Here is a 115343-nt window from a genome sequence, read left to right on the forward strand (position 1 = left end):
TTATAATCCGTTAATGCTTCTAATTCTCTTAAAGCTCCCTGAATTTTTATCTGAATTTTACCTGTTTTAGATCTATTTGCACCTACTGTTAAATAGACTTCACCAATAGAGTTTAAGGCATTTTTCATTTTTAAGGTTCCGCTAGAAGATAATTTACTGATGTAATAAAATAATGCTGCCATTACAAACATCATCAACAAACCAGAAAATATAGAAATAATAATGGTAGTTCCTGTTGCGTTTCCTGCATCCATACTTGCAATTCCACTCCATCCGAAAATAGTGAAAAAAGCAACTAAGTTTTTTAAGGTAAAAAACTGAAATCCGGCTCCAGTATCTGCATCAATTTCGGCATCTACATCACCAATATCATCTGTTTCTGCACCAATTATTGTGGTTATTAAAACCAACAAAAACATAAATGTAGAAATCCCGGTAATTACCCAATAGGTCTTTTCGAAAGTAGTTAATTCTTGAAACCATTCCATCATAGCAGTTTGTTTTAAAAGAGATTAAAGATAAATGTTTTTGACTGAATAAAGAGGTTTATTCCATCATTATAAAGCACGATACCATTTGATTCAGATCAACTTTTAAGAGCGCTCTTTTTAAGTTGATTTTAAACTTTAATTGTTAAAGTAATAAATGAGATAAGTAGTATTGAGCTGCTACTATTAGTACTCATAAACCTTGTTTTGTTACAGATTTATGAAAATATTTTAAAATAAAAATTTTAGAATTAATAAATACCTATTTCAAACATTAGAAACAGATTTATGAAGTTAACGTAACATATCCACCAAAGGTGGAAAATAGACCTACTAATAGAATAGACTTACATGGTTAAAAGAAACCTTGCAGGATAATCTGAATAATTATTAAATCTTACTTAAACATTAAAATGTACTTCAGAAAATTAAAAAAAAGCCTTGATAAAATTTATCAAGGCTTTTTACAAATATCTATTTTTTATTATTTAGTAACTATAACGCAAACCAAATAACACATTACTTGGTGGCATTGGTACAAAACCAGATTCTATATATTCTGCATCAAAAATATTATTTGCAGTAACTGTAAAACTAAATTTATTAAAATCTACAATTACAGAAGCATCCCAAACATTATAACTTGTACCAACAGTACGTTCTGCATGTTTGTAAATAATATTCTGACTTACATTTTTAAATAATCTTGATGAAAAACGTGTTGTAAAATGATGCTTTAAGGTATTTAGTGAGTATCGAGATAAATCTTTATTCTGTTCTAAAATATCATCCTCTAAAAAAGTATAACCAATAGAAAGGGTTTGTTTGTACTCTTTTATATTAAAACGATAATCAGCATTTACCTCAAAACCTTGCGTATTTACTTCTGCTATATTAGTTGCTGTATATTTAGGTTCCGTTGCATTTGGTCTAATAAAGTCTATTAAATTAGTAGCATCTCTATTAAATATTGCTACAGAAGAAGTAAATTTCCCTGTGTTATATTTTAATCCTATTTCTTGCGCAAATGCTTCTTCTGGTTCTAGGTTCTCATTTCCAATAGTTCCAGGATCATTATAATATAAATCTGTATAAGTAGGTATTCTATAGGTAACTCCTAAATTACCATAAGCTTTTAAGTTTTCTGAAAACTGATATCCAATATCGACTCCTGGAAACGCATGAAATTTAAAATCAGAAAAATAAGTAACTGCAACTCCCGGAGTAATATCTAATTTGTCATTAGCTAATTTAAAACGGTGTTCTAAAAATAAATTAGCCATCGTTCTATCTCTCTTTCCTAAATTATTACTACTTATAGAAACTCTAGAAACATCTATTCCAAAACCAGTAATTCCTAAATTAGAAGTATATGAAGCATTCGTTTCTACACCAACCTTATTGGTAATATGTAAATTTCTAAAAAAACTAGGATCATCTCTTTTTAATAAGAAAATATCTTGCCCTCTTCTCCAATAAACTCTTGGTGTAATCTTAAATTTTTCAGTTCTAAAAACTGTAGAAACTCCTATTACACTGTTCTGAGTTTCTTCATACTCATGCCAATCTGGATTTGTTGTATAAAAATTCTCTGCGCCATATTTTTTATCGAAAAAAGTGGCTAAAACCTCAATAGGTTGTTTCTTTTTATTAAAAATTCCCTTTAACACATAACTCTTATTTTCATAATCAGAATTTGTTCTATAACCATCAGATGTTAAGGAACCAACATGTGCCATAAAAGAAGTATTCTCATATTCTTCTCCAAAGGTTACAGAGCTATTAAATTGACCAAAAGAACCTGCTTCTATATTTATACTTGCTTTACTTGTTAACTTCTTTTTAGTAACAATGTTTATGGCTCCCGTAAATGCATTCTGACCGAAAACTCGAGCAGCAGGACCTTTTATAATTTCTATTCTTTCAATAAATTCAATAGGTAAAGCGGCATTTAAGGTATGATGTCCAGTTTGAGAATCATCCATTTTAATTCCATCAACCAATAATAAGGTTTGATCGAAACCTCCTCCTCTAATATACAAGTCTGCCTGACTACCAGCAGTTCCTCTTTTTCTAATATCTACACCCGCAACTTGTTGTAATAAATCTGCAACAGTTGTAGCGGCACTGTTTTTTATTACTTCAGATGAAATAACATTTATGGTTCTCGAATTTTCTTTAAAAGGCAAATCTATTCTCGTAGAAGTAATAACAACCTCTTTTAAAGTATCTCTTTTTATAGGATCAGATTGTCCTTGTACTTGAAAGGCTGCAAAAAATGATGCAATTATTAAGGTAATTTTAATTTTCATAATTAGTGATTTTAATCTGATGCAAAACTCGTAACTTTCCGGACGATTAAAATAGTCCAGTTTTAAAATGAAAGATAGTCCGGTTAATACTTTATTTGAACAATTAATCAATTTTGATAAATCCATACCTCAACCTGTGTACGTACAAGTTGCTCAGCAAATTATAAATGCAATACAACGTGGATATATCTCAAAAGGCACTCTTTTACCCGGAACCCGTGTTTTAAGTCAGACTTTAAAAATCCACAGAAATACCGCAGTTGCAATTTACGAAGAATTGGCTTCACAAGATTGGGTAGAAATCATCCCTAATAAGGGTACATTTGTTATCGAACCATCATTAAAAACAGTAAAAATAAAAGCGTCTTCTCAAAAAATAAATGAAGCATATAAAACAGCTAAAACAACTGGATTTCCGTTTCAAAAATCATTTCACTTAGCATCTACAGTTCAATTATCAAAAGTACAATACACTATAAATGACGGAAAACCAGATTTACGTTTGCATCCTGTTCATGAATTTTCTAGGTGGTACAGCGCTGCGATGAAACGTAAAACAATAATAAAAAAATGGAATAGCCCTAATCAATCTCTCCATTCTTTATTTGAAACCCAACTTTGCAATTACTTAAACGCAACAAGAGGTTTTCACATAAACCCAAACAATTTAATAAGTACGCGCAGTACAGAAATGAGTTTGTACATTGTTTCTCAACTATTGATAAAACAAAACGATGTAGTTTTAGTAGGAAATTTGAGCAACTATGCTGCTAATATGATTTTTCAGCAAGCAGGTGCAACCATAAAAACAATTCCAGTAGATGCAGATGGACTGGATGTAGATTATATTAGAAAACATTTTATAAAAAAAAGTATTCGATGTATTTATATCTGCACGCATAGAGATTACCCAACAACAGTAACTTTAAGTGCAGAACGTCGTTTGGCTTTGTTACAATTGGCAAAAGAATTTGGTTTTGCAATTATTGAAGATGATTACGACTACGATTTTCAGTTTACAGGTTCTGCTATGTTACCAATGGCAAGCGCCGACGGAGACGGAATGGTTATTTATCTCGGGAAATTAGGGCAATCTTTATTTCCAAGTTTTCAAACAGGATTTGTAATCGCACCAGAAAACTTAATTTCTGAAGCTAAAAATTACCTACAATTGCTCGACGAACAAGGCGATTTAATACAGCAACAAATGTTATCTGAATTGATTTATGAAGGTGAAATTTCTCGTTTGATGAAAAAAAACATCGTCATATATAAACAAAGACGCGATTGTTTATCCCAACTTTTAACGCAACATTTTTTTGAAATCGCAAAATGGAAAATACCTTCTGGTGGATTGGCTATTTGGATTCAGTTTCAAAACCAAATATCATTAGTAAAACTAGCTGAAGAAGCCGAAAAAAACGATTTATTTTTACCAAAAACCATTCTGTATCAAGATAAAAATACCTGTGCCATTCGTTTTGGTTTTGGCCATTTAGCTTTAGAAGAAATAGAGATTGTAATAAAAAAAATGAAAAGTGCTTATAAGAACTTGATTTTAAAATAAAATTTTGTCAATCTGAATTTATTTCAGATTCTCTTAATTATAATAATCATCCTAATAAGATGCTTAAACTAGTTCAGCATGACAAAGTGTAATTTTATTTTTTAACAGATTAAGATATTAACAACGCTATTTTGCCTACTATTTTTAGGTACTTTTATGGCATGTTTGCACTAGTAGATTGTAATAATTTTTACGCTTCTTGCGAGCGGGTTTTTAACCCGAACTTGCAAGGAAAACCCGTTGCTATTTTAAGCAATAACGATGGTTGTGTCATTTCTATGAGCGATGAAGCTAAGAAATTACAACTGCCTTTTGGTGCGCCTATTTTTAAATGGGATGCCTTTTGTAAAACAAATAATATTACTGTTTTGTCTTCTAATTATCCATTATATGGAGATATGAGTGCTAGAGTAATGAATATTTTGGCAGATTTTTCTCCGGATGTTGAAGTCTATTCTATTGATGAATCTTTTTTACAATTAAAAGGATTTGAAAATTATGACCTACAAGAATACGCTACAAAAATGAGAAGTCGTATTTTAAAATGGACAGGTATACCAACTTGCGTTGGAATTGCGCCAACCAAAGCATTGACTAAAGTTGCCAATAAAATTGCGCGTTCTAACATCAAACAATCGAAAGGAGTTTGTATTATAGATTCTGATGAAAAAAGAATCAAAGCCTTAAAATGGACAAAAATTGGCAATGTTTGGGGAATCGGAAGTCGTTTAAAAAAAAGATTGGAAGCAAAAGGTTGCATTACGGCATACGATTTTACACAACTTTCTAGCGATTGGGTTTTAAAAGAATTTTCTATTGTAGCATGGCGTTTGCAAAAAGACCTACAAGGCATTTCTAAAATTCCGTTAGAAGAAGTTTCATCAAAAAAAATGATTGCTACCACACGTAGTTTTGAATACACGTATTCTGATATTGACAATATAAAAGAGCGCATCTCTACCTTTGCAGCTAGTTGTGCAGAGAAATTAAGGAATCAGAAATCTAGTTGCCACATGCTTATTGTGCAACTTTCTAGCGATCGGCATAAAAAAGAATTTGAACAACATAGAGAAAGTACTACAGTTGTTTTCTCCTTTCCTACAGATTCGACGTTAACCATTGCCAACGCAGCAGTAGAAGCTGTAAAAACTATATTTAAAACTGGTGTTAAATACAAAAGAGCAGGTGTAATTGTTACGGGTTTAGTACCTAATGATAATTTTCAATTGGATTTATTTTCAAGCGAAAATCCAAAACACAAACCGTTAATGTCTGCAATAGACAAATTAAATCGTAAATTTAAGGCAGACAAAATTAAATTAGGAAATCAAGATTTAAACCGCACTTGGAAAATGCGTCAAGAACGATTATCCGCTAGATTTACCACAAATATTAACGATATTTTGATTGTTAAATAAACACTATGAATTAAAACTCCATAATTTTTAATAAAAGGATAAAATTCTTTTTAAATTCAGTTTGTCATTCCGAACGAGGAACGAGGAGAAATCTCATAATTATAAGGTTTTAACCTTTAATTTGATAATAAATAATATTTTCATGAATGATAATTACAAAATTTTAGCCGTTTTTGAATATTCTACAGAAGCGCATATAACAAAGTCTAAATTAGATTCCGAAGGTTTCAAAACCTTATTAATGGATGAGAAAACCATAGATACCGATCCTTTAGTGAGTAATGCAATTGGGGGTGTAAAATTGTTGGTTCATAAAGATGATTTTGAAAAAGCTGCAACTATTTACAATGAGATTAGAGTTTATCAAAAGGATGAAAATGGAAATGATCTTTTTTGTCCGAATTGTAATGCTACACAAATACTAATTGCTCCCCTTGCGAGGAGAAATATATTCTATATGTTATTCCCATTTTTCGAAAAAACAAGACGTATTTGCAATAATTGTAAGACCGTATTTTAATTGCAAAATAATACCCCTAACATTTAAAGAAAAGTTATAATTTGCAAACATTATGAACGGAACTAAAAACCTTACTTTTTTTACACCTAAAGCTTCTTCTGGAAACGGAGCTGTTTTGGTAGATGTTGGTATTTCTGCCGGTTTTCCTTCTCCTGCAGATGATTTTAGAGAAACTAGAATTTCTTTAGATGATGAATTAATCCACAACAAAGACGCTACTTTTTTTGCAAAAGTAAAAGGACAGTCTATGATTGATGCAGGTTTAGATGATAACGATTTGCTAGTTATTGATAGAAGTTTAGAACCTGCCAATAATAAAATTGCTGTTTGTTTTTTAGATGGCGATTTTACTGTAAAGCGTTTACGTGTAGAAAAAAACGAAGTTTGGTTGCAACCGGAAAACCCTAATTATCCTATTATAAAAATCACAGAAGAGAATGATTTTATGATTTGGGGAATTGTAACAAGTGTTATCAAAAAAGTATAAAATTACCTTTTTTAAATATTTTATTATTGTTTTTCGATAATTTTTATATATTTGCAATGTCAAATATGTGAAGTCATGAAAAAAAATAAACTATTAAATATTGCAGTTATTGTTTGTAAAAGTATTCGAATCTTTATTATAATAGCATTTATAGGATTAACAACAATCTTCATACACCTTCAAATTTCTCCAGAATCATATAAAAAAGGTAATATTGAATTCAAAGTCTCAGGTTTACAGATAAGTAAATCTAATAGATGGAAAATCAGTAATTCAGGAGATGATAAAGAAGTATATGCTTTAAATAAAATAACAAAAACATCCTTATTTATTAATTATCTTAAATTTAGTGCTGTCTTATTTTTTATGTTTTTATTGATTACAGAATTTCAAAAAATAATGCAATCTGTTAAAAACCTGAATACCTTTCAAAAAAACAACGTTCGCTCCTTTAGAAAAATAGGGAAATATCTTTTTATTATTTTCTTACTCTCAAGTTATTTTAAGCTTCGTTTTCAGCAAGGAGGAATGACTAATTTCTCTCTAAATTTTACACCTTTAATATTTATGCTTATTGCATTTATATTGGCGGAAATTTTTAAAGAAGGAAATTTATTACAGCGGGAAAACGATTTAACAATATAAGCGATGCGTAAAATTAATATTTTAAAAGCCATTGTAGATTTACTTTGGATATTTTCTATGCCAATAGTTTTGGTAATTATCGGCTTTTCTATTGCTGTTTTCTTTGTAGATCTAGGTGATTTAAACATAAAAATAAACTCAATAGGTCTTAATACCGATACACTATTCTCAAAAACACTTCTTGTTGTTTCTGCACTAAATTATTTATTAATTGTTGCTGCTTTGTATTTCTTCAAGAAAGTACTAAACCACTTTGTAAGAGTAAAAATATTTGAAGAAACCGTTATTTCATCCTTCAAAAAATCAGGAAATCTATTATTTATTTCAGGAATTATTTCACTCACAATTTCTATGATTAGTAAAGTGTATTTTCAACAAAAAGTAACCTTAGAATTCGGGTTAAATCAGCATTTAGTAATTATATGCTTGGGCTTGTTTTTTTTAGTTTTAAGTGAAATATTTAAAGTTGCAAAGAATCAAAAACAAGAAAACGATTTAACAATATAATATGGCAATCATCGTAAACTTAGACGTAATGCTTGCCAAACGTAAAATGCGAAGCAAGGAATTGGCAGAAACTATTGGTATTACAACAGCCAATTTATCTGTTTTAAAATCAGGAAAAGCAAAAGCAATCCGTTTTTCTACTTTAGAGGCAATTTGCAAAGCATTAGATTGCCAACCTGCAGATATTTTAGAGTATCAAAAAGATTAAAAACAGTACTTTTAATACGTCTTAAAAACACATCAAATCAGTTAACGAATCGTAATGACAAAACATTTAAAAATTTTAAGCATACTTTTCTTTTATTTATCTATAACAGCCGTAAATGCTCAATTTTCTCCTAGTCTAAAAAACTATACGCTAGCAGAATACAAAGCTGGTAACCAAAATTGGGATATTACAAGATCTAAAAACGGCAAAGTATATGTTGCTAATAATAGTGGCTTATTAGAATATAATGCGTTAGTTTGGAAATTATATCAATTACCTAATAAAACAACCGTTCGATCAGTTTTAGCTGTAAATGATATCATTTACACGGGCTCGTTCGAAGAATTTGGTTTTTGGGAAAGAGATCATTTCGGAATCCTTAAATACCAATCATTAAGTGATACTATTCTTAACAAAATTTCTCCTAATGAAGAAATATGGAGTATTGTAAAGTATAAAGACAAAATAATTTTTCGTTCTTTCTTAAATATCTATATATATGACTATAAGAGTATTACACAATTAAAATCCGATTCAATACTTATTTCGCTTAGTGTTATTGACGATGATTTATATGTAAGTACTTTAAATGGAGGTGTTTTTTTACTTAAAGACAAAAAACTAACACCTTTCTATTCTAATGACCTGCTTTTAGATACTAAGATTATATCTATCAACAAATATGAAGATAAACTTCTGTTGATGACCTCTCTAAAAGGAAGTTTTTTTCTAAAGAAAGGAAAACTTGTTCCTACCGGTTTTGAGATAAATGCAGCCATTAAACTACATCAACTTAATGATTTTTCTATTTTAAGAAACGGAGAAATGGTTTTTGGAACTATAAAAGACGGCGTTTTCTTAACAGATCATTTAGGAAACTTAAAATTTCATATCAGTAAAGAGAATGGTTTATTAAACAATACTGTTTTAGGTCAAGCGCTTGATGATTCAGACAACCTTTGGTTGGGGTTAGACAATGGAATTGCTCATATAGAACTAAGTAGTAGTAACTATTTCTTTAATGATGTTTCTGGGAAACTGGGTGCTGTTTATGATATTATTGAATATAAAGATGTTATTTATATCGGTACCAATACTGGTCTTTTTAAGCTTGATGCTAATGATCAATTAGTGTTTATAGAAGGTTCGCAAGGTCAGGTTTGGGATTTAACAATTATAGGTGATGAACTTTTTTGTGGTCATAATGAAGGAACTTTTTTAGTAGATACAAATACTTTTAAAAAGATCTCTAATTTTACTGGGGGATGGACGATAAAGAAAGTTCCAGAAAGAAAAGACACCTATATTCAAGGTACCTATTCTGGATTGGTAAAATTTGAAAAGAAAAATGGAGAGTGGACTGTAAAACAATTTGACAAAGCCCTAATACCTTCTCGCTTTTTAGTATTTGAAAATGATTACACAGCTTGGGTTGCACATGAAACCAAAGGCGTTTATAAGATTCAGTTTGATGAAGATTATGAAACCATACGTAGTGTAGAAAATTATGAAAAAAAAGGTATTAGCTCTAATTACAATATAAGGGTTTATAATATTAAGAACAATATTAGTTTTAAAACAAGTGAAGGTTGGCAGAAGTATGAACCTATTTTAGATTCTATTATTCCTTATAAACTACTTAATAATAAGTTAGGAAAGCATAGTTATATTATATCTGAAGATAACACGAATCTTTTTGCTCTAAAAAACAATCATGGCTTTATTAATTTTAAATCCTTCTCTAATAATGACGAACTACTCATTTTAAGTGATGATCAATTAAAAAACAGGTATATTATAGGTTACGAAAATGTATCTAAAATAAATGATTCTGCTTATGCTTTAAATTTAGACAATGGTTTTATGATGATTAATAACACCACAGCCTCTAATTATAGTTTACAAAAGCCAAAAATAGAAGTTATATCTGTAGATGGAATTCCTATTAACCTATCTAAGATTAAGAACAATGAAGTCCGTTTTAATTTTAATGAAAATATTACGGTAGCGCTGTCGTCATCAAAATCTGTAAATCATTATTTTGAATACAAAATATCTAACACAGGTAATTTTTGGTACAAAGCAGAAAACGATAAAATAGAGTTCTCTAACCTTAAAGACGGAGAATATACAATTTCCTTTAGAGCAAAAGGGAATTCTGGAAATGTATCAACTGTTCAAAGTTTACATATAGATGTATTACCACCCTGGTATAGAGATACTTTTGGATTCTTGCTATACGCAATTATTGCACTTTTAATTATTGCACTGTTATATGTTTTGCAAAATAAAAAAATAGCAAAAGAACAGCGTCTTATAAAAATCAAATATCAGAAAGAGCAAGAAAAATTACTACGCGAAAAGACGTTAGAAAACGAAAAACAAATTGTGGAGTTTAAAAATGAATCTTTGCAAAAAGAAATTAAGCTTAAAAGTAAACAGTTAGCTAATAATGCGATGGCTTTAGTGAAGAAAAATGAAATCCTTGAGGAAATTAAAAAAGATCTGATGGGGCATAAAGAAGGATTTAATAGTCAGTACAACTTTAAAAAATTGTTAAAAAAATTAGATAATTCTATTGTACTTAAAGATGAATGGGCCGTTTTTGAAAATAATTTCAGTCAAGTTCATGATGAGTTTTTCGAAACCTTAAAAACCAAACATCCAAAGCTTACTCCAAAGGATTTAAAGATATGTGCTTACATCAAAATGAATCTTTCTTCAAAAGAAATTGCACCTTTAATGAATATCTCTCATAGGGGTGTAGAAACGCATAGATATAGGTTAAAAAAGAAGTTAAATTTAGAAAATGACATTTCTATCACTGATTATTTGTTAAATATCAAATAATGAACTTGTTTTTTTACCTAATACACAATTAATAACTACGTCATATATACGTCATTTATTAAAATCACCTTCAACTACAACGTTTTATTTAGGGCAACAAAGTACGTCAACCCCGATTTGTTAATGATTTTTAACATTTGGTTCATTTGGTGACGTATTTAAAATGTAAAGCTCTTTTTAATTTATTTAATAATAGTTTATAATTTAGTCTACCGAATAAACTGAATATTTAATAATTAATAACACTAATATGAAAACAAAGATTAGTCTATTATTAATACTATTTTTTTCATTAGGTGCTTTTGCACAAGAAATGGAAATAAATGGTATTGTAACAAGTAAAAATGGAGGTACTCCTTTACCAGGAGTAAGCGTTGCTGTAGCAGGAACAAGCAACGGAGTCTCAACCGATTTTGATGGAAAGTACACTCTTACCGTTAATAAAGGAGAACAATTAACATTTAGCTACATTGGCTTTAAAAAAATTACGGTAACTGTAAATAATGAGAATGTTATTGATATTTCATTGGAAGATGACGTAGAATCTCTAGATGAGATTGTAGTTATTGGTTATGGTACCCAAAAAAGATCAGATCTTACAGGTGCTGTTTCTAGTATTAAATCAGACGACCTATTAAAACAACCAGCGGCAAACGCAACACAATCTATACAAGGAAAATTGTCTGGTGTAAATATTATTAACACCAATGCACCTGGTAGTGACCCTGTAGTAATGATAAGAGGACTAGGTACTGCTGCATCTGGCACAACACCTCTTTATATTGTAGATGGTATACAAGTTAGCGGTATCAGTAACATAAACCCTTCTGATATTGAAACAATGGATGTTATGAAAGATGCTGCCTCAGCTGCTATTTATGGTATGGATGCTGCAAACGGTGTTATATTTATTACAACCAAAAAAGGGAAGAATGGAAAAGCCAAAGTTTCATTAAGTTCTTACTACGGAGCAACAAGTACGCTTAACCCAGTAAAAATGGCAGATGCTTCAGAGTACATTACTTACTTTAATGAGGTTCGTACATCTTTAGGATCTACAGATTTATTATCATCAAACCAAGCATATAATACAGATTGGTATGATGAGTTAACAGACGTTAGATTATCTAATAGTAATAATGTTTCTATTTCAGGAGCTAATGAACATACAAATTATTTCTTTAGCTTAAATAATTACAATGAGGATGGACTTTTAAAAGATCAAAACTTAACCAGAAATACGTTAAGATCTAACAATACCTTTAATCTTTTTGAAAACACGGTAAAATTAACACAAAGCTTTAGTGCTGCAATTTCAAAAGGAACTCCAAAACCTTTTAATGCCTTTAATGAAGCATACAGACAGTCTCCACTAGTACCAGCGTACTATGATAATGGCGCTTTTGGTCAATCTAACTGGAATACGAATACAGGAGTTGTTGGTTACCAAGGTAACAGCCGTTTAAACTCTATAGGTAACCCTTTGGCAACCGTATATTATAACAATCAAAAAGACGAAACTACAGATTTACAAGGGTCTTTTGATTTAGAGGTTAAGATAACAGGTTCTTTAAAAGCCAACTCTCGTTTTGGAGGTACTAAATCGTACTACAAATCAAGATCTTTTAATGATATCAAGTCTCAATACTTAACAACAAATACAGGGCAAAATGAGGCTGATTTTAATGCATTAAAAGAAGCAAACCCAACAACTACAGCATATGCAGATAATAACTTATCTTTTAGCAGATCTGAAAGCTATAGATACAACTGGGATAATTATTTAACTTTCGACAAAATAATAGGCAATCACAGCATTAATGTTGTAGCAGGTCTTACAAAAGGAAGTAAAAATAATACGTTTAACACCTATCAACTTGCTTATGATGTACCACAAAAAGAACAATACTGGAACATCAACTTTGCTTCTGAAGATTATGAACAAACTTCACAACAAAGTTCCTCTACGCCTACAAATCAATTATCGTATTATGGAAGGTTGCAATATAATTTCAATGAAAAATACTTTCTTCAAGCAAATATTCGTAGAGATGGTATAAGCACATTCAATAATGATAACAATACAGAATATTTTGGAAACTTCCCTTCTTTTAGTGCAGGTTGGGTATTAACTAAAGAATCATTTTTAAGTGATATAGAAAATTTAAATTTCTTAAAAATGAGAGTAGGTTGGGGTAAATTAGGAAATTCAGATGTTCCTTTTAATGTGTCAACTTATTCAACCGCTACCGGAAGTAGTAATGTAAATTACGTATTTGGAGCAAATCAAGATTTAGTGTACGGTGCAGCTTTAGGTGCTTCTATCTACCCTATTTCTTGGGAAATCACTAAAGAAACAAACGTTGGTTTAGATTTTCAGGCGTATAGCTCAAGGTTATCTGGTAGTTTTAACTACTACAACAGAAACACGGAAAATGCTATTTTAAACGTAACTCCTGTTTACACTTCTGGTGAAGGAACCAATTATTATGATCATGGTGCAGAAGTACTAAACAAAGGTTTTGAAATAGAATTTAATTGGAGAGATAATATCACCGAAGACTTATCATACAACCTAGGTTTTGTCTTTTCTGATAATAAAAATAACGTTGAGAATGTAAAATCAGCATATGGTGGCCAAACCGGAGGTAGTTTATCGAACGGTCAAATCACAAAAAAATTACAAGAAGGGCAACCTATTTATGCTTGGTGGATGTACGAAGCAGATGGTGTTTGGCAAAACCAAGATGAAATAAATAACAATGCACATTACGGTACTCCATCTCCAGGACATTTACGTTATAAAGATCAAAATAACGATGGTGTTATTGATGATAATGATAAAAAATTCTTCGGTTCTTACATCCCTACTTATAACTTCGGATTTAATGTAGGTTTAAATTATAAAAGTTTTGACTTGGCCGTTGATGCTTTTGGAGCTGGAGGAAATAAAATTTATAACGGTTTAAAAGGAACTAGCATAGACGGAGGTGAAAACATAGCGTATGATACTTTTGCAAATAGATGGACAGGCGAAGGATCTACCAATGTAAACCCAGGAGCGGATAAAGACTCTTATGCATCAAGTTATTATTTAGAAGATGGAGATTATTTAAGAATCAACAATATTACCATTGGTTATACTTTACCAGTGCTAATGAATCAAGTTTCTAGAATTAGAGTTTATGCAACTGCTAAAAACCCATTTATGTTTACTAAGTATTCTGGTTTTACTCCAGAAATAGTTGGTTCATCTGGTTCAGCAGGAGCAAGTGGAGCAGCAGGAATAGAACTTTCTGCATACCCAAACACTAAAACCTTCTTATTTGGTGTAAACATCGATTTATAAAATTTTAAAAAATAATTATCATGAAAAATAATATTAAAAATATACAGATTCTATTTGCTATAGGACTGCTTTTCACTACTGTTTCTTGTAGTGAAGATTATTTAAATGTTGATAGTAAAGATCGTTTAGAGCAAGACGATACTGAAACAGTAACACCTAAAGAAATGGTAAATGGTGCCTACGGTATGTTAACCGAATGGGATTATGCTTTTTCTTATCTTGGAATCACAGAAATTATATCTGACAATTCAGATAAAGGTAGTTCTTCTACCGATACTGGTGCGGATAAAGACGTATTAGATGCCTTAACCTTTACAAGTAGTGCAGGTTCAATTCTTTCTATGTGGCAAAATTGGTATAAATCTATAAACAGAGCATCTATTGCTATAGATTATACAGAAAATTATGGCCTAACAGATGAAAACTTAAAAAACAGATTAGTAGGTGAAGCGAAGTTTTTAAGAGCTTTAAATTATTTTTGGTTAGTAAGATCTTTTGGAGCTGTACCATTACAAGATGTAGATTTAGTTGAAAGACAACCTGTAGCAGATGTATACGATTATATAGAAGCAGATTTATTAGACGCTATAGAAAAACTACCTCTTAAGAGTAAGTATGCTTCAGAAGACTTAGGTCGCGCATCTAAAGGAGCTGCGCAAGCACTTTTATCTAAAGTTTACCTTTATGAAAAAGAGTGGCAAAAAGCATATGACATGGCAGAAAATGTTATTAATTCTGGAGAATATGGTTTACATCCAAATTATGAAGAATTATGGAGAGCTTCCACAGAAAATGGTATCGAATCTATTTTTGAAGTGCAAGGTAGAGGAGAATCTATAGCTCATGGTGTACAACAATACTCACAAACTCAAGGTGCCAGAGGTGCTGACGGTTGGGGATGGGGATATAATAACCCATCTGAAACTCTTGTAAAAGCGTTCGAAGCAGAAGGTGACCTAATTAGAATGAATGCTTCTATTATTTTTGAAGGTGAAACACTATGGGATGGTCGTGAAGTTTTTGAAGTTGAGAACCCTAGGTATAATGAAAAAGCATATTCTAGTGCCTCTACAGGATCAGACGATGGAGATAAAAACATACGAATACTTCGTTATGCAGAAATTCTATTGATAAAAGCAGAAGCTGCAACATATATTGGTCAAGACGCTGCAACACCTCTTAATTTAGTAAGAAGCAGAGTAAACTTACCTACCATTAGCAATCCAACAGTAGCACAAATATGGAAAGAAAGACACTTAGAATTAGCGATGGAACACGATCGTTGGTTTGATATTGTTAGAACAGGTCAAGCAAAAGAAGCAATGGCTGCAGATGGTAAAACATTTGTTGTTGGTAAACACGAATTGTTTCCAATTCCTTACAATCAATTAATACAAACTCCAGGAATGACACAAAATCCAGGATGGGAGTAATCTAAAATTTCAGCTATGCTTAACATTTAAGTATGGCTGAAATTTAACCTATCATTTAAGAACATGTTATATATGCGTAATTTTCTATTAATAAGTATACTATCACTAGCTCTATTTGGTTGTAATAAGCAAAAAGAAGAAACTACTACAGATATCGTTGTAGAGGATACCTTAATTTCTGATGATGCACTTTTAGATCGTATTCAAGAGCAAACCATAAATTATTTTTGGGAAGGAGCAGAACCTAATTCAGGTTTAGCACTCGAAAGAATACATATGGATAATGTGTATCTTGAATCGCCTAAAACTACCGTAACTACAGGAGGAAGTGGTTTTGGATTGATGGCTATTTTAGTAGGAATTGAAAGAGGATTTATATCGAGAGAAGCAGCACTTCTACGTTTTCAAAAAATAGTAGATTTTTTAGATAAAGCAGATCGTTTTCATGGTGCTTGGCCACATTGGATTAACGGTGAAACAGGAAAAGTACAACCTTTTAGCGAAAAAGATAATGGTGGAGATTTAGTTGAAACAGCTTTTTTAATCCAAGGCCTATTAACGGTTTCTGAATATTTTGATAGCAATACTGTACAGGAAAAAGAATTGGTTTCTAAAATAGATAATCTATACAGAACTGTAGAATGGGACTGGTACACCAAAAACGGAGAAGATGTTTTATACTGGCATTGGTCGCCAGAATATGGTTGGGATATGAACCTACCTGTTAAAGGTTATAACGAATGTTTAATTATGTATGTGCTTGCTGCAGCATCACCAACACACCCAATTAAAAAATCTGTTTATGAACAAGGATGGGCAAAAAATGGTGCTATTGTTTCTAATAAAACGTATTATGATGAAAACATCGTTTTAAACTATTTTTATAATGACACAGATTTGGTAGGACCTTTATTTTGGGCACATTACTCCTACTTAGGTTTAGATCCTAGAAACTTATCAGATCAGTATGCAAATTACTGGACACTAACACAAAATCAAGCTAAAATTCATTACAAATATGCAGTCGATAATCCACTAAATTTTAAAGGGTACGGAGAGGATCTTTGGGGTTTAACTTCTAGCTATTCCATAGATGGTTATCATGGACATAGACCAGGTGATGATCTAGGTGTAATTTCACCAACTGCTGCATTATCATCATTTCCATACACACCAAAAGAAAGCATGAATGTTTTAAGAAACATTTATATGAATCACGATAATCTTGTTGGTAAATACGGGCCTTATGATGCTTTTAGTCTTGAAAATAATTGGTACATAGAAAAATATCTTGCAATAGATCAAGGTCCTATTCCTGTAATGATAGAAAATTACAGAACAGGTTTATTATGGCACTTATTTATGAAAAATAACGATGTACAAAATGGTTTAGATGCACTTGGTTTCACCTATTAACAATTTAAATAATGAAGTTAAAAACGCTTATAATAACACTCTTTTTAATTTTTGTAATGTCTTTTTTAATCAGCGCTCAGCAATTAAAAAAGTCAGAAAATGTATTCCTAAAAAAAACACATGTTGTTCATAAAGATACGCTACAATTTAGAATGTTATTACCTAAAGATTTTTCTGAAGACAAATCTTATCCGGTAGTATTATTTTTACACGGTGCAGGTGAACGCGGTGACGATAATGAAAAACAATTGGCTAATGGAAGCGATTTATTTTTAAATGAAGCCACAAGAAATTCATTTCCTGCAATCGTTATTTTTCCGCAATGTCCAGAAAATGATTATTGGGCAAAATTAAAAGCAGATCGTACCACAAAACCAATTACATTTAAATACAAGTACAAGAAATCACCAACCAAGGCAATGAGCTTGGTAATGAATTTAATGGATGAAATGGTAGAAAAACCATATGTAAAAACCAACCAAATTTATGTAATGGGGTTATCTATGGGAGGTATGGGAACCTTCGAAATTATCTATAGAAAACCAGAAATGTTCGCAGCAGCTATTCCTATTTGCGGAGGCGGACATCCAAAAACGGTATCAGCATACGCCAAATCTATACCATTATGGGTTTTTCATGGAGCAAAAGATGATGTTGTAGACCCGAATTTATCAGTAAATATGGTGTCTGCAATTCTTAAAAATGGTGGATATCCAAGATTTACACTCTATGATTTTGCAAATCACAACAGCTGGGATCCTGCTTTAGCAGAACCCAAATTATTAACATGGCTTTTCTCTAATTCAAAATAAAAAAAATGAAAAAACAATCTATTCTAAAAATAACAGGTATTCTAATTATAGCAATCCTATTTTCGAGCTGTAATTCTAACAATAATACAAGAACAAGTTCTAAAATAGCAGACAATCAATTCGAGTCTAAAATAGATTCAATTTTAGAACTAATGACCTTAGATGAAAAAATAGGGCAACTTAATTTACCAACTTCTGGAGATATTACAACAGGAACAGCAAAAGGAACTGATGTAGGAGAACGTATAAAAGAAGGTAAAGTTGGTGGGTTATTCAATATTAAAACAGCTGAAAAAATTTATGAAGTTCAAAAAATTGCTGTAGAACAAAGTAGATTAGGAATTCCTCTAATTTTTGGAATGGACGTGATTCATGGTTACAAAACAACATTTCCAATTCCTCTAGGTCTTTCTAGTTCTTGGGATATGGAAATGATTGAAAAAACGGCTAGAGTAGCAGCAACTGAAGCGAGTGCAGACGGAATTAACTGGACGTTCTCTCCGATGGTTGATATTTCTAGAGATCCACGTTGGGGACGCGTTTCTGAAGGAAATGGAGAAGATCCTTACCTAGGAAGCAAAATTGCTGTAGCCATGGTAAATGGATACCAATCTGATGATTTATCAGCAAATAACACATTAATGGCTTGTGTAAAACACTTTGCACTTTACGGAGCTTCAGAAGCAGGTAGAGATTACAATACAGTAGACATGAGCCGTATTAGAATGTATAATGAATACTTAGCACCTTACAAAGCAGCTGTAGATGCTGGAGTGGGGTCTGTAATGGCTTCATTTAACGAAGTAGACGGAATTCCTGCTACAGGAAATAAGTGGTTACTTACAGATTTATTAAGAGATGATTGGGGTTTTAATGGTTTTGTTGTAACAGATTATACAGGTATTTATGAAATGATAGCACATGGTGTTGGAGATAAATATCAAGTTTCTGAACAAGCATTAAAAGCAGGTGTAGATATGGATATGGCAGGAGATTCTCCTTCTATTCCAGCTGCTTTTGTAAAAACGTTAAAAGAGTCTTATGAGAATGGTAAGGTAACAATGGATGAAATTGACACTGCAGTAAAACGTATGTTAACAGCAAAATATCAATTAGGCTTATTTGACGATCCTTATAAATATTGCGATCTTGATAGAGCTAAAACAGAAATTTTTACACCAGAAAACAAAGCGTTCGCACGTAAAGTTTCTGCTGAATCTATGGTATTGCTGAAAAATGAAGATCAATTACTTCCGCTTAAAAAATCTGGAACAATCGCTTTAATTGGCCCATTAGCAAAAGCAGCTAACAATATGGCTGGAACTTGGAGTGTAGCTACAGATCAAGAAAAATCAAACTCTGTTTTTGATGGATTAAAAGAAGTTATTGGAGATAAAGCAACTATGCTATACGCAAAAGGAAGTAACATCGATTATGACTTAGAATTAGAACAACGTGCCACTATGTTTGGAAAAGGGATTCCAAGAGATGGACGTACAGACAAACAATTGTTAGATGAAGCGCTTAAAATTGCAGCGAAGTCAGATGTTATTGTTGCAACTATTGGAGAATCTGCTGAATTAAGTGGAGAAAGCAGTAGTAGAACAGACCTTGGTATTCCTCAAGTCCAAAAAGACTTATTAAATGCTTTGTTAAAAACAGGAAAACCTGTTGTTTTAGTATTGTTTACCGGAAGACCTTTAGTTTTAGTAGAAGAAAATAAAAATGTACCTGCTATAATTAACGCGTGGTTTCCTGGTAGTGAAGCTGGTTTAGCAATTTCTGATGTATTATTTGGAGACGTAAATCCTTCAGGAAAATTAACAGCTACTTTTCCAAGAAATGTAGGTCAAGTACCATTATTTTACAATCATAAAAATACAGGAAGACCTCTTGGAAATACAGAGGGTAACTTTGAGAAATTTAAAAGTAACTATATCGACGTTCGTAACGAGCCTTTGTATCCTTTTGGTTATGGATTAAGCTACACTACGTTTGATTATGAAAACTTAAAATTAGATACATCTTCTATAAACATGGACGGCGAAATTAATGTTTCTGTAGAGGTTACTAATTCTGGTGATTACGACGGAAAAGAAGTTGTTCAGTTATATATAAGAGATCTTGTTGGTTCGGTAACACGACCTGTAAAAGAATTAAAAGGTTTTCAAAAAGTAGAAATTAAGAAAGGAGAAACTCAAAATATAAGCTTCAAAATTTCTGTTGAAGATTTAAAATTCTATAATTCAGAATTAGATTTTGTAGCAGAACCAGGACAGTTTCAGGTTTTTGTAGGAACAAATTCAGATACCAAAATGATGAAAGAATTTGAATTGACTAAATAAAAACATCACAATTAAATAATAACAATTTTATGCCACACATAATTTTTAAGTTTCTCCCTATTCTTATTATTTTGTGTGGTTTTTACTTGTCTGATTGTAATACAATCTTAGGTTAGTCATTTAGAATGAAATTTTCAGAAGAGAAAATAAAAATATAAATCTTGCGTAGAATATTTTGATAGCTTCTAAATACAATACGTATTATAATCCACTAACCGAAAAAGACACTAAATTATAAATCATGAAAAAACTACTTTTTTTATTCACTTTAGTATTACTTTTTTCTTGTAATAATGAAAAAAATCAGAATGTATCAGAAGCTTCTGACACCAAGAATGTATCAGAAATAAAAAAAAGGCTTGAAACCTATATCAACCCATTAGATATTGATTATACCTATATGGTGTATAATTCAACGCAAAATAAATCTTACCGTTCTGGTGCAGATCCTGCAGTTATAGAGTTTAAAGGAGAGTATTACATGTTTGTAACACGTTCTTTTGGCTATTGGCATTCTACCGATTTAATAAACTGGAATTTTATTAAACCAGAACAATGGTTTTTTGAAGGTAGTAACGCACCTACAGCTTTTAATTACAAGGATTCATTGGTGTATTTTGCTGGTAATCCTGCAGGTTATGGAAGTATTCTTTACACAGATGATCCGAAAGGAGGAAAATGGACACCAACTGCCTCTATATCTACAGACATTCAAGATTCGGAATTATTTATAGATGATGACGGACAAACCTATTTGTACTGGGGCTCTTCTAATGTTAATCCGCTAAAGGTTAAAAAGTTGAATAAAGATGATCGTTTTTTAGAAACAGGTGTTCGTAAAGAACTATTTAACCTCGATGAGGAAAAATACGGATGGGAACGTTTTGGAGAAAATAACTTTCACCCAACTTTAAAAGAAGGTTATATGGAAGGTGCTTCTATGACTAAACACAACGGAAAATATTATTTACAATACGCAGCACCTGGCACACAATTTAATGTGTATGCAGATGGAGTTTATATTGGAGACACCCCATTAGGCCCATTTAAATACATGAAAAACAACCCGATGAGCTTTAAACCAGGCGGATTTACAAATGGTGCTGGACACGGAATAACGGTGAAGCAAACCAATGGACAATATTGGCACTTTGCAACAATGGCACTTGCTTCTAATTCGCAATGGGAACGTCGTTTAAGTATGTTTCCTACTTATTTTGATGCCGATGGATTAATGTATAGTAACACATCATATGGCGATTATCCGCGTTTTGGAGCGAATCATACTACAAAAGCAGGAGAGCACAATGGTTGGATGTTATTGTCTTATAAAGGAGCTGCTACCGTCTCTTCTTCCTTAATGCAGATAAAGAAATTTACGTCAGATGACGATGCAGTAGAAGTAACAGAATTACCTTTAGAAAAGAATACTGATGGTCAAATAATTTCTAAAGTATTAACAGATGAAAACCCTAAAACATTTTGGGTTGCAGAAGCCAATGATGATAAACAATGGTTAACCATTGAAATGTTAAAACCTGGAAATATCAATGCTTTTCAATTAAATTTCCATGACCATGAATCAGGGATTTACACACGTACCGAAGGATTAAAGCATCAATTTACTATTGAGACTTCTATGGATGGTATTAACTGGCAAACGGTTGTTGATAGAAGTACAAGCGAAAGGGATACGCCAAATGCTTACATTGTATTAGATGAAGCTGTAAAAGCAAAATTTGTACGTTACAACAATGTAAAAGTACCTGGAGCAAACTTTGCAATGTCTGAGTTTAGAGTCTTTGGATTAGGACTTGAAGATAAGCCAACAGGAGTTACAGGATTCAAAGTAAAAAGAGAAGCAGATCGTAGAGATGTATCTTTTTCTTGGGAAGCTGTAGAAGGTGCTCAGGGTTATAATATCCGTTGGGGAATTGCGAAAGATAAATTATATCAATCATGGCAAGTCTACGATACGACAGAACATTTTATGCGTTCTTTAGACAGAGATACACCGTATTATTTTACCATAGAAGCATTTAGTGAAAACGGAATTTCAGAAAGAAGTAATATTCTTTTTACGAAATAGATAATAGCAAACAAAATAATTTTAGATACTCTAAAGCATAAAAAAACTCCGAATTTTCATTCGGAGTTTTTACTTTTAAGTTCTTGACTTCGCTCGAACTGACATTGAATAATTTACCTATTCATTGGTTTGTCTAAGTTCATATACATAATATCAGCATCGGTAGCTTCTTTACCTAATAAATATTTACTAAAATGATCTGCTCTTAACCAAAAAGAATATTCAGTCATGCTACCAAAACCATGTCTTTGTCCTGGCATAACCATAAATTTAAAACGTTTATTTGCTTTAATTAATTCGTTTGCCATTCTAATCGTTCCGGCAGGATTTACGTTATTATCCATATCACCATGAATCAACATTAAATGTCCTTTTAAGTTATTTGCCAAAGATGGATTTGTATCAATCTTATATTTATAAGAACTTTTCCCTTTTGCATCAATTTCTTCCTTTACACCATGATGTGTTTCACTCCACCAAGAATTGTACACATTATTATCATGATTTCCTGCAGATGAAACTGCTGCTTTAAAGAAATCTGGATAGACTAACATAGCTGCTGTAGACATAAATCCACCACCAGAATGACCATAAATCCCTACTTTTTCAATATCAATATAACTGTGTTTGTTTGCCAATTGTTGTGCTACATACTTTTTATCAGCCAAACCATAATCACGTAAATTTCCGTAACCATAATTATGATACCATTTAGATCTGTCTGGATGCCCACCTCTGTTTCCTAAGGTAATTACGATAAAACCAACTTGTGCCATTCTATCTACTCGGTCCATAGAATAAGAAAAAGATTTATTTACTGCTTCTGTCTGTGGCCCAGGATAAACATACTCCAACAAAGGATAAACTTTCGTAGAGTCCATATCAAATGGTTTATACATAACCCCATAAATATCGGTAATTCCATCGTCTGCCTTTACTTTAAAGGTTTCTGGAAACTTGTATCCTGATGCAAATAGTTGCGATAAATCAGCAGTTTCTAAATCCATTACTTTACGTCCGTTTGCATTTCTAAGTTCCGATTTTGGTACGGTATTTACTCTAGAAAAGTTGCTTATAAAGTATTTGTTAGAGTCAGACATACTTGTGCTAGTTGTAAAATCTCCAGGGTTTAAGTTTTTCATTCCTGTACCATCTAAATTGATTTTATAAGAATGTGCATAGTAAGGATCTTGTTCTTTATTTACGCCGTTTGCAGAAAAATATAACGTGTTGCTTTTTTCGTCTAAACCTTCAAAACTAGCCACATGGTAATCGCCTTCTGTAACTTGATTTTTTAAGTTTCCGTCTGTATCATATAAATAAAAATGTGCCCAACCATCTCGTTCTGCCCAATGCAACATTTCTTTTTCATCATTTAATAAAATTAACGGACGAGACTCTATATAGGTATTAAAACGCTCTTCAATTAAAGTTTTGTATTCTCCCGTATTAATATCGGCTACATTAATATCATACTTTTTACGATCTCTAGAGATTACACTGAAATATACTTTTCCTTTTTTAGAAAGCAATAAAGTTGGTCTAAATTCATCATCTCTACTAGATTGTTTTCTTGGTGCTCTAAAAACAGAAATACTTTGCTGTTTAATGGTATCTAAAGGTACTTTTACATGTGTTTTAGAAGGAATATCAAAAATTAATAATTCTGATTTATAATATTCTTGTTCACCTGGCATGTGATATTTATAGGTTTCTAACGTTGGTCTTTTTTTACCTGTAGAATTAATTACCCATAAATCTTTAATATGTCTTGAGTCAGATTTTTGAAAAACAAACTTTTTAGAATCGTGAGACCAGATTCCTCCAACACCGTTTCTTTTGTCTTTATTTTTTTCTTTATCTACATTATCTCCTCTAGATCCACGTCCGTAAGCATAGTTTTCTTCACCATCTTTTGTCCATTGGTTTTCTACAACTGTACTATCTTTTTCGTCTTTAATAAACTTTTTAAAGTTTATTTTATCCATCCAATACAAGTTGTAGTTTTTAGAATACAAGACAATAGAACTATCTGGTGCAATGTTTGCCCACTTTTTCCAATCTTCTTTTTCTTTCTTAATGGTATCAATAATCGTCAAGCCATTTCCACCTAATTTATACTCTAAATGGTAGACTTTTTTCTCCATTTTAGGTTTTGTCGGTTTTTTAGACTTTGTTTTTTTTGTTGAAGTAGAGTCTTTTCCCTCCTCTTTCTTTTCTTCTTTTTTATCATCAATAACTTCAACTTCTTCTGTTGATGTTACTCTAAAACGAATAGCATCTTCTGCTTCGTTAAATTTAAAACTAAAACGAGGTAAGTGTTTTGCGTCGTATGGATCTTTAGTGATTTCTGTTAACCACTTTGCCATCTTTACATTATCGAAAAGTGCCTTTTTAGATTTTTTATCTGCATCCACTAAATAATAATTGGCACCTTCTGATGTTTTATAAGCATACCAAAAACGATTTCCTTTTTTTAACCAATGTGGACTTACAGATGTAGAGTGTACCATTTTTGCCAAATTTGTTGGTGAATACTTAGCAGCAGCTCGGTAATTAGGGGTTGGAGTTTCTTGTGCAGAAATTGTTGAAACAACAATAAATGGCAAGAATAAAAGTAAGAATTTTTTCATGAAGTAAAATAATTTGAATTAGTTGACGTAAAGTTTCTCTAAAACAAATTATCTCACAAATTTTTAAGATTTATTTACAAAAAGTTTAACAATTCCATAATTAATTTAGATTCCGTTTTTCAATAAAGAATCGCTTTAATAACTGAGAACATTCGTTTTCTAAAATTCCACTAACAACTTTTGTCTTTGGATGTAGTGTAGTTTTTAAATTTACAAAACCTCTATCTGGTTCTGTTGCTCCATAAACAATTTTACCAATTTGTGCCCAATAACTTGCACCTGCACACATCTGGCAAGGCTCTAGCGTTACATATAATACACAATCTTTTAAATATTTTCCTCCTAAAAAATCAGCAGCAGCTGTAAATGCTTGCATTTCCGCATGCGCCGTTACGTCGTTCAATGTTTCCGTTAAATTGTGTGCTCTAGCAATAATTTGATCTTTAAAAACAATAATTGCACCTACAGGCACTTCGCCTTTATCAAAAGCAGATTCTGCCTCTTGTAAGGCTTTTTTCATAAAATAGGTATCATCAAAAGGTTGTATCATGTATGTTGATTATAAATATCAAAATTAAGTAAAATATTTACGATAGATTTGTATTTATTAACTGCCCGTTTTACGCACACAGTATTTGATGTTGTATTTTTACGTTTGAATGAAGAATTTGTTAGACCACATAGTAAACCCAGAAGATTTACGAAAATTAAATCAAGATCAATTACCTCAACTTGCAAAAGAATTGAGGGATTTTATTATTGATATTGTAGCAACCAAAGAAGGACATTTAGGCGCCAGTTTAGGCGTTGTAGAGTTAACGATTGCTTTGCACTATCTATTTGATACCCCAAATGACTTATTGGTTTGGGATGTTGGGCATCAAGCATACGGACATAAAATATTAACAGGCAGAAAAGATGTTTTTCACACCAACAGACAGTTGGGTGGAATTGCAGGTTTTCCATCAAGAAAAGAAAGTGAATACGATGCTTTTGGTGTAGGGCACTCCTCTACTTCTATTTCTGCAGCTTTAGGGATGGCAATTGCCTCTAACATAAAAGGAGATACAGAAAAACACCACATTGCTGTTATTGGAGATGCTTCTATTGCAAGCGGAATGGCTTTTGAAGCCTTAAACCACGCAGGAGTTTCTAAGGCCAATTTATTAATTATTTTAAATGACAACGCTATTGGTATTGACCCTTCCGTTGGTGCTTTAAAAGAGTATCTAACAAAGGTTAAAACCGATAAAAGACTTGCGGCGCAAAACAATATTATAAAAGCTTTAAATTTTGATTATTCGGGTCCTATTGACGGACATGATTTACCAAAGGTATTATCAGAATTAAAACGTTTAAAAGATGTAAAAGGCCCAAAGTTTTTACATGTAATTACTACAAAAGGAAAAGGTTTACAGAAAGCTGAAGAAGACCAAGTAACCTATCATGCACCTGGTAAATTTGATAAAATTTCTGGTGAGCGATTAAAAATAGCAAAAAGCTTATACACAAAATATCAAGATGTTTTTGGTAAAACAGTGGTAGAATTAGCTGATAAAAATGATAAAATTGTTGGTATAACTCCAGCGATGTTAACGGGAGGTTCTCTAAAATTCATGTTAGAAAAGCACCCAAAGAGAACTTTTGATGTTGGTATTGCAGAACAACACGCTGTAACCTTAGCGGCAGGTATGGCTACGCAAGGTTTAATTCCGTTTTGTAATATTTACTCTACTTTTTTACAACGTGCATACGATCAAGTAATTCATGATGTTGCTTTGCAAAACTTACCAGTTGTTTTTTGTTTAGACAGAGCTGGTTTGGTTGGCGAAGATGGAGCAACACATCATGGAGTATTCGATTTAGCGTATTTACGTTTAATTCCGAATTTGATCGTTTTTGCTCCAAGAAATGAAATTGAATTGCGTAATATTTTATACACCGCACAATTAGGATTAAAAAAACCTATTGCTATTCGATACCCAAGAGGAACAGGAGCAATTATCGATTGGAAAAAACCTTTTGAAAAAATAGCAATCGGAAAAGGGGTTTGTTTACAGGAAGGAAATAGGACTGCTATTTTATCTATTGGTACAATTTCTAAAAATGTTTCTGAGGCTTTGGAATTAGTAGAAAATCTAGATCACTTTTCTCATTACGATATGCGTTTTGTAAAACCTTTAGATGAAAATTTATTACATCGTATTTTTGATAAACATCAAAACATTGTAACTATTGAAGACGGAACGATAAAAGGTGGTTTTGGAAGCGCTGTTTTAGAATTCGCATCAGAAAATAATTATCACCATAAAATAAAAACGATAGGAATACCCGACGATTTTATTGAGCATGGAAATGTTTTAAAACTGCAACATGCACTTGGTTTAGATGCAGAAAAATTAGCTAGTACGTTTAATCTATTAACATAAAAAAGACGCTACATAGCGTCTTTTTTATATCTGAGATATTGATTCTTAAATAATATTTCCTTTTAATTTTTTATGTGTTCTAATCGCATAACTATCAGACATTCTAGAAACATAACTGCATACTTGCATAATTCTTTGATACAAACTAGTTGATTCTGTTTGATATTCTTCTGGTAATAGATTCAATACTAAATCATCAAAATTAGATTCTTTACCATCAAACTTATTATTTAAAGCTGTTACAAAAACATCTAATAAATCGGCAATAATTCTATAACCAGCAATTTCTTTTTCTACAACGTCTTTGCTTTTATATATTTTTGCAACACTTAATTTAATAATGTCTTTTATTTGCGCTTCATATTTACATCTATCTAATAAAGACCTCTCAAAAGTTCCGTTTAAAATAGCTTCTTCATTTGCTAAGAAAATAGCAACGGCTTCATTAATTAACACCCCAATTGCCAAAGCTCTTAAGTAACTTATTCTGTCTGTTTTATGTTGTAAAGAATGATATTTTTTAATGTCAATGGTATCTTTCACCAACTTAATCATGTATTCTAGAGCAAACTCTTCTTCAATTAAGCCTAAATTAATTCCGTCTTCAAAATCGATAATTGTATAACAAATATCATCTGCAGCTTCTACTAAATAAGCCAATGGATGCCTGTAAAATGAAATTGCCGAATTAGATTTTTGTTTCATCCCTAAATCTTCTACAATTTCTAAAAAAGCTTCTTTTTCAGATTGAAAAAAACCATACTTTTTATCTACAATATGATTTGTTGGTTTCTTTGGCAGACTCTCTTTTGGATATTTTAAAAAAGCCCCCAATGTAGCATAGCTTAAACGCAAACCACCAGAAATTCCTTCTCTAGATTCTGTTAAGATTTTAAATCCGTTTGCATTCCCTTCAAAATCTATTAAATCTTGATATTCTTTATCAGACAATAGATCTTTATATTTTAAACCATTACCTGTTTTAAAATACTCGCCTATGGCTTTTTCTCCAGAATGCCCGAAAGGAGGGTTTCCAATATCATGCATTAAAGAAGCGGTTCCAACAATAGCTCCAAAATCGTTAAAGGTATACCCTAATTCCTCTAATTTTGGATAACGTTCTAACAACACCTTACCTACTCTTCTACCCAAAGTTCTTCCAACAACAGACACTTCTAAACTATGTGTTAATCGTGTGTGTACAAAATCTGTTTCTGATAAAGGTATTACTTGTGTTTTGTCTTGTAAACTCCTAAAAGCAGATGAAAAAATAATTCTATCAAAATCTACATCAAAACCCAGACGAGTTTCATCTTGAGTTGCTCTTGGGCGTTTTTGTGTATCGCCAAAACGTTTTAAAGAAAGTAATTGTTCCCAGTTCATTTATTTAAATAATAAAGTTTAATTGGTAAAAATACAAACTATTATTTTGAGGTGATGTTCTGATTAAAAAAACATTTTTTTATCAAAAAATTAAGAGAAATTTAATGTAAAAAAGTTTAAAATGTTCTCAACTTAACTTATTTTTATGAAAATTTTTTAATGAAAACTAAAATATTATTTCTTATTCTAATTTTACCTACCATAACAAACTGTAAGTCAACAAGTGTAACAAACCAAGACGACACTATTACAGAAAAATATTGGAAACTTAAAACTTTATATGGAAATGAAATTAAAATGGAAGACAACCAAAAACGAGAAATAGCTATCACCTTAAAAACAAAGGACAATAGATTTAGCGGGTTTGCAGGTTGTAATTCAATTAATGGCGAGTATATTTTAGAGAAAGGCAATAAAATTAAATTCACAAAAGTTATTTCAACAAGAATGTTTTGTAATAATACTGATGAATCTAAATTATTAAAAGCAATTAATTCAACAGATAATTATACTATTAAAAATAATAGATTATCTTTAAATGTTGGTAAGAGAGCGCCTTTAGCAGTTTTTGAAGCTGTTTACATGAATTAAAAAAAGATGCGTATCCATTCAATTATCAAATTTATAAATTAAGCTATTATTCATGATAAAAAAATTATTTATTACCCCGTTTCAAAAGTTTGTAAAAATTGAAAGTTTTAGCGGAATCCTGTTACTAATATGTACTTTAGTTGCTTTATTTTGGGCAAACTCACCTCTTCATGAAAGTTACTCTTCTATCTTAGAATATAAAGTTGGTTTTTCTGGAGAAAATTTTGAATTGAAAAAATCTGTTTTATTTTGGATTAATGATGGTTTAATGGCTATTTTCTTTTTCTTAATTGGATTAGAAATAAAACGTGAAATTTTAATTGGAGAATTAAACACAGTTAAAAAATTAGCTTTCCCATTATTTGGAGCTGTTGGTGGAGCACTTATTCCTGTTGGTTTATTTATGCTTTTAAACCAAAATCCAGAAACCTTTAAAGGTTGGGGAATTCCTATGGCAACAGATATTGCTTTTTCTTTAGCTGTATTAAACACCTTAGGAAAACGTATACCTCTTAGTTTAAAAATATTTTTAACTGCTTTTGCAATTGTAGATGATATTGAAGCTGTTTTAGTGATTGCTGTTTTTTACAGTGAATCTATTGAAGTTGCATTATTATTAATAGGTTTAGGATTAATAGCACTATTGTATGTATTAACAAATAGAGGGTATTACTCTAAATTTGTGATGATTTTTGTGGGTATTATCGTTTGGGTATTGTTCTTAAAATCTGGAGTACACCCTACTGTTGCTGGTATTTTAATTGCATTTTCTGTACCAATTAGACAAGAAATAAAAACAACTACTTTTCTTTCTCAATTAGAAGGTATTTACAATAGCATTAAAACTGCACCTGTATTAAAGGAACCTATATTATCTAATCAACAATTAAAATTAGTAGATAACTTAACCCATTGGAGTAAAAAGTTTCAATCTCCTTTACAGCATTTAGAACATAACTTACACAATTGGTCTGCTTATTTTATAATTCCTGTTTTTGCACTAGCCAATGCAGGTGTGTTAATAGATAGTTCTGTTCATATAGATATGGCTTTAGTCTTCCATATTATACTCTGTTTAGTATTAGGTAAGGGACTAGGTATACCACTAGTTATATTGGTTGCAAAAAAATTAAATTTAATTCAAATACCTGCAGACATTCACTTTATACAAATTTTAGGAGTTTCATTTATTGCTGGTATTGGATTTACTATGGCTATTTTTATTGCTGGTTTGGCATTTTCAACATCACCAGAGTTTATTAGCTCTGCAAAAATAGGTATTCTTTTAGGCTCGCTTATTTCTGCGATAATTGGTTATCTTATTTTAAGATTTGCACCAGTTAAAGACTTTATTAAACTTTAATAAGTATTTAAAATCTTATTTATAAAAAAAGAGAAGCTTTTAGGCTTCTCTTTTTTTATATAATTACATCTTGTTTTATAAAACTGATTCTTTTTTCAGATTACAATAATTCAGTAAAGCATTTGCACTTATATTGCCGTTTATTAAAACAAATGGACTTCTGTAGTACTAAATTTACTTTTACCAAACCTCAACAAGTATATAAAACTGTATTTTAAAGTAATTTTAGCTACATATATAAACTTTTATCACATTTACAAGATTCTATTGACTTTGACTTTTAAAACCTCTTACGAGTTTTATTTTAACTCATTACTCCTTCTTATATCAGTTCAATATCAAATAATAGCACACAAACAGGTTTGAAGCAGTTGTTTGAGCTCTTTTTTGCCTTTTTCTGACAAAAAAAGTGAGTGCCTTTCTACTGCGCTCAAGATAAACTCCAAGCTATAAATAGCTTAAAAAGAGAAGCCTTTCGACTTCTCTCCTAATTTATTTTCTTACTAATTACCCTTCGCAACTAGCACATTCTTTCTTTTGCTTAAATTTCTGTGCAGCATTCATACTGTGTTGGTAATACATAGATTTTACACCTAATTTCCAAGCATTAATATAAACTGAATTCACTTCTTTAATTGGCATATCAGGATGTACCATAATATTAATTGACTGCCCTTGATCTATATGATTTTGTCTATTAGCTGCCTGATATACAATTACATTTTGATCGATTTCTGAATAGGTTTTAAACACCTCTTTTTCTGCTTCAGTTAAAACGCTTAAATGTTGTACAGAACCATCATTATCTCTAATACTTTTCCAAATATCTGATGTATTATGTCCTTTTTCTTCCAATAATGCTTCTAAAATTGGATTCTTAATTGTTGTTTTAATTTTTGCAATATCTTTTACATAGATGTTAGACCAAATTGGCTCAATTCCTTGAGATACTTGTCCTAATATAAATGCAGATGATGTTGTTGGTGCAATTGCATTTAAAGTGGTGTTACGTCTTCCGTATCCTTTTAATACTTCTGGCTCACCATACAACTTAGCCATTTCTTCTGATGCTTTATAAGATTTTTCTTTAATCACCTTAAAGATTTCACTGTTTAAAGCATATGCTTCTGCACTGTCAAAAGCATGCATTTTAGATTGTAATAAAGAGTGCCATCCTAAAGCACCTAAACCTAAAGCTCTGTTTTCTTTAGCAAATTTATACGCTTTCTCCATAAAACGGAACGTAAACTGATCGTCTCTGTCAGATGAATCTTTGTATACTTCTAACTTAGTGATAAACTCTTGCATTACTGCATCTAAGAAATACGTAAGTGTTTCTACTGCATCTGTATCTTTCCACTTATCATAATGTAATAAGTTTACAGATGATAAACAACATACAAAAGACCAATCTTCATTAGAAGGTAACATGATTTCTGTACACAAGTTACTCGCATAAATTTCGTGGTTTTTGTCCTTATAAACATCTACCGTTCCATTATTTGCATTGTCTCTAAAAAGAATATATGGATACCCAATTTCTCCTCTTCTTTGTAATATTTTTGCCCAAATACCTCTTTTTTCTACATCACCATCAATCATTGCTTGCATCCATTCGTCACCAACGGTAACACCATGCGTTAATTCTTGAATTGGGTTTCCTTCTGTTCCTATTTCTAAAAATTCTTTAATATCCGGGTGATCTACTGGTAAATATGGAGAAAAACGTCCACGTCTTACAGAACCTTGACTTACAACATCTACCATTTTTTCGAACAACTGCATAATGTGTACAGAACCAGAAGATGAACCGTTGTTTTTTACATCGGCACCTCTTTTACGTAACTTACCAAAGTAACCAGAAGTTCCTCCTCCTAATTTAGACATCATACCAACTTCTGATTGAGAGAACAAAATATCTCCCATATCGTCTGCTACATGCGATCCAAAACAGCTAATTGGCAAACCTCTTTTCTTTCCAAAGTTAGACCAAATTGGCGATGCTAAAGAGTAATACCCTTCAGCCATATATTTGTAAAACTTATCAGAAAAACCATCCATTTTTAAAATACGTTCTGCATTATCTGCAATTTCACGTATTCTTTCTTCTGGTGTGGTATCTCCTGTTAAATAACCAGACTGTAAAAATTTACGACTATTTTCTGTTAGCCATGTAATTTCTGGTTGATCTTTACCTTTAAGCATTTCTTTCCTAGCAGCGTTTCTAACTTGAATTAACTGTTCGTGTTCTGTAAGTTCTGTTGTTTTTGTTTCGTTCAAGTTCATAATTTAAAATAAGTCGTCGCTAGTTATACTTTTTGTTCTTTTACTATAGTTGATTGATCTTTTTACAAAGAAATCACCATGTTTGGTTCCAATAATTTCATCATCAAACCAATCTGTTTCTGCTAATAATTTTTGATCTACCTCAAATACTTTTGCAATTCCAATACTTTCTAAAGAATTATTAAATCTATTTTTAATAAATTCATTAATTACATCTTTAGGTAGAAAGTCTAATTCTCCTTTTTCAAAAATCCAATCGATTAATTTACTTTCAGAAAGAAACGCTTCTTTACAAGTTTCTTGAACCAATAAATTATGCTCTTCACTAAACCAATCTGGATTTTCTTCTTTTATAATTTTTATTAAATCGATACCAAAATCTCCATGAATCTGCTCTTCTTTAGAAGTAGCTTCTACCACATTAGAAATTCCTTTTAGTACATTTTTATGCTTGTTAAAAGCCATGATAATCAAAAACTGAGAGAATAAAGATACGTGCTCTATAAATAAAGAGAACAATATAATAGACTCAGAAAATTCTTGATTGTCTTCACTATTTACATTCTTTAACGCGCCTTCTAAATAGTTAACACGTTTCATTATAACAGGGTTTTTCTTTAAGTTTTTAAACTCATTATTTAACCCTAAAATCTCTAATAAATGAGAATACGCATCATGATGACGCACTTCACTTTCAGAAAAAGTTGCACCTACAGAACCAATTTCTGGCTTTGGCATCTTTTTATAAATGTCTCCCCAAAAAGTTTTAACAGCAACCTCTATTTGAGAAATTGCCAACATGGTATTTTTTATTGCATTTTTTTCTACCTCGGTAAGAGAGGTTTTAAAATCCTGAATATCACTCGTATAATTAAACTCTGTATGAATCCAATAAGAATGTCTAATTGCATCTACATATTCTCCTAAAGCAGGATAATCATAAGGTTTTAAGTTAATCCTCTTCTCAAAAATATTTGGTTTTCTACTTCTAGTTTGTTCGTCTCTATATAATATGTATGCCTTTGCAACGTCATGAAAAGGACTGTCCATTAATTTATACTCTACTATATCTTGTACCTGCTCTACTGTAGGAATATAATCTGGTTCATTTAACCTTCTTTCTAATAATGTACCATGTACAATATTTGATATAGCAATAGCATCATTTCTAGAACCATTGTTAACGGTAAGCATTGCTTTTTCTATAGCATTAATAATTTTCTCTAACTCAAATGTGGTTGTTTCTGAGTCTCTTTTTATAATATGCGTAATTTCCAAGGTAAATGAAGGGTGTTTAATTGTTATTTTTAGTGTTAACAAAGATTGGATTTTTTGCTCCAAAATAAAAGTTATACTTATTCACAAAACCCTTGAAGTTTTTAACAAATTAACAGTTTTCCGAAATTTCACGCTAAAAAAATGATTTTTTAAAAATCTCATAACCATACAATTATCAATACAAAATCGCTGTAACTACTATCGGTATTGAGTTTCTTAAAAGACCTCTATTAAATAATTTTTGTAACAATTATTTACTTTTTTTTTACTTACAATCTGTTACGTTGTACTTACAAAAAGAAAACAATTATTTAAAACCGCATTTTAGTAATATCAATTAATATAATCTTATATTTGCAGTATTATTAACATTTATATTATATTATTTTGAAAAAAGGGACAGTAAAATTCTTCAACGAATCTAAAGGATTTGGATTTGTAACAGAAGATGATTCAAACACAGAGTACTTTGTACATGTATCAGGATTAATTGACGAAATTAGAGAAGGTGACGCAGTAGAGTTCGACCTTAAAGAAGGTAGAAAAGGTTTAAATGCAGTAGACGTTAGAGTTCTATAATTTTAAATTTTTTGAAAAGAACAAGTCGCTTAATTTTTTAAGCGGCTTTTTTTTTGTCTTATTTTTTTTTCACAAAACGCCCCCTTTATAAAAAGTAAAGGATCATTTTAACTAATTGAGTATAATTATTTAAAAAACGGAGCTGTTTTAAAAACTTATTGGCAAGTATTTTCTTTTTTATAAGAACAAGTCGTTTAATTTATTTTAAACGAATTTTTTTTGCCTTATTTTTGTAAAAACTTTTATTTATAATGAAAAGTAGCTTCACAAAAACTGTACAAATTGCCATTATATCTGTCTACTTAATTTTTTTAGCAGGCTCTGTTGTTAGAATGACCGGATCAGGAATGGGATGTCCTGATTGGCCAAAATGTTTTGGGTATTATATTCCGCCTACAGCGGAAGAACAAATTACTTGGAAACCAAATTCTGAATTTAAAAAAGGTTTTATCATCATTAAAGACGAAGCTTTATTTGTTGCAGAGCACGATATAAAAACAACAGACCAATTTAATAAAAGCAATTGGGCTACTTATACAAAACACGATTACGCAAATTTTAACAAATACCATACCTGGACAGAGTACATTAACAGACTATCTTCTGTTTTAGCAGGTTTTGTTTTCTTATTCTTAATCTACGGAGCTACAAAATACTGGAAAACAGATAAGAGAATTCCAATACTTGCTTATACTGCTTTCTTTCTAATGTTGGTAGAAGCTTGGTTAGGAAAAACAGTAGTAGACACAAATTTAAAACCTTCTATAATAACTATTCACATGGTTATTGGTTTAATTATTATCGCGCTTTTATTACAACTAAAATTTATTACTTCAGACAAAAAGAAAACCTACAATTACAATTCACTATTTAGTAAATTACTTATTATTTCTGCCGTATTTTCTTTAATTCAAATAGCAATGGGAACTCAAGTAAGGCAATTTATAGACGAACAAGTAAAGCTTTATGGTTTCGAAAACAAAGATTACAGTTTAATGAATCCGAGTTTTAAATTCTATTTTCACAGGTCTTTTACCATTGCAATTGTATTGATAAACTTTGTTTTATTTTACATAAATCAGGCTAAAAACCTAGGATACAAACTGGTAAATTGGGTAGTTGCATTAATCTTTTTAGAAACCATTACCGGAATGTTAATGTATTATGCAGAATTTCCTTTAGGTACGCAAGCAACACATTTATTGGCAGGTGCTATTTTATTTGGACTACAATATTATTTATGGTTGCAAAGTAAACCGGTTAAGTAAACAGTATTCAGTCTCAGTTTCCAGCTTCTCACTTGATAACAGAAAATTGACTACATAGCAACACAGAAAACATCGTTTTTTAAAACTTTGAAACTCATTTACAGACAACCCCTACTAGCCGATAGCGCGAGCGTATCGCTCGTGCAAACACCAATAAAATGTGGAGTAACCTACACAAACTTACTCAACAATGTTTTAAGAAAAGATACGAGCGAGACGCTTGCACCAGCATTAAGATTGAAACTAAGAACCGAAAATTAAGGATGCGCGTTCACCCAAACCTCTCCGTCTGAAAAATATTCTTTTTTCCAAATAGGAACCGTTTCTTTTAAAGTGTCAATTGCAAATTCACAAGCTTCAAAAGCGGCTTTTCTATGCTTAGAAGACGTAGTTATAATTACAGGAACTTCTCCAATTTGCAACATTCCTTCTGCATGGTGAATGGCAATTTTTTTAATATCGAATTTCTCTAAAGCCAAATCTGCAATTTTTTGCATTTCTTTAATCGCCATTGGCTTATAGGTAGAAAAGTCTAATTGCATAACTTCTTTTCCTTGAGTATCATTTCTTACAGTTCCTATAAAAGCAGAAATTCCACCACAAGAAGCATCTTCTACAAAACGATAACACTCTTGTAAATCTAATTTATCTGAAGTAATTTTTATTGAAGTTCTTTTCATTGTTAAACAAAAATAGGAAAACAAAATTGTATTTTCGCAAAAATAAACGAATCGAAATTACAAGGGGTTTTCTGTACATTAAAAAGTTATAATAATCAATACAGATTACAAACATATGTTGCCTTGACAAAAATTATCTTTATGAAAAATATATTTAGAATTGTAAGTATTTTAGAAGGAGTTTCTTACCTATTATTATTATTTATTGCAACACCTATAAAATATTTACAAGATGACCCTTCTTACGTAAAAATGTTAGGAATGCCTCATGGAATTCTTTTTATGTTGTATGTAGTATTGGCTATAGTTATCAAGAAAGAAATGAATTGGAACAATAAAACTTTAGGGATGGTTTTAATTGCTTCTGTGATTCCTTTTGGTACTTTTTATGTTGATAAAAAGTATTTTAAAAAATAACCGCTAGTACTCTTTTATAAAATTACATTAGCTTGTTTCTTTCCTTAAGGATAAAAACAAGCTTTTTTTTACCCTCCGCTAACTGGCGGAATTACAGCAACAACGTCATTCTCTTTTAGAAGAAAATCATCCGTTGCATAACTTTCATTAACAGCAATTGCATAAGAGTTCAACTTTTCTAACTGCTGATACTTTCCTTTTAAAGAGTTTTTAAAATCTGCAACAGTAGCAACGTCAGCTATATTAAGTTCTAAAGCTGATGAACCTACTAAATCTGTGGTTATTCCGAAAAAAAGTACTTGAATTTTCATGTATCAAAAATATTAAAACATACTCAATCGAAGCAATAAACCATCGTTTTTAATTCCAGCGTGAAAAGATTTTACATAATCTACTCTTAAAAAACGCCATTTACCAAAGCCTATATTATCTAAACCAATAGAGTATTCTGTATACGGTTTTTTATCTGCCATCACTAAGGTTTTTGCTCCACCAACTAAATGAAGATTTAATTTATTTAACAACGGAATCTTCCCTAAAACAGCACCTTTAAAATCATGCTGAATATGTGCTTCTGCATATTTATCATTGGTATAAAATTTATAATATTCTAACAAACCAAAGCTACTTAACTCACGGTCTAACGGAAAAAGTAATTGGTTTCCGTTGGCTTGTAAAAAGTCCATAAAAGCGATGTCTTTCTTTTTAAGAAACACACCTCCTCTAAGATTATAAGAAAATTCACCATAATTTCCTGCATTAATATCTTGTGTTAAATTTGCTGTAAATACATCTGAATTTAACTCAGAATTAGAAGCTCCAAAGCGTTTGGTATAATTAACATTCAATGATGGATATTTCTCACTGTCTATGTTTTCTTTTCTATCCGGATAAGACAAATATTTTTGTCCGAATACAAAAGTAGCACCTACATTTAAAATAGCAATTTCATGCTCTTTAAACACTTCAATTACATCTGAAGGATTATTAGGCTTGTAACCTCCGTTTTTATCTTGCCCTGCAAAAGAGTAGTCCGTGGTATTAAAAAGTGGTTTTCTATTCGCGTATTCAAATGATGTAGCTAGGTAAATTCCATTTACAATTTCTTCTGAATAATTAATTTTAGCAAACTCCTTTTCGTAAATTCTTAAATAATTTAACCTCCTCATCAAAGAACTAACGGTGTTATTTAATTTCATTAAAGGGTTCCTACCATTAAATTGAGCAGTTGTAACCCCTCCAGAAATGGTCATTCTAGGTCTAGAAATATCATTCCAATTTTTAGTTAAAAAGAAAGTGGGCCTTATGCGTTTGTCCGAAAAACCATAATTTACCTTTCCACCTACATTCCACCATTTTCCTGTATCATTTTGCTCTTTAAAATAACTACCTCCTAAAGAAACATTAAAACCCTGTACTGTATTAAAGTTAAAGTCATTAATTAAACCATTATAAGAAATAGCCCATTTTTCAAAAGAGTTTTTATACGTATAACCAGTTATGGAAGAGAGTAAGTTAAACTTGTTTTGTTTTTTATTTACAGAATCTAAATATTTTTTAGATTTTCTTACCACCTTTAAACTGTCCTTAAATTTATAATCATCAGTTTCTTCATTCGTTAAAGGTACAGGTCTTAAGGCATTCCAATACAAGGTATCTTTTTCAGTTGCTTGTTTCTCAAACGATAAAACCTCATTAGTAAACGTGTCTTCGTTATATTTTGGTGTAAAATTATATGCAGAATATGCTGATGAAAAGCGGCCATCAAAATTAAAACCTAAGGCATCTACTTTAAAATCTATACTCTGACTAATTAGCACCCAAGCATCGTTTGCTTCTGAATAATTATAGTTTTGTTTTAAATTTAAAACATCTACAATGGGTATGTTTACTTGAGCTCCGGTAACAGAAACATCTGCGCCATAAATTGCCCAATCATCTTCTACAATATATAAAAAACCATTAAAAACACGATCATTTTTACGCTTAGGAAGCAATTTTATTTTATTGATGAGTTTGCCATTTGTATCATAAAAAGATCCTTCTAACTTAAAATTATAATAACCAAAAGCATTTGTAGATATTGGCGAAATTAAATCGCTACCAAAAGTAACACTATTATCATAAAAATTAATATTCGCATCTTCTGCCCTATTAAAACTAATACCATTATCTGTTCCGCTTACTTTAGAAGCAATAATTTTTTCTTTAAACTTTTTCGGGTTTTTCTGAAAATGAATTTCAGAAACCGTTTCAGAAAGATAAATAATTCCGCTTCTTGTAGAATCTAATGCTCCGCCAAAATCGCCCAAATTTTTACCTAAAAACTTCTCTGGAGCATCTTTAATTTTATACAAACCTCTAGAGTAAAATTTAGCTGTATACTTTGCATACTTATCTGTATTTTTATCTTTACTTGCTATTGTGTTTCTAATAATTCTATTTGCAGGATTGTCTTTTGTAGAGATAGAAATTTCTGCTAATTGTACGTTTTCTTCTTCTAATTGAACATTTAATTCAAAAGGAAAAGATGTAATATTTATTTCTTTTTTTAACGTTGTATAGCCTAAAATTTGAAAAACAATAGTATGTTTTCCTTTTTTGGTAATGCTTAAAACATATGTTCCGTCATCATTAGAAGTTGTTCCTGTAACAGTTTCATCCAAATAAATACTAACAAATGATAAAGGTGTATTATTTGTATCTGTAATGTTTCCTTTTACTTGTGCTAAGACAGATATTGATAAGCAGAAAAATAGAAGAAAAGTATATTTTTTCATAGTTTGGTTGTGTTGATAAGAACAAACATAAACTTTATGATCGACCTAAATCTTTAAAATTTGTTAAACAACAAAAAATAGTGCCCTAACTTAAAGGTGTTTAAAAAAATAAAAGACCTAATTTTATAAAAATTGACACCTATCAAAAGATTTGAAAATTAATCTTCTCTTTCACTGAAAATCATATCTTTGTAAGCTTAAACAAGCAAAGACTTATTATATGAGCGATTCTAGAAAAAGACACGAAGCTTTATTATATCACGCAAAACCAAAACCAGGAAAAATAGAAGTGGTTCCTACTAAAAAATATGCCACTCAACACGACTTAGCTTTGGCATACTCACCAGGTGTTGCTGAGCCTTGTTTAGAAATTGAAAAAGACAAAAACAATGCTTATAAATATACTGCTAAAGGAAATTTAGTAGCAGTAATATCTAACGGAACTGCCGTTTTAGGTTTGGGAGATATTGGTCCAGATGCCTCTAAACCTGTAATGGAAGGTAAAGGATTACTTTTTAAAATATTTGCAGATATCGATGTTTTTGACATTGAAGTAGATGCAACAGATGTAGAACTTTTTATACAAACTGTAAAAGCAATTGCACCTACTTTTGGTGGAATTAACTTAGAAGATATAAAAGCACCAGAAGCTTTTGAAATTGAAAGACGATTAAAAGAGGAATTAGATATTCCGGTAATGCACGATGACCAACACGGAACAGCAATTATTTCTGCTGCGGCCTTAAAAAATGCGATTGACATTACCAATAAAGATATTAGTAAAGTAAAAATTGTAGTTAACGGAGCTGGAGCTGCGGCAATTTCTTGTACCCTTTTATATTTAAAACTAGGTGTAAAGAAAGAAAACGTAGTAATGTGCGATAGTAAAGGTGTTATTAGAAGCGATAGAGACAACCTTACTTCTCAAAAAGCCGAATTTGCAACCGACAGAGATTTACACACTCTAGATGAAGCAATGCATGATGCTGATGTATTTATTGGTTTATCGAAAGGAAATGTAGTTACTCCACAGATGCTTTTAACCATGGCTAAAGACCCTATTGTTTTTGCAATGGCAAACCCTGTGGCCGAAATAGACTACGATTTAGCAGTTGCTACAAGAAAAGATATTATAATGGCTACGGGAAGATCTGACCATCCTAACCAAGTGAATAATGTACTTGGATTTCCATTTATTTTTAGAGGAGCTTTAGATGTTAGAGCTACTAAAATTAATGAGGAAATGAAAATGGCAGCCGTTCATGCTTTAGCCGATTTAGCTAAAAAATCGGTACCAGAACAAGTAAACATTGTTTATGATGAAGTAAGTTTGGCGTACGGAAGAGAATACATTATTCCAAAACCATTTGACCCAAGATTAATTTATGAAATTCCACCAGCAATTGCAAAAGCTGCGATGGATTCTGGTGTTGCTCTACAACCAATTGAAGATTGGGATAAATATAGAGAAGAATTAATGGAGCGTTCTGGTTCTGGAAATAAAGAGATTAGACTTTTACACAATAGAGCAAAAAGTAATAGAAAACGCATTGTGTTTGCAGAAGCAGACCATATAGATGTTTTAAAAGCTGCACAAAGAGTACATGATGAAAAAATTGGGGATCCAATATTATTAGGAAGAAAAGAAGTAATCTTAGCTTTAAAAGCAGAAATAGGATTTACTGCAATTGTACCAATTATAGATCCAAAAACCGATGAAGAAGCAGAACGTAGAGAGCGTTTTGGAAAAATTTATTGGAAAAATAGAAGACGTAAAGGACGTACTTTATCTGAAGCAACAAAATTAATGCGAGAACGTAATTATTTTGCTGCAATGATGGTGAATGAAGAAGAAGCAGATGCATTAATTACAGGATATTCTAGACCTTACCCAACTGTTTTAAAACCAATTTTAGAACTTATTGAAAAAGACAAAGGAATTACTAAAATTGCTGCAACCAACTTAATGTTAACCAAACAAGGTCCGTTATTTTTAGCAGATACTACAATTAACATAAATCCTACGGCAAAAGAATTGGTGAAAATTTCACAAATGACTGGTAATTTTGTAAAAATGTTTGGTATGAAACCAAACATGGCAATGGTTTCTTTTTCTAACTTTGGATCTTCAAGTTCAGAAACTTCTAAAAAGATAACCGAAGCTGTTTCTTACCTACACAGACACTTTCCAGACACTATTATTGATGGAGAATTACAAGCAGATTTTGCTTTAAATCCAGAAATGTTAGCAAAAGAATTTCCGTTTTCGAAACTAAATGGTAAAAAAGTAAATGTTTTAATATTCCCTAATTTAGAGTCTGCAAACATTACTTATAAGTTAATGAAACAATTAAACCACGCAGAATCTATTGGTCCAATAATTTTAGGATTAAGTAAACCTGTACATATTTTACAATTAGGCTCTAGTGTAGATGAAATGGTAAACATGGCTGCATTGGCTGCTGTAGATGCTCAAGAAAAAGAAAAAAGAAGTAAAATTTAATAATATCTAGCTTAAGGTTAATTTGATGTAAGAATCGAGTTTAAATAAAATAGAGATTAGACATTTATTTGTTATCATTTAAAATCTAATCTCTATGATTTATAAAATATAAATTGCGCTCACACCTAACCTAAAATAAATTCTTACTTTAGAGGCTTATAAAAAGAAATATATGATTACACAAGTTAGAGGAAGGTTGGTAGAAAAAAACCCAACAGAAGTTGTTGTAGATTGCAATGGAGTTGGTTATTTATTACATATTTCTCTAAATACTTTCTCTAGTTTACCCGATGATGAAGCTGTTGTTTTATACACACATTTATCAATAAGAGAAGACGCACACACCCTTTTTGGTTTTTTTACAAAAACAGAGAGAGAAGTTTTTAAGTTGTTAATTTCTGTTTCAGGTGTTGGACCAAGTATTGCAAGAACAATGTTGTCATCTATGACATCAGAAGAAATACAACATGCTATTGCATCAGAAAATGTACCACTCATACAATCTGTAAAAGGAATCGGTGCAAAAACAGCACAAAGAGTTATTGTAGATTTAAAGGATAAAATTTTAAAAACCTTTAATATTGATGAAGTTTCTACTTTTACAAGCAATACCAACAAGGATGAAGCGTTATCTGCTTTAGAAGTTTTAGGGTTTAATAAAAAGCAATCAGAGAAAGTGATCTCAACAATTTTAAAAGAAAACCCGGAAGCTACCGTAGAAAACTTAATAAAACTAGCCTTAAAAAATTTATAAGAATTTTGAAAAATTTTTTGAAAAAAATATTTTTATTTCTTGCTTTTGCTTTCATAGCAAACACCTCTTATGCGCAAACAGATAAGGATACAGATTCCATAACAGTAAAAAAAGACACTCTAGACTTAAGATATAACTTTAAAAAAGAGCAAACTGGTGGTTTATTTTTAGATTATCTGGCAGAGAAAGAAATTATTTTTGATAAAGATTTAAACAGGTATGTAATTTTCGAAAAAATAGGCGATTACTACACCAAAACCCCCATTTATCTTACACAAAGAGAATACGCAGATTATCGTTTAAAACGAGATATGACGCAATATTACAAAGACAAAGTAAGTGCTACGAACTCTAACAAAAAAGGATCTAAAGAAGCTCAAAAAGATCTACTACCAACATATTATGTAAAATCTGACTTATTTAAAACTATTTTTGGAGGGAGTGAAATTAAAGTAACACCTACTGGAAGCTTAAATTTAAAGCTCGGTTTTATTTATCAGAATACAGAAAACCCACAATTATCCGAAGAAAACAGAAGTAGTTTTACGTTTGATTTTGATCAACAAATTAATGCAAGTATTCGTGCACAAGTAGGTACACGTTTAGATTTCACAGCAAATTACGACACACAATCTACTTTCGATTTTCAGAATTTAGTGAAAATTGGGTACGAGCCAACAGAAGATGATATTTTACAAGGAATAGAAGCAGGTAATGTTTCTATGCCTATTAAAAACTCTTTAATAAACGGAGCTCAAAGTCTTTTTGGGGTAAAAACACAATTAAAATTTGGGAACACCAATATAACCGCTGTTTTCTCTCAACAAAACTCAGAAAGTACCACAACTGTTGCAGAAGGTGGTGCTTCTATACAAGAATTTCAATTAAAGGCTACGGATTATGATAATGATCGTCACTTTTTCTTATCACAATATTTTATAGACAACTACGCAAACTCTCTTAAAAACTATCCTTTAATTAACAGTCAGGTTAGTATTACAAGAGCAGAAGTTTGGATTACCAATACAAGCTCTAGTACAGAAGATTATAGAAGTATTGTAGCTCTAGCAGATATAGGAGAATCTAATACGGATGTTTTGGTAAATCAAACAGGAGAAGTACAGCCAACAAGTCCGCCAACAACTACAGGTGGAAATATCCCAACAAACGAATCGAATAATTTATCTAATTTACTAACTACAACTAGTGGTATTAGAAATATTTCTACCGTAAATAGTACTTTACAACCTTACAACATGAGTGAGGGCACAGACTATTCTGTATTAGAAAATGCAAGAAAATTGAACACTAGTGAGTTTACGTTAAACTCTCAATTAGGTTTTATTTCTTTAAATAGAAGGTTAAACGATGGTGAAGTTTTAGCGGTTGCTTATGAATATACAATTGCAGGTGGCGTTTCTGGAAGTACAAAAACTTCTTTTAAAGTAGGTGAATTTTCTAACGATGGTATTCAAGCTCCACAAACTCTAGCTGTAAAATTATTACGTAGTGAAATCTTAAAAACTAACAGAGAGAGAGTTGTTAATGGTGCTACTATTACAGAATCTTTTCCTACATGGCGTTTAATGATGAAGAACGTGTATGCATTAGGTACTTTTCCTTTATCTCAAGATGGTTTCTATTTCGAAATTCAATACAGAGATGACCAAACAGGTATTTCTTCTAATGTTTTACAAAATGCAAATACAGCAGGCATACCTAACCTACCATTAATACAGGTTTTTAAGTTAGACCAATTAGACCAAAGTCAATATAGAACTCCAGACGGATATTTTGATTATGTAGAAGGTATTACCGTAAATTCTCAAAACGGATTTATCTTTTTCCCAGAACCTGAACCTTTTGGTAATGATTTAGTTCAACAAAACACCAATGATGTTGGTTTAGATGAAACGGTAGATAACAATTATTTATTTAAAGAACTTTATTTAAACACCAAAATAAACGCACAAAACAACTATCAAAATAAAGACAAGTATTTCTTAAAAGGATATTTTAAATCAGAAAATTCTGGAGGAATACCAATTGGAGCATTTAACGTACCAAGAGGATCGGTTACAGTAACTGCAGGAGGTAGACAATTGGTAGAAGGTGTAGATTATGTGGTAGATTATCAATTGGGTCGTGTGCAAATTATAGACACTGGCTTGCAAGCTTCTGGAACTCCAATTAGTGTTTCTACAGAAAACAACGCGGTGTTTAATCAACAACGTAAAACCTTTATGGGGGTTGATGTTGAACATAAGTTTTCAGATAAATTTATTATTGGTGCCACCATTTTAAATGTAAATGAAAGACCTATTACTCCAAAAGTTAATTTTGGTTCAGACCCAATAAACAATACCATGTTTGGGGCAAATATAGATTACACTACAGAGGTTCCTTATTTTACAAAATTGGCAAATAAATTACCTTTTGTAGACACAGATGTACCTTCTAATTTATCGGTTAGGGCAGATATGGCATATTTGCTTCCAGGAACGCCAAGTGGTATTGATGTAGCAGGTACTGCAACTTCTTATATAGATGATTTTGAAGCTTCTCAAATACCAATTAGTATCTTATCACCATTAGATTGGCATGAGGCAAGTACTCCAAAATTTTTCACAGGTTTTAATGGAGATCAAGAAGATTTATCTTACAATTACCAAAGAGGAAAATTGGCATGGTATAATGTAGACCAAATTTTCTACGGAGCTGGAGATACACCATCAAATATTAATGCAGCAGAACTTTCTAGAGCAGAAACAAGACAGATTAATTATAGGGAATTATTCCCTAATGTGCAGTTAGATATTACACAGAACTCAGTAATAAGAACTTTAGATTTAGCTTATTTTCCATCTGAAAGAGGTTCTTATAATTTTGATACTGGTATTAATGTAAAAGCAGACGGAACTTTCTCTGACCCACAAAATAGATGGGCGGGAGTTATGAGAGCTTTAACAACCAACAATTTTGATCAAGCAAATGTTGAATATGTACAGTTTTGGGTAATGGATCCTTATGAAAATTATTCTATTACCGAGACAGAAGGTTTACCTATAGGCATGAATCCGGAAGATCCATCAAACCAAATTGGAGATTTATACATAAACTTAGGTAATGTTTCTGAAGACATCTTAAAAGATAGTCGTAAAATGTTTGAAAACGGTTTACCAGAAACTGGTGGAGAAATAAATACCGCAGAAACAACTTGGGGAAAAGTACCAACAAACTCATCTATAATTTATGCTTTTGATGAAAATGATGAATCTAGAGCAAACCAAGATCTTGGATATAATGGTTTAAATGATGCTGAAGAATTTGCGAAGTACAGTACAACTCTTCCTAACTTTAGTAAATTAAACCCTAATGATCCTGCATCAGATAATTTTCAATATTTTAGAGGTAGTGAGTTAGACGCAAATCGTGCTTCTATAATTACTAGGTACAAAGATTACAACAATACACAAGGAAATTCTCCAACCTTAAATCAATCTACAGAAAGCTACCCTACTTCATCTACAACCTACCCAGATGTAGAAGATATTAATAAAGATCAGACCATGAATACCGTAGAAAGTTATTACGAGTATAAAGTTTCTATGAATAGAAATGATTTGGTTGTTGGAAAGAATTTTATTGTTGATAAAAAAACAACAGATGTAACTTTAGAAAACGGAGCAAACCAAACAACAACTTGGTATCAATTTAGAGTACCTATTAGAAGCGGAACACCTGTAAATGGTATTTCAGACTTTAATAGTATTCGTTTTGTTAGAATGTTTTTAACTAGTTTTAAAATACCAGTAGTACTTCGTTTTGGAGAGTTAGATTTGGTACGTGGAGACTGGAGACGTTATACAAAAACATTAGACGAATCTATTTCTACACCAGAAGATTTAGATGAAAATGAATTAAAAGATTTTGAAGTTGGTGTTGTAAGTATAGAGCAAAATGAAGGAAGCTACATTCAGCCTCCAGGAATAGAAAGAGAGCAATTACAAGGTAGTACAAGCGTACAATTACAAAATGAACAATCTGTAACATTAAAAGTAAATAATTTACCTGCAAACGAAACCAGAGCCATTTATAAAAACATAAGCATTGATTTAAGACGATTTAAAAATTTAAAAATGTTTATGCACCTTCAAAAAAATGAAGGAGCACTTGCCATTAATGATGATGATTTTTCTGCAGTTATAAGATTAGGTACAGATTTAGATGATAACTTTTATCAAATAGAACTCCCTTTAAAAGTATCTCAAAATGGTACTTCTGCTTTAGATATTTGGCCAGAAGCAAATAATTTAGATGCTTTTCTAGAAACTTTTGGATTGGTAAAATTAGAAAGAGACAGAGCTGGTGTTGCCATTACAGACATCTATACATCTATTGAGCAAGATGCCGAAATACCTTATACAATTTCAGTAAAAGGAAACCCAACTTTAGCAGAATTAAAAACAATTGTTTTAGGAGTAAAAAACAAAACAACAACTCCAATTAGTGGTGAGGTTTGGTTTAATGAGTTGCGTTCTTCTGGTTTTGATAATGAAGGTGGATGGGCAGCTGTACTAAATGCAGATGCAAATTTTGCAGATGTAGCAAATGTATCTTTATCTGGTAGTATGTCTACCGTTGGTTTTGGTAATGTAGAAGACAGAGTAGGACAACGTAGTTTAGATGAAACAAAACAATATGATGTTGCTACTACTATAAATTTAGGTAAAGTATTAACTCCTAAAAAATGGGGAATTCAATTGCCAATGAGTTATAGTATTGGTGAACTTTATATAGATCCAAAATACGACCCTCAGTTTCAAGACGTAGAATTAGCAGATGCTTTAGGTGAAAATGAAAATAGTGAGTTTTCTAGAGATTATACCAAAAGAACAAGCATTAGCTTTACAAACGTTAAGAAGAATAGAAACCCTAATTCTACAAAAAAACCTAAGTTTTATGATGTAGAAAACGTAGCTGTTTCTTATGCTCATAACAAAGAATATCAACGAAATTACAACATTAAAAAACGTATTAACGAAAGTGTAAGAGCTTCTGCATCTTATAATTTTAGTTTCGATTCTAAACCATTTGAACCATTTAAAAATAATGATTCTATTTTTAGAAATAAATATTGGCAGCTTATAAAAGACTTTAATTTTAACCCAATCCCTAAAACTTTTGCAATTAATTCTAGTATCAACAGAAATTATAACGAACAACAATCTAGAAATTTAGTTTCAGGTTTATCGGCTCAACCAGAATTAAAACAACGTAGATTTTTATTCGATTGGGATTATACCATCGGTTTCGATTTAACAAAATCGTTACAAGTAAACTTTAATGCAACCAACAGTTATATTTACGATACTTTTGGTAGCAATGATGAAATACAGGTTTTTGATGACTTTTTTAATACCGGAAGAGCAAATCATTACCATCAAGCATTAAACGGAACGTATAATTTACCTATCGATAAAATTCCTTTTTTAAAGTTTATAAAAGCAGACTATGCATATACTGCAGATTTTGACTGGCAAGCAGCTCCTCAAAATACGATAGACGTTAATGGTGTTGATGTCCCTTCTGTAAACTTAATAGGAAACACGATACAAAATGCAAATACACACAATTTAAATACCACTATTAATTTTGATGCTTTTTACAAAGGGCTTGGTTTCGAAAAATTATTATTGACTAAAAATCAACGTAAAAGTGCAAAAGGAGATCAAGGTACTGGTTTACCAAGAACTCCTGGTAGAGTTAAGCAAAACAAAAAATTATCTATCGGTAAAAAGATCTTAAAAGGTACTTACGATGTTCTAACTTCGGTAAAACAAGGGAAGATAAGTTATTCAGAAAACAATGGTCAATTATTACCAGGGTATACAGAAGATGTTGGTTTTTTAGGAGGTGCTCCTACTTCTTTTGCTTTTGGTAGCCAAGTAGATATTAGAAATAAAGCTTTAGAACAAGGTTGGTTTGTGTCTCGAAACAATGGAGAAGAATATTATAGTAAAACTTACAGCAAAACACATTACAATAAATTAGATTACACATTTACATTAAAGCCAATTAAGGATTTAAATATAGATGTTAGAGGTAATAAAATACAAACAAGAGATCTCTCTCAGCAACTAGACCTTGTATCTGGCAGCAATGAATTTGAAAATACCCCTTTCTTTGAAACAGGAAACTTTAGTACCAGTTACTCTATGATTTCTACTGCATTTACAGACGGAGATGTTTTATTTCAGAATTTAAGAGATTATAGAAGTATAATTTCAAACAGATTAGCTACAGAAAATTTAGTACCTGCAAGTGGTTTTGGAACCAATAGTCAGCAAGTTTTATTACCTGCATTTGTAGCTGCTTATTCTGGTAAAAGTCCAGATAAAGTAAATACCGGTCTTTTTAGAGATATTCCTATCCCTAATTGGACATTGCGTTACAATGGTTTAATGAAGTTTAATTTCTTCAAGAAAAACTTTAGTAATTTTGTAGTTTCACATGGTTATAGATCTTCTTACACTGTATCTAGTTTTACCAATAACTTACAGTATGATGCCAATAACCCGTACGCAAACATAAATGCTGCCAACAATTATGAATCAGAATTATTAGTATCTGCAGTTACTTTAGTAGATGAATTTTCTCCACTAATTAAACTAGATATGAAAATGAGAAACTCATTTTCTTTAAGAGGAGAAATAAAAAGTGACAGAACGCTTACTATGAATTTTAACAACAGCACCTTAACAGATATTTCTGGAACAGAATTTATATTTGGAATGGGATATGTTTTTGAAGACGTAAAATTCAATACACGTTTTACAGGAAAGAAACAAACACTAAAAGGAGATGTCAATTTAAGAGCAGATGTGTCTTTAAGAGATAATATTACACAAATTAGATCTGTAGATGAAGATAATGATCAAATTAGTGGTGGACAAAAACTTTTTTCTATTAAATTTACCGCAGATTATAGATTAAGTAATAGTTTAACCGCATCATTCTATTACAACCATCAAACATCTAGATATGCAATCTCTACCACTTTTCCTAGACAAGCGATTAATGGAGGATTTAATATTATTTATAACTTAGGAGGAAATTAAACATAACAACAAAAACTATTTAAAAAAATGAATTTACCATTAGAATTAAAGTATACTAAAGACCACGAGTGGATTAAGGTTGAAGGAGACGTAGCAACTGTAGGAATTACAGAATTTGCACAAGGAGAATTAGGAGACATCGTTTATGTAGATGTAGATACTTTAGACGATACTGTAGAAGAAGGAGACGTTTTTGGCTCTGTAGAAGCTGTTAAAACAGTTTCAGACTTATTTATGCCTTTATCAGGAGAAGTAATAGAATTTAATGAAGAATTAGAAGAGGAGCCAGAATTGGTAAACTCAGACCCTTATGGAAAAGGTTGGATGATTAAAATTAAAATATCAGATAGTTCACAAATAAATGATTTATTGGATGCTGCAGCGTATCAAGAGCTTATTGAAGGATAACCTTTTTATCATTGCGATATTCATAACAATTACAATTGCTTATTTGAGTTTAAGGAGAATGCCTAAGATAGAAACTGGTATCAATAACGTTGATAAAATATATCATCTTATTGCCTACTTTACACTTTCTGTAACTTGGTTATTCTCTTTTTATAGAAAACCAACTCTAAAATATGTGATTGTTATTTGTTGTATTTTTTTTGGCATAATTATTGAAGTTTTACAACAGACATTAACTACATATAGAACAGGAGATTATAAAGATGCAATAGCAAATACAGTAGGTATTCTCTTAGGTTTTATTATTTTTAATCAAATTTTGAAAAAAATTACAGTTAATTCATACTAAGACTTGTATATAAACCAATAATTTAATTAAATTAGCGAACTATTAAAAACTCTTTACAATGGAAATTAAAAAAAACCCGAAATCAAATTTAGAAAATTACAGTAAAATTTTTATGCAAATAGGTTTGGTTTTAGCACTATTTGTAACTTACGCAGCTATAGAAAACAAAACTTATGATAAAGTTATTGGAGACTTAGGTACAGTGAGCATGAATGCTGATATGGAAGAAGAAACAGTTATTACTGAAAAAATAGAACCTATTAAACCAAAAACTCCACCACCTCCAGCACCAGAAAAAATAGAAATTGTAGAGGATGAAGAAGAAGTTGAAGAAACTGTAATCGAATCTACTGAAACAGATGAAACCGAAGCTGTAGAGGTTGAAGAAATTGTAGAAATTCAAGAAGTTGAAGAAGTTGTAGAAGATGTAAGTTTTATGATTATTGAAGATGTACCTGTATTTCCTGGATGTAAAGGAAGTAAAAACGAGTTAAAAGCTTGTTTTAGTAAAATGGTACAAAAGCACTTCTCTAGAAAGTTTGATGCAAATTTACCAAACGAATTAGGATTATCTTCTGGTAGAAAAAGAGTATTTATCGGTTTCAAAATTGATAAAAACGGTAATATTGTTGATGTTAATGCAAGAGCTCCACACCCAAAAATTAAAAGTGAAGTTATTAGCGTAATGAAACAATTACCTAAAATGAAACCAGGTAGACAAAGAGGTAAGCCAGTAGGAGTAAAATATAGTATTCCTTTTACTTTAATTGTAGAGTAATTTATAATACATTATATAAAAAAACGTTTAGAGTTAAAACTCTAGACGTTTTTTTTATGCTTTAAACTTTTTAAATGTCTTATAATATTTTTTAATATTCATAAATTATAGCAAATTAAATATGAAAACTTACTTAATATTAATATTTTCAACTCTACTTTTATCTAGTTGTAAACAAGAAATTAAAAAAAAAGAAAACTTCTCACCTTTAATAGACTACCAATATCTGATTAAAACAAATAACGATTTTAAATTACCTACTGAAACTTATAAAATACGTTACAAATCAGATGGTCTTGAAATAACTGGTTTTCTAACAAAACCAAAAGATTTACAGAAATATCCTACCATAATTTATAACAGAGGAGGTAATAGAGATTTTGGTACTTTTACGACTAAAAGTTTAATATATCAACAATACTTATCATCAAATGGTTTTATAGTACTGTCTTCTCAATTAAGAGGAAATATGCACAGTGAAGGAAAAGATGAATTTGGAGGAAAAGATTTAAATGATATCCTTAAACTTATTGAAATCAATAAATCCCTCAAATATTCTAATCAAAATATTGGAGTATTCGGAATATCTAGAGGAGGTCTAAATGCATACCAAATTTCGAGATTAACCGATGAAATTAAAGCCATTGCAGTTGTTGGTGCCCCAACAGATCTAAGACTTGATTTTGATACTCGTCCAGAAATGTATGAAAAAGTATTAAAAGAATTAATTGGTGACACTATCAATTTTAAAAAGGAGTATGACTATAGGTCTCCAATAAAATGGGTAAATGAGATCAATGAACCAACGCTTATTTTACATGGATCTGATGATTGGAAAGTAAAGCCTATAAATGCAGAACTGATGATTAAAGAAATGAAAAGACTGAATAAGGAGTTTGACTTTCAAATTGTTGAAAATGGCGACCATGGATTAAATACTCACCGTAATATTAGGAATAAAAAAGTAATAAACTGGTTCAGAAAGTACTTAAAATAACCTGATGTAAAGATACTTAGCATAACAATCTCATTAAAGAAACTGGAATAAAAAATAATAGTAGATACTCCATTCTTATATTTAAAACTAACAAAGTATATTAAAACAGTTCTAATTTAGAACCGAAAACGTTTTAATAAATAACCAAGTGTAGTTAGTCCATAAAAAAACTCCAAAAAATTACTTTTTTGGAGTTTCAATAGCCCGTTAATTGGCTAAACAAAAATAAAAATTATTTATTAGCAGCTAATTTAGCTTCATGTTTCCATAAATTTACGCTAACAATTGCATTGTTACTATAATTAATTTCCTTTAAAGATTCATCATTCCAAACAAACCACTTTCCTACTTTTTTGCCATCATTGTATTTGGCTATTTGAGTTTTGTTTCCGTTTTTATCAAAACGAGTCCATTGACCTGTTAATTTTTTATCTTTAAAGTACCCTTCAGTACTAATAGAACCATCTTCGTAATAATAAGTAGCTTTCACTAAATCTCCCTCTATGGTATAAGTTGTTTCTCTATCTTGTGCGTATCCTATTGTTGCTACACAAAGAACTATAAGTGTTAGTATATTTTTCATGACGATAATTTTTTATTGTTACATTACATGTTCAAATATACATGAAAAATTACAATTAAGCAACCTTTTGGTAACATTAATTTAACATTGGGGTTTTAAGAATAAAAACATCACCTTTACTATATATAAATTTAAAACAAAGATGATGGCAGTTATGAAGGTTATCTAAGTATTAGCTATTTCTTAAAAAAGTTGGGAAGAAGCCTTTAAATCAGTAAAAAATATAAGATCTATTTTTTTAAAATCGCAAAGTGCTGTTGTAAATAATGATGAGATTACTGAATTTATAGTAAACTTAAAAATCACATTCAAAGTAAATTAAAAGATAAAACACCCTACTCTAAATTTTTTCTCATCAAATTAAATCGATTTACTTAATACAACAGAATGAATACAATACAAACAATACCAGCAGCACTAGGCATTATTTCACTTTTAATATTATAGTTAAACTTTTTCTTGTTCAATAAGAAACCTCTATTTTTGCATTTAATTTATAAACAGAAGATAAAAAATGAAAAAATATTTAGAGTATTTAGAAAAATTAATTATTGAATATACGCCTAAAGTATTAGTAGCACTAGCTATTTTAATTATTGGTTTATTAGTTATAAAACTAATTGTTAAAGGTGCTAAAAAGGCAATGAATAAGGGTGGTATTGACACTACTCTTCAAACTTTTTTAAGTAATTTACTTGGTTGGGTACTAAAAATATTATTAATAATAGTTGTTATTTCTAAACTAGGAGTAGAAACAACCTCTTTTGCAGCAATTATAGCAGCGGCAGGTTTAGCTGTTGGTTTAGCACTACAGGGATCTCTTGCTAATTTTGCTGGAGGTGTTTTAATTATGATTTTTAAACCTTTTAAACTAGGTGATTTTATTGAAGCACAAGGTGAAAGCGGAACTGTAAAGCAGATTGAGATCTTTACAACGAAACTAAACACTACAGATAATAAAGAAATTATAATTCCTAATGGAACGTTATCTAATGGTAATATTGTTAACTATAGTACAGAAGCTACTCGTCGTGTAGATTTTACATTTGGTGTAGGGTATGATTCTGATATTAAGAAAACAAAAGATCTTCTTTATGGCATTCTAAACAACCATCCATTAATTTTAAAAACTCCTGCTGCTGCAGTTAATTTATCTGAATTAGGAGACAGTTCTATCAATTTCTTTACTAGAGGTTGGGTAAAAAAAGAAGACTACTGGACAGTTAAGTTTGAAGTTATGGAACAGGTAAAAGAAGCTCTAGATGAAGCCGGAATCGATATTCCTTATCCACACAGAGTAAACATCAACAAAAACGAATAATATTTTAAAAGGTTGGTTTCTTTTTCTTTTCAGGAATAACCACAAAATCTTTTAAGTAAAATGGTTCAAAATAAGCGACATCTTCGATGTCGTTTTTTTTGTACTTATCATAAGATAATTTTGCCATTTCTTTAGCAGAAGGGAACATATCATCAATAAAAACTGCATTTTTATGGGTAATTATTTCTTTACATTTATGCGCTCCATCACCTAAAAAGTAAACGGTATTTATTTCTAAATAATCAGAAAAAGAATTTTCATCAATTATCTCTGCTTTAATATCTCTAATTTGTTCATATTTTTCATTAAAAACAGCAGCATAAACCTCCATTCTTCTAGCATCTAACATCGGTATAATAATGCCTTTCTCTAAAGAAGTAGCATGTGCTAAAGATTCTAATGTTTTAATAGAAATTAAAGGCTTATCAAAAGCAAAACAAAGCCCTTTTGCGGCAGAAACTCCAATTCTAAGGCCAGTATAAGACCCCGGTCCTTTACTAACGGCTACAGCGTCTATTTCAGTAGAAGTAATATTTACTTCATTTAATACATCTAAAATAAAAGGGTGTAATACTTCTGCATGAGAATAATTACCATTATTCAATTCTTTTATTGCTATAACTTTTCCGTCTTTTGCAAGACTTACAGAGCAGTTCTTGGTTGCGGTTTCTATGTTAAGGATAATTGCCAATTGTTCTATTTTTATGCAAATATAAGTTATAGAAAAAAGAAAACCTCGCAAATGTGCGAGGCTTCATAAGGAATCTTTATTTTATTTATTCTAGAATCAATTCTCCAGAATAGAATTGTAATACTTTCGTTTTAAAAACATAATCATATTTAGAACGTATCATGGTAGCTTCTGCATTTACCAAACGGGTTCTTACTTGATCAAAATCAAACAAAGTAATGGTTCCGTAATTATAACGTTCTTGTGCATTTTTAAAAGCTTCTTTTTGTGCTTCTAAAGAAATGTTTGAAGCTTCGTAGGTTTTTAATGCAGACTTAACATCTAAAAAAGATTGTTCTATCGTTTGCTTTAAATTTAATTTTTCACTTTCTAATTGAGTTTCAGAAATCTCTTTATTAATCATCGATTTAGCGACACTATTTTTTGTCTGAAATCTGTTAAAAATAGGAATACTAAGAGAAACACCTAATCCGTGTTGTAACCTATCTTCAAACTGGGTGAAAAAAGAAGAGTTCGTTTGATTTGGTAACAAGTTATTAAACTGATGATAATAAGAATTACCAGAACTAACAGAATACGATAAAGTAGGTAAAAAAGCTCCTTTAGAAATATCAATATTTAAATCTGCATTTTCTATTGCCAATTTAGCTCTTTCTATTTCTGGCATTTCCTCTAATGATTTTTCATATACGTCATCAGAATTTTTAAATAATAAAGTTGATGTAGGGGTACCAACATCTATAGAAGTAATATCGAAATTTTGAACCGGTACTTGTAATAGTTGCGCTAAATTTAACAAAGCTAAGTCTAACGCATTTTCTTGAGCAATAACATTCTGTAAGTCCGTAGCAGCTGTAGATTGCGCGTTTAAAAGATCTCCTTTAGCAATAACTCCAGAATTAAATCTACTCTCTGCAGCTTCAATTTGTTTTTTACTAATCTCATACTGCACTTTACCAGAACTTAAATTTTCTTTAGCAAATAATATATTTAAATAACCATTTACAACAAATAAAGAAATATCATTTTCTATCTTCTTTAAATCTAACAAACTAGACTTTACACCTAACTGAGCTTGTTTATAAGTGTTCGTATTTCTAAAACCATTAAAAATAATTCCACCACCAGATAAACTTAAACTAGATGAAAAATTATTTGTGTTTTTTAATACTCCATTTTCATCTGAAGATAAACCTGCATTAAATCTTCCTCCAGTAGAAAGGTTTAAGTTTGGTAAAAAATTTCCCTTAGCAATAGCAACATCTTTTTTAGCTAGCTCTAAGCTTAATTTATTTTGTTGGATAGAAATATTTTTCTCTAAAGCTTGATCTACACATTCTTTAAGTGTCCATTGTTTCTGAGAAAAGGTAGTAATAGTGGTTAAAAAAGCTACAAATAGGATCAATTTAGTTTTCAAAACGTATTATTTTTTAGTTGATATAATATAAATTGTAATTACAAAAGAATAACTTTTCTTTTGAAGTTAAAAATAAGACGACTAAAAGTAAAATTTGTTACAAAAAAAAACACTTATAATCCTATTTCTCATTTATCCTTTTATATCTATAAATTACAAAAAGCAAAAGACCTACTAAAAGATAGGGAAATACCATTAAATAGGTTATTCCATTATTAATACCTTCTGCCATAGAACTATCTCCATTTTCTACAACAGCTTTACACATTGCACATTGAGAAAATGAAATTTTCGATGTAAAAAAAATCATCAAAAACAATACTAAAACTCTTTTTTTATACATAGTAAGGAGATATCATTAAATAGACAATTACACCAGTAACAGCAACATACAACCATAAAGGAAATGTAAATTTTGCTATTTTTTTATGTTGTGGAAAATTACCCAATTTTGCTCTCATATAAGTTGTGAGTACAAAAGGAATTACAATTATTGATAAAATAATATGCGTGAATAAAATAAAATAATAAACGTATTTTATAATCCCTTCTCCTCCAAAAGATGTAGAATTTGAACTCATATGATATCCAATATAAAGCAAAAGAAAAATAAGAGAACATGCTATTGCAACCGTATTAAGTTGCTCATGTAATTTTATATTTCCTTTTTTAACTGCAATAACTGCAGCTATTAAAAGAACAGCTGTAACGCCATTGATAGAGGCATAAATTGGAGGTAAAAATGTTAACGGTTCTACATTAAAACCTAAATCTTTTAGATTAACACCAAACAAAGCTGCAACAGCTATAGGAATTAAAATGGATAAACCAGTTATAATTTTCTTATACTTTTTTTCTTGTGCTAAATTACTCATTCAACAAAATTTTAATATCTTCTTTTAATTCTTTAACCTGATCTGCAAAACCTTGTTCAGACAAAGCTCTGTAATACATAATAGGATTACCGTACTCGTCTTTTCTAGATCTAATATTTCCTTCTTTATCTACCAAAGCAAATAAGCCAGAATGTTCAAAACCACCATGTTCTTCAGCACCTTTACCTGCAAACAGTTTAAAACCTTTATTAGCTAAATCATACACTACCTCTTCCCCTTTACCCGTTAATAAGTGCCAGTTTTTATGTGTAATCTGATTCACTTTAGCATATTCCTTTAAAACTTCTGGAGTATCAATGTCTGGTGTTATAGAAAAAGAAGCTATTCCAAAATTACTATTAGAAGCAAATTTATCTTGAATTGTTACCATTTTCTTATTCATTAGAGGACAAATGGTTGGACAAGTAGAAAAGAAAAATTCTACAACATACACCTTGCCTTCATAATCTTTATTGCTAATAGTTGTTCCGTTTTGATCTATAAACTCAAAATCCGGAACTTTGTTAAATGTGTATAAGTCATTTTTGCTTGTTCCTTTTTTATCAACCTTATTCAATCTATCTTCTTGCACAAGATCATTGTCGTTTATTCTGCTATCTAAGTTTCTAACAACATAAATTCCGAATAAAAGAATAATAAATGAAACACCTATATAAGAATACTTTTTGTTCATAACCCTACTTCTTTTCTATCTGCTTTGTTCTTATTATTTTCCTTAAAAGCGGCATAATACTCGTAATAAAGTACCAATACATCATCTTTTAATTTTGCGTTTAACACAGAAACTGAATTCATATTATAGCCAAATAATTTTCCATCAACACTATCTGCATCTTTCACTCTACCTCTTAGATCTCCATTTTTATCAATCAAAAAAACATTAGATGTATACAAGTTAGATAATTTATCATTTGAATTAAACCCAGCGTGTAATGCTTTAATTTGTTCTTTAGAGCCTGCTGTAAATTTCCATTTTACCATATCGGTAAAAGCACCTATTTCTTTTTTTAGAACAGCTACCTCATTCTCTTTTCCTTCTGGATAAACAGCAATGATTTGAAATTGATTATATTCTATAAATTTCTTATAAATTTTCTCATTCAAATTAAAGAATCCCCCCTTATTAGAATCCATATCGTTTCCTAGAAAACAAACAACAGAAATCTTGCCTTTAAATGTGTTTGATGAATCTAACGTAGAAATATCTACAACATTGCTTGTAACAACAGGTAGTTTGCTAAAATTATTTGTTCCGGTTGATAAAATTAAAAAACAAATTAATGGGAAAATAAAAAGTAAAAATAAAACAACTCTTTTTTTAGTAAGTTTCATCATTGTTAAGAATTATAAATTAACCGCAAAAAGCGTAAAGTTTTTTTTTTATCACCCCAGGTAAGTTCTTTCTAAGTCTTAATTGGTAATAAAGAAATTCTAGATATTTTATTGTTAGTCTTAGATTATAAGAACCTATATTTTGTATATAAAAAAAGGTGGTTAAAACCACCTTTTTAAATTTTTAAATTACCATTTTACAAGTGGTGCTAAAACGCTATGTAAATAATTACCTTCTATTAAAAAAAGTGTTAATAAATAACAAATTAAGAAAACAGAGGTCCAAACTACAGAACGTCTTAACCATTTATTTTCTGCTTCTAAGTGCATAAATGCCCATGCAATGTAATAAGCCTTTACTAATGTTAAAATGATAAATATCCAGTTTAAAGGACTTGTACCTAAAATACTAGTAAGGTGTAAAGATGCTGGTTTTATAATACCTAATACAACCTCTACAGTAGTTATAAGTGTTAATAGTACTAAAACTATCCAGATTCTTTTTGTGTTTGATTCGTGTGCGTGTGCCATTTTTAATCTTATTTTAGATTCCTACTTTCACAGGAAAGACAATTTAATTAGAACTTTTAGGCAATGCCTAGAGGTCTTTATTTTTTTTATACTAAGTAGAAGAATGTGAATACAAATACCCAAACTAAATCTACAAAGTGCCAATACAATCCTACTTTCTCTACCATTTCATAATGTCCTCTACGCTCGTAAGTACCTAGTACTACGTTAAAGAAAATAATGATATTAATGATAATTCCAGAAAGTACGTGAAATCCGTGAAAACCTGTGATAAAGAAAAAGAAATCTGCAAAACTTGTGTTTCCATATTCATTAACTTTTAGGTTAGCTCCTTCAACAACCATTTTTGTTTTGGCTAATTGCGCCATTCCTTCTTCTCTAGAAAGGATAATCTTTTGTTTTGTTGCTGGGTCAATCAATTCTGAACGAATTAATACGTCTGGATTTGATTTGTATGATTCCTGAATTTGAGCAACAGAATACGTAGCAATCGCTTCTTCTTTCTCAAACCACAATCCGTTTTCTCTTTCGTGTAAGACTCTTCCGTCTGTTCTTTCTCCTACAACAAAATCAGACAATGCTATTTGATGAAATATTGGTTCTCCATCGGCATCAACACCATCCTGTGTTGCAAATTGTAAAAGTCTACCATCTGTTGTTTTTACAGCACCATAAGTACCATTAATAAAGTTTTTCCATTCCCAAGCTTGAGAACCGATAAAAATTATTCCAAAAATAATAGTGGCAAACATGTACCAAGCTACTCTTTTTTGTTTCATTTGATGACCTGCATCAACGGCTAAAACCATTGTTACAGAAGATATAATAAGAATAAAGGTCATTAATGCAACATAATACATTGGTGCATGTACACCATGTAAACCAGGAAAATGTGTAAACACTTCATCGGCGATAGGCCAAGAATCCATAAATTTAAATCGTGTTAAACCGTAAGCGGCTAAAAACCCTGAAAAGGTTAAAGCATCAGAAACGATAAAAAACCACATCATCATTTTACCATAACTTGCTCCTAGTGGTTTTTGTGTACCACCATTCCAAGTATCTTTACCATCTGTAGGTATAGCAATATTTGCTTCCATATAATAATCTCTGTTAATTAATTCTTAGTTAGTTTGCCAAAAATAACTATTTTTCATCACCTAATAAAATAGAAAAAGAAAAATAGATAAATCCATAGTATATCTACAAAATGCCAAAAGATTGCACCTAGTTCAAACCCAAGCATATTGTCTGATTTGTATTTGTATTTAAAATGATTATAAATAACAACCAAAAGCACTAGAACACCTGCCAACAGGTGTAAAATATGCATAAATGTAATTCCTATTATAAAAGATGTTGATACAGTACTCTCTGGTCCTGTAAAAAATAACCCTACACTTTTTAACTGATTAAAGCCTACATATTGTTGCCAAATAAACCCTATCCCTAACAATAAAGTAACAACAATCATCACTAAAGAGAGTTGTCTTTTATCATTTTTTAAGAATTTTTGTGAGAAAAAAAGCGTAATACTACTTGCAATAATTAAAAATGTACTGATATAAAATGATTCCGGTAAGTTAAAAGTAACCCAATCATCTCTTTCCATACTTATTACATAAGCACTTGTTAGTCCTGCAAAAAACATAACCATACTAATCATGGAAATCCATAACATAGGTTTTGCAGTCTTTTTCTTAGCAATCACTAATTCTTCTTCTATTCTCTGTTCTCTTACCATTATTAATGTAAAAATTTATCAACTACGTATACAATTTGCACTACTGTAATATATAAAACACTAGACAACATTAATTTTCTAGCATCAACGTTATCTTCACTTTTATGCAACTTAACACCAAAATATAACATATATACTCCTAAAAGAGCAACAATTACAGCTGTTATTGGGTGAATGTAAAATGCTCCAGATAATTTTAAAACTGGAGAAATCGATACCAATATCATTATTACTGTGTAAAAAATAATCTGTTTTACGGCTCCTTTATTTTTTTGCCCCATTGGCAACATATTAAAACCTGCTTTTTTATACTCTTCATGTTGTAACCAACCAATAGCCCAAAAATGTGGAAACTGCCAGAAAAACTGAATCATAAACAAAAAACCTGCTTCCATACCAAATTCATTGGTAGCAGCTACCCAACCTAACATAAAAGGAATGGCTCCCGGAATGGCACCAACAAAAACAGATAAAGGTGTTACTGGTTTTAAAGGTGTATAAACACTTGTATATAAAAATATGGAAATAGCACCAAACAAAGCTGTTTTAGCGTTGATACTATATAATATTGACAACCCAGATATTGTAAATAGAATTGCAATTGTAAGCGCAACATTAACAGACATTCTACCGGTTGGTAAAGGTCTATTTTGCGTACGTTTCATAATAAGGTCTGTATCTTTTTCTATGATTTGATTAAATGCATTTGATGCACCAACCATAAAAAAACCTCCAATGGCTAACATTAAAAGCGTAAAATAATTTACAACATCTATAGCCAATAAATAACCGGCAACGGAAGAAAATACAACACTTAATGACAAACCAACTTTTGTAAGTTGTTTAAAGTCTGAAATTATAGCTTGCATAGATATTTTATTGTCTGTAATTACTGTTGATTCCATTCTATAAAAATAGTTTGCAAAGATATTTGATAATTATGACTTTACCATCCTTTTAGTTGGGTTTTAACTATAAATAAAAAACCCACTCAATAAATTGAGTGGGAAAATTGCTATGAAAAAGAAAAAGTGTGACTTAATTAAAAATCACACTGCAAATGTATGTATAATACTCTTATGTTTTTCTTAAAAAAATATTAAAATTTAAAAATCGAAATACCAATTAAACAAATCGGCTCTAACCCCTACTGAAAACCAAACATTAGAACCAGATGGATAACTTGTTAAATCTGAATCTGAAGAGAAGTTTCTGTAAGATAAACCCGCAAATAGATTCGTATTCGTAGAAGGATTTATTAAATAATTGGCTTGTACGTCTGCAATAAAGACATTTGCAGCATTACCTTGTGCAAGCTCTATACCCGTATCTGACAATCTATCGTTATAAGATTGATAAATATCACCACCATAACTTATTGCCTGATCTTCTAAATCGAATCCCTTTTTACCTACAATAATTTTTGCGCTACCACTCCATCTATCTTTTTTATATCTAGCAATAGCAATTGCTTCCCAAAAGTTAGCACCCCACAAATGCCCAAGAGGCTGACTGTAATTACCGTAATTTAATATTGGTGATTTATGTGCAAAGGTATAAGGACGCGCACGATTGTACTCTAACTGTAAAAATAAATTTTCTACTTTAAAAGCATCAAAGTATTTTACACCTAATTGATATGCGAATTTATGTTTCCAATCGCTCATGTCACTAAAGTTCCCTACAGAAAACTCATCAATTACTAATTGAGAATATAAAGAGACATTATTATTTAGCTTATATTTTCCTGTTAAACCAATAATTGCGTTTCCAGAATCTTCACCTCTATTAAATTCTAAAGACCTATAAAATATAAGTGGGTTTAAGAAACCAGCATCCATTCCATTCTCTCCGGCAGAAATTGCAGTTTCAAAAAAGCCTAAATTTAATTTATCTGTAACATTCACACTTAAATAATGAGCTGCGACATATTTTCTTGCATGTTCATTAGGATCTGATACTGAACTTAAAGATGGTTCTGTATTCCACATCCAAATATTAGTGTATTGTATTTTCCAAATATCTAATTTCATTTTTAAATAAGTAGTTGGAGAAGAAACATCAGACAAAATAAAAGATCTATATCCATCTCCTATAAAGTTTTTACCGTTTCCAAACTGAAACTGCATGTATTTATTTGGTGTATATGCCAAATAGCCTTCTGCAACAGGGTAATCGTGTGAATCCTCTTTAAATCCTTTTGTCTTCCCCCTTCCAGGAACTAAACCTTCGGAATTTTGGGGTCTTACATTGGCTGCATTATTTGTTACAAAGCTATTTACATATTCTGCAAACCTACCTTGACTTTCTGCATAAGTAGTAGAAAATGAAAAGTTGTTTCCAATTTCTCCATTTACATTTACAATTCTAGAATTATTAAAGGTGTAATCTACATCAGAATTGTCTTTTCCCATTTGAACATCAAACAGCAAATCTACCGTAAGCCAATAATCGTCTTTTTTTACTTGTACCAAATGCTCATTCCAGACCTTTTTACCTAACCAAGTTTCTTTATTTGGTTTTAAAAATTTCTTTTTTTCTTTAGTTAAATCGTAATATGGCTTTATATCATCATACGTATAAGGTTTAGACGCGGTGTGCGTTCCTTTTGCTTTGTGCAACGCAAATTCATAATCTACATAGCTTCTATGTGTAAAAGGTATGTTTAGTTTACTACTATGTTCTAAAAAAGTAGAGTCTGCAATTCTCTTTTTTGCGACAACATCTATTAAGCTTTCTTTTTTAATTTCTAATGTAGTATTGTCTACAATAACATCACTATCATTCGTTAAAGGAAATTTAATTGGAAGCTCGAATTTCATTTCTATTGCATGGTCATTATACCAAGCAGGTGTAATTTTCGAAAACACCTTAAAAGCTCTCTTTACTTCGTCTCTAATTTCATCGAAAGGCGTGTCTACATATATTAATTTGAACTCCCCTTCTGCTGTAACAGCAAAAATAGTATTGGCAGAACCAACAAAACCTTCTTCTTTTGCAATTGCCGGTGTTTCAAACTCTGCAAAAAACAGTTCTCTTGTTTGGGCATAGAAACAATCTTTTAAAGATTGAACTTCTACATCTTTACAAGCATCAAAAACGGGGTACTTTTCTTCTTGAGCAAAATATATTGAGGGAAATAATAAAACTAGAAATATGTATTTTTTTATCATCCTATAACTTTATAATGGTATTATTTTTTAATTGATATTGTTCTTTACTTTCTTTACAGACTGCAATTCCGTTTTTATTAAACTCTAATCGATGTCCGTATTCACTAACCCAACCAATTTGTTTGGATGGATTACCAACTATAAGTGCAAAAGGTAAAACTTCTTTGGTTACTACTGCTCCCGCTCCAATAAGTGCGTATTCACCAATAGTATTTCCACAAATAATAGTAGCATTTGCCCCAATACTTGCTCCTTTTTTTACTAAAGTTTGTTGGTATTCATTTTTTCTTTTGATAGCACTCCGTGGATTGATTACATTTGTAAAAACCATAGAAGGTCCTAAAAAGACATCGTCTTCGCAAATTACTCCCGTGTAAATAGATACGTTATTTTGCACTTTTACATTTTTACCCAAAACTACTTCTGGAGAAACCACTACATTCTGACCAATATTACATTGTTCACCAATAACACAATGAGACATAATATGACTAAAATGCCAAATTCTGGTATCTTTTCCGATACTGCAATCGTTATCTATTACAGCCGTTTCATGTGCAAAATATTCTATCAAAATTAATATCCTGAATTACTGTTTTGTTCTTTATTTACAATCTCTTTAGAAGATGATGTACCAATTCTATCTACTCCTAAATTAACCATTTTTACAGCCATTTCATAATCTCTTACGCCGCCTGCTGCTTTTATTTTTAATGGTTTTGCATTTTCTGCAATTAACTTCATTGTTTCTAACGTTGCTCCGTTAGGCAAATTGTTTTCTGTTTTAAAAAAACCTGTTGATGATTTCACAAAAACATTCTCTGCATTTTCTTCACCAAAATCAGTAAAAACAATATTTTTAATTAAGCGCGAAATTACAATTATTTCTTTGTTTGTTAAGGCAGCAACTTCAATTATCCATTTTATTACTTTGTTATGTTCCAAAGCAAGTGCAATCCCTTTTGTAATTTCATTGGTAACCAATTGTAATTCACCTCTTTTAAAGGCTTCGTAATTCACAACAAAATCTAACTCATCTGCCCCTAAATTAATAGCTTCTTGTGCTTCTTCTAATTTTTCTTGAGTAGTATAAGTTCCTTCATGAAAACCAATTACAGTTCCAATAAGAATACTTTTATTTGCCTCTTGAAGCATTTCCTTAGCTAAAGGAATGTATTTAGCACGAATCATAATTAATTTATAATCGTACAAAATAGCTTCTTGAATTAAATGAATAACGTTTTGTTTATTTTCTTCTTCCGTAAGATTCGCTTGACTTGCTGTTTTTAAGTAAGTAGCGTCTAAATATTGACTGATTTTCATCTTGCTAAAATAACAAATAATAAAATATTTTCAACATAAAACCCAACCTTTTGGTTGGGTTTCATTTTATTCTAAACTAAAAGCAATGGGCAAGTTATACCTTACTTTAACAGTTTTACTATTTTGTATACCTGGTTTAAATTTTGGTAACTTCTTAATAACTCTTAAAGCCTCTTTTTCTAATGTTTTATATGCAGTCCTTATTTTAACATCAACTATTTCTCCTTTATCATCTATAACAAACTGAGTATATATTTTATGTTTACCAGTGCCTAAACCTATTTCATTTGCCAATTCCACATCAAAATTACGCTGTACAAACTGTTTCATTTTTTTCTCAAAACAAACCTTATTTTCTTCTTTCGATAAATTATCACATCCTTTAAAAATGGGTGCATTTTGTATGTTGATAAAATCTACATCTTCTACAAATTTCTCTTTAACATTAACTTCTACAACATTTTCTATATCTATTAAAACTGGATCTTCTACTGTAACATTGTCGATAATATTTTCAATGATATTATTATCACCTTTTACAACCTCATCTAAAATAATTGGTACTGCTTTTATAATCTCTATTTTAGGAATAACCTTAGGCTCTTTTGTAAAAATGACATCTGTATCTGGTGCTACATAAACGACTTCTCTTTTAGTAGTTTCAAAATCTGCAACTATTTTCTCTTCGGTTTGGTGCTCTAACGTTATAAAGATAATAAAGAGCACTAATACCAACCCTAACTGTGTAAAAATATTAGAGAATTTCTCTAATTGTTTTCTTGGTAATTTTTTGGTGTTTCTCATAATTAAAAAGTTTTTAAATGTTAAAACTTTGTTAAAACAATTAACGTGCCATAAAAAAAGCATCAAATTTCTTTGATGCTTTTTACTTCTATTTATATGTGATATAAAAATTTACTTATTTTTCTAAATGTTTTGCAGCTATAACCTCTAATTCATCATACCAATCCTGTCCAAATTTCCTTATCAAGGCTTGTTTTACAAACTTGTAAATAGGTACTTGTAATTCTTTTCCTAAAGAACATGCATCATCACAAATTTCCCATTTATCATAATTTACAGCAGAAAACTCACTGTATTCTTTTATTCTAATAGGATATAAATGACAAGAAACTGGTTTTTTCCAATCTATTTCTCCTTGGTTATACGCTTCTTCTATTGCACAAAGTGCTGTCTTTTTTTCATCAAAAATAACATAAGCACAATCTGCACCATTAATTAAAGGAGTTTCTAATTCTCCCCACTCACTGGTAACCCAAGTACCTTGTTCTTCAATAACAGCAATTCCTTCTTTTCTTAAAAAAGGTTTTACTTTAGGATATATTCTTTCTAAAATTTTGGTTTCTTCCTCATCTAAAGGAGCTCCGGCGTCACCATCTACACAGCAGGCGCCTTTACAAGCAGATAAATTGCAAACAAAATCTTTTTCGATAATATCTTCTGAAACTATAGTTTTTCCAAGTTGAAACATATCGCAAAAATAGTGTTATTTTTTTCTATAACTTTGCGTTTTCCTAAACTAAGTTATCTAATTTTACAAAAAAATATAAAAAATTATGAATTTTAATTTTAAAGAAGCTTTTACAGCCTTTATGGTTTTGTTTGCAGTTATAGATGTTATTGGTAACATCCCTATTATTATAGATTTAAGAAAGAAAGCAGGCCATATCCAATCAGAAAAAGCAGCTATTATTGCGGGTGTAATTATGATTGTTTTTTTGTTTTTAGGACAAAGTTTACTAAAACTAATTGGTATTGACGTACATTCATTTGCCGTTGCAGGTGCTTTTATACTTTTTTTTATTGCTTTAGAAATGATTTTAGGAATTACGCTTTACAAAGACAATGAAGATGATGTAAATGCAATTACAGCTTCCGTATTTCCATTAGCTTTTCCTTTAATTGCTGGTCCAGGAAGTTTAACAACCTTACTTTCTTTAAGATCTGAGTTTTTTTTAGAAAATATTATAATTGCAGTATTAGCAAATATTATTTTAATTTACATTGTCTTAAAAACCTCTTCTAGAATAGAGCGCATGATTGGCCCTATTGGAATTCAAATAATTAGAAAAATATTTGGTGTAATTTTATTAGCTATTTCTGTAAAATTATTTGCAGCAAATATTAAAGTTCTATTTGTATAAATGAATTTTGATGTTTTAATTATTGGTGGTGGAGCTTCTGCACTGCAATGTGCATTGGTATTAGGTTCTGCAAAAGACAAAGCTTTTGCAGCTGGTAAAACTATTGGAATTATCAGCCATCAGAGAGCTTCTCACCTGCAAGATGCCTTATTTAATAATGTATTAGGCATACCTGCTAAAACTTTAGGGAAAGACATATTACTTGAAGGTAAAAAACAGCTTTCTACCTTATACCCTCATGTACAACAAATAGAAAGTGAAAAAGTTATCTCTATTTTAACTGCAGAAAATGGATATCAAATAACAACCAACTATACTATCCATTTTACTAAGGTTGCAATTCTTGCTTTAAATTACTCTAAACCTTTTACAATAGAAGGGCTAGACTCTTTTATAGAACCTCATCAAAGAGCTAATCCAGTAAAAGATAGAATTCAACTTAAAAATAAAAATCACCTTATAAAAGACGGTTTATACTGTTGTGGCACCATCTCTGGTTGCAGAAGTCAATTTGCAATTGCTGCAGGAAGTGGCGCAAGTGTTGCTTCAGATATTCTTACAATTTGGAACAATAATACACCCACCAAAGTACATGACAAAGTATGATGGAAATCATATTTTAAAGCCATTTAAATTATTAATTTTACAATAGAAAATCGAATTTAAAAGAATTTGATAATCTAGAAAGCTATTTTTAAATAACGAAGTTAAAATTATACATTTTTAAAGGATTTCAAAATGGACATTAAAAAAAACCCAAAACAACAGTTAGAAAATTACAGTAAAATTTTCTTACAAATAGGGTTAGTATTAGCCTTATTTATTACTTATACTTTAATTGAGCACAAAACTTATGAAAGGAATGACCTAAAAAGCTTAGGACAAGCAAACATGATTGATGATATGAAAGAAGATATTCCTATCATTGAAATGCAAGAAGTAATACCTCCACCAAAAAACACACCTCCACCTATTGTAGAGCAAATTACAGTAGTAGAAGATGAAAAGGAAATTGAAGAAACAGTAATTGAATCTACAGAAACAGACGAAACAGTAGGTGTCGTTGTAAATACCGATGATATTGTTGAAATTGAAGAGGTAGAAGAAGTGGTAGAAGACATTCCTTTTGTATTAATAGAAAACGTGCCAGTTTACCCTGGTTGTAAAGGAAACAATAAAGCACTAAAAGACTGTTTTACAAAAAAAGTTACAGAATTTTTTGGTAAAAGATTTGATATTAATCTAGCATCTGAATTAGGCTTAGACCCAGGTAAAAAGAAATTGTTTGTAATTTTTACAATTAATAAAAAAGGGAAAATAGCAAATGTTAAAGCAAGAGGACCACACCCTCGATTAGAAAAAGAAGTAGTAGAAATTATTAATGCTTTACCTACAATGACTCCAGGTAAACAAAGAGGTAACCCTGTAGGTGTTAGCTACAGCATACCAATAACATTTGAAGTTAGAACATAAATAAAAAGAAAACCCAACTTTAAAGTTGGGTTTTCTTTTTTTACTCAAAATCGACACAGTAGCAGCAACCTATAATACTTATAAGCAATCTCTTATGATTTGTATATCACCAAAACCTGCTTTTTTATACCTAATTATAAAAAATAAGAAATTCACCTATTGAACAACCTTACAATGTTATATATATTTGTAGTATAAAAACAAGTACATGGTTGATAATCAAATAAATTAAATCTTACTAAAAAAATATTTTATTAAAATATCTTCCCCCACTATTTTAATAATTGATTAATATATTAGTCCCCCAATTATATTAATAAAAAAGCTAAACTCCCCCCTTAAAGTTTAGCTTTTTGTTATTATAAAAACTTTGTAAAATCAATAATATCTTTTTTTTGGAATTAAATTTTTTAAAGATTAGCAGCCTAATAGTTAGGCTATCTTTATTGCCTCAACTAATTCATCAAAATCTTTAGCTTTATCAAAAAAGGCAAACGCTCCGTATTTAAAACACGTCTTTCTTAGCTCTGTACTTATAGAAAAAACAAAGACTTTAGTATCCTTTTTATCTTTCTGAAGCATTCTTAACAACTCTATCCCATTACCATCAGGCAACTTCAAATCGAGTATTATTACATCAAAATTAGTTTTGTTAAAAATAGAAATTGCTTCATGTAAAGATTTTGTCAAGCAAATATCTCTTATACTATCAATTTGCTTAGCGGCATCAAAAATATTTCTACCTATAAAAGGGTTGTCTTCTACTATCAGTAAATTATGAAATGCTGCTTTCAATATAAGGTTGGGTATCTTAATTAAAAGGCAAGGTAAATAGTTTTTACAGATATTTTCATAAGCAAAGTGCTTATCATTTTAATTTAACAGCTATATAAAAAAGTATGGATCTATTAAATTCCCAATGAAGTTAACCCTTCTTGAATGGCATATTTTGTTAATTCAGGAATAGTGAATAAATCTAATTTTTTCATAATGTTATTTCGATGTACATCAACCGTTTTAGGACTTAAAAATAAGATTTCTCCTATTTCTTTAGAAGAACGTCCTTCTGCAATTAACTGTAATACTTCTTTCTCCCTAGAGCTTAATTGTGTCTTTTCTATTCCTTTAGGCTCTTTTAATACCAAAAGAAACTCTTGATTAATATCATTTGAAAGATATTTTTTATTTTGCATTACAGTGCATATTGCTGTAATCAATTCATCTGAATCTCCATCTTTTAACAAGTAAGCAAAGGCACCAGCTTTAAACATACTCTGTATAAACTGCTTGCTAGAATGCATAGAAAGACCAATTATCTTTATTTCTGGATTGTTTTTATGAATCTGCCTTGTTGCTTCTATACCATTTAAACCAGGCATAGCAACATCCATAACAACAACGTTTGGCAAAAGTTTTGGACATATTTTTATAGCCTCTCTACCATCGGAAGCTTCCCCAATTATGTGCATATTAGACCTCTGCTCTATAATGTTTCTTAAACCATCTCTTAATAGCTTATGATCATCTACTAATACAATTTTAATATCTTTTAAATAACTCATTTAGATAAAGGTATAAAAATTTTAACAGTTGTACCCATATTTATTTTTGATTTTATTGTAAATTTCCCTTGAATATTTTTAATTCGTTCCTGAACCGTAAACAAACCAAAACCTGAACCTGAATGATTGTGAAGATTACTCAATATTGCTGTATTAAAACCAACACCATTATCTGTAATAAAAATATCTAACCCTAACTCATTCTTATCAAGGTCTAAAGTTATCAAAGATGCATCTGCATATTTGATAGCATTGGTTAACACTTCTTGTATGCTTCTATATAGTAAAATAGATTTTACTTCATCTAGATTAATATTATCTACATTAGTATTAACTACACAAGCAATCTTATGCGTAGTCTCTACATTATCAAACAACCAACTTAGCGCTTCAATAATACCTAATTGATATAATACCGGAGGAGAAAGTTCATACGTAATTTTTCGACTATTTTCTAAAGCTTCAGAAATATGAGTTTCAATAAATTTTAAATCCTCATCAATCAATTTTAATTGAGGTCTTTTTTTCAACTCATTAATTTTCATTTTTGAGATTACTAAAGACTGACTTAGATGATCATGTATGTTTGTTGCAATTTCTTTTTTCTGTTTTTCTTCTATTAACGTCATTTCTGTTGTTAATTTCTGAAGTGATGATTGGTATACTTCTATCTCTTGTTTCGCCAGTACCCATTGCGTAATATCTCTTGCTGATGAAATATAGGAATTAATCATATTATCTTTATAAACTGGAGAGGATAAAAACTCTAACCAAACGTAATGACCTTCTTTATGCAACACTCTACAACTAAATGCATCAGTATACATATTACTAGATGTTCTTTCAGACATTACTTTTAATAAAGGCTCAATATCTTCTTTATGAACAATGCCAAACACTTTTCTCCCTAAAAGCTCTGATTGCTCATAACCTAATAAGTTATGTATAGAAGGACTAATATATTTAAAGGTACTATCAACTTCATGCAAACAGATTAAATCATTAGAGTTATCCGTTAATATACGGTACATCTCTTCTGCTTTCTCGATTTCACTTCTTGCCTCTTTTTGAGCTGTAATATCTTGGTTGGTTCCTTTTAAACTAACTACCTCCTTATTTTCTCCGAATATAGGCTTACATATAGACCTTATAGTTTTTTCTACATTATTTGGTAAACAAATTCTAAACTCAATATCATAAGGTATTCCTTTAGTGTAAACTAAAGATGCTGCATTTTCAAAATAATCAAGATCATCTTTATGAATTCTATTTAAGATATCTACTTGCTCTGGTGTTGGTTTATTTAAATCAAAACCCCAAATACGAAACGTTTCATCAGACCATTCTGATTTTTTTGTTGAAAAGTCAAACGACCAACTACCAACTTGGGCTAACTCTTGTGCTTCTTTTAACCTATTTAAAGATTCTCTTTTTTCAGATTCAGCATCTTTTATATTTTGTATACTCTGTATACTAACAGGAACTGTTTTTTGCTGTTCCAAATTTAGAGGAATTGGAATTGAAATTAGGGCCGTAAACTCATCCCCTTTAAAAGTTTTATAATTTACTTCGGATGTAAATGTTTTCTCCTTATTCCATATTGAAATTATAAATTCGGCAAACACTTTATGCGCACCTGTACCAAATGTGTTTTCCATTTTTCCATCTAAAAACTCTTTTTCACTTTTTGCTTTAAAAAGTTTTACAGTAGCTTTATTCACTTTGTTTATGACTACTTTTTTAAGTATCGAAACAAAAACCTCAGGATGTTGCTCTAAATAAACTCTAAAATCAAGTATTTGAAGCTTTTTAAGTTCTTCTAATTGTTTTATCACTCCAGATAAATCTCCATTCCAAACGGAAATCGTAGCGTTATCAAAAAGATTTCTATACCTTTCGGTTATTATTAAATTTTCGTGTTCTATTTGTTTTCTCTCGGTAATATCTTGAAAAACACCTCTTCTACCAATAACCTCTTTTTGCTCATTAAATAAAGGTTGAACTATCATTCTACCCCAAACCTCTTCTTTCTTTTTATTAATTAACCTAAGTTCAATATCATAAGGAATACCATGCTGCTCAAGATTTAAAGTCACTTGTTTCATCTTTTTTTGTGACTCTTTATCTAAAAAATTAATAATATCTTTTAATGAAGGCACTGGGTCTTTTGAATCCAATCCAAAAATATGAAATAGAAACTCAGACCAAACAAAAGACCCCGTATCATTATCATATTCCAAATACCCTATTTTAGCCAAATTACTAGCCTCGTTCTTAGAATACTCACTTTTTTCTAACAATTCTAAAGAGGTTTGAATATTTTTCTTAGAAACCTCTAACTCAAACTGTGCTTTTTTAGACGCAGTAATGTCTTGCAAAACTCCCCTTCTTCCTATTATTTCATTATGTTTATTATAAACAGGCTGACCAAAATTTCTTATCCAAACTTCTTCTTTATCATTGGTAACAAGCCTCAATTCACAATCTAAAGGAGTCCCATTTTTAATTAGTTCTTGAGTTGCTTTCGTATATTTCTCGACAGATTCATCATCAAAAATTGCAATAACATCTTCACGTGATGGAATCCCTTTTTTTATATCAAACCTTAAAATATCATAAACATAATCAGACCATATAAAAGTATCCGTTGCATTATCATATTCTTGGTAGCCTATTTTAGCTATTTCACTTGCTTTTCTCAAGGAATATTCCTTTTTCTCTAAAAGTTTTAGAGCATTTTCCATCTTTTCTTTAGATAGCTCTAATTCCTGTTGCGCTTCCTTAGAACCTGTAATATTCTGCAAAACACCTCTTTTACCAACAATTTCATTCTTTTCATTATAAACAGGTTGCGCCACATTCCTTAACCAAACCACTTCATCTTTTATATTATTAAATTTCAACTCTAGATCGTAAGAAACACCTTTAGTAGTAAGTGCTGTAGTTGCTTGTACAAACTTTTCTTGCGATTCTATAGTCATACTTTCTAAAAACTCTACCTTTGATAGAATTCCATTTTTTGGATTTAATCCAAAAATATGATACACGTATTCAGACCACACAACAATATCTGTTAACAGGTCATGCTCCCAATACCCTATTTTAGCCACTTTACTAGCCTCCCCCATAGCAAACTTACTTTTTCTTGACAGTTCTAGGGAATTCTGAACATTTTCTTTAGAAATTTCTAGTTCTAGTTGAACATTTTTAGAAGCTGTAATATCTTGTAAAACACCTCTTCTTTTAATAATTTTATTTTGTTGATTGTAAACCGGTTCAACTGCAATTCTAATCCAAACTTCTTCCTTTCTTAGGTTTGTCAACTTCAACTCAATATCAAAAGAAATGCCCTCAGTATCGAGTTTTAAGCTAGCATCCCTCATTTTTTCATTAGATTCCTTATCAAAAAATTCTGCTATTTCTCTACGTGAGGGTACTGGTTGTTTTATATCAATTCCAAAAATATGATATGTATATTCCGACCAAGTAAAAGTTTCAGTTGCAATGTCATACTCTATATACCCTATTTTAGCCATTTTACTAGCTTCATTCTTAGAGAACTCACTGCTTTCCAACAACTCTAAAGACCTCTGAATCTCATCTTTAGAAATCTCTAATTCTATTTGAGCATTTTTAGCGGCTGTAATATTATGTACTACACCTCTTCTTCCAATAATTTCATTTTTATCGTTATAAATAAGGTGAACCACTTGTCTTACCCATAACTCTTTATTTTTTTTATTTATTAATTTCAATTCAATATCATAAAGAGTGCCTTTTAAACTAAGGTCTACAGTAGATTTTGCTAATTTTAACTGAGAATCTTTATCGTAGAAAGCAACCATATCCTTGCGAGACGGAATACTTTCACTTGGGTCTAAACCATAAATTTCATACACATAATCAGACCAAACAAAAGCATCAGTTGCTATATCATACTCCCAATGTCCTATTTTAGCAATCCTGCTTGACTCAGTTAAAGAGTGATCTCTCTTTTCTAAAAGATGTAACGAAGATTGTATCTTTTCCTTAGACAATTCTAATTCAGCTTGTGCTTTTTTCCATTCAGAGATATTTTGCAACACACCTCTTCTGCCAATAATTTCATTTTGTTTGTTATATATAGGCTTAGCTACATTTCTTACCCAAACTTCTTCTTTATTTTTATTAATTAATTTTAAAACAACATTATAAGGCGTACCATGTGTATTCAGTTCTACAGTGGCTGCTAATAATTTATCTATCGACTCTTTATCACAAACCTTTACTACTTCTTCATATGGTGGAATTCCTTCATTTGGGTCTAATCCATAAATATGATAAATATAATCGGACCATGTATATGTATCTGTTGCTGCAATATAATCCCAATATCCTATTTTAGCCAAATTACTAGACTCATTTAAGGAGTAGTCCTTTTTCTCTAGTAACTCTAAAGAAATTTGAATCTTTTCATTAGAAAGCTCTAAGGCTAATTGGGCTTTTTTAGAAGTTGTAATATTCTGTAGAAGCCCCCTTCTTCCAATAACTTTATTTTGTTTATCGAATACAGGTTGCACTATATTGCGTACCCAAATTTCTTCCTTTTTTTTATTAGTTAACTTTAATTCAACATCATAAGGCGTTCCATTTAAATTCAACTCTAGATTTACTTGCACAATCTTTCTTTGAGATTCTTCATCAAAAAGTGCTACAATTTTTTCTCGTGGAGGAATTCCTTTTTTAGGATCAAATCCAAAAATTTCATAATGATAATCAGACCAGATAATATTAACCTGTTCGTTATCATACTCCCAATAACCAATTTTCGCCATTCTACTAACTTCATTCAAGGCATAATCCTTTTTCTCTAAAAGCTCTAGAGAAGATTGAATCTTTTCTTTTGAAAGTTCTCCTTCAAATTGGGCTTTTTTAAAGGCTGTAATATCCTGCATAATACCTATTCTACCTACAACTTCATTTTTTTGATTGTAAATAGATTGAGCTACAGTGCGCTCCCAAACAACTTCATTTTGTTTGTTGACAAACCTTAACTCTACATCACAAGAAACTCCTTTTACAGCAACATCTTTTAGAGCCTGTAGTATTTTTTCTTGTGATTCTTCATCGTATAGAGAGAGCAGTTCTTTTTTAGAAGGAACTCCATTTACGGGATCCATTCCATAAATAGTATACATATAATCAGACCAAGTGAAAGTATCTGTTTTAATATCATATTCCCAATATCCTATTTTAGCAACTTTACTAGCTCCCTCTAAAGAGTGTTCCTTTTTTTCTAATTCTTCTAAAGAATCTTGAAGTTTCTTCTTTGATAAAACTCTCTGTGTAATATCTCTAGCAGAGGTAACAAAGTAACTAATTTCACCTCCTTCATAAACAGCAGATGACAAAAACTCTAACCAAACAAAATGACCTTCTTTATGATGAACTCTAACAGGAACAGCTTCAGACATAACACCTTTACTAATCAACTTGTTTGATATTACTTCGTTTAAAAACTTAAGATCTTCTTTATGAACAATACTAAAACCTTTTTTACCTACTAAATCTAATTGTTCGTAGCCTAATATATTTTTTATAGAGGGGCTAATATATTTAAAACCACCATCTGGTTCTTGTAAAAAGATTAAATCATTTGAGTGATCAGTTAGTATACGATACATCTCTGTAGTTTCTTCAATTACTTTTTCTGCAGATTCAAATTTCTGCTTGTAAGTTAGTGGCTCAAAGACGTCTTTTATTTTAAAAACACCTGTTAACTGCTTGTTTAAATCAAAAAACCTTAAATAAAGATAAAGAAGTACACTATAAAAGACTGTAAAAATCCCTTTAGATATAAGTCCTGATATGATAATTGACTTTAAATTATCTATTCCCCAAAAATTAAGGGTTACAAAGAATAATGTATCAAAACTTACAACAATTAACATGGTAATACAAATGCGTAAGAATAAACATTCTACTTTTTTAGATATATATTCGAATAAAAGTATAATTAAAAAAGCATCTAAAAACAATACCACTGTTCCAATAAATAATTCTCTTAAACTTATATCGAAAAGGTTTACAGATGCATTAAAAGTTCCTTGTATTGATGTATTGTTAAAATTTAAGTTTAATGCTTGCACAAGAATTGTCATTACTATATTTACTATAAACAGCGCATAAATTAGTTTTTTTGTTTCACTAGCATCTTCTTTTATATATACCATAAGTATTACAAAGAGAGATGCCGTAAAATAAACAACAGAGCCTGGAGAAATAAAGAAATTATCTGTAATTGAAACAGAAACCGTATTATATAAAAATAATTGTACAAATTGAAATAATCCCAGGCATGCAAACATGACTCCAATACCCAACTGTTTTCTAAGGTGAAATAAAAAAAGAATTACCAAAGCAACTAAAGTGCCCTGCATAAACAAAAGGGCTATTTGACTATAATTCATAGTTATAGGGATAATTATATAGACATAATAAAATGAAAATCTTTTCTATTTTATATACTACATTAAATATTTTAAGGACTAAGGTAAGTATATTTTTTTTTTACATATCAATATACAATGTTGATATTTAACTAATCACAAAATTTAAGAGTAATATATTACTTTTATCAAATAAAAAAACCCAGCTATAAGCTGGGTTTTTTTATTTGATAAAATATAAGAAAAATTACTCTACCGTAACCGATTTTGCTAAATTTCTTGGTTGATCTACATTCTTACCTAACATTACCGCAACGTGATAAGATAGTAATTGAAAAGGAATTGTAGTTAATAACGGTGTTAACGCTTCTTCTGTTTCAGGAATTTCTATAACATGATCTGCTATATCTCTAACCTGTGTATCTCCTTCTGTTACAATTGCAATAATTTTACCAGACCTCGATTTAATTTCTTGAATATTACTCACTACTTTTTCGTAATGACCTTTATTGGTTGCAATAACAAAAATTGGCATGTTCTCATCAATTAAAGCAATTGGACCATGTTTCATTTCTGCTGCAGGATATCCTTCTGCATGTATATAAGAAATTTCTTTTAATTTTAAAGCGCCTTCTAATGCTACCGGAAAGTTAAAACCTCTACCTAAATACAAACAGTTTTTTGCATCTTTATAAACATCAGCTATTTCTTTTACCTTTTCATCAATCTTTAAAAGTGCCTCTATTTTAGCCGGAATTAATTCCATTTTCTGCAAATACATTCTAAAAGCAGAGTCTGACATTGTTCCTTTTGCCTTTGCTAACTTTAAAGAAATTAATGTAAGTACCGTAATTTGAGTTGTAAATGCTTTTGTTGAAGCTACTCCAATTTCTGGACCAGCATGCGTATAAGCTCCTGCGTGTGTTTCTCTTGCAATAGAAGAACCTACTACATTACAAATACCAAATACAAAAGCTCCCTTAGATTTTGCTAATTTAATAGCTGCTAAGGTATCTGCAGTTTCTCCAGATTGAGAAATTGCAATAACCACATCATTTGGTGTAATTATAGGGTTTCTATATCTAAACTCTGATGCGTATTCAACCTCAACAGGTATACGCGCCATATCTTCTATTAAATACTCACCAACTAAACCAGCATGCCAAGAAGTACCACAGGCAATAATTATAATTCTATGAGCATTTAAAAATTTATTTAAATTGTCATCTATACCAGACATTTTAATAAGTCCTTCATTAGGTAACATTCTACCTCTATAAGTATCTATGATAGCTTTAGGTTGCTCATGAATTTCTTTTAACATGAAATGCTCATAACCACCTTTTTCAATTTGATCTAAGCTCAGTTTTAATTTCTGAATATTAGTATCAACCATAGAGTCGTCTTTAATCTTACGAACTTTAATGTCTTTACCAATTTTAACAACTGCTAATTCTTCATCCTCTAAATAAATAGCATCCTTAGTATATTCTATAAAAGGAGATGCATCAGAAGCAACAAAAAATTCACTATTATTTTTTCCTACCCCAATTGCAATAGGACTTCCTAAACGAGCAATAACTAACTCATTTGGTTTTGTTTTATCAAAAACAGCAATTGCATAAGCACCTACAACACTTGTTAGTGCTAATTGAACTGCTTGCCCCAATTTACAACCTTCTTTCTTTTTTACTTCTTCTATTAGGTTAACTAAAACCTCTGTATCTGTATCACTTTTAAAAACATAGCCTCTAGATATTAGCTCTTTTTTTAAAGTATCGTAGTTTTCAATAATACCGTTGTGTACAATAACTAATTCACCAGACTGAGAAACATGTGGATGCGAATTTACATCATTTGGCACCCCATGAGTAGCCCAACGTGTATGGCCAATTCCTATATTTCCTTTTTTTCTTTTTTCGTCATTATCAGTTATAGCTTCTAAATCAGAAACTTTTCCTTTGGTTTTAGAAAGATGTATTTCTTTTCCATCATACATCATTATCCCAGAACTATCATACCCTCTGTACTCTAATCTTTTAAGTCCATTTACAACTATCGGGTAAGCATCCCTAAAGCCAATATATCCAGTAATTCCACACATAAAATTTTCTTTTAGTTAGTTTTTTTAATCCTTTTTCTCTGAATATGAAATCTTTAACTCTACCTTTTTATCTTCATTTATAGCTTCATGATTATAAAGAGTTACTGCCTTCGGATTCCAATTATAATTCTTAAATATAGTATCTGTAACTGTTAGTAAGTCTGTAGCGTTAATTACTTTAAGCCTTAGTGTTGGAGAATAATTTGTTTCACCACTTAATAAGTCTGAAATATAATCTGTAATTCTAAAAGTGTACTTCTCTTTCTTTCCATTAGAGTCTCTTTGCAACAAACCTCCAAAAACAGCGGCTCCCTCAGAATAAACATCTTTTATTTGACTGTAAACAGGCGGTACATTTTCATCACTCTTATACAAAAATAACTGATAAGGAACAGCTGTTGTATCTATAGATTGATTAATATAAAAGGTTAAAGAAGCATCATTTATCAACAGATTTCTAGCTCTTAATTCTTCTATTTTATCAGCAACTCCATTACCATCTGTATCTGCTCCAAAAAGGTTTATTTTAGCTTCACTTCCTGCCGCTCCTTGTAATACAATTTTATCTGAAGGATATACTTTATCATCCATCTTATAAGTACTTGCTCTTACACCAGATAGTAAAAAACTATCATTTTTGTAAATTGTATCTATAATAACTCCTCCAGCAACAACTGTGTTTGTATAATAAACTTCTAGTGATGGCTTAACCGTAGCATTAAAATTAAAAGAAACTAAAGATCCTTCGTCTCCTGTAGCTTCTAGAATAAGTCCTCTAAAATAGTCATTAAACGCAGCCTGAGAATCAAAATCTGATGATTCATATTTATCTAGGAATAATTCTTTAATTTTATCTTCTTTTAAAGGGATCGCTGCAAAAGGTACTGGTATTGTAGCAGATGTAGAATTAAAATATTTTATAGTATCTTGCTTAGCTACTGTTTCATCACTTAACCATCTTTTAACTACAATTGAGTCTGTTAAGCTCGGTAAAAATTTAAAATCTGAAGTAGCATTCAACTCAGTTACTTTTTTATCAAACACATCATTAGATTGATAACTATTCAATTTTGAAGGCTCTGTAGGATTTAATATACTTAAATAAGTACTTGTTTCATAAATATTTAAATTAAACGCTTTAGTTTGATCCCCTATAATTGAATCTAACTCATACGCTGTACCATCATTATTAAAAGTTACTTGATATGGTAATTTTACAAATGCAGTATCTATTGTAGTAACCACAATAGTATCAGAACCGTAAATATTGGCATCATCTATTACTTGTAAACCTGTACTTAAAGCTAGTTGAGAAACTATAGAAGCTTCTATTTTTTCGTAATCACCATTTGCACCAGTATGAACACCTAGTAGATATAAACCTGGCTCTGCAGAAATATTATCAGAAGTAACACTTGTAATAGGGCTATTTTCTATAACAATTCCTTTAACAGTTAAGGTATCTGTATCAAACTTTGTATTACTAATAATACTAGACTTAATATCTGTAAAATCTTTTTCACAAGAAATAACAGCTGTAAATACGAATACTAAAGCTACAATAAATGTGCTCTTCTCAAAAAATCTCCTCACTTTATAAAATAATTAATTAGCTGAAATTAAATCAGCATAAAAATTTAAATAACTTTCCTTTAAATCTTCAGATTGATATTCTAAAACTGGAATATCTTTACCTTCTATAAAAGAAGTCAATTCTTCTGAAATATCTTCACTACCATGTATAATTGCGTCAGAATTTTCTATCGCACTTTTTAATATGTTTGTAAAGTTTGGTGTTTTAATTGTAGCAATTTTCTCGTCACAAATATTATCAAATTTCACTTTATCAGCTAAAGATTCATCTAACGTTCCCTCAAAAGGGTTGTTATATAAAGACGTTATAATTTTACTTTCGGTAAACAAAGGTTCTTCTTTATAAAACTCTTTTAAATAAAGAGGTAAAAGAGAAGCCATCCATCCATGAACATGAATAATATCTGGTGCCCAGTTTAATTTTTTCACAGTTTCTATAACTCCTTTTGCAAAGAAAATAGCGCGCTCATCATTATCCTCAAACAAATCATCATCTTCATCTGTAAAAACGGCTTTTCGTTTAAAATATTCTTCATTATCTATAAAATATACTTGCATTCTTTCTTTAGGAATAGAAGCAACTTTTATAATTAATGGCATATCCATATCATTAACTACTAGATTCATACCAGATAAACGAATTACTTCGTGTAGCTGATGTCTTCGCTCGTTAATTACGCCATATCTTGGCATGAAAATTCTTGTTTGTACTCCTTTAGAATGTGCGTTTTTTGCAACATTAAAGGCTGTAGATGATAACTCTGTTTCGGGTAAGTATGGAACTACTTCAGATGAAACAAATAATATTCTCTTGTCCTTCATTAAATCAAACTCTTTTATAAGAAGCGCAAAAATACAAATTTTTATGCTAATATCGTGTTAAATTGGTAAGTTTGCAGACTCTACTTAATTTTTGAAGATGAAAATTTTTAACAGTAAACAAGAAATAAATACATATTTAACCTCTAAAAAAGAGGATAATAAAACCATAGGTTTTGTGCCAACAATGGGCGCATTACACGAAGGTCATTTATCTTTAATTAAAAAAGCAATCGAAAAAAACGATCTAGTTGTAGTAAGTATTTTTGTAAATCCAACCCAGTTTGATAACCAAGAAGACTTAATTAAATACCCAAAAACCATAGAAAACGATACTAAATTACTAGAAAGTGTTTCTTGTGATGTATTATTTTTGCCTTCTGTAGAAGAAATCTATGCAGAAAACATAGCCTCAGAAAAATTTGATTTTGACGGACTAGAACACCAAATGGAAGGCAAGTTTAGAACAGGGCATTTTGATGGTGTTGGTACCATCGTAAAAACCCTTTTCGAAATTGTAACACCTAATAGAGCTTATTTTGGTCAAAAGGATTTTCAGCAGTTACAGATTATCAAAAAAATGGTTAGAAAAAACAGACTTCCTGTAAAAATAAAAGGATGCCCCATTTTTAGAGAAGCAGATGGTTTGGCAATGAGTTCTAGAAACGCTAGATTATCTAATGAACATAGAGAGGCAGCACCTTTTATATACAAAACTCTTAAAAAAGTTAAAAATAAATTTGGCATAGAAAATGCTGTAACCGTAACTGAGTGGGTAGAAAATCAGTTTAAAGAACACCCTTTATTAGAATTAGAGTATTTTACAATTGCTGATGAAAAATCATTAGAAACCATAAAAAACAAAGAATCTAACAATAAAAACCGTGCTTTTATTGCAGTTTATGCAGGAGAAATACGATTGATAGACAACATTCGATTAAAATAGTAGTAATCAAAAAAAATAGTATTTTTGCCCCATGTTAGTACAAGTTGTAAAATCAAAAATCCACCGTGTAAAAGTTACAGGTGCAGATTTAAATTATATAGGAAGCATTACCATTGATGAAGATTTAATGGATGCGGCCAACATTATTGAAGGCGAACGCGTTCAAATTGTAAACAATAATAATGGCGAGCGTTTAGAAACATACGCTATTCCTGGACCTCGTGGAAGTGGAGAAATCACCTTAAACGGAGCCGCAGCAAGAAAAGTTGCTGTTAATGACGTTTTAATTCTAATCGTTTACGGATTCATGGATTTTGAAGAGGCAAAAAGCTTTAAACCATCTTTAGTTTTCCCTAACGAAAAAGACAATACACTTACATAGGTTTGAATATCAAAAAAATATTAAAAACTATACTACCTCTCGTTTTGGGAGGTTTTTTAGTATGGTACTCTCTCTCTAAAATCTCTTTAGATGTTCTAATAGGATATTTTAAAGACGCAAAATATGGTTGGATTGTCCTTGGTCTATTTTTCGGAATTTTGAGTCACCTTTCTAGAGCTTATAGATGGAAATTCATGTTAGAACCTTTGGGTTTTAAACCCAAATACACAAATAGTGTTTTAGCTGTTTTAGTAGGTTATTTAGTAAACTTAGCCATACCAAGAGCTGGAGAAATTTCTAGAGCAACTGTAATGGCAAACTACGAGAAAATTCCTTTCGAAAAAGGATTTGGAACTATTGTAGCCGAACGTATTGCAGATTTAATCATGATGCTTTCTATAGTTGCAGTAACACTTTTTGTTCAATTCGATTTTATCTACGACCTCTTAACTAAAAACTTTAATCCTACAAAAATCATTATTGGCTTAACGGTTCTTATTCTTGGTTTTTACATTTTAACATCATTTATAAAGAAAGCAAAATCTGGGTTTTTACTAAAAATTAAAACCTTTGTTGCTGGTTTGTTAGAAGGTGTTACTAGTATTTTTAAAATGAAAAATAAATGGGCATTTATTTTTCATACCGTATTTATTTGGGTAATGTACGTTGCCATGTTTTGGGCAACAATTCCTGCAATTGAAGGATTACACGTTCCGTTTGGCGGAATATTAATAGGATTTATTGCCGGTGGTTTCTCCATTGCGGCAACAAATGGCGGAATTGGATTATACCCAATTGCTGTAGCTGGTGCCTTGGCGTTGTTTGATGTACCTACAGAACCTGCAACCGCTTTTGGTTGGATTATGTGGACCGCACAAACAGCAATGATTATCATTTTTGGAGGTTTAGCATTTTTTGCATTACCAATTTACAATAAGAATAAATAACTTTTAAGCATTCCTAAAAAGGTTACGCTTTCACTACTCGCTTTTTTCTTTTGCTAAAAAATCAGCAAAAGAAAAAAGATCAAACAATGAGCCTGCCTTGAGCTTGTTAAAATATTCAATCGCTAACGTAAAAATTTTAGAAAAAAGGGTCTTGTAAATAGCTATTTACAAAACCCTTTTCATTTAACTTTTGAATAACTTTTTATAATTGCCTATACTGTAAAAAAGGAATATGTTTGCCGTTATGGGAAAAAAAACATTAGCAATTGTAGGTTGCGGCGGACTTGCAAGCATCGTTGTACAAGCTTTAGATAAAGGCTTGTTGCCAGATTTTCAAATTATCGGTACATACTCTAGAACATTCAATAAGGCCGAGGTTTTTTCAAATCATATTAACAATATAGATAGAGGATACACCTGTACTGCATGTCATTCTCTAGAAGAATTATTAATGCTAAAACCAGACTATCTTGTTGAAGCATCTTCTCCAGACTCTTTAAAAGAATTAGCTTTACCAACCTTAAAAAACGGAACATCAATAGTAACAATCTCCATAGGAGGTCTTGCAGATGCCGATTTTTACGAAGAGGTTAAAAAAACAGCTTCAGAATATGGTACACGAGTTCATATTGCATCAGGAGCCGTTGGAGGATTCGATGTACTAAGAACCGTCTCTTTAATGGAGGAAAGCGAAGTGACTTTCGAGTCTACAAAATCGCCAAGAGCCATGAGAAATAGCCCCGTTTATAATCCTGTTATAGAAACGCAAGAACATACATCTTTTAAAGGCACTGCCGTAGAAGCCATCGCACTTTTCCCAAGACAAGTAAACGTTTCTGTAGCAGCTGCATTGGCATCAACTGGGCCAGAAAACGTAAAAGTTTCTATTAAAACTATCCCAGAATTTGTTGGCGATAATCATCGTATAGAAATAAAAAGCCAGGAAATTCATGCTGTTTTAAACATTTATAGTCAAACGGCAAAAATTGCTGGCTGGAGTATTGTTAATACATTGCGAAATATTACTTCGCCTATTGCTTTTTAAAATAAGCTATTAAGTTAGCTAATACCTTTTCACTTAATCTAACAAACGCTTGTTGTGTTCTACCCGTAGAAACTTCTAAGCAATTAACTTTAGGATTATTTAAAAGCTCTTTATCACCTAAAGCGCCAAGAGTATCACAGTATACGGCATTGTCACCTGCTGCTAGCCACTTATTAAAAGGCTCAGCATCCCAAGCAGGTGATAACCCTGTATTGAATAATATTTTATGATTTCCAAATTTAATAAACTCGTTTTCATGCAATAAAACTATGTTTTTATTTAAACAAGCAATCACAACTTCATTTGTTTTCATTAGTTCTTCTAACGGTAAAAACTCATAGCCTTTTGCTTTAGCATCTTGTTTTTCGCTTCTAGCAAAATAAGTGATTTCTGCACCTAAAAAGTGAAGTGCATCCGCAACCATACCACCAGATTTACCCAAACCTACAATCCCTACTTTTAATCCTGTAATCTCTCTTGGAATTCCACCCCAAGCATTTCTTGGTTTACCATCAGAAGTAGTTCCAAAACCATGTAAACATCTTACCAACTCACTAATTACATATTCTACAACTCCCTCATCTCCATAATCACGCACACCAGTAACGGTAATACCACGAGAATTTGCATAGTTAATATCTACATTAGCACTTTCTGGCGCATACAACGAACAGCACATACCTATATATTTTATGTTCGGACAACGCTCTAAAATTTCTTTTGTTAATGTAGTAGTATAACTTAATAAAACACCATCTGCATCACCAATACGCGCTACAATCTCATCGTCTGTTGTTGGTCTGTCTGTGTATAATAGTAGGTTTTCTGTTAAAGACTCTAATTTTATATTAACCGACTCAATTAACTCTAAAGGCTCTATTCCTATAAGTTTTTTAAACATAATTCACTTTTTTATTTGTTGTAAATGAAAGACGGCAACATAAGAAATATCCCTTGTAAGAACTAATTTTTAACGTAACTTTAAACTATTCTTTAGTCTACATTATTTTTGGGCGTTCCCTAAAAAAGGTCGCGCTTTCACTACTCGCTTTTTTCTTTTGCTAAGAAAACAGCAAAAGAAAAAGAGCTCAAACAAGTCGTTCAATCACTAACGCAACTGTTTGTTAGCTTTTTGATATTTCTTTTTTTATTATTTTTTTATTATTTTTTTTTTATTTTTTTTTTATTTTTTTTTTATTTTTTTTTTAAAACCAATAAGCTTATAAACTTTGTAACTTTGTTCCTCAAAAAAATTGTAAACTTTTTTCAAATGACTAAAACCAAAACTACTTTTTTCTGTCAGAACTGTGGAACCCAACACGCAAAGTGGGTAGGACAATGTGGTGCTTGTAAAGAATGGAATACCATTGTAGAAGAAGTAATACAGAAAGAAGAAAAACGCGTTTGGAAACAATCTACAACTGCAAAACAAACCGTAAACAAACCTTTAAAAGTTGCAGACATTCAGTTAAACCCAGAAGAAAGAATTGTTACCAATAACAACGAATTAGACACGGTTTTAGGAGGCGGATTGGTAAAAGGCTCTGTAACACTTTTAGGTGGTGAACCTGGAATTGGAAAATCGACTTTATTATTGCAAGTTGCCTTAAATATAAGTCAGAAAGTACTATATGTTTCTGGAGAAGAAAGTCAGTCTCAAATAAAAATGAGAGCCGAAAGGTTAGAAGCAAATAATTCTAACTGTTTAATTTTAACGGAAACCAACACCCAAAACATCTTTAAAAATATAGAAGAAACAATGCCAGATGTTTTGGTAATAGATTCTATACAAACATTACATACAAGTTCTATAGAAGCTTCTCCTGGTAGCATTTCTCAAATTAGAGAAACTGCTGCAGAACTCATAAAATACGCCAAAGAAACTGCGACTCCAGTTTTATTAATTGGTCACATAAACAAAGACGGAAACATTGCGGGACCAAAAATTTTAGAGCACATGGTAGATGTTGTTTTACAATTTGAAGGCGACAGAAATCATACCTACAGAATTTTAAGAAGTCAGAAAAACAGATTTGGTTCTACATCAGAGTTAGGAATTTATGAAATGCTTTCTAACGGATTGAGAGAAATCTCTAATCCGTCTGAAATTTTAATTTCTAAAAAGGATGCAGACTTAAGCGGAACTGCAATTGCAAGTACTTTAGAAGGGATTAGACCTTTAATGATAGAAATTCAAGCCTTGGTTTCTACAGCTGTTTACGGAACTCCACAACGTTCTACAACTGGTTATAATTTAAAAAGATTAAATATGATTTTAGCGGTTCTAGAAAAAAGAGCTGGCTTTAAATTAGGTGCAAAAGATGTCTTTTTAAATATTACAGGAGGAATAAATGTAGATGATCCTGCAATTGACTTAGCCGTTGTAGCCGCCATTTTATCATCTAACCAAGATGTTGCAATTAACCCAAATGTATGTTTTGCTGCAGAAGTTGGTTTGGCAGGAGAAATAAGACCTGTTTCTAAAATTGACCAAAGAATTACAGAAGCAGAAAAATTAGGCTATAAAACTCTTGTAGCTTCTAAATACAATAAGATTTCTTCTAAAAATCATGGTATTAGGTTGGTTTTGGTTGGTAAGATTGAAGAAGCTTTTGCTACTTTGTTTGCATAGAATAAATTCTATATTTTAAGAATTGTAGGTAATAAATTATTAAAATAAATTCACTTAAAGTTAAACTACTTATAGCATGTGAATTCTATTTAAATTTTAAAATGTAGATGCTTTTTACAAAAATATAATTTTACTCCTTACTCTAATTTGCCATTATTTTTTAATAAAAAAAATAAGTTTTAATATTTGAAAAAATAATATACATTTGCATCCGTCAATCATATGTGTTTTTACACATATATAAAAAATAAAAGCATGGATAAATACACCAAAATACTAAAAGCCTTGTCAGATGAGACAAGATTAAAAATTGTTTGGTTGCTTACTAATATTGATGAAAAAATTTGCGTTTCAGAAATTGTAGAAGTCTTAGAAGAGCGTCAATACAATATATCTCGCCACTTAAGAATATTAAAAGACGCCCAACTAATAGAAGAGGTAAAAGAAGGAAAATGGGTGTTTTACTATTTAACTTCAACCAATAATGAATTTAGACTTTTAATGCAAAAAACAATTAGCGCAATACCAGAAAAAGATATGAAAAAAGAATTAACTAAATGTAAAACACTACTAGATAAACGCGAAAAATAGAAAACAACAAATAATACTTAACCTTTTTTTATAACAACATATGTGTTTTTTCACATATAATTAATTTTAATAAAACAAATATCATGAATGAAAAATTTAATTTAGCTCTAGAAGAATTTATACACGTAGGTGTAGTCTTAATATTTATTATTGCCTTAGTATCTATATTTACTGGCTTAATAAGAGCATTTATCCCTCAAGAAAAACTTCAAAAGAAACTATCTAAAACAGGAAAATATGGCGGTTTAATGGGAGCTTTAATAGGCATTCCAACTCCATTTTGTAGCGCATCAATGGTTCCGGTGTCTATGGGAATGATAGAAATGGGAGCTCCTTTTTCAATGGTTTTTTCATTTTTACTCGCCGCACCATTGGCTAATTTTGTTGTAGTTGGTTTTATTTTTGGTGTTTTCGGGTGGGAAGTTGCTTTGGTATACTTTTTAATTGTTTTTATTGGAGCTGTTTTAATTGGAACACTTGCTGGTAAAACTTCATTAAAAAACGAGGTAAAAAGAATTAACTTAACCCCTTCTACCCTCTCTTCAACTTGTACTCCTCAACCTATAAATACACAAGACTGCAATTCTAACAATCAATCAGAAACGTATTCAAAGACTTCTTGCAACCAAACAAATACAACTAACCCTAGACTAAAAGAAGCGCTTACTTTTGCATGGGCATTATTTAAACGAATCTTTCCTTATGTTTTAGTTGGTGCACTTATTAGTGCTGTTTCTGCTGTTTTTGTACCAGACGCATGGGTAGAAAAGTATTTAGGAAATGATAGTCCACTTGCCATTCCCATAGCAGCAACTGTTGGTATTCCTCTATACTTAAGAATTGAAATGGCTATACCTATTTTAAATGCTCTTATTGTTAAAGGAATGAGCATGGGAGCTGCAATGGCATTGATTATAGGAGGAACAGGAGCTAGTTTACCAGAAATAGCAATAATTTCTTCTATGTTAAAAACGAAAGCCATAATAGCCTTTGTTTTGTCTGTGATGTTAATGGCTATAGTAGGTGGTTTTATATTTTATTTCTTCTTTTAGTTATGATAAAATTTATAAAAAAAATAATAAAAGCATGTCCTTATTCAATAATGGGGAAAAAATGTATTAAAACTCTACAAGGTAAAAAAAAAGATAAAAAGAAAAATAACACCAAAATTGAAACATTAAAGAAAGGGATAAAAACAGGACGAGATATTATATTGATTGGGATATTCTGTCCCCTACTTTGGTATTCTATACTATCAGGAGCTAGTAAAGATTTAATTATTATAAACTTAATGCATTCAGGAGTTATTGTTGCTCTAGGTTTTGTACTTATAGTTATTAATTATTTAGCATTATTCCGATATAAAAATGCTAGTTGAAGTAAAATCTCTTCTTTTAGGCAAGTGAATATTTAATAAAGTAGGTGTTTTTTCTAATTATAAAAAAAGGAAAAAACACCTATTAATCTAAAAGAAAGCAAACAAGTTTAGCCCTGATTGAACGGTATGTTTGAGCTCTTTTTTGTTTTTTTTACAAAAAAAGCGAGTAGTGAAAGCAGGAAATAGCTTCTAAAATTAAAAATCATTTCTTTTATGGATTGAGTTCATATATAATGCTATTGTTATATTATTAACCTTAAAAAGTTTTGATATTTGGACTTTATAACTAAATGTCATTAACTTAAAACAACAAAGATGAAATTAAGAAAGACGAAATTAAGAATATTAAGTATTATCTGTTTAACTTTAATAACACTTGTAGGCTGTAAAGAGACTAAAAAGGAAAAAGTGAACGATACTCCTGAAAAAATTACAGAAATTACCTTAGAAAAATTAGAAAACTCACCGGAATACGCTACAGCTTCGCTTAAAATGACAACACCAAGTGATACGGTAATAAAAACTGTTGGTGAAACTGCTTTTAATTTTGAAGTAAATAATTACGAATTAGGTGCATTAACACAAAGTAAAGACACAGCGCTTTTAGCAAATTCAGCAAAAGGACAACATATTCATTTTATTTTGAATAACGAGCCATATTCTGCACATTACGAACCAACATTTAAAAAAGATATGCCTAATGGAGTGCATCATTTAGTGGCTTTTTTAAGTAGATCTTATCATGAATCTGTTAAAAACGAAAATGCTGTAGTTGTTAAAAAATTAATTGTCGGAGAAGACACTAAAGACGATAACAATTTAGATATAAATGCACCAACACTTATTTATAGTCGCCCAAAAGGAGAATATTCTGGAAAAGATACAGAGAATCTATTACTAGATTTTTTCGTATTAAATACACAACTTTCAGAAAATGGTACTAAAGTTCGTGCAACTATTAATGAGAAAGAATTTATAATCACAGAATGGGCACCACAGGTAATTAAAGGTTTACCAAAAGGAAAAGTTTCTATAAAATTAGAATTAATAGATGCAGAAGGAAATTTAATTCCTGGACCTTTTAATAGTGTTGATAGAACAGTTACTTTAAAAAAATAATTAAATTTATAACTAAAAAAGAATCATAAAAAAAACCAAGCAATTATGCTTGGTTTTTTTTTATGTAATTTATAGAGCTATAAGAAATATTACTTCTTATTTGCTAATTTTATGTATTTATCTAAAGCCATTGTCATAGAAGGTGTTTCTGGTGACGGTGCCGTGATATCACACTTAAAACCAGCATCTGTTACAGCTTTTACTGTAGAATTACCAAAAGCAGCAATTCTTGTTTCTTTTTGCTGAAAATTAGGGAAATTCTTTAAAAGAGATTCTATTCCTGATGGGCTAAAGAACACCAAAACATCATAAAATACATCTTCTAAATCAGACAAATCACTAACGACTGTTCTATATAAATCTAATCGTTTCCAGTTTATTCCTAATTTATCTAATTCTTCTGGAATTAAAGGTTTTAATTTATCTGAACTTGGCAATAAAAACTTTTCCGTCTTATGTTTCTTAATTAATTTTGTTAATTCTAGAAATGATCTAGGACCAACATAAATTTTACGCTTTCTATATACCACATATTTCTGTAAGTAATAAGCTACTGCCTCCGACTGACAAAAGTACTTCATTGAATCTGGCACTTTAAAGCGCATTTCTTCTGCAATTCTAAAAAAATGATCTACGGCATTTCTACTTGTTAAAATAATAGCTGTAAAATTATGTAAATCAACTTTTTCTCCTCTTACTTCTTTGACAGATATACCTTCTACATGAATAAATGGTCTAAAATCTATCTTTACTTTTTGTTTATCAGACAAGTCAAAATAAGGGGAAGTTTCAGTCTTTGGTTCTGGTTGCGATACTAAGATCGTTTTCACTTTCATATGCTTCTTTTTTCTAGTTAAAACAGCAATCTAAACAGTACAAATAGCGGTGCTATTTCGACCGCGCAAAGGTACAAAATAAAATAAAACAACTCGCTAAAAACCAGCTTTTTATTAATTACCGCATGAAATATAAATCGAATAGAAAATAAAAGTGCCGAAAAATAGACTAAAAAAGGGGTGTCTAACTGTGAGTATTCCACTAAAACAATAGCTATAAGTAGAAAAAAAGAAACAGAATATAAATAGACGGACTTAGAAACTAAAAAGAAATCTAGCTTTTTATCAATCTTAAAAACTACAGAAAGCAAGAATTCTAATAGCCTTTTAATCGTTAAATATGAAAAAACAACTCCAAAAATCTGCAGAAAAATATAAAAACCTTGTTCTACAGAAGAATTATAATACAAATAGATTTTATAGGTTAATAAAGCAAGAACTGTAATCGAAAAAATAAAAATGACATTTTTAAAAGGGTTAAAAAAAGAAGTATTTTCTTCTATTTCAGATTCGATAAAACTTTCATTAAACAAAGAAGATACAGTACCTCTTAACCTTACAACACTTAACCCTCTTAAAAGGAAAACACAGGCAAACAAGCATACCAATAATATGGTAATCCAACTGTTATCTATTACTACTCTTTCTATTGCTTGCACCTATTTTTGTTTTGGTAAGATTAACACAAAATTAGTAATTAAATAATGTATATTTGTCTACTTACCACATGAAATTTTATTTATGTCAGATGCGTTAGTCATAATACCTACTTATAACGAAAAAGAAAATATAGAAGCTATTATTAGAGCCACTTTTAATCAAAAGCAAGAATTTCATATTTTAGTTGTAGACGACAATTCTCCTGATGGAACCTCAGAAATAGTAGAAAACTTAATTTTAGAATTCCCAAATCAGCTTTTTTTAGAAAGAAGAATCGGCAAAAGTGGTTTAGGTACTGCTTATATACATGGTTTTAAATGGGCCATTGCTAAAAAATATGACTATATTATTGAAATGGATGCCGACTTTTCTCACAATCCAAAAGATTTAATTCACTTGTATAAAGCTTGTAAAAAAAAGGGGGCAGATGTTTCTATTGGCTCTAGATATTCACAAGGTGTAAATGTTGTGAACTGGCCTATGAAGCGGGTTCTACTTTCTTATTTTGCTTCTAAATACGTCCGCTTTATTACTAGAATTCCGGTTTGCGACACTACAGCAGGTTTTGTTTGTTGGAAAAGAAATGTACTCGAAACCATAGCATTAGACAAAATAAAATTTATTGGCTACGCTTTTCAAATAGAAATGAAATTTAAAGCATGGAAACACGGTTTTAATATAAAAGAAGTATCTGTAGTTTTTACTGATAGAACATTAGGAACTTCTAAAATGAGTGGAAACATTATTTCTGAAGCTTTATTTGGTGTGATAAAAATGAGATTAAAAGGATTACCAAAAAAAGTTTATGAATAAAATTTCTATTAGAACTGCGAATTTAAAAGATTTAGAGACATTACTGGAGTTTGAACAAGGTGTTGTTGCTGCAGAAAGACCTTTAGATCCTTTTTTAGGTGATGGTAAATTGTCTTATTATAATATACCCGAATTAATTTCTAATGAAGACATTTATTTTATTGTTGCTACTTCTAACAATCAATTAGTTGCTTCTGGTTACCTAAGAATAGAAAACTCTAAACATTATCACAAAAATCCAAAACATGGTTATATTGGTTTTATATTTGTAAAACCAGCTTTTAGAGGAAACAAGATTAGTAATTTAATTTTAGAGTCTTTAAAAGATTGGGCAATAAAAAAAGATTTAAAAGAATTAAGATTGGATGTTTATAGCAATAATTCTGCAGCAATAAAATCTTATGAACGCTTTGGTTTTACAAAAATCTTAGTGAACATGAAAATGAGTATTTAATAGATAGGAATAGTAAAAAAACAATTAAAAACTTTACTAACTTTGCAAAAATCAGCAAAGTATTTTCAGTAAAAACAATTATAAAAAATGGTGAAATCAACTTTAATAAAAAACGCAAGAATCGTAAATGAAAACAAAACTTTTTTAGGGGATGTTCTCATTGAAAACGGAATTATAAAAGAAATTTCATCAGACATAAAAACAACTGGAGATCTTGAAGTTATTGATGCAGAAGAGAAGTTTTTAATTCCTGGTTTTATAGATGATCAAGTACATTTTAGAGAACCTGGTTTAACACATAAAGCAAATATTGCTACAGAAAGTAGAGCTGCCGTTGCTGGCGGAATTACTACTTTTATAGAAATGCCAAACACGGTACCACAAGCTACAACACAAGATTTATTGGAAGATAAATTTATAATAGCAGCAAACGATTCTTACGCTAATTATTCTTTTATGTTTGGTGGAACAAACGATAATTTAGACGAATTATTAAAAACAGATCCTAAAAAAGTAGCCGGAATTAAATTATTCTTAGGTTCTTCTACTGGAAATATGTTGGTTGATAATGAAGAAATTCTAGAGAAAATTTTCTCATCAACAAAAATGATTATTTCTGTACATTGTGAAGATGAAGCAACTATCAGAAAAAACACACAAGAGTTTGTTGATAAATACGGAGATGATATTCCCGTAAAATACCATCCGATTATTAGAAGTGAAGAAGCTTGTTATTTATCATCTTCTAAAGCAATTGAGTTGGCTAAGAAAACGGGTGCAAGATTGCATATTTTTCATGTTTCAACCGCTAAAGAAACCGAACTTTTTAGAAACGATATTCCTTTGGAAGAAAAACAAATTACTGCAGAAGTTTGTGTGCATCACTTATGGTTTTCAGATAAAGATTATGAAGAAAAAGGAACCCATATTAAATGGAATCCGGCAGTAAAAACAGAAAAAGACAGACTTGGTTTATGGGAAGCCTTGTTAGATGATAGAATTGATGTTTTAGCTACAGACCACGCTCCGCATACTTTAGAAGAAAAAACAAATGTGTATACGAAAGCACCAAGTGGTGGACCTTTAGTGCAACATGCAGTTATTGCGCTTTTAGAAAAAGTAAAAGAAGGAGTAATTCCTATTGAAAAATTAGTTGAAAAAATGAGCCATAATCCGGCAAAATTATTTCAAATTGAAAAACGAGGCTTTATAAAAGAAGGGTATTTTGCAGATATCGTTTTAATTGATACCAACAAACCACAAACTATTTCTAAAGACAATATTTTATACAAATGTGGTTGGTCTCCTTTTGAAGGCACTACGTTTTCATCAACCATTACACATACTTTTGTAAACGGAAATTTAATTTATAATAATGGTGTCTTTAATGATAATATTAAAGGAAAACGCCTTACTTTTAATCGTTAATATGAAAAATTTAAGTTATTTTTTTGTTTTTCTTTTCTTGGCATCTTGTACAAGTAACACTATTTTTAAAGAACCAGAAGACCTCATCCCTAGAGATACAATGACTTTATTACTTGGGGATATGATGATTGCTTCTTCTGCAAAATTTATACAAAACAAAAACGAGCAAAAGAAAGTAAATTACATGGCTTTTATATATGATAAGTATAAAATTGATAGCCTACGTTTTCAAAATAGCAACTTATACTATACCTCTAAAATAGATTTATATGAGGAAATGATTACCGATGTTAAAAAAAACTTAGAAGATAAAAAGGATTTTTACAATAAAATAAGCTCACGAAAAGACTCTATTAGAAGAGACTCTATTAAAAAAGTTGGAAAAAAGTTAAAAAAATTAGATTCTATAAGAAAGGAAGAAAAGATTTTAGATCCTAATTTGGAGGAATTTCAGATAAAGATTTAACGTATTTCTGAGATACCTCTTTAATAACAGTATCAATTTTCTCAAATTGAAAAGGTATTGTTTTTTCAATTTTTTCTGAGGAGTATTTAGATATTGAATGTGCACTTCTTGCTGAATACTTGCTCAACAATGGTGCTTTTCTTGAAAATAGAGACAACACCCAAGAAACTCTCCAAAAAATAGCAGTTTGCCAAGGCTTAATATTATTTGTTGGTCTTTTTTTACCGAAAGCATCTGCGATAGAAAAGAAAATTTCTTTAAAAGATTTATTCTCTGCAACTAAAATAAAACGTTCATTTTTAATGCTAGAATTCATCAATTTAATCATTGCTGCAACCACATCTTTTACACCTACAAAACCAGTAATTCCTTCTGTATAATAGCTAAAACCGTTATAAACCTGTGTAAACATTTTACCAGAACCCGCTGTAAAAAAACCACTCCCTAAAATAATACCTGGGTTTACTATAACTACATCTACTCCTTCTTGGCTTGCACGCCAAATTTCCATTTCTCCCCCAAATTTCGTTATCGAATATCCACTATTATCAGATTCTGGGTTCCATTCATTCTCTTCGGTGATAAGACCACCTTTTAGAGAATCTCCCACAGAAGCAATAGAACCTACAAAACAAATTTTATGAACATTTGCATCAATGGCAAGGTTTACAATAATCGCTGTTCCATGTATATTTACTTTACGCATTTCCCTATAATCTTTCGGATTAAAGGAAATAAATGCTGCGCAGTGATATATTTTTTCAATTTCAATAAAAGCAGGAATCATAGCAGGAACATCTGTAATATCTGCTTTAAACCATTCTATTTTAGAAATTAAGTCCTCAACATCATCCGTATAAAAAGAAAAGACTTCTTTTACTTTTTTAATTCTTTCTTCAGAACGGTAAATAGCACGTATTTTTTCATCATTCTTAACCAAATGATACAATAAATGTGCGCCAACCAAACCTGTTCCTCCAGTAACTAAAATCATAACGCGAATTTATGATATTTTCATTGATAAGTTTATCTTTGCATAATGAAAAATAGCAAATAAATAATTGCTATAAGATGTCAAATTGAGCTTGTCCAGATTGATAATTTAAACGATCAAGACACAAAACTTAAACAAGCTGAATTTGGCATTCGTATTTTGAATTGAATTAATTTAGACTTATAATGACAAATTTTGTTGAAGAATTACGCTGGCGTGGATTATTGCATGATATTATGCCAGACACTGAAGACTATTTATTAAAAAATAAAACTGCTGGTTATATTGGTTTTGATCCAACTGCAGACTCACTACATATTGGTAGTTTGGTGCAAATATTTATTTTGAAACACTTTCAAAATGCAGGTCATAATCCTATTGCTTTAATTGGTGGAGCTACTGGTATGGTTGGTGATCCTTCTGGAAAATCTGCTGAACGTAATTTGTTAGACGAAGCAACATTAGCTAAAAATATAGCCGGAGTTAGAGAAAATTTAGAACGTTTTTTAGATTTTGATGCTACCGCAGAAAACAAAGCAGAATTGGTTAACAATTACGATTGGATGAAAGATATTTCATTAATCGATTTTGTAAGAGATACAGGAAAACATATTACTGTAAACTACATGATGGCTAAAGATTCTGTAAAGAAACGTTTGAGTTCTGAATCTTCAGTTGGTATGAGTTTTACAGAATTCACCTACCAATTATTTCAAGGATACGATTTTTATCATTTATACCAAGAAAAAAATTGTAGACTGCAAATGGGTGGTTCTGATCAGTGGGGAAATATTACCACAGGTACAGAATTAATTCGTAGAAAAGCACAAGGAAAAGCGTATGCAATTACGGTTCCTTTAGTAACAAAAGCAGACGGAACCAAATTTGGTAAAACAGAAGGTGGAAATGTTTGGTTAAATACAGACAGAACTTCACCTTATAAATATTATCAATATTGGTTAAATTCTTCGGATGAAGATGCAGAGAACTTTATTAAAAAGTTTACATTTTTAGACAAAGAAACTGTAGAAAACTTAATTGCTGAGCACAAAGAAAATCCGCATTTACGTTTGTTACAGAAAAAATTAGGGGAAGAAGTTACTATTTTAACACATGGTAAAGAAGCTTATGAAAATGCTTTAAAAGCTTCTAATATTTTATTCGGGAAATCTACTGCTTCTGATTTAAAGTCTTTAGATGAACAAACGTTTTTAGATGTCTTTGATGGAGTACCACAAGCAACAGTATCTACGACTGATATTGAGGAAGGTTTAGATATGATTGGTGCTTTGGCTGCTAAAACAAATTTCTTAAAATCTAATGGAGATGCAAGAAGAGCTTTAAAAGAAAATGCAATTTCGGTAAATAAAGAAAAAATAAAAGAAGATTATTCTATTACTAAACAAGATTTAATTGCAAATAAATATGTGTTGTTACAACGTGGTAAAAAAACATATTATTTATTAGTAGTTGAGTAAATTATAAAGCTCATTCGAATATTTCTGAGATTAAAGATTGTTTTAATATCGAGTAGATATAAGCACTAATAATGAATAATCTAAAGAAGTTTCGAAATTACATAAGGGGTAAATATAAAAAAGAGCTGATTGAATCAGCTCTTTTTTTTACAACATTCACAAAATCCCCCGACATTGCTTTCAATCATCATTTTTTATTAATTTTCAACCAGTTTTTGTCTGCTTTTATTTTTAAATCTTCAGCACCTTCTTCCTTCCATAACTCTAACGTATTTATTCCCCAAGAATTGTAGAATAGATATAATTTTCCATCTCTAATCTCAAATGTTTCCGGATCTATAGAAACCTTCTCTCCTTTTGCTCCAATTGCATATGCACAATATCCTCCATAAGCAGGAACGTATTTTTTAGGTGATGTATTAAAAATTTCTAAATTCTCTTTTGATGAAAACTTAAATTGCACACCATCGTAATCTGCAACAAATCTTTTATCTCCTTTTACTGCGGTGTTGTTAAAATAAGAAACCACATCATACCCCTCTGCAACAAAACCTTTTTTGGTATTGTAATCTTGAGCATATAGTGAAGTGGAAATTATAAGAACTAAAAGTGTAATTATGTGTTTCATCGATTGTATTTTCTACATAGTCGCTGAAATTTTCGAGAAATTACAAATAAAAATTAAGATATACAGGCTTTTATGAATTTTTTTAAAGTAATAATTAGTTCTGGAGTATTTTCAATATGACTCATATGTCCGTCAGGAAAAATAATAAGTTCGGTATCTGTCTTTTTAGCCTCCACTATAGAAGTTTCTAAATCTAAAACAAGATCTTTCTCACCAACAATTATCAATTTTTTAAAATTATTTTCAGCTAAAACAGCATTGGTATTTAAGCGATTTTTCATTCCCTCATTCGCAGCAACATAACCCTGTAAAGAAGTCTGCATAGCTTCTTTTTTTACCACTTCTATTTCTTCTTTAAATTTCAATAAATTTTCTTGATTAAATAAATTTGAAATCGACATTCTTACCATGATTTCAAAATTATTCTGCACCATTTTATTTGCTCTTGTTCTTATTTTAATCCGTTCTTCAGAATCTTTTTCAGAAGTTGAGTTTAATAAGCACAAGCCCTTTATTTTAGAAGGATTCATTTTGGAAATAACCAAAGAAATATAGCCTCCAAGAGAATGGCCAACCAAAATAAATTTTCTGATTTTTAAGTGTTTTAAAACAGCTTCTATAGTCTCTGAAAACAACTCCATAGAATGTACATAACCCAAACAATCAGACTTCCCATGCCCTAATAAATCAATGGTAATTATTCTGTTTCTTTTAGTGAGTTCAGGTACAATTTTATCCCACATAGTGGAATTCTCTAAAAAACCATGTATGAGAACAACAACAGATCCTTTCCCTTGATCTGTATAAAAAATATTAGCGTTTTTGTAGACTAAAATCATAGAAACAAATATAGTGTTTGATTCGTTTTTAGAAATCTAAAACATCGTAAAACTATTTACTATATTTGGAGTAAATTCAACAACTTTATTCTATGTTTCTTAAAAAAGCAATACTACTCTCTCTTTTCCTTATTTCATTAACCTTAAACGCACAAATTAACGAGAAACAACTCGATAATTTAATAGAAGAAACCTTAAAAACTTTTGACGTTCCTGGTATTTCTGTCGGAATTTTAAAAGATGGAAAAATAGTCTACGCAAAAGGTCACGGAGTTCGTTCTTTAACCAACAAAAAAGACATGAATGAAAACACCTTGGTTGGTATTGCGTCTAATAGTAAGGGATTTACTTGTTTTGCTTTGGCGATGATGGTAGATGCTGGGAAATTAAATTGGGATGATAAAGTACGTAAACACATTCCGGAATTTGAAATGTACGATGCTTGGATTAGCCAAAATATTACAGTTCGAGATTTAGTTACACACAGAAGTGGTTTAGATTTAGGGTCTGGAGATTTAATGTTTTTTCCTGAAAACAATAATTTTACCACAGAGGACATCATTAAAAATGTAAAATATTTAAAACCATCGAGTAAATTTAGAACCGATTTTAAATATAACAACAATATGTTTATTGTTGCAGGAGAGGTTTTAAAACGTGTTAGCGGACTTACTTGGGAAGAGTTTATTGAAACTAAGATTATGAAACCCGTTGGTATGAACAACAGTAAAGCATCTTACAATAGAGTTACTAACAGAACAAATATTATTGATGCACACACAAGAACAGAAGAAAAAGTAATTCAAATTCCGCATGATTGGAGCGATACTGCAAACCCAGCTGGTGGAATTATGAGTAACGTAAACGACATGTTAACTTGGGCAAATTTTTTAATGAATGATGCTGTTACCAAAAACGGAGAGCGCTTGCTAAGTGAAGCTCAATTTCATGAACTTTGGCAATTACAAACTCCTTTAAAAGTTTCTAAAGATGATTCTTATAATTCTAACTTTAAAGGCTATGGTTTGGGTTGGTTTGTAACCGATGTTAAAGGCGGACACAAACAAGTGTATCATACTGGTGGTTTATTGGGTACCGTTACTCAGTTTACTATGATACCAGATTTAGATTTGGCGATTATCGTATTAACAAACCAAATGAACGGAAGTGCTTTTAACACCATTACAAATACGGTAAAAGACACTTATTTAGGTTATGAAAATAGAAACTGGATCGAAAAACTAGGAACTAATAATACCAAGTATTTAAAATACAACGACAGTATAAAAGCAAGTGTTTATAATAAAGTTGCAGTAGCGAAAGCAGATAAAAGCTTGCCAAGACCTTCACAAATTGTGGGTACTTATAATGATGCTTGGTTTGGTAATATGACCATTTCTAATGATGGAAATTCTTACAGTATAAAATGTGAACGCTCTGCTACTTTATTTGGAGAATTATTGCCATACAACCAAACAACCTACGTTGCAAAATGGAACAATAGAAGTTATGATGCAGATGTTTTTGTACAATTTTCTTTTGATGAAAAAGGAAATACCACAGGAGCAACCATGAAATTTATTGCACCAATTACAGATTTTAGTTTCGACTTTAATCATTTAAACTTTAAAAAAGTAAACTAAATTGAACAAAACAAGAGATATTTGGATTGCAGGTTTTGCATTATTTTCACTCTTTTTTGGGGCTGGAAATTTAATTTTACCACCAACTTTAGGTGTTAAATCTGGATCAGATTGGTGGATTGTTGTTTTAGGTTTTATCTTAACAGCCATCATTATTCCTATTTTTGCCATTTTTGCGCACGCAAGATTACAAGGAACTTTGTACGATTTTGGTAAGAAAGTGTCACCTGTTTTTAGTACTATTTTTTGTTTTTTAATATACATTATAGCGGCGGCAATTCCGTCACCAAGAACTGCTGCGGTTACTCATGAAATGGCAATTCAACCTTTTTTTGATTCACCATCTATTTTAACAAGTATTGTTTACTTTGTTTTAGTGTTTATTTTTGCGGTAAATCGCTCTAAAATAATTAGTTTAATTGGTAAATTCTTAACGCCAATTATTGTAATAATTTTATTGGTCATTATTTCGATTGCCTTTTTTACTTCTCCAAGAACCGTAAATCCATCATCCTTTAAAAACCCTTTTGTAGACGGAATTTTAGAAGGATATCAAACTTTTGATGCCATTGCAGGTGTTGTGGTTGGAGCCGTAATTATTATTTCTTTAGATTACAGCAATCACACAACTTTTTTAGAGAAAAGAACATTAATTAGAAAAGCGGGGTATATATCTGGGATTGGTTTGTTATTAATTTACGGAGGTTTAATTTTAAGCGGATCTTTATTCAGTGCTACGTTTACAGAAGATGCTACCAGAATTGAAATTTTATCTGGTTTAAGTACTAAAACCTTAGGTAATTTAGGTACTACTTTTTTAAGTGTATTGGTTGCTTTAGCTTGTTTTACAACAGCAGTTGGTATTGTTACCGGAACTGCAGATTATATAAAAGGAATTTGCAACAATTCTAAAACGGCATATGTTATTACGGCTGCAATTGCTTCCATTGTTGGAATTATTGTTGGAAGCTACAATGTTGGTTTTATTATTGATGTTGCCGTGCCTGCGTTAATGTTTGTCTACCCAATAACCATTATGCTGATTTTACTAAATGTGGTACCAGAAAAATATGCTTCTAAATTGGTTTTTAGAGGTGTTGTAATTGTAACTTTTATCTTTAGTATTCCGGATTTCTTAGGTTTTATCATTCCTAGAGAAAACTTAACCGGCATTAAAAGTTTTATTCCGCTTGCAGAACACAGTTTGGGTTGGGTGTTGCCTGCTTTGGTAGTTTTTGTTTTGTTGAATTTAATTACAAATAAAACAAATGAATAAATTAATACTTGTTGGAAACGGCTTTGATTTATTAGAAGACTAGTTAGATTGTTTATTTTTAGTAAACTATGATTTGTTTTAATCTTATTTAAGAAAAATAAATTTTAAATGGTTTCTATTTTTACCATCAAAAATTATAAACCCTAAATTAGTAATAAAATGACTAAAAAGCATAGAAATTGCGGCTCCCATTATTCTGTAAGAAGGAATTAAAAGAAGGCCTAAAGTTAAATTTATAAAACAGCCTACAATAAATCGGTATACATTTTTTTTAAGTTGATTACTATTGATGAGGTGTTTTTCAAAAACCATTCCTAGAAAAATGAATATTGGCGACCAGCTAAATATCTTTAGAGGAGTAGCGATAGAAATATAGCTTTCATTAAAAAAAGTGCTTAAAATAGAGGTTCCAAAAAATGTATAAAATAATCCTATTAGACCCCCTAATAATAGCATGTATTTATACAAAGCACTTATTTTTTTCTGATATATATTGATATCCGTTTTATAAGATTCTGCCAAAGAAGGATATAATGCATTAATTATTGAAAAACCAATACTCCAGGTAAGAGCAATGACTAGAAAATCAATAGTAGCAAAAAGACCTATTGCAGCATCACCAAAATAGTATTTTAAAATAAAATCATCAATAGAAATATAGAGAGATACTAATAAATTTGAAAGTATTAAAGGATAAGAGTTTTTTAATAAATATTTTGCCATCAATATAGAAAAATATTTATTTTTAAGTTTGATAGAGGTTTTAGTAATAAAAATAAAGCCGTAAATAATTCCTTGCAATAAGAAATCAATAATTAAAAGTGATGCAAAATATTGAATTCCAAGTTGATTTTCAACTCCATAATATTGTAATAAAACAATACAAAATAAGCTTGAAATTTTACTTATAAAAATATAATTCGTTTTTTTAATAGCATAAAAATAATATTCGAAAACATCTGTAATCCTTATAAAATAACTAAAACCAATTAAAAAGTAGAGCCAAAATAGTTCGTTACTATTATAAAAGTAATTGTAAATTAAAAGTCCAAGGAAAAATAAAATCCAGCTAAAAAGGCGCAAGTAGAACGCAGTTACTAAAATTTCTTTTGTTTTTTTCGGATTAAAAATGATCTCTCGAATACAAATTGCAGATAAGCCTAAAAATAATACAGGTGCAAAAAAGGCAATAAATGTTTCAGCAAACTTAAGTTTCCCAATATTTAAAACACCAAGTGAATTAAAAATTTTAGGAATAATAAAGATACCAACAAGTAACTGAATCAATTTTTCGGCAATAAACCACTTTGTATTAAGAAAATCTTGTTTACTAAAAAGCACAGGTATCTAATATAGAATTGAATGTATAAAGATTAAACTTTTTTTGTAATCTTGTAGCCTAAATTATTAAAATGTCTCCAGAATTTCTAAGGCGCTACTATATCTTAAAAATTATTACAAATCCAAAAGCCTTTGGTGTGGATAATGATTTATATGTAACGCATAAAGAACTTCAACAAAAACTACAGGATAAACAATCAGAATTTATTGAAAATGAATTTTTGAGTAAATTAAATTCTAACAGTCCAAAAACGGTTCATAGAGATTTGCAATTTATTAAAAATGAGTTTGGCGTTCATATTTCATTAAAAAGAGGTTATGGCTATTTTGTTAAAAGCGGTAATGTATCCGAAGAAATTACAGATATTTTTAATAGATGCGAGCACTTATTAATAAGTAAAAAAGCATCTGAAAATCATTCTTGTGTAACTACAGAAAAATCTTCATTAAATAGTAAGTTAGATTTGTTAGGGCTAATTAATGCCATAGAAAACAAGTATGTAATTCATATAAGTTACAAAGGTTGGTATGATGATAATTATTTTGAAGAAATTAGTAAAAAAGCCTTCCAACCTTTACATTTAAAAGAAAAAGATAAAGCTTGGTATTTGCTTGCGTATTGCCCTATAGATGCTAAAATCACGTCATTTTGTTTAGATAAACGTTTACAAGAAATTAGAATCTTTAAAAGAAAAATGTTAGAAGCAATTCCTTTTGATCATAATATTTATTTTAAAGATGCAATTGGTATTTTAAATGATGAAACAAAAGTAGAGAAAATCATATTACAAGTTGCCAATCATCATTTAAAGTATCTGATAAGCAAACCAATACATGCTAGTCAACGTCTTGTGGTTGAACCTGTAAAATGGAATTCAGATGCGTTAGATTACGCTGATCCTGATATTTGGGGAACGATTGAAGTTGAACTCAAACCAAATTACGAGTTTATCATGGAGATGCTAAAGTTTAACCAATGGATTAAAATTATTTCACCAAAATCTGTGGTAGATAATTTTAAAGAACATCTACAATCTATTGTAAAATACTACAAGTAATTTTTTTTAGATTTTTTTAACTTTCCTCAAATAGACTTTGTTTGTCTTTTTGACAATTCTATTTTTGAAGATTGAAATCTACATATGCCAATCGTTAAAATTTAAACATTCTATGAATGTGAAAAGCGAATATATTGGTTATGCTTTGTCTGTTTCAATTAGTACTATGTTTTCTAATCCAACGAATGAAAAAGGAAAAGTACATGTTACTTTTATGAGAGTTAAAGGTATTTAAATACTGGTTTTTAGAAGATAGAGTTATTTAAAATAAAAATAATTATGAAATTTATATTGGGGGATATAAATTTTATTAGAATAAAGAATACGCAAAAGTATCGCGTATTCTTTATTTAAAATTATTTTTTTTACATAGTATATTATTGTTATTATAGTTAAGTCTTTTGAAAAGGGAAATTAAAAATTGCTATGAATTGTAAAAGGGGAAATGATGTATTCATTTACCCCTTTTTATTTTAAGAGAGTTTTTATAACTATTTGCTGACATTAATTGTTGTCCACTTTTTAAAGTCAACTAATCACAAAACAAAATATGCGAATGCAAGACATCATAAATTCATGTTTTGATCGTGTTTTATAATCAAATTTTAGATTTTATTCTACTCAATGTTTCTTGTGATATATTGATGTAAGAAGCTACAATTTTGTTTGGTAAACGCTTAACAATGTTTGGGTTTATCTTGAATAATTGCTTGTATCGCTCTGATGCATCTAGTGTCGTAAATGAGATCAATCTCTTAGAATTATTTACATATGCCTTTTCTAAATAGATACTATAAAAATCTTTCCATTTAGGAACAATAGTCATAAGATGTCTAAAATCATCGTGCGTGATGTATAGAAGTTCACTATTTTCAACAACCTGAATGGTTTCTTGCGCAGGTTCTTTGGTTATAAAACTAACCAATTCTGTCGCAAACTGATTTTCAAAAGCAATATAACGCGTTACATCTTTCCCCTCTTCATTGATGTAAAATAATCTTAAACACCCTTTTTTCACGAAATAACTAGCCTGACTATTTTTACCATTTGAAAGTAAAATGTCATTTTTCTTTTTTTTAATTGTTTTAAAATAAGACAACACGATTTTTAAATCTTCATCATCAATATGTATATTCTTTTTTATGAAGTTAATCAGTTCAATATTATTTATCATCTATTTGTAGTCTCTTACAAATTTACGATAATGAATAATATCTTGTATTGTTAACACCATCAAATTGTGTTCAATCGCAAATTCTGAAATCGTGTCAATTTTTGCCATTGTTCCGTCGTCATTCATTAATTCACACAGTACTGCTTCTGGCTTTAAACCTGCTAATTTCATTAAATCTACGCTTCCTTCTGTATGACCTTTTCTATCCAAAACCCCATTATCTTTTGCTCTTAAAGGAAAAATATGCCCAGGTTTTGCTAAATCGTTGCTATTCGCATTTTCTTTACTCGCAGCTTTTATTGTAGTTAATCTATCTTTAGCTGAAACTCCTGTAGTAACACCTTTTCTTGCCTCAATTGAAATTGTAAAAGGTGTTTGGTAGCTACTTGTATTTTCTTTTACCATATAAGGTAACCCTAATGTATCTGCTTTTTCATTCGGCAAACAAAGACAAACAATACCACTACATTTTCTAATCATCAATGCCATTTGATTATTTGTCATATGGTGTGCAGAGAATACTAAATCACCTTCATTTTCTCTATCTTCATCATCCATTAAGATAATTCCATTTCCATTTTTAAGGTGTAATAATGCTTTTTCTAACCGTTCTTTACTGTCTTTACCAAACCTTTGTAATGTATCTAATTCTGTAAGTACCATCTTAAAATCTATTTATTTTTTCGACTGTAAAATTAAGGCTGTCTCAAGTAAAACTATTTGATGTAAGTCAATAAATTCATTTATTTTAATCTAAAGAATGATAACAAAAGAAGCTAATATTTACGTTGTGGAATTTTACTTTTTGTTGGTTTTTGTTGGTTTGAATTTGAAGAGGAAGAATTAACTTAATCCTGCTTAAATAGGTAACTTAAAACCTCTACTTTAGTCCTGAAAATTTCAACTTCTCCTACTTGGTTTTTTGTTAACCCTTTTATGTTTTGTAAACAATTCAAAGTTTCGCAAAATTCTGATTCAATATCGTTTGTATGACCATTTTTACAAATAAATTTTTCTTTATCTTTTCCTAATAAACTTTTCGAAGTTTTTATCTCTCCTGTATTTTCAAGATTATCAAAAGACTCAACTATTTTATTCATTTCAATTAAATCATTCTCTAAATAATTTTCTTTATCAATATTTAAACAAATGATAGCTATTCCAAATTCTCCTTTATTAATCAGGTTTAAAACTTTTGTTGGCGAGAATAAATTATTCTTTTTTAGTAAATTTAAAACTTGCGTTGGGTTTTCAGGCAATTTATCAAAAAGAAGGTTTATTGAAACTTCCTTATCTAATGCTCTAAAATAGTTTGTAATATTACTAATTAAAACTTTTCCTTTGTCGCTATCCATTGATATTGAACTTCCATACTCCTTTAAAAAATTATCTAATAATTTTTCTGATATAATTAAGTTTGGGTTCTGTTGAAGAAAATACCACTCCTCCTGAGAAAGAGTTTTATTATTTTGAATACTATCTAAAACTTCCCGTTTTAGAAGTTCGTTTTTCAGCAATTCATTTGATATAGAATCTTTTTTTATAAATTCTTTTTTTAAATTATTATTTAAATAATCTACAAAGACAGCTGTTCCAGAAACCGAAATCATAAACATTGATTTGTTTCCGCCAGAAATCTCATCAAAATCAATTGATAAACCTAGAATAGCATTTGCACCAAGATTTCGAGCTTTAATTTTTAAATTCTGAATAGAAGTTTCATAAATATTTTTTAACTTATTTTGATATGAACTTGAAGTTCCACCAAAAATATCTAAAAGTGATGCTCCAATATCAGAAAACAAATTAGTTCCTACCACTACATTGTTATTAATAACTCCTAAGTATTTGGATATATCTCCTCCTTCAATATTGTTCGTTGAAGTAATAATAAATTCTTGTTCCTTTTTCATATTTTTTTTAGCTGACTTAAAATGTTACTCTGAATACATATCGTTTTAATAACCTATATTCAACGTTAGTTAAATGTAGCTTAAATTAAATTTAGAAGCAAACTAATTTCATTGCAAGATTTCAACTAAATACACGACCAACAAACCACAACAACAAAATATGGCAGTTCAAGACATTGTAAAATATTCCTTTAAAGAAACCTTTTCTGTAAGTACAGTTCAATTCGAAAAAGCGTGTACCATAGATCATTCTGTGCAACAAAACGCCTATTCTATTTATTGGATTCAAGAAGGAAGCGGAACCTACAATATCGATTTTGAAAGCTATACATTTAACGACAATGTGTTGTTCTTTTTATCACCCGGACAAGTATTTACAGTAGATTCCGAACAAATAAAAACCGCCTACAAACTTACCTTTGTAAGAGATTTTTACTGCATACAAACCCACGATACAGAAGTGGCGTGTAACGGAATTCTGTTCAACAATATTTATGAAACTCCATTTGTAAAACCTTGTAAAAAAGACACCCAAAAACTCAACTTTATTTTAGAAAGTTTAATCGAAGAGTTTCAGCAAAACGAAACCGCACAGTACGATATGTTGCAATCTTATTTAAAGCAATTTATCATTTCTTCTGTTCGTGTAAAAAAAGAAAACCTCGTTATTAAAGAAGACACCGAAACTCGTCTTTTTAAAGATTTTAGCTTATTGGTAGAGCAGAATTTTAAAACCATGCATACTGTAACAGACTATGCAAACAGATTAGGACTTTCGCCAAAATCTATTAGCAAACACTTTCAGAAACTGGGTGCAAAAACGCCTTCAGACTTTATTAAAAACCGCATTTTATTAGAAGCAAAACGTCAATTAATTTACACCGATAAAACAGTAAAAGAAATTGCTTTCGAGCTTGGTTTTAACGATCCTGCCTATTTTACGCGCTTTTTTACAAAGGGTGTCGAAAAATCTCCACTTCAATTTAAAAAAGAATATTAACTGTTTATATTTTACCTCAGCTTCACTATAAAACCCCTCTTAAAGACTGATTAAAAGGGTTCATTTAGTTTTTTTCTTTCAGTTTTGTCATTTCGAAATTTTGGAAGAAATATCATAAAGTTTGGTTGGCGTTGTGTTATCACTGTTATGAGATTTCTCCTATTGTCGAAATGACAAGCTTGTGGTTTATGTTCTAGCTTCACTCAACATTTTTTAATTTTCTTGGGAGTGCCCTTATCAGGTTAGGCTTTCGCAACTCGCTTTTTAAAGTTTTATCAAACTTTAAAAGAGCTCAAACAACTTGCTCTATCCTTCACGCGTGCATTTTTGCTAACTTTTTTGTCTTGTCCAAACAGTAGGAACTTTTGTCCATTTTTAAACCTCTATCTCGGTTGCATCTTTGCAGTGTGTAACAATAACAACACAACAACAAGATATAAATCCTGCGTAAGCAGCAACTAAAAATAAGAAAAAATGGAAATTCAATTAGAAAAAACAGACTTTAACAATGTTATAGAAAACAACAGTAATGTATTATTAGATTTTTACGCAGACTGGTGTGGACCTTGTCAAACTTTATTACCAACCATCAACAAATTAGCAGACGAATTACAGGACAACATCACCATTAAAAAAGTAAATGTAGATGAATACCCAGAATTAGCAGCTAAGTTTAATGTAAGAAATATACCAACATTAATCTTCTTTATAGACGGAGCACCTGCTGACAGACATACAGGTTTAATTACAGAAAGTAGTTTAAGAAGTAAAATAGACAACTTAAAATAAGGACTACAACCATCAAAAAATAGACAACTTTTTAACGAGTCCAAAGCAAAGGAACTTTTGTCCAATTTTTGAAGCTACTATCGGTTGCATCTTTGCAGAGTCAAACAGTAACAATTAAAAAAACAACAATATGAAAACAATAGAAAACGCACAATGCCCAAACTGTTGGGGATACCAAACATACGACGAGCAACACCAAACACAACAACTTTGCGAATGCAAAGCATAATATAAAAGGAGAACAAAATATTAATAATAAAACAATTTAAAATAAAATTATGAGCACATTTAACGTACCAACAAAAAACGAAGTATCAGAAAATAACCAAGCAATTTTTAACCAATTAGAAAAAGGATTGGGTTTTGTACCAAACTTATACGCAGCATTTGCACACAGTGAAACTGCATTAGGTAACTTTTTAGCAATAGGGCAAGGAAAAACAAGTTTTTCTGCAAAAGAAAAAGAGGTAATCAACTTAGCAGTAAGTCAAGTAAACGAATGTGTGTATTGTTTATCTGCACACACAGCAATTGGTAAAATGAATGGTTTTACAGAACCTCAAATTTTAGAATTAAGAGCTGGTGAAGCTTCTTTTGACGCAAAATTAGATGCTTTAGCAAAATTTTCTAGAAGTGTATCTCTAAACAGAGGAGCTGCAACAACAGAAGCAATAGAAAACTTATACGCAGCAGGATATACAAAAGGAAACTTGGCAGATGCAATTATCTTAATAGGAGAAATTACCATTACCAACTACTTTCATAAAACAACAGATGTTGCCGTAGATTTTCCTGTAGCACAAACTTTAGAAGTAGCAACAATTTAATAAATAATCAATTTTAATAATAATAATTAGTAATACACAACAATCATGAAAAAAGTAATCGCAATTTTAGTAATCGTTTTAGGTTTCGCATTTAATACAAATGCACAAGATGTAAAAACAGTTTCTTTAGAACAAACCAAGGGTGAGTTTACTCAGAAACAACTTACATTATCTGAAGGAACGTATGTTTTTGAAGTAGCAAACAACAATGTAGGTCATAATGTTGGTTTTGTTTTAGCACCTAAAGCAGATGTAAAAGCACACATAAAAAACGCGTATGTTACTGCACAAGTAAAAAACAACACCAAAGAAAGCTCTAAAGAAGTAACGCTTAAAAAAGGTGAATATGTTTATTTCTGTCCTTTAAACCCAACACCACAATATACTTTAATCGTAGAATAATTTTCTTAATTCAAGTAGTGATTGGCGAGCAGAAATGCTCGCCTTTTTTGCATTAATAAACTAAAATTTTTCTGGCACAAAAGTTTGGTAATCCATTGGTGGTCTTACATAGGCTTTACTGTCTGGTAAAGGCGGAAGTTCAATTGGTTTTATATCCATTTTTTCATAAGGAATCTTACTTAACATATGGCTGATACAATTTAGTCTCGCTTTCTTTTTGTTATCAGAATTTACGACAAACCAAGGCACTTGCTTTGTATCTGTATGGGCAAACATTTTATCTTTTGCTTCAGAATACTCTAACCATCGCGAACGAGATTGTAAATCCATCGGACTAAATTTCCAACGTTTTAAAGGATTAGAAATACGGTTTTTAAAACGTCTTTCTTGCTCTTCATCACTAACAGAAAACCAATATTTTAAAACAATAATGCCAGATCTTACTAACATACGTTCAAATTCTGGACAAGAACGTAAAAACTCATCATATTCATCATTTGTACAAAAGCCCATTACCTTCTCTACTCCTGCTCTATTGTACCAACTTCTATCAAACAACACAATTTCTCCTGCAGCCGGTAAATATTGCACGTAACGCTGAAAATACCATTGTGATTTTTCTTTTTCTGTAGGCACACCCAATGCAACCACTTTACAAATTCTAGGGTTTAAAGGCTCTGTAAAACGTTTTATAGTTCCTCCTTTACCAGAAGCATCTCTTCCTTCAAAAAGAACGACTACTTTTAAACCTTGGCTTTTAACCCACTCTTGCATGTGCACCAATTCTGTGTGCAATATTTTTAATTCTTCGTCGTAATTAAATTTCTTTTTCTTAGTGCTAACCTTCTTTTCTTTATCCATCTACGCAATCTACGAAAATTCAAAAAAATATGAAATACATTTATTTTTAGTAGTGCTATTTTAAATTAATTATAAATAATATCGCTTAAAAAAGTACTAAAAATTACATCAAAATTAAAAGTCTTATTTTTGCACTTCAATTTTTAATAGATATCAAAAACAACTATTTGCTAAACTACTATTCATATCCGCATACAACCTCTAAAGAATGGGTTACTTTTGTTCATGGAGCCGGAGGAAGTAGTTCTATTTGGTTTAAACAAGTAAGAGACTTTAGAAAACATTTTAACGTTTTAATCTTAGATTTACGTGGTCATGGAGATAGCAAACCAACACTAAAAGATACGTTTAAAGCAAAATATACTTTCGATTCTATTACGGCAGATATTGTTGAAGTGATTGATTATTTAAAAATTAAAAAATCTCATTTTATTGGTATTTCTTTAGGTACTATTTTAATTAGAAATCTTGCAGAAAAAAGACCAGAAATGGTAAAAAGCATGATTATGGGTGGTGCTATTATAAAAATGAATTTCCGCTCTCAAGTATTAATGAAAGTCGGTAATATCTTTAAATCTGTAGTACCTTATATGATGCTTTACAAGCTCTTTGCCTTTATTATTATGCCAAAGAAAAATCATAAAAACTCTCGATTACTATTTGTAAACGAAGCTAAAAAATTATATCAAAAAGAATTTTTACGTTGGTTTAAATTAACATCAGAAATAAACCCTTTATTACGTTTTTTTAGAACAAAAGATATTAAAATCCCTACATTATATGTAATGGGAGCCGAAGATCATTTGTTTTTACCTTCTATAAAAAACATTGTTTCTAAACATGTTACAGCATCACTTTTTGTAATTGAAAATTGCGGTCATGTGGTAAATGTAGAACAGCCAGAAATGTTTAACAACCAAACAATCCGTTTTATTACATCTTTATAATTTCATTCATTTAATTCCGTGTAAAACACTTTTTTAATAAATTTTTATGAGGTATATTTACCTTATAAACATTTTTATTATGAATCAGATAATTACATTTGGAGAGGTTTTAATGCGAATTTCGCCTTCAGGAAACAAAAAATTTATTCAATCTAACCAAGTAGAATTTTATTTTGGTGGTACAGAATTAAATGTTGGTATTTCTGTAGCCAATTTTGGACAAGATGTAAAACATATTTCATGTGTTTCTGATGATTTTATAGGTGATACCGCTATTTCTTTTCTAAGAAAATTTGACGTTAGTACTTCTGCAATTGTTCGCTCTAGCAGACCTTTAGGTGTTTATTTTTTAGAAGTTGGTGCTGTTATGAGACCGAGTTCTATTTCTTATAATAGATCTCACTCTTCTTTTTCTGAAATTCAACCAGAAATGGTAGATTGGGAAAAATCTTTAAAAAAAGGAAAATGGTTTCATTGGACAGGTATCACTCCTGCACTTTGTAAAGGTGGTTATGAAACTTTAAAAGAAGGATTAATCCTTGCCCAAAAAAAAGGTATGGGAATTTCTGTGGATCCTACCTACAGAAGTGGTTTATGGAAATGGGGAGGCACTCCAAAAGAAGTTCTATCTGAATTAGTGAATTATTCTACCGTTTTTATTGGTGGTGTAAATGAAATAAATGAACTTTTAGAAACTAATTTCTCTTATTCTAACGACGATTTTATTGAAGCTAGTAAACAGTTAATGGAGAAGTATCCTACCATAGAAAAAGTATTTGATAAAATAAGAACTTCTATCAATTCTTCTTGGCATAAAATTAGAGCGAGGATGTGGAATGGTAAAGAATTTAAAGAAACTCAAGATTTAGACATTACGCATATTGTAGACAGAATTGGTACTGGTGATGCTTTTGCTGCCGGAATAATTCATGGTCTACAAAAATTTGATGACTATAAAGCTATGGAATTTGGTAGCGCAGCGTGTGCCATTAAACATACCTATTTAGGTGATATTAATTACGCAAATGAAAAAGAAGTAATGAGTATTCTAGAAGGAAACACCACAGGCAGATTGCAGCGATAAAAAACTAAAAATATAACCCATTTTTTATAAGATTATTAACCTTAGGAAGTTTTATAAAAAAACAAGATATTTGCATTGTGAAAATAGCAGCAATCTTTTTATCGTTATTCTTGCTTTCTAAGCCCTTGCTTCCATTATTGGAATATGCTGCTTTTTACGATTATATTAAAAATGAACTTTGTGAAAACATAGAAACTCCAGAGTTACAGTGTAACGGAAAATGTCATTTAGCAAAACAGATTGTGAAGGCAGGAGATTCTGAAAATGGTAATGAAAAAAACCAATCTTTTAAAGTAGAAATTTCTATCGTTTATTTTCAAGAAACAACTCATAATGATTCCGTTATTTTGTCTAAAGACGAAAAATTTAAAATAAGTACTTCATATAATAACACCTATAAATTCCATTATACGGATGTTGTTTTTCACCCACCACTCGTTTAATTTCTTCATACTAAGAAACGTAATACACCAACACCAAATAATTGGTGCTTAATTAATTTAATTAGGCTTCTAATTATGTGCTATCAATTAGAAATAATTAATAGTAAAAAACAACGCACAGTTAAGTTTTTTTTTAACAAAAGCTTTTTACGCGGTGTTTGGTAAGCGCGTTTCCTAACGATTTCTTTTTAGTAGTAAAAATGCAATTATAGCAATTGTGTTTAGCTGATAATGTGCAATATACTTTCTTAAAAACGAATAATTGTTCACCTTTTGCTGCTACTATTTTTTCAACAGTTTTTTAATAAAACAGTCCTAAAATAATGAAACATTTACAGATAATTGTAATTGCAATTTCTATTGTAATAACTTCTTGTACGCTAGATAAAACAGATTACGAAGCAGAATTAATTGTAGAAACAACAGAATATATTGAATTCGAAGAAGTAACTACCATAAATAATGAGGATTATAACATTAGCATAGAAGCTTTAAATGGTACTTTATATAAAGGTTATAATGAAGTTCATCTAAAAGTCATCAGCTTAAAAACCGGTGAAAGTATAGAGAGTTCACAAATTACCTTTTTGCCAATTATGACCGATGCAAATGGAAACAAATCTTCTTGTCCGCACGAATATGACCTAACATACAATGCTACGGAAGGGTATTACAAAGGATATGTTGTGTTTACAAATGAGAGTAGCTCTACAGTAGATTGGCAGTTGTATATCGATTTTACAGATAATAA

Annotated in this window: 100 protein-coding genes and 1 pseudogene (2 of these 101 running past the window's edge); 58 read left to right on the forward strand and 43 right to left on the reverse strand. The window is 30.5% G+C overall.

Annotated elements, in window-relative coordinates; genetic code table 11:
- Nucleotides 1-488 carry the 5' portion of a hypothetical protein gene (locus H0I28_RS12550; protein ID WP_368384398.1) on the reverse strand. Its footprint begins 82 nt before the window's first position, so the window shows 488 of its 570 coding nt (coding positions 1-488); the start codon lies at nt 486-488; the stop codon falls past the left edge of the window.
- A 488-nt stretch (nt 489-976) separates the two neighbouring features.
- Nucleotides 977-2800 (reverse strand): TonB-dependent receptor, encoded by a 1824-nt coding sequence (locus H0I28_RS12555; protein ID WP_218759315.1) that lies wholly within the window; start codon nt 2798-2800, stop codon nt 977-979.
- A gap of 67 nt (nt 2801-2867) precedes the next feature.
- On the opposite strand from H0I28_RS12555, the gene H0I28_RS12560 reads away from it, so the two are divergent.
- The 14 genes from H0I28_RS12560 (at nt 2868) to H0I28_RS12625 (ending at nt 22446) form a co-directional block, all read left to right on the forward strand.
- Entirely contained in the window at nt 2868-4367 is a 1500-nt protein-coding gene (locus tag H0I28_RS12560; RefSeq protein WP_218759316.1) for a PLP-dependent aminotransferase family protein, read from the forward strand.
- A 161-nt stretch (nt 4368-4528) separates the two neighbouring features.
- On the forward strand, nt 4529-5785 hold the full coding sequence (locus H0I28_RS12565) for a Y-family DNA polymerase (protein ID WP_218759317.1): 1257 nt from the start codon (nt 4529-4531) through the stop codon (nt 5783-5785).
- A gap of 142 nt (nt 5786-5927) precedes the next feature.
- A complete protein-coding gene (locus tag H0I28_RS12570; RefSeq protein ID WP_218759318.1) occupies nt 5928-6305 on the forward strand; it encodes a DUF2007 domain-containing protein in 378 nt (125 codons plus the stop codon).
- Between the two features lie 52 nt (nt 6306-6357).
- Entirely contained in the window at nt 6358-6792 is a 435-nt protein-coding gene (locus tag H0I28_RS12575) for a LexA family transcriptional regulator (protein WP_068447326.1), read from the forward strand.
- Nucleotides 6793-6867: 75 nt separating this feature from the next.
- Nucleotides 6868-7437 (forward strand): DUF2975 domain-containing protein, encoded by a 570-nt coding sequence (locus H0I28_RS12580; RefSeq protein ID WP_218759319.1) that lies wholly within the window; start codon nt 6868-6870, stop codon nt 7435-7437.
- 3 nt (nt 7438-7440) lie between these two features.
- Nucleotides 7441-7944 (forward strand): DUF2975 domain-containing protein, encoded by a 504-nt coding sequence (locus H0I28_RS12585; protein WP_218759320.1) that lies wholly within the window; start codon nt 7441-7443, stop codon nt 7942-7944.
- A gap of 1 nt (nt 7945) precedes the next feature.
- On the forward strand, nt 7946-8152 hold the full coding sequence (locus H0I28_RS12590; RefSeq protein ID WP_218731822.1) for a helix-turn-helix transcriptional regulator: 207 nt from the start codon (nt 7946-7948) through the stop codon (nt 8150-8152).
- 54 nt (nt 8153-8206) lie between these two features.
- On the forward strand, nt 8207-11002 hold the full coding sequence (locus H0I28_RS12595) for a LuxR C-terminal-related transcriptional regulator (protein WP_218759321.1): 2796 nt from the start codon (nt 8207-8209) through the stop codon (nt 11000-11002).
- Nucleotides 11003-11252: 250 nt separating this feature from the next.
- A complete protein-coding gene (locus tag H0I28_RS12600; RefSeq protein WP_218759322.1) occupies nt 11253-14351 on the forward strand; it encodes a TonB-dependent receptor in 3099 nt (1032 codons plus the stop codon).
- A 20-nt stretch (nt 14352-14371) separates the two neighbouring features.
- Nucleotides 14372-15784, forward strand: a complete 1413-nt coding sequence (locus H0I28_RS12605; RefSeq protein ID WP_218759323.1) for a RagB/SusD family nutrient uptake outer membrane protein — start codon at nt 14372-14374, stop codon at nt 15782-15784.
- 72 nt (nt 15785-15856) lie between these two features.
- A complete protein-coding gene (locus tag H0I28_RS12610; protein ID WP_218759324.1) occupies nt 15857-17200 on the forward strand; it encodes a glucoamylase family protein in 1344 nt (447 codons plus the stop codon).
- 56 nt (nt 17201-17256) lie between these two features.
- Nucleotides 17257-18012, forward strand: a complete 756-nt coding sequence (locus tag H0I28_RS12615) for a prolyl oligopeptidase family serine peptidase (RefSeq protein ID WP_254712773.1) — start codon at nt 17257-17259, stop codon at nt 18010-18012.
- A 5-nt stretch (nt 18013-18017) separates the two neighbouring features.
- On the forward strand, nt 18018-20357 hold the full coding sequence (bglX, locus tag H0I28_RS12620; protein WP_218759326.1) for a beta-glucosidase BglX: 2340 nt from the start codon (nt 18018-18020) through the stop codon (nt 20355-20357).
- A 241-nt stretch (nt 20358-20598) separates the two neighbouring features.
- Complete coding sequence (locus H0I28_RS12625) at nt 20599-22446, forward strand: family 43 glycosylhydrolase (protein WP_218759327.1); 1848 nt, start codon at nt 20599-20601, stop codon at nt 22444-22446.
- A 113-nt stretch (nt 22447-22559) separates the two neighbouring features.
- On the opposite strand, the gene H0I28_RS12630 is transcribed toward H0I28_RS12625, so the two are convergent.
- Both H0I28_RS12630 and H0I28_RS12635 read right to left on the reverse strand, forming a co-directional pair.
- Nucleotides 22560-25079: a DPP IV N-terminal domain-containing protein gene (locus H0I28_RS12630; protein WP_218759328.1), complete on the reverse strand. Its 2520-nt coding sequence runs from the start codon at nt 25077-25079 to the stop codon at nt 22560-22562.
- 100 nt (nt 25080-25179) lie between these two features.
- Nucleotides 25180-25629 (reverse strand): nucleoside deaminase, encoded by a 450-nt coding sequence (locus H0I28_RS12635; RefSeq protein WP_165731631.1) that lies wholly within the window; start codon nt 25627-25629, stop codon nt 25180-25182.
- A 109-nt stretch (nt 25630-25738) separates the two neighbouring features.
- Here H0I28_RS12635 and dxs point away from each other — a divergent pair, with 109 nt between their 5' ends.
- A complete protein-coding gene (gene dxs, locus H0I28_RS12640) occupies nt 25739-27508 on the forward strand; it encodes a 1-deoxy-D-xylulose-5-phosphate synthase (RefSeq protein ID WP_218759329.1) in 1770 nt (589 codons plus the stop codon).
- 45 nt (nt 27509-27553) lie between these two features.
- Here the strand turns inward: dxs and H0I28_RS12645 are convergent, their stop codons facing one another.
- Nucleotides 27554-28891: a deoxyguanosinetriphosphate triphosphohydrolase gene (locus H0I28_RS12645; RefSeq protein WP_218759330.1), complete on the reverse strand. Its 1338-nt coding sequence runs from the start codon at nt 28889-28891 to the stop codon at nt 27554-27556.
- A gap of 159 nt (nt 28892-29050) precedes the next feature.
- On the opposite strand from H0I28_RS12645, the gene H0I28_RS12650 reads away from it, so the two are divergent.
- A complete protein-coding gene (locus H0I28_RS12650) occupies nt 29051-29482 on the forward strand; it encodes an META domain-containing protein (RefSeq protein WP_218759331.1) in 432 nt (143 codons plus the stop codon).
- Between the two features lie 52 nt (nt 29483-29534).
- Nucleotides 29535-30845 carry a Na+/H+ antiporter NhaA gene (gene nhaA, locus H0I28_RS12655; RefSeq protein ID WP_218731834.1) on the forward strand — a complete coding sequence of 437 codons (1311 nt, stop codon included), beginning with the start codon at nt 29535-29537 and terminating at the stop codon, nt 30843-30845.
- A 507-nt stretch (nt 30846-31352) separates the two neighbouring features.
- Here nhaA and H0I28_RS12660 read toward each other — a convergent pair.
- Nucleotides 31353-33131 (reverse strand): ribonucleoside-diphosphate reductase subunit alpha, encoded by a 1779-nt coding sequence (locus H0I28_RS12660; protein WP_218759332.1) that lies wholly within the window; start codon nt 33129-33131, stop codon nt 31353-31355.
- Between the two features lie 3 nt (nt 33132-33134).
- A complete protein-coding gene (locus tag H0I28_RS12665; protein WP_218733949.1) occupies nt 33135-34409 on the reverse strand; it encodes a ribonucleotide-diphosphate reductase subunit beta in 1275 nt (424 codons plus the stop codon).
- Between the two features lie 387 nt (nt 34410-34796).
- On the opposite strand from H0I28_RS12665, the gene H0I28_RS12670 reads away from it, so the two are divergent.
- Nucleotides 34797-34988, forward strand: coding sequence for a cold-shock protein (locus H0I28_RS12670; RefSeq protein ID WP_068447358.1), 192 nt, complete (start codon nt 34797-34799; stop codon nt 34986-34988).
- A 251-nt stretch (nt 34989-35239) separates the two neighbouring features.
- Nucleotides 35240-36256, forward strand: a complete 1017-nt coding sequence (locus H0I28_RS12675) for a heme A synthase (RefSeq protein WP_218759333.1) — start codon at nt 35240-35242, stop codon at nt 36254-36256.
- Between the two features lie 257 nt (nt 36257-36513).
- Here the strand turns inward: H0I28_RS12675 and H0I28_RS12680 are convergent, their stop codons facing one another.
- Entirely contained in the window at nt 36514-36936 is a 423-nt protein-coding gene (locus H0I28_RS12680; protein WP_218759334.1) for a molybdenum cofactor biosynthesis protein MoaE, read from the reverse strand.
- Between the two features lie 141 nt (nt 36937-37077).
- Between H0I28_RS12680 and H0I28_RS12685 the strand changes: the two genes are divergently transcribed.
- A complete protein-coding gene (locus H0I28_RS12685) occupies nt 37078-37353 on the forward strand; it encodes a DUF3817 domain-containing protein (RefSeq protein ID WP_218754691.1) in 276 nt (91 codons plus the stop codon).
- Between the two features lie 68 nt (nt 37354-37421).
- Here the strand turns inward: H0I28_RS12685 and moaD are convergent, their stop codons facing one another.
- Together moaD and H0I28_RS12695 are read right to left on the reverse strand one after the other, a co-directional pair.
- Nucleotides 37422-37664 (reverse strand): molybdopterin converting factor subunit 1, encoded by a 243-nt coding sequence (gene moaD / locus H0I28_RS12690; RefSeq protein WP_218754692.1) that lies wholly within the window; start codon nt 37662-37664, stop codon nt 37422-37424.
- A gap of 12 nt (nt 37665-37676) precedes the next feature.
- Nucleotides 37677-40133 carry a DUF5686 and carboxypeptidase regulatory-like domain-containing protein gene (locus H0I28_RS12695; RefSeq protein ID WP_218759335.1) on the reverse strand — a complete coding sequence of 819 codons (2457 nt, stop codon included), beginning with the start codon at nt 40131-40133 and terminating at the stop codon, nt 37677-37679.
- A gap of 220 nt (nt 40134-40353) precedes the next feature.
- Here H0I28_RS12695 and H0I28_RS12700 point away from each other — a divergent pair, with 220 nt between their 5' ends.
- The 7 genes from H0I28_RS12700 to H0I28_RS12730 all read left to right on the forward strand — a co-directional run bounded on the left by H0I28_RS12700 (nt 40354) and on the right by H0I28_RS12730 (nt 53043).
- Complete coding sequence (locus H0I28_RS12700; RefSeq protein ID WP_218731842.1) at nt 40354-42636, forward strand: NADP-dependent malic enzyme; 2283 nt, start codon at nt 40354-40356, stop codon at nt 42634-42636.
- 172 nt (nt 42637-42808) lie between these two features.
- Nucleotides 42809-43390 (forward strand): Holliday junction branch migration protein RuvA, encoded by a 582-nt coding sequence (ruvA, locus tag H0I28_RS12705; protein WP_165731618.1) that lies wholly within the window; start codon nt 42809-42811, stop codon nt 43388-43390.
- A gap of 17 nt (nt 43391-43407) precedes the next feature.
- Nucleotides 43408-50511, forward strand: coding sequence for a cell surface protein SprA (gene sprA / locus H0I28_RS12710; protein WP_254712774.1), 7104 nt, complete (start codon nt 43408-43410; stop codon nt 50509-50511).
- A 27-nt stretch (nt 50512-50538) separates the two neighbouring features.
- A complete protein-coding gene (gene gcvH / locus H0I28_RS12715; protein WP_218759337.1) occupies nt 50539-50919 on the forward strand; it encodes a glycine cleavage system protein GcvH in 381 nt (126 codons plus the stop codon).
- Between the two features lie 58 nt (nt 50920-50977).
- Nucleotides 50978-51268, forward strand: coding sequence for a VanZ family protein (locus H0I28_RS12720; RefSeq protein ID WP_254712703.1), 291 nt, complete (start codon nt 50978-50980; stop codon nt 51266-51268).
- A 58-nt stretch (nt 51269-51326) separates the two neighbouring features.
- Nucleotides 51327-52046, forward strand: coding sequence for an energy transducer TonB (locus H0I28_RS12725; RefSeq protein ID WP_218731846.1), 720 nt, complete (start codon nt 51327-51329; stop codon nt 52044-52046).
- Between the two features lie 121 nt (nt 52047-52167).
- Nucleotides 52168-53043: a S9 family peptidase gene (locus H0I28_RS12730; RefSeq protein ID WP_218759338.1), complete on the forward strand. Its 876-nt coding sequence runs from the start codon at nt 52168-52170 to the stop codon at nt 53041-53043.
- Between the two features lie 232 nt (nt 53044-53275).
- Here the strand turns inward: H0I28_RS12730 and H0I28_RS12735 are convergent, their stop codons facing one another.
- Nucleotides 53276-53626 (reverse strand): toxin-antitoxin system YwqK family antitoxin, encoded by a 351-nt coding sequence (locus H0I28_RS12735; RefSeq protein ID WP_218759339.1) that lies wholly within the window; start codon nt 53624-53626, stop codon nt 53276-53278.
- Nucleotides 53627-53834: 208 nt separating this feature from the next.
- Between H0I28_RS12735 and H0I28_RS12740 the strand changes: the two are divergent.
- Both H0I28_RS12740 and H0I28_RS12745 read left to right on the forward strand, forming a co-directional pair.
- Nucleotides 53835-53948, forward strand: a pseudogene (locus tag H0I28_RS12740) (dodecin domain-containing protein); the annotation flags it as partial.
- 192 nt (nt 53949-54140) lie between these two features.
- Nucleotides 54141-54947, forward strand: a complete 807-nt coding sequence (locus H0I28_RS12745) for a mechanosensitive ion channel family protein (RefSeq protein ID WP_218731849.1) — start codon at nt 54141-54143, stop codon at nt 54945-54947.
- Between the two features lie 4 nt (nt 54948-54951).
- Here H0I28_RS12745 and tsaB read toward each other — a convergent pair whose 3' ends face one another.
- From tsaB to H0I28_RS12820, 15 genes are all read right to left on the reverse strand, one after another.
- Nucleotides 54952-55638: a tRNA (adenosine(37)-N6)-threonylcarbamoyltransferase complex dimerization subunit type 1 TsaB gene (tsaB, locus tag H0I28_RS12750; protein ID WP_218759340.1), complete on the reverse strand. Its 687-nt coding sequence runs from the start codon at nt 55636-55638 to the stop codon at nt 54952-54954.
- Between the two features lie 85 nt (nt 55639-55723).
- The gene (locus H0I28_RS12755; protein WP_218759341.1) at nt 55724-57055 is read right to left on the reverse strand and encodes a TolC family protein; all 1332 of its coding nucleotides are present in this window, start codon (nt 57053-57055) and stop codon (nt 55724-55726) included.
- A 121-nt stretch (nt 57056-57176) separates the two neighbouring features.
- Nucleotides 57177-57365 (reverse strand): hypothetical protein, encoded by a 189-nt coding sequence (locus tag H0I28_RS12760; protein WP_254712775.1) that lies wholly within the window; start codon nt 57363-57365, stop codon nt 57177-57179.
- A 25-nt stretch (nt 57366-57390) separates the two neighbouring features.
- Nucleotides 57391-57930, reverse strand: a complete 540-nt coding sequence (locus H0I28_RS12765) for a DUF420 domain-containing protein (protein ID WP_218759343.1) — start codon at nt 57928-57930, stop codon at nt 57391-57393.
- Nucleotides 57923-58624, reverse strand: coding sequence for an SCO family protein (locus H0I28_RS12770; RefSeq protein WP_218759344.1), 702 nt, complete (start codon nt 58622-58624; stop codon nt 57923-57925). Before H0I28_RS12770 ends, H0I28_RS12765 begins: the two co-directional genes overlap by 8 nt.
- Complete coding sequence (locus H0I28_RS12775) at nt 58621-59286, reverse strand: hypothetical protein (protein WP_218759345.1); 666 nt, start codon at nt 59284-59286, stop codon at nt 58621-58623. The genes H0I28_RS12770 and H0I28_RS12775 overlap by 4 nt, the downstream gene beginning before the upstream one ends.
- A gap of 186 nt (nt 59287-59472) precedes the next feature.
- Nucleotides 59473-59814 (reverse strand): cytochrome C oxidase subunit IV family protein, encoded by a 342-nt coding sequence (locus H0I28_RS12780; protein WP_165731605.1) that lies wholly within the window; start codon nt 59812-59814, stop codon nt 59473-59475.
- An 86-nt stretch (nt 59815-59900) separates the two neighbouring features.
- Complete coding sequence (locus H0I28_RS12785; protein ID WP_218754700.1) at nt 59901-60914, reverse strand: cytochrome c oxidase subunit 3; 1014 nt, start codon at nt 60912-60914, stop codon at nt 59901-59903.
- Nucleotides 60915-60970: 56 nt separating this feature from the next.
- The gene (locus H0I28_RS12790; RefSeq protein WP_218759346.1) at nt 60971-61558 is read right to left on the reverse strand and encodes a cytochrome c oxidase subunit 3; all 588 of its coding nucleotides are present in this window, start codon (nt 61556-61558) and stop codon (nt 60971-60973) included.
- 2 nt (nt 61559-61560) lie between these two features.
- A complete protein-coding gene (gene cyoE / locus H0I28_RS12795; protein ID WP_165731602.1) occupies nt 61561-62463 on the reverse strand; it encodes a heme o synthase in 903 nt (300 codons plus the stop codon).
- A gap of 201 nt (nt 62464-62664) precedes the next feature.
- Nucleotides 62665-64731: a gliding motility protein RemB gene (locus H0I28_RS12800; RefSeq protein ID WP_218759347.1), complete on the reverse strand. Its 2067-nt coding sequence runs from the start codon at nt 64729-64731 to the stop codon at nt 62665-62667.
- A gap of 1 nt (nt 64732) precedes the next feature.
- Complete coding sequence (locus H0I28_RS12805) at nt 64733-65305, reverse strand: acyltransferase (RefSeq protein ID WP_302849948.1); 573 nt, start codon at nt 65303-65305, stop codon at nt 64733-64735.
- Between the two features lie 2 nt (nt 65306-65307).
- Nucleotides 65308-66054: a deoxyribose-phosphate aldolase gene (gene deoC, locus H0I28_RS12810; protein WP_218754702.1), complete on the reverse strand. Its 747-nt coding sequence runs from the start codon at nt 66052-66054 to the stop codon at nt 65308-65310.
- 66 nt (nt 66055-66120) lie between these two features.
- Entirely contained in the window at nt 66121-66858 is a 738-nt protein-coding gene (locus H0I28_RS12815; RefSeq protein ID WP_218759348.1) for an energy transducer TonB, read from the reverse strand.
- A 115-nt stretch (nt 66859-66973) separates the two neighbouring features.
- Nucleotides 66974-67546, reverse strand: a complete 573-nt coding sequence (locus tag H0I28_RS12820; RefSeq protein WP_165731597.1) for a DUF3109 family protein — start codon at nt 67544-67546, stop codon at nt 66974-66976.
- Nucleotides 67547-67631: 85 nt separating this feature from the next.
- Here H0I28_RS12820 and H0I28_RS12825 point away from each other — a divergent pair, with 85 nt between their 5' ends.
- The 3 genes from H0I28_RS12825 to H0I28_RS12835 all read left to right on the forward strand — a co-directional run bounded on the left by H0I28_RS12825 (nt 67632) and on the right by H0I28_RS12835 (nt 69692).
- The gene (locus tag H0I28_RS12825) at nt 67632-68219 is read left to right on the forward strand and encodes a MarC family protein (protein ID WP_218731862.1); all 588 of its coding nucleotides are present in this window, start codon (nt 67632-67634) and stop codon (nt 68217-68219) included.
- Complete coding sequence (locus tag H0I28_RS12830; protein WP_218759349.1) at nt 68220-68825, forward strand: NAD(P)/FAD-dependent oxidoreductase; 606 nt, start codon at nt 68220-68222, stop codon at nt 68823-68825.
- Between the two features lie 132 nt (nt 68826-68957).
- Nucleotides 68958-69692 carry an energy transducer TonB gene (locus tag H0I28_RS12835; RefSeq protein WP_218731864.1) on the forward strand — a complete coding sequence of 245 codons (735 nt, stop codon included), beginning with the start codon at nt 68958-68960 and terminating at the stop codon, nt 69690-69692.
- Between the two features lie 432 nt (nt 69693-70124).
- Here H0I28_RS12835 and H0I28_RS12840 read toward each other — a convergent pair whose 3' ends face one another.
- The 6 genes from H0I28_RS12840 to H0I28_RS12865 form a co-directional block, all read right to left on the reverse strand.
- Nucleotides 70125-70487 carry a response regulator gene (locus tag H0I28_RS12840; protein WP_218731865.1) on the reverse strand — a complete coding sequence of 121 codons (363 nt, stop codon included), beginning with the start codon at nt 70485-70487 and terminating at the stop codon, nt 70125-70127.
- A gap of 113 nt (nt 70488-70600) precedes the next feature.
- On the reverse strand, nt 70601-71254 hold the full coding sequence (locus H0I28_RS12845; RefSeq protein ID WP_218731866.1) for a response regulator transcription factor: 654 nt from the start codon (nt 71252-71254) through the stop codon (nt 70601-70603).
- Entirely contained in the window at nt 71251-77703 is a 6453-nt protein-coding gene (locus H0I28_RS12850) for a PAS domain-containing protein (protein ID WP_218759350.1), read from the reverse strand. The genes H0I28_RS12845 and H0I28_RS12850 overlap by 4 nt, the downstream gene beginning before the upstream one ends.
- Nucleotides 77704-77929: 226 nt before the next feature.
- Nucleotides 77930-79786: a glutamine--fructose-6-phosphate transaminase (isomerizing) gene (glmS, locus tag H0I28_RS12855; protein WP_218759351.1), complete on the reverse strand. Its 1857-nt coding sequence runs from the start codon at nt 79784-79786 to the stop codon at nt 77930-77932.
- 24 nt (nt 79787-79810) lie between these two features.
- Complete coding sequence (locus tag H0I28_RS12860) at nt 79811-81379, reverse strand: DUF4270 family protein (protein ID WP_218759352.1); 1569 nt, start codon at nt 81377-81379, stop codon at nt 79811-79813.
- Between the two features lie 12 nt (nt 81380-81391).
- A complete protein-coding gene (locus H0I28_RS12865; RefSeq protein WP_218731870.1) occupies nt 81392-82201 on the reverse strand; it encodes a glycogen/starch synthase in 810 nt (269 codons plus the stop codon).
- 97 nt (nt 82202-82298) lie between these two features.
- Between H0I28_RS12865 and panC the strand changes: the two genes are divergently transcribed.
- The 4 genes from panC (at nt 82299) to H0I28_RS12885 (ending at nt 85518) form a co-directional block, all read left to right on the forward strand.
- Entirely contained in the window at nt 82299-83144 is an 846-nt protein-coding gene (gene panC, locus H0I28_RS12870; protein WP_218759353.1) for a pantoate--beta-alanine ligase, read from the forward strand.
- A gap of 31 nt (nt 83145-83175) precedes the next feature.
- A complete protein-coding gene (gene panD / locus H0I28_RS12875) occupies nt 83176-83526 on the forward strand; it encodes an aspartate 1-decarboxylase (protein WP_165731587.1) in 351 nt (116 codons plus the stop codon).
- A 2-nt stretch (nt 83527-83528) separates the two neighbouring features.
- Entirely contained in the window at nt 83529-84473 is a 945-nt protein-coding gene (locus tag H0I28_RS12880) for a lysylphosphatidylglycerol synthase transmembrane domain-containing protein (RefSeq protein ID WP_218759354.1), read from the forward strand.
- 244 nt (nt 84474-84717) lie between these two features.
- Nucleotides 84718-85518, forward strand: a complete 801-nt coding sequence (locus H0I28_RS12885; RefSeq protein ID WP_218759355.1) for an aspartate dehydrogenase domain-containing protein — start codon at nt 84718-84720, stop codon at nt 85516-85518.
- Here H0I28_RS12885 and H0I28_RS12890 read toward each other — a convergent pair.
- Nucleotides 85505-86419, reverse strand: coding sequence for an NAD(P)-dependent oxidoreductase (locus tag H0I28_RS12890; RefSeq protein WP_218731874.1), 915 nt, complete (start codon nt 86417-86419; stop codon nt 85505-85507). The genes H0I28_RS12885 and H0I28_RS12890 overlap by 14 nt on opposite strands.
- Before the next feature lie 369 nt (nt 86420-86788).
- Here H0I28_RS12890 and radA point away from each other — a divergent pair, with 369 nt between their 5' ends.
- From radA to H0I28_RS12915, 5 genes are all read left to right on the forward strand, one after another.
- On the forward strand, nt 86789-88150 hold the full coding sequence (gene radA / locus H0I28_RS12895) for a DNA repair protein RadA (protein ID WP_218759356.1): 1362 nt from the start codon (nt 86789-86791) through the stop codon (nt 88148-88150).
- 255 nt (nt 88151-88405) lie between these two features.
- Nucleotides 88406-88741, forward strand: coding sequence for a metalloregulator ArsR/SmtB family transcription factor (locus H0I28_RS12900; protein ID WP_218731876.1), 336 nt, complete (start codon nt 88406-88408; stop codon nt 88739-88741).
- Nucleotides 88742-88824: 83 nt separating this feature from the next.
- Complete coding sequence (locus H0I28_RS12905) at nt 88825-89793, forward strand: permease (RefSeq protein ID WP_218759357.1); 969 nt, start codon at nt 88825-88827, stop codon at nt 89791-89793.
- A 2-nt stretch (nt 89794-89795) separates the two neighbouring features.
- Entirely contained in the window at nt 89796-90119 is a 324-nt protein-coding gene (locus tag H0I28_RS12910) for a hypothetical protein (protein ID WP_218759358.1), read from the forward strand.
- Between the two features lie 315 nt (nt 90120-90434).
- Nucleotides 90435-91238, forward strand: coding sequence for a hypothetical protein (locus H0I28_RS12915; RefSeq protein ID WP_218759359.1), 804 nt, complete (start codon nt 90435-90437; stop codon nt 91236-91238).
- Nucleotides 91239-91327: 89 nt separating this feature from the next.
- Here H0I28_RS12915 and H0I28_RS12920 read toward each other — a convergent pair whose 3' ends face one another.
- Both H0I28_RS12920 and H0I28_RS12925 read right to left on the reverse strand, forming a co-directional pair.
- A complete protein-coding gene (locus H0I28_RS12920) occupies nt 91328-92074 on the reverse strand; it encodes a uroporphyrinogen-III synthase (RefSeq protein WP_218731880.1) in 747 nt (248 codons plus the stop codon).
- A gap of 17 nt (nt 92075-92091) precedes the next feature.
- Nucleotides 92092-92733 carry a DUF4271 domain-containing protein gene (locus tag H0I28_RS12925; RefSeq protein ID WP_218759360.1) on the reverse strand — a complete coding sequence of 214 codons (642 nt, stop codon included), beginning with the start codon at nt 92731-92733 and terminating at the stop codon, nt 92092-92094.
- 82 nt (nt 92734-92815) lie between these two features.
- Between H0I28_RS12925 and H0I28_RS12930 the strand changes: the two genes are divergently transcribed.
- From H0I28_RS12930 to H0I28_RS12945, 4 genes are all read left to right on the forward strand, one after another.
- Complete coding sequence (locus tag H0I28_RS12930; RefSeq protein WP_218731882.1) at nt 92816-93547, forward strand: polyprenol monophosphomannose synthase; 732 nt, start codon at nt 92816-92818, stop codon at nt 93545-93547.
- Nucleotides 93540-94001, forward strand: coding sequence for a GNAT family N-acetyltransferase (locus H0I28_RS12935; RefSeq protein ID WP_218759361.1), 462 nt, complete (start codon nt 93540-93542; stop codon nt 93999-94001). Before H0I28_RS12930 ends, H0I28_RS12935 begins: the two co-directional genes overlap by 8 nt.
- 87 nt (nt 94002-94088) lie before the next feature.
- Entirely contained in the window at nt 94089-95429 is a 1341-nt protein-coding gene (locus H0I28_RS12940; RefSeq protein WP_218759362.1) for a dihydroorotase, read from the forward strand.
- A gap of 1 nt (nt 95430) precedes the next feature.
- Nucleotides 95431-95895: a DUF4296 domain-containing protein gene (locus H0I28_RS12945; protein ID WP_218731885.1), complete on the forward strand. Its 465-nt coding sequence runs from the start codon at nt 95431-95433 to the stop codon at nt 95893-95895.
- Here the strand turns inward: H0I28_RS12945 and H0I28_RS12950 are convergent.
- Nucleotides 95864-96889 (reverse strand): NAD-dependent epimerase/dehydratase family protein, encoded by a 1026-nt coding sequence (locus H0I28_RS12950; protein ID WP_218759363.1) that lies wholly within the window; start codon nt 96887-96889, stop codon nt 95864-95866. The genes H0I28_RS12945 and H0I28_RS12950 overlap by 32 nt on opposite strands.
- Before the next feature lie 185 nt (nt 96890-97074).
- On the opposite strand from H0I28_RS12950, the gene tyrS reads away from it, so the two are divergent.
- A complete protein-coding gene (tyrS, locus tag H0I28_RS12955; RefSeq protein WP_218759364.1) occupies nt 97075-98367 on the forward strand; it encodes a tyrosine--tRNA ligase in 1293 nt (430 codons plus the stop codon).
- A gap of 187 nt (nt 98368-98554) precedes the next feature.
- On the opposite strand, the gene H0I28_RS12960 is transcribed toward tyrS, so the two are convergent.
- Both H0I28_RS12960 and H0I28_RS12965 read right to left on the reverse strand, forming a co-directional pair.
- Complete coding sequence (locus H0I28_RS12960) at nt 98555-98995, reverse strand: YHS domain-containing (seleno)protein (protein ID WP_218731888.1); 441 nt, start codon at nt 98993-98995, stop codon at nt 98555-98557.
- A 53-nt stretch (nt 98996-99048) separates the two neighbouring features.
- Nucleotides 99049-99834 carry an alpha/beta fold hydrolase gene (locus H0I28_RS12965; protein ID WP_218759365.1) on the reverse strand — a complete coding sequence of 262 codons (786 nt, stop codon included), beginning with the start codon at nt 99832-99834 and terminating at the stop codon, nt 99049-99051.
- Nucleotides 99835-99926: 92 nt separating this feature from the next.
- Here H0I28_RS12965 and H0I28_RS12970 point away from each other — a divergent pair, with 92 nt between their 5' ends.
- Both H0I28_RS12970 and brnQ read left to right on the forward strand, forming a co-directional pair.
- Nucleotides 99927-101477, forward strand: a complete 1551-nt coding sequence (locus H0I28_RS12970) for a serine hydrolase (RefSeq protein ID WP_218759366.1) — start codon at nt 99927-99929, stop codon at nt 101475-101477.
- A gap of 1 nt (nt 101478) precedes the next feature.
- Nucleotides 101479-102753 carry a branched-chain amino acid transport system II carrier protein gene (gene brnQ / locus H0I28_RS12975; protein ID WP_218759367.1) on the forward strand — a complete coding sequence of 425 codons (1275 nt, stop codon included), beginning with the start codon at nt 101479-101481 and terminating at the stop codon, nt 102751-102753.
- An 84-nt stretch (nt 102754-102837) separates the two neighbouring features.
- Here brnQ and H0I28_RS12980 read toward each other — a convergent pair whose 3' ends face one another.
- Entirely contained in the window at nt 102838-104094 is a 1257-nt protein-coding gene (locus H0I28_RS12980) for a polysaccharide biosynthesis C-terminal domain-containing protein (protein ID WP_302850258.1), read from the reverse strand.
- Nucleotides 104095-104165: 71 nt separating this feature from the next.
- Between H0I28_RS12980 and H0I28_RS12985 the strand changes: the two genes are divergently transcribed.
- Entirely contained in the window at nt 104166-105152 is a 987-nt protein-coding gene (locus H0I28_RS12985) for a YafY family protein (RefSeq protein ID WP_218759369.1), read from the forward strand.
- A gap of 112 nt (nt 105153-105264) precedes the next feature.
- Nucleotides 105265-105387 (forward strand): hypothetical protein, encoded by a 123-nt coding sequence (locus tag H0I28_RS17660; RefSeq protein WP_302850259.1) that lies wholly within the window; start codon nt 105265-105267, stop codon nt 105385-105387.
- A 363-nt stretch (nt 105388-105750) separates the two neighbouring features.
- On the opposite strand, the gene H0I28_RS12990 is transcribed toward H0I28_RS17660, so the two are convergent.
- From H0I28_RS12990 to H0I28_RS13000, 3 genes are all read right to left on the reverse strand, one after another.
- Entirely contained in the window at nt 105751-106326 is a 576-nt protein-coding gene (locus H0I28_RS12990) for a Crp/Fnr family transcriptional regulator (RefSeq protein WP_218759370.1), read from the reverse strand.
- The gene (gene ribB / locus H0I28_RS12995; RefSeq protein WP_218754730.1) at nt 106327-106989 is read right to left on the reverse strand and encodes a 3,4-dihydroxy-2-butanone-4-phosphate synthase; all 663 of its coding nucleotides are present in this window, start codon (nt 106987-106989) and stop codon (nt 106327-106329) included.
- A 185-nt stretch (nt 106990-107174) separates the two neighbouring features.
- Nucleotides 107175-108239, reverse strand: a complete 1065-nt coding sequence (locus H0I28_RS13000) for a YbjQ family protein (protein WP_218759371.1) — start codon at nt 108237-108239, stop codon at nt 107175-107177.
- A gap of 160 nt (nt 108240-108399) precedes the next feature.
- Here H0I28_RS13000 and H0I28_RS13005 point away from each other — a divergent pair, with 160 nt between their 5' ends.
- The 4 genes from H0I28_RS13005 (at nt 108400) to H0I28_RS13020 (ending at nt 111257) form a co-directional block, all read left to right on the forward strand.
- Nucleotides 108400-109239, forward strand: a complete 840-nt coding sequence (locus H0I28_RS13005; protein WP_218759372.1) for a helix-turn-helix domain-containing protein — start codon at nt 108400-108402, stop codon at nt 109237-109239.
- Nucleotides 109240-109713: 474 nt separating this feature from the next.
- On the forward strand, nt 109714-110028 hold the full coding sequence (gene trxA / locus H0I28_RS13010; protein ID WP_218759373.1) for a thioredoxin: 315 nt from the start codon (nt 109714-109716) through the stop codon (nt 110026-110028).
- 278 nt (nt 110029-110306) lie between these two features.
- A complete protein-coding gene (locus tag H0I28_RS13015) occupies nt 110307-110855 on the forward strand; it encodes a carboxymuconolactone decarboxylase family protein (protein WP_218731899.1) in 549 nt (182 codons plus the stop codon).
- Between the two features lie 45 nt (nt 110856-110900).
- Entirely contained in the window at nt 110901-111257 is a 357-nt protein-coding gene (locus H0I28_RS13020) for a cupredoxin domain-containing protein (protein ID WP_218759374.1), read from the forward strand.
- 60 nt (nt 111258-111317) lie between these two features.
- Here H0I28_RS13020 and ppk2 read toward each other — a convergent pair whose 3' ends face one another.
- Nucleotides 111318-112118: a polyphosphate kinase 2 gene (gene ppk2, locus H0I28_RS13025; protein WP_218731901.1), complete on the reverse strand. Its 801-nt coding sequence runs from the start codon at nt 112116-112118 to the stop codon at nt 111318-111320.
- Between the two features lie 167 nt (nt 112119-112285).
- On the opposite strand from ppk2, the gene H0I28_RS13030 reads away from it, so the two are divergent.
- The 4 genes from H0I28_RS13030 to H0I28_RS13045 all read left to right on the forward strand — a co-directional run.
- Complete coding sequence (locus H0I28_RS13030; protein WP_218754732.1) at nt 112286-113065, forward strand: alpha/beta fold hydrolase; 780 nt, start codon at nt 112286-112288, stop codon at nt 113063-113065.
- A 79-nt stretch (nt 113066-113144) separates the two neighbouring features.
- Complete coding sequence (locus H0I28_RS13035; protein ID WP_218731903.1) at nt 113145-114149, forward strand: sugar kinase; 1005 nt, start codon at nt 113145-113147, stop codon at nt 114147-114149.
- 77 nt (nt 114150-114226) lie between these two features.
- Complete coding sequence (locus tag H0I28_RS13040) at nt 114227-114592, forward strand: hypothetical protein (protein ID WP_218759375.1); 366 nt, start codon at nt 114227-114229, stop codon at nt 114590-114592.
- A gap of 323 nt (nt 114593-114915) precedes the next feature.
- Nucleotides 114916-115343, forward strand: the beginning of a protein-coding gene (locus tag H0I28_RS13045) for a hypothetical protein (protein ID WP_218759376.1). The gene runs 496 nt beyond the window's last position; only the first 428 of its 924 coding nucleotides appear in the window; it begins with the start codon at nt 114916-114918; its stop codon lies beyond the right edge, outside the window.

Origin of the sequence: Polaribacter sp. AHE13PA, assembly GCF_019278505.1 — a bacterium.
Lineage (GTDB): Bacteria > Bacteroidota > Bacteroidia > Flavobacteriales > Flavobacteriaceae > Polaribacter.

Excerpts from the sequence above, each read along its gene's own strand:
- H0I28_RS12785 (WP_218754700.1), bottom strand. The coding sequence starts at position 60,914 with ATGGAAGCAAATATTGCTATACCTACAGATGGTAAAGATACTTGGAAT.
- H0I28_RS12650 (WP_218759331.1), top strand. The coding sequence starts at position 29,051 with ATGAAAACTAAAATATTATTTCTTATTCTAATTTTACCTACCATAACA.
- H0I28_RS12985 (WP_218759369.1), top strand. The coding sequence starts at position 104,166 with ATGTCTCCAGAATTTCTAAGGCGCTACTATATCTTAAAAATTATTACA.
- moaD (WP_218754692.1), bottom strand. The coding sequence starts at position 37,664 with ATGAAAATTCAAGTACTTTTTTTCGGAATAACCACAGATTTAGTAGGT.
- H0I28_RS12635 (WP_165731631.1), bottom strand. The coding sequence starts at position 25,629 with ATGATACAACCTTTTGATGATACCTATTTTATGAAAAAAGCCTTACAA.
- H0I28_RS12815 (WP_218759348.1), bottom strand. The coding sequence starts at position 66,858 with ATGAGAAACACCAAAAAATTACCAAGAAAACAATTAGAGAAATTCTCT.
- H0I28_RS12675 (WP_218759333.1), top strand. The coding sequence starts at position 35,240 with ATGAAAAGTAGCTTCACAAAAACTGTACAAATTGCCATTATATCTGTC.
- H0I28_RS12820 (WP_165731597.1), bottom strand. The coding sequence starts at position 67,546 with ATGTTTCAACTTGGAAAAACTATAGTTTCAGAAGATATTATCGAAAAA.
- H0I28_RS12565 (WP_218759317.1), top strand. The coding sequence starts at position 4,529 with ATGTTTGCACTAGTAGATTGTAATAATTTTTACGCTTCTTGCGAGCGG.
- H0I28_RS12700 (WP_218731842.1), top strand. The coding sequence starts at position 40,354 with ATGAGCGATTCTAGAAAAAGACACGAAGCTTTATTATATCACGCAAAA.
- H0I28_RS17660 (WP_302850259.1), top strand. The coding sequence starts at position 105,265 with ATGAATGTGAAAAGCGAATATATTGGTTATGCTTTGTCTGTTTCAATT.
- H0I28_RS12910 (WP_218759358.1), top strand. The coding sequence starts at position 89,796 with ATGATAAAATTTATAAAAAAAATAATAAAAGCATGTCCTTATTCAATA.
- trxA (WP_218759373.1), top strand. The coding sequence starts at position 109,714 with ATGGAAATTCAATTAGAAAAAACAGACTTTAACAATGTTATAGAAAAC.
- H0I28_RS12735 (WP_218759339.1), bottom strand. The coding sequence starts at position 53,626 with ATGAAAAATATACTAACACTTATAGTTCTTTGTGTAGCAACAATAGGA.
- H0I28_RS12825 (WP_218731862.1), top strand. The coding sequence starts at position 67,632 with ATGAATTTTAATTTTAAAGAAGCTTTTACAGCCTTTATGGTTTTGTTT.
- gcvH (WP_218759337.1), top strand. The coding sequence starts at position 50,539 with ATGAATTTACCATTAGAATTAAAGTATACTAAAGACCACGAGTGGATT.
- H0I28_RS12575 (WP_068447326.1), top strand. The coding sequence starts at position 6,358 with ATGAACGGAACTAAAAACCTTACTTTTTTTACACCTAAAGCTTCTTCT.
- H0I28_RS12835 (WP_218731864.1), top strand. The coding sequence starts at position 68,958 with ATGGACATTAAAAAAAACCCAAAACAACAGTTAGAAAATTACAGTAAA.
- glmS (WP_218759351.1), bottom strand. The coding sequence starts at position 79,786 with ATGTGTGGAATTACTGGATATATTGGCTTTAGGGATGCTTACCCGATA.
- H0I28_RS12555 (WP_218759315.1), bottom strand. The coding sequence starts at position 2,800 with ATGAAAATTAAAATTACCTTAATAATTGCATCATTTTTTGCAGCCTTT.
- radA (WP_218759356.1), top strand. The coding sequence starts at position 86,789 with ATGACTAAAACCAAAACTACTTTTTTCTGTCAGAACTGTGGAACCCAA.
- H0I28_RS13020 (WP_218759374.1), top strand. The coding sequence starts at position 110,901 with ATGAAAAAAGTAATCGCAATTTTAGTAATCGTTTTAGGTTTCGCATTT.
- ruvA (WP_165731618.1), top strand. The coding sequence starts at position 42,809 with ATGATTACACAAGTTAGAGGAAGGTTGGTAGAAAAAAACCCAACAGAA.
- H0I28_RS12940 (WP_218759362.1), top strand. The coding sequence starts at position 94,089 with ATGGTGAAATCAACTTTAATAAAAAACGCAAGAATCGTAAATGAAAAC.
- H0I28_RS12745 (WP_218731849.1), top strand. The coding sequence starts at position 54,141 with ATGAAAAAATATTTAGAGTATTTAGAAAAATTAATTATTGAATATACG.
- H0I28_RS12630 (WP_218759328.1), bottom strand. The coding sequence starts at position 25,079 with ATGAAAAAATTCTTACTTTTATTCTTGCCATTTATTGTTGTTTCAACA.
- nhaA (WP_218731834.1), top strand. The coding sequence starts at position 29,535 with ATGATAAAAAAATTATTTATTACCCCGTTTCAAAAGTTTGTAAAAATT.
- H0I28_RS12790 (WP_218759346.1), bottom strand. The coding sequence starts at position 61,558 with ATGGTAAGAGAACAGAGAATAGAAGAAGAATTAGTGATTGCTAAGAAA.
- H0I28_RS12845 (WP_218731866.1), bottom strand. The coding sequence starts at position 71,254 with ATGAGTTATTTAAAAGATATTAAAATTGTATTAGTAGATGATCATAAG.
- H0I28_RS12680 (WP_218759334.1), bottom strand. The coding sequence starts at position 36,936 with ATGAAAAGAACTTCAATAAAAATTACTTCAGATAAATTAGATTTACAA.
- H0I28_RS12885 (WP_218759355.1), top strand. The coding sequence starts at position 84,718 with ATGGGAAAAAAAACATTAGCAATTGTAGGTTGCGGCGGACTTGCAAGC.
- H0I28_RS12970 (WP_218759366.1), top strand. The coding sequence starts at position 99,927 with ATGTTTCTTAAAAAAGCAATACTACTCTCTCTTTTCCTTATTTCATTA.
- panC (WP_218759353.1), top strand. The coding sequence starts at position 82,299 with ATGAAAATTTTTAACAGTAAACAAGAAATAAATACATATTTAACCTCT.
- H0I28_RS12890 (WP_218731874.1), bottom strand. The coding sequence starts at position 86,419 with ATGTTTAAAAAACTTATAGGAATAGAGCCTTTAGAGTTAATTGAGTCG.
- H0I28_RS12590 (WP_218731822.1), top strand. The coding sequence starts at position 7,946 with ATGGCAATCATCGTAAACTTAGACGTAATGCTTGCCAAACGTAAAATG.
- H0I28_RS12960 (WP_218731888.1), bottom strand. The coding sequence starts at position 98,995 with ATGAAACACATAATTACACTTTTAGTTCTTATAATTTCCACTTCACTA.
- H0I28_RS13015 (WP_218731899.1), top strand. The coding sequence starts at position 110,307 with ATGAGCACATTTAACGTACCAACAAAAAACGAAGTATCAGAAAATAAC.
- H0I28_RS12930 (WP_218731882.1), top strand. The coding sequence starts at position 92,816 with ATGTCAGATGCGTTAGTCATAATACCTACTTATAACGAAAAAGAAAAT.
- H0I28_RS13005 (WP_218759372.1), top strand. The coding sequence starts at position 108,400 with ATGGCAGTTCAAGACATTGTAAAATATTCCTTTAAAGAAACCTTTTCT.
- H0I28_RS12760 (WP_254712775.1), bottom strand. The coding sequence starts at position 57,365 with ATGATTTTTTTTACATCGAAAATTTCATTTTCTCAATGTGCAATGTGT.
- H0I28_RS12945 (WP_218731885.1), top strand. The coding sequence starts at position 95,431 with ATGAAAAATTTAAGTTATTTTTTTGTTTTTCTTTTCTTGGCATCTTGT.
- H0I28_RS12600 (WP_218759322.1), top strand. The coding sequence starts at position 11,253 with ATGAAAACAAAGATTAGTCTATTATTAATACTATTTTTTTCATTAGGT.
- H0I28_RS12775 (WP_218759345.1), bottom strand. The coding sequence starts at position 59,286 with ATGATGAAACTTACTAAAAAAAGAGTTGTTTTATTTTTACTTTTTATT.
- H0I28_RS12660 (WP_218759332.1), bottom strand. The coding sequence starts at position 33,131 with ATGAACTTGAACGAAACAAAAACAACAGAACTTACAGAACACGAACAG.
- H0I28_RS12580 (WP_218759319.1), top strand. The coding sequence starts at position 6,868 with ATGAAAAAAAATAAACTATTAAATATTGCAGTTATTGTTTGTAAAAGT.
- H0I28_RS12610 (WP_218759324.1), top strand. The coding sequence starts at position 15,857 with ATGCGTAATTTTCTATTAATAAGTATACTATCACTAGCTCTATTTGGT.
- H0I28_RS12830 (WP_218759349.1), top strand. The coding sequence starts at position 68,220 with ATGAATTTTGATGTTTTAATTATTGGTGGTGGAGCTTCTGCACTGCAA.
- H0I28_RS12625 (WP_218759327.1), top strand. The coding sequence starts at position 20,599 with ATGAAAAAACTACTTTTTTTATTCACTTTAGTATTACTTTTTTCTTGT.
- dxs (WP_218759329.1), top strand. The coding sequence starts at position 25,739 with ATGAAGAATTTGTTAGACCACATAGTAAACCCAGAAGATTTACGAAAA.
- H0I28_RS12935 (WP_218759361.1), top strand. The coding sequence starts at position 93,540 with ATGAATAAAATTTCTATTAGAACTGCGAATTTAAAAGATTTAGAGACA.
- ppk2 (WP_218731901.1), bottom strand. The coding sequence starts at position 112,118 with ATGGATAAAGAAAAGAAGGTTAGCACTAAGAAAAAGAAATTTAATTAC.
- H0I28_RS12720 (WP_254712703.1), top strand. The coding sequence starts at position 50,978 with ATGCCTAAGATAGAAACTGGTATCAATAACGTTGATAAAATATATCAT.
- H0I28_RS13035 (WP_218731903.1), top strand. The coding sequence starts at position 113,145 with ATGAATCAGATAATTACATTTGGAGAGGTTTTAATGCGAATTTCGCCT.
- H0I28_RS12770 (WP_218759344.1), bottom strand. The coding sequence starts at position 58,624 with ATGAACAAAAAGTATTCTTATATAGGTGTTTCATTTATTATTCTTTTA.
- H0I28_RS12560 (WP_218759316.1), top strand. The coding sequence starts at position 2,868 with ATGAAAGATAGTCCGGTTAATACTTTATTTGAACAATTAATCAATTTT.
- ribB (WP_218754730.1), bottom strand. The coding sequence starts at position 106,989 with ATGGTACTTACAGAATTAGATACATTACAAAGGTTTGGTAAAGACAGT.
- panD (WP_165731587.1), top strand. The coding sequence starts at position 83,176 with ATGTTAGTACAAGTTGTAAAATCAAAAATCCACCGTGTAAAAGTTACA.
- H0I28_RS12800 (WP_218759347.1), bottom strand. The coding sequence starts at position 64,731 with ATGATAAAAAAATACATATTTCTAGTTTTATTATTTCCCTCAATATAT.
- H0I28_RS12765 (WP_218759343.1), bottom strand. The coding sequence starts at position 57,930 with ATGAGTAATTTAGCACAAGAAAAAAAGTATAAGAAAATTATAACTGGT.
- H0I28_RS12950 (WP_218759363.1), bottom strand. The coding sequence starts at position 96,889 with ATGATTTTAGTTACTGGAGGAACAGGTTTGGTTGGCGCACATTTATTG.
- H0I28_RS12605 (WP_218759323.1), top strand. The coding sequence starts at position 14,372 with ATGAAAAATAATATTAAAAATATACAGATTCTATTTGCTATAGGACTG.
- H0I28_RS12695 (WP_218759335.1), bottom strand. The coding sequence starts at position 40,133 with ATGAAAAAATATACTTTTCTTCTATTTTTCTGCTTATCAATATCTGTC.
- H0I28_RS12730 (WP_218759338.1), top strand. The coding sequence starts at position 52,168 with ATGAAAACTTACTTAATATTAATATTTTCAACTCTACTTTTATCTAGT.
- bglX (WP_218759326.1), top strand. The coding sequence starts at position 18,018 with ATGAAAAAACAATCTATTCTAAAAATAACAGGTATTCTAATTATAGCA.
- deoC (WP_218754702.1), bottom strand. The coding sequence starts at position 66,054 with ATGAAAATCAGTCAATATTTAGACGCTACTTACTTAAAAACAGCAAGT.
- H0I28_RS12725 (WP_218731846.1), top strand. The coding sequence starts at position 51,327 with ATGGAAATTAAAAAAAACCCGAAATCAAATTTAGAAAATTACAGTAAA.
- H0I28_RS12965 (WP_218759365.1), bottom strand. The coding sequence starts at position 99,834 with ATGATTTTAGTCTACAAAAACGCTAATATTTTTTATACAGATCAAGGG.
- H0I28_RS12685 (WP_218754691.1), top strand. The coding sequence starts at position 37,078 with ATGAAAAATATATTTAGAATTGTAAGTATTTTAGAAGGAGTTTCTTAC.
- H0I28_RS12570 (WP_218759318.1), top strand. The coding sequence starts at position 5,928 with ATGAATGATAATTACAAAATTTTAGCCGTTTTTGAATATTCTACAGAA.
- H0I28_RS12920 (WP_218731880.1), bottom strand. The coding sequence starts at position 92,074 with ATGAAAGTGAAAACGATCTTAGTATCGCAACCAGAACCAAAGACTGAA.
- tyrS (WP_218759364.1), top strand. The coding sequence starts at position 97,075 with ATGACAAATTTTGTTGAAGAATTACGCTGGCGTGGATTATTGCATGAT.
- H0I28_RS12900 (WP_218731876.1), top strand. The coding sequence starts at position 88,406 with ATGGATAAATACACCAAAATACTAAAAGCCTTGTCAGATGAGACAAGA.
- H0I28_RS12915 (WP_218759359.1), top strand. The coding sequence starts at position 90,435 with ATGAAATTAAGAAAGACGAAATTAAGAATATTAAGTATTATCTGTTTA.
- H0I28_RS12865 (WP_218731870.1), bottom strand. The coding sequence starts at position 82,201 with ATGAAGGACAAGAGAATATTATTTGTTTCATCTGAAGTAGTTCCATAC.
- H0I28_RS12905 (WP_218759357.1), top strand. The coding sequence starts at position 88,825 with ATGAATGAAAAATTTAATTTAGCTCTAGAAGAATTTATACACGTAGGT.
- H0I28_RS13000 (WP_218759371.1), bottom strand. The coding sequence starts at position 108,239 with ATGAAAAAGGAACAAGAATTTATTATTACTTCAACGAACAATATTGAA.
- H0I28_RS12585 (WP_218759320.1), top strand. The coding sequence starts at position 7,441 with ATGCGTAAAATTAATATTTTAAAAGCCATTGTAGATTTACTTTGGATA.
- H0I28_RS12850 (WP_218759350.1), bottom strand. The coding sequence starts at position 77,703 with ATGAATTATAGTCAAATAGCCCTTTTGTTTATGCAGGGCACTTTAGTT.
- H0I28_RS12615 (WP_254712773.1), top strand. The coding sequence starts at position 17,257 with ATGTCTTTTTTAATCAGCGCTCAGCAATTAAAAAAGTCAGAAAATGTA.
- H0I28_RS12990 (WP_218759370.1), bottom strand. The coding sequence starts at position 106,326 with ATGATAAATAATATTGAACTGATTAACTTCATAAAAAAGAATATACAT.
- H0I28_RS12595 (WP_218759321.1), top strand. The coding sequence starts at position 8,207 with ATGACAAAACATTTAAAAATTTTAAGCATACTTTTCTTTTATTTATCT.
- cyoE (WP_165731602.1), bottom strand. The coding sequence starts at position 62,463 with ATGGAATCAACAGTAATTACAGACAATAAAATATCTATGCAAGCTATA.
- H0I28_RS12780 (WP_165731605.1), bottom strand. The coding sequence starts at position 59,814 with ATGGCACACGCACACGAATCAAACACAAAAAGAATCTGGATAGTTTTA.
- H0I28_RS12645 (WP_218759330.1), bottom strand. The coding sequence starts at position 28,891 with ATGAACTGGGAACAATTACTTTCTTTAAAACGTTTTGGCGATACACAA.